Annotated in this window: 99 protein-coding genes, 5 tRNA genes and 1 riboswitch (1 of these 105 running past the window's edge); of the genes, 19 read left to right on the top strand and 85 right to left on the bottom strand. The window is 64.1% G+C overall.

The annotated features are described in order from the left end of the window. Positions 1-55 carry the start of a nickel pincer cofactor biosynthesis protein LarB gene (larB, locus tag NFR41_RS06990; protein ID WP_251231266.1) on the bottom strand. The gene continues 794 nt to the left of window position 1, outside the view, so 55 of the gene's 849 nt are visible here — the first part of the coding sequence; its start codon is at positions 53-55; its stop codon lies off the left edge, out of view. Positions 56-160: 105 nt separating this feature from the next. Next, a complete protein-coding gene (locus tag NFR41_RS06985; RefSeq protein WP_251231265.1) occupies positions 161-1258 on the bottom strand; it encodes a substrate-binding periplasmic protein in 1098 nt (365 codons plus the stop codon). Positions 1259-1621: 363 nt separating this feature from the next. On the opposite strand from NFR41_RS06985, the gene NFR41_RS06980 reads away from it, so the two are divergent. Continuing rightward, a complete protein-coding gene (locus NFR41_RS06980) occupies positions 1622-2374 on the top strand; it encodes a ComF family protein (RefSeq protein ID WP_251231284.1) in 753 nt (250 codons plus the stop codon). Between the two features lie 25 nt (positions 2375-2399). Here the strand turns inward: NFR41_RS06980 and NFR41_RS06975 are convergent, their stop codons facing one another. The 10 genes from NFR41_RS06975 to NFR41_RS06930 all read right to left on the bottom strand — a co-directional run bounded on the left by NFR41_RS06975 (position 2400) and on the right by NFR41_RS06930 (position 16996). Then, the gene (locus tag NFR41_RS06975; protein ID WP_160214472.1) at positions 2400-3725 is read right to left on the bottom strand and encodes a glycosyltransferase family 2 protein; all 1326 of its coding nucleotides are present in this window, start codon (positions 3723-3725) and stop codon (positions 2400-2402) included. Between the two features lie 425 nt (positions 3726-4150). Continuing rightward, positions 4151-4225, bottom strand: a tRNA-Val gene (locus tag NFR41_RS06970). Positions 4226-4379: 154 nt separating this feature from the next. Beyond that, a complete protein-coding gene (locus NFR41_RS06965) occupies positions 4380-5084 on the bottom strand; it encodes an adenine nucleotide alpha-hydrolase family protein (RefSeq protein WP_251231264.1) in 705 nt (234 codons plus the stop codon). 1 nt (position 5085) lies between these two features. Further along, positions 5086-6159 (bottom strand): redox-regulated ATPase YchF, encoded by a 1074-nt coding sequence (gene ychF, locus NFR41_RS06960; RefSeq protein WP_160214473.1) that lies wholly within the window; start codon positions 6157-6159, stop codon positions 5086-5088. Positions 6160-6326: 167 nt separating this feature from the next. Beyond that, a complete protein-coding gene (locus NFR41_RS06955; RefSeq protein WP_251231263.1) occupies positions 6327-7712 on the bottom strand; it encodes a sodium-dependent transporter in 1386 nt (461 codons plus the stop codon). A 206-nt stretch (positions 7713-7918) separates the two neighbouring features. Continuing rightward, entirely contained in the window at positions 7919-9904 is a 1986-nt protein-coding gene (gene asnB / locus NFR41_RS06950; RefSeq protein WP_251231262.1) for an asparagine synthase (glutamine-hydrolyzing), read from the bottom strand. A 52-nt stretch (positions 9905-9956) separates the two neighbouring features. After that, complete coding sequence (locus NFR41_RS06945) at positions 9957-10877, bottom strand: hypothetical protein (protein WP_160214049.1); 921 nt, start codon at positions 10875-10877, stop codon at positions 9957-9959. Between the two features lie 11 nt (positions 10878-10888). Then, complete coding sequence (truA, locus tag NFR41_RS06940; RefSeq protein WP_251231261.1) at positions 10889-11716, bottom strand: tRNA pseudouridine(38-40) synthase TruA; 828 nt, start codon at positions 11714-11716, stop codon at positions 10889-10891. A 2-nt stretch (positions 11717-11718) separates the two neighbouring features. Continuing rightward, a complete protein-coding gene (gene dnaE / locus NFR41_RS06935; protein ID WP_160305109.1) occupies positions 11719-15189 on the bottom strand; it encodes a DNA polymerase III subunit alpha in 3471 nt (1156 codons plus the stop codon). A 178-nt stretch (positions 15190-15367) separates the two neighbouring features. Then, entirely contained in the window at positions 15368-16996 is a 1629-nt protein-coding gene (locus NFR41_RS06930) for a helix-turn-helix transcriptional regulator (protein ID WP_251231260.1), read from the bottom strand. A gap of 196 nt (positions 16997-17192) precedes the next feature. Here NFR41_RS06930 and NFR41_RS06925 point away from each other — a divergent pair, with 196 nt between their 5' ends. The 5 genes from NFR41_RS06925 (at position 17193) to NFR41_RS06905 (ending at position 23520) form a co-directional block, all read left to right on the top strand. Next, positions 17193-17855: a hypothetical protein gene (locus NFR41_RS06925; protein WP_251231259.1), complete on the top strand. Its 663-nt coding sequence runs from the start codon at positions 17193-17195 to the stop codon at positions 17853-17855. A gap of 47 nt (positions 17856-17902) precedes the next feature. Further along, entirely contained in the window at positions 17903-21202 is a 3300-nt protein-coding gene (locus NFR41_RS06920) for a molybdopterin-containing oxidoreductase family protein (RefSeq protein WP_251231258.1), read from the top strand. 46 nt (positions 21203-21248) lie between these two features. Next, positions 21249-21929 carry a 4Fe-4S dicluster domain-containing protein gene (locus NFR41_RS06915; RefSeq protein WP_251231257.1) on the top strand — a complete coding sequence of 227 codons (681 nt, stop codon included), beginning with the start codon at positions 21249-21251 and terminating at the stop codon, positions 21927-21929. A 67-nt stretch (positions 21930-21996) separates the two neighbouring features. Further along, complete coding sequence (locus tag NFR41_RS06910) at positions 21997-22704, top strand: TorD/DmsD family molecular chaperone (RefSeq protein ID WP_251231256.1); 708 nt, start codon at positions 21997-21999, stop codon at positions 22702-22704. Positions 22705-22776: 72 nt separating this feature from the next. Continuing rightward, entirely contained in the window at positions 22777-23520 is a 744-nt protein-coding gene (locus NFR41_RS06905) for a ferric reductase-like transmembrane domain-containing protein (protein WP_160214042.1), read from the top strand. Positions 23521-23739: 219 nt separating this feature from the next. On the opposite strand, the gene atpC is transcribed toward NFR41_RS06905, so the two are convergent. The 16 genes from atpC to NFR41_RS06825 form a co-directional block, all read right to left on the bottom strand. Beyond that, positions 23740-24150: an ATP synthase F1 subunit epsilon gene (atpC, locus tag NFR41_RS06900; protein ID WP_160214041.1), complete on the bottom strand. Its 411-nt coding sequence runs from the start codon at positions 24148-24150 to the stop codon at positions 23740-23742. Continuing rightward, positions 24150-25601: a F0F1 ATP synthase subunit beta gene (atpD, locus tag NFR41_RS06895; RefSeq protein ID WP_251231255.1), complete on the bottom strand. Its 1452-nt coding sequence runs from the start codon at positions 25599-25601 to the stop codon at positions 24150-24152. Before atpD ends, atpC begins: the two co-directional genes overlap by 1 nt. Then, positions 25602-26498, bottom strand: a complete 897-nt coding sequence (gene atpG, locus NFR41_RS06890) for an ATP synthase F1 subunit gamma (RefSeq protein WP_251231254.1) — start codon at positions 26496-26498, stop codon at positions 25602-25604. Positions 26499-26510: 12 nt separating this feature from the next. Further along, positions 26511-28082, bottom strand: coding sequence for a F0F1 ATP synthase subunit alpha (atpA, locus tag NFR41_RS06885; protein WP_251231253.1), 1572 nt, complete (start codon positions 28080-28082; stop codon positions 26511-26513). 9 nt (positions 28083-28091) lie between these two features. Further along, a complete protein-coding gene (gene atpH / locus NFR41_RS06880) occupies positions 28092-28622 on the bottom strand; it encodes an ATP synthase F1 subunit delta (protein ID WP_251231252.1) in 531 nt (176 codons plus the stop codon). A gap of 22 nt (positions 28623-28644) precedes the next feature. Continuing rightward, positions 28645-29178 (bottom strand): F0F1 ATP synthase subunit B, encoded by a 534-nt coding sequence (gene atpF, locus NFR41_RS06875; protein WP_251231283.1) that lies wholly within the window; start codon positions 29176-29178, stop codon positions 28645-28647. Positions 29179-29312: 134 nt separating this feature from the next. After that, positions 29313-29534: an ATP synthase F0 subunit C gene (gene atpE, locus NFR41_RS06870; RefSeq protein WP_251231251.1), complete on the bottom strand. Its 222-nt coding sequence runs from the start codon at positions 29532-29534 to the stop codon at positions 29313-29315. Between the two features lie 150 nt (positions 29535-29684). Then, positions 29685-30470 carry a F0F1 ATP synthase subunit A gene (gene atpB / locus NFR41_RS06865; RefSeq protein ID WP_160214038.1) on the bottom strand — a complete coding sequence of 262 codons (786 nt, stop codon included), beginning with the start codon at positions 30468-30470 and terminating at the stop codon, positions 29685-29687. Between the two features lie 21 nt (positions 30471-30491). Continuing rightward, the gene (locus tag NFR41_RS06860; protein WP_251231250.1) at positions 30492-30770 is read right to left on the bottom strand and encodes a DUF1129 domain-containing protein; all 279 of its coding nucleotides are present in this window, start codon (positions 30768-30770) and stop codon (positions 30492-30494) included. A 199-nt stretch (positions 30771-30969) separates the two neighbouring features. Continuing rightward, positions 30970-31437: a deoxycytidylate deaminase gene (locus NFR41_RS06855; protein WP_160214036.1), complete on the bottom strand. Its 468-nt coding sequence runs from the start codon at positions 31435-31437 to the stop codon at positions 30970-30972. Positions 31438-31488: 51 nt separating this feature from the next. After that, entirely contained in the window at positions 31489-32127 is a 639-nt protein-coding gene (gene upp / locus NFR41_RS06850) for a uracil phosphoribosyltransferase (protein WP_285833861.1), read from the bottom strand. 53 nt (positions 32128-32180) lie between these two features. After that, positions 32181-33440 carry a serine hydroxymethyltransferase gene (gene glyA, locus NFR41_RS06845; RefSeq protein WP_251231249.1) on the bottom strand — a complete coding sequence of 420 codons (1260 nt, stop codon included), beginning with the start codon at positions 33438-33440 and terminating at the stop codon, positions 32181-32183. Positions 33441-33470: 30 nt separating this feature from the next. Next, positions 33471-33905, bottom strand: coding sequence for a ribose 5-phosphate isomerase B (gene rpiB / locus NFR41_RS06840; RefSeq protein WP_251231248.1), 435 nt, complete (start codon positions 33903-33905; stop codon positions 33471-33473). Continuing rightward, on the bottom strand, positions 33899-35410 hold the full coding sequence (gene glpK / locus NFR41_RS06835) for a glycerol kinase GlpK (RefSeq protein WP_251231247.1): 1512 nt from the start codon (positions 35408-35410) through the stop codon (positions 33899-33901). Before glpK ends, rpiB begins: the two co-directional genes overlap by 7 nt. Continuing rightward, a complete protein-coding gene (locus NFR41_RS06830; protein ID WP_251231246.1) occupies positions 35407-36372 on the bottom strand; it encodes an alpha/beta hydrolase in 966 nt (321 codons plus the stop codon). The genes glpK and NFR41_RS06830 overlap by 4 nt, the downstream gene beginning before the upstream one ends. Positions 36373-36469: 97 nt before the next feature. Beyond that, the gene (locus NFR41_RS06825) at positions 36470-37090 is read right to left on the bottom strand and encodes an L-threonylcarbamoyladenylate synthase (protein ID WP_251231245.1); all 621 of its coding nucleotides are present in this window, start codon (positions 37088-37090) and stop codon (positions 36470-36472) included. A gap of 179 nt (positions 37091-37269) precedes the next feature. Here NFR41_RS06825 and NFR41_RS06820 point away from each other — a divergent pair. Further along, a tRNA-Thr gene (locus NFR41_RS06820) sits at positions 37270-37344 on the top strand. 58 nt (positions 37345-37402) lie between these two features. Here NFR41_RS06820 and ahcY read toward each other — a convergent pair. The 23 genes from ahcY to NFR41_RS06705 all read right to left on the bottom strand — a co-directional run bounded on the left by ahcY (position 37403) and on the right by NFR41_RS06705 (position 62680). Next, positions 37403-38656 (bottom strand): adenosylhomocysteinase, encoded by a 1254-nt coding sequence (gene ahcY, locus NFR41_RS06815; RefSeq protein ID WP_251231244.1) that lies wholly within the window; start codon positions 38654-38656, stop codon positions 37403-37405. Between the two features lie 158 nt (positions 38657-38814). Then, complete coding sequence (locus NFR41_RS06810; protein ID WP_251231243.1) at positions 38815-40020, bottom strand: putative ABC transporter permease; 1206 nt, start codon at positions 40018-40020, stop codon at positions 38815-38817. Positions 40021-40287: 267 nt separating this feature from the next. Beyond that, a complete protein-coding gene (locus tag NFR41_RS06805; protein ID WP_251231242.1) occupies positions 40288-41256 on the bottom strand; it encodes a TIGR03915 family putative DNA repair protein in 969 nt (322 codons plus the stop codon). Further along, positions 41253-42704, bottom strand: coding sequence for a putative DNA modification/repair radical SAM protein (locus NFR41_RS06800; protein ID WP_251231241.1), 1452 nt, complete (start codon positions 42702-42704; stop codon positions 41253-41255). The genes NFR41_RS06805 and NFR41_RS06800 overlap by 4 nt, the downstream gene beginning before the upstream one ends. 132 nt (positions 42705-42836) lie before the next feature. After that, positions 42837-43817 (bottom strand): radical SAM protein, encoded by a 981-nt coding sequence (locus NFR41_RS06795; protein ID WP_251231240.1) that lies wholly within the window; start codon positions 43815-43817, stop codon positions 42837-42839. A 5-nt stretch (positions 43818-43822) separates the two neighbouring features. Then, a complete protein-coding gene (locus tag NFR41_RS06790; RefSeq protein ID WP_251231239.1) occupies positions 43823-44803 on the bottom strand; it encodes an NAD(P)-binding domain-containing protein in 981 nt (326 codons plus the stop codon). 9 nt (positions 44804-44812) lie between these two features. Further along, positions 44813-45748, bottom strand: coding sequence for a DegV family protein (locus NFR41_RS06785; protein WP_251231238.1), 936 nt, complete (start codon positions 45746-45748; stop codon positions 44813-44815). A 42-nt stretch (positions 45749-45790) separates the two neighbouring features. Then, the gene (locus NFR41_RS06780; RefSeq protein WP_251231237.1) at positions 45791-46693 is read right to left on the bottom strand and encodes a DegV family protein; all 903 of its coding nucleotides are present in this window, start codon (positions 46691-46693) and stop codon (positions 45791-45793) included. A 37-nt stretch (positions 46694-46730) separates the two neighbouring features. Beyond that, complete coding sequence (locus NFR41_RS06775; RefSeq protein ID WP_251231236.1) at positions 46731-48200, bottom strand: nicotinate phosphoribosyltransferase; 1470 nt, start codon at positions 48198-48200, stop codon at positions 46731-46733. Positions 48201-48210: 10 nt separating this feature from the next. Then, on the bottom strand, positions 48211-49611 hold the full coding sequence (locus tag NFR41_RS06770; protein WP_251231235.1) for a regulatory iron-sulfur-containing complex subunit RicT: 1401 nt from the start codon (positions 49609-49611) through the stop codon (positions 48211-48213). A gap of 72 nt (positions 49612-49683) precedes the next feature. Further along, positions 49684-50823 carry a DNA polymerase III subunit gene (locus NFR41_RS06765; protein WP_160214023.1) on the bottom strand — a complete coding sequence of 380 codons (1140 nt, stop codon included), beginning with the start codon at positions 50821-50823 and terminating at the stop codon, positions 49684-49686. Next, the gene (tmk, locus tag NFR41_RS06760; RefSeq protein WP_251231234.1) at positions 50820-51593 is read right to left on the bottom strand and encodes a dTMP kinase; all 774 of its coding nucleotides are present in this window, start codon (positions 51591-51593) and stop codon (positions 50820-50822) included. Before tmk ends, NFR41_RS06765 begins: the two co-directional genes overlap by 4 nt. A gap of 17 nt (positions 51594-51610) precedes the next feature. Then, positions 51611-52144 (bottom strand): fumarate hydratase C-terminal domain-containing protein, encoded by a 534-nt coding sequence (locus NFR41_RS06755; RefSeq protein ID WP_251231233.1) that lies wholly within the window; start codon positions 52142-52144, stop codon positions 51611-51613. Between the two features lie 3 nt (positions 52145-52147). Continuing rightward, positions 52148-53050, bottom strand: a complete 903-nt coding sequence (locus NFR41_RS06750; protein WP_251231232.1) for a fumarate hydratase — start codon at positions 53048-53050, stop codon at positions 52148-52150. A 4-nt stretch (positions 53051-53054) separates the two neighbouring features. Next, entirely contained in the window at positions 53055-54797 is a 1743-nt protein-coding gene (locus NFR41_RS06745) for an NAD(P)/FAD-dependent oxidoreductase (protein WP_251231231.1), read from the bottom strand. A gap of 1 nt (position 54798) precedes the next feature. Further along, positions 54799-56202, bottom strand: coding sequence for an NAD(P)/FAD-dependent oxidoreductase (locus NFR41_RS06740; protein ID WP_251231230.1), 1404 nt, complete (start codon positions 56200-56202; stop codon positions 54799-54801). A 211-nt stretch (positions 56203-56413) separates the two neighbouring features. Continuing rightward, the gene (locus tag NFR41_RS06735) at positions 56414-57832 is read right to left on the bottom strand and encodes an alanine/glycine:cation symporter family protein (RefSeq protein ID WP_251231229.1); all 1419 of its coding nucleotides are present in this window, start codon (positions 57830-57832) and stop codon (positions 56414-56416) included. Positions 57833-58007: 175 nt separating this feature from the next. Beyond that, positions 58008-58433, bottom strand: coding sequence for a pyridoxamine 5'-phosphate oxidase family protein (locus tag NFR41_RS06730; RefSeq protein ID WP_251231228.1), 426 nt, complete (start codon positions 58431-58433; stop codon positions 58008-58010). Positions 58434-58463: 30 nt separating this feature from the next. Continuing rightward, positions 58464-59258, bottom strand: coding sequence for an energy-coupling factor transporter transmembrane component T family protein (locus tag NFR41_RS06725; protein ID WP_251231227.1), 795 nt, complete (start codon positions 59256-59258; stop codon positions 58464-58466). Then, positions 59251-60240, bottom strand: coding sequence for an energy-coupling factor transporter ATPase (locus tag NFR41_RS06720; RefSeq protein WP_251231226.1), 990 nt, complete (start codon positions 60238-60240; stop codon positions 59251-59253). The genes NFR41_RS06725 and NFR41_RS06720 overlap by 8 nt, the downstream gene beginning before the upstream one ends. Next, positions 60216-61208 carry an energy-coupling factor transporter ATPase gene (locus tag NFR41_RS06715; RefSeq protein WP_251231225.1) on the bottom strand — a complete coding sequence of 331 codons (993 nt, stop codon included), beginning with the start codon at positions 61206-61208 and terminating at the stop codon, positions 60216-60218. The genes NFR41_RS06720 and NFR41_RS06715 overlap by 25 nt, the downstream gene beginning before the upstream one ends. Next, a complete protein-coding gene (locus tag NFR41_RS06710; RefSeq protein WP_285833860.1) occupies positions 61198-61833 on the bottom strand; it encodes an ECF transporter S component in 636 nt (211 codons plus the stop codon). Before NFR41_RS06710 ends, NFR41_RS06715 begins: the two co-directional genes overlap by 11 nt. A 147-nt stretch (positions 61834-61980) precedes the next feature. Beyond that, positions 61981-62173: riboswitch (FMN riboswitch) on the bottom strand. A gap of 87 nt (positions 62174-62260) precedes the next feature. Then, positions 62261-62680: a GtrA family protein gene (locus NFR41_RS06705; RefSeq protein WP_251231224.1), complete on the bottom strand. Its 420-nt coding sequence runs from the start codon at positions 62678-62680 to the stop codon at positions 62261-62263. A 119-nt stretch (positions 62681-62799) separates the two neighbouring features. Here NFR41_RS06705 and NFR41_RS06700 point away from each other — a divergent pair, with 119 nt between their 5' ends. Together NFR41_RS06700 and NFR41_RS06695 are read left to right on the top strand one after the other, a co-directional pair. After that, positions 62800-63786 (top strand): glycosyltransferase, encoded by a 987-nt coding sequence (locus NFR41_RS06700; protein WP_251231223.1) that lies wholly within the window; start codon positions 62800-62802, stop codon positions 63784-63786. Then, positions 63783-65669 (top strand): DUF6020 family protein, encoded by a 1887-nt coding sequence (locus NFR41_RS06695; protein WP_251231222.1) that lies wholly within the window; start codon positions 63783-63785, stop codon positions 65667-65669. Before NFR41_RS06700 ends, NFR41_RS06695 begins: the two co-directional genes overlap by 4 nt. Here the strand turns inward: NFR41_RS06695 and NFR41_RS06690 are convergent. From NFR41_RS06690 to dltC, 19 genes are all read right to left on the bottom strand, one after another. Further along, positions 65654-65974 carry a DUF1292 domain-containing protein gene (locus NFR41_RS06690; RefSeq protein WP_251231221.1) on the bottom strand — a complete coding sequence of 107 codons (321 nt, stop codon included), beginning with the start codon at positions 65972-65974 and terminating at the stop codon, positions 65654-65656. The genes NFR41_RS06695 and NFR41_RS06690 overlap by 16 nt on opposite strands. A 62-nt stretch (positions 65975-66036) precedes the next feature. Beyond that, positions 66037-67203: a glycosyltransferase gene (locus NFR41_RS06685; RefSeq protein WP_251231220.1), complete on the bottom strand. Its 1167-nt coding sequence runs from the start codon at positions 67201-67203 to the stop codon at positions 66037-66039. Positions 67204-67272: 69 nt separating this feature from the next. Beyond that, positions 67273-68826, bottom strand: coding sequence for a lipopolysaccharide biosynthesis protein (locus NFR41_RS06680; protein WP_251231219.1), 1554 nt, complete (start codon positions 68824-68826; stop codon positions 67273-67275). A gap of 1 nt (position 68827) precedes the next feature. Then, positions 68828-69868 carry a sulfotransferase gene (locus tag NFR41_RS06675; protein ID WP_251231218.1) on the bottom strand — a complete coding sequence of 347 codons (1041 nt, stop codon included), beginning with the start codon at positions 69866-69868 and terminating at the stop codon, positions 68828-68830. Further along, positions 69865-70980: a glycosyltransferase gene (locus NFR41_RS06670; protein ID WP_251231217.1), complete on the bottom strand. Its 1116-nt coding sequence runs from the start codon at positions 70978-70980 to the stop codon at positions 69865-69867. The genes NFR41_RS06675 and NFR41_RS06670 overlap by 4 nt, the downstream gene beginning before the upstream one ends. Positions 70981-71001: 21 nt before the next feature. Continuing rightward, on the bottom strand, positions 71002-72084 hold the full coding sequence (locus NFR41_RS06665) for a YveK family protein (RefSeq protein WP_251231216.1): 1083 nt from the start codon (positions 72082-72084) through the stop codon (positions 71002-71004). A 2-nt stretch (positions 72085-72086) separates the two neighbouring features. Then, entirely contained in the window at positions 72087-73742 is a 1656-nt protein-coding gene (locus NFR41_RS06660) for an O-antigen polysaccharide polymerase Wzy family protein (protein ID WP_251231215.1), read from the bottom strand. Continuing rightward, a complete protein-coding gene (locus NFR41_RS06655) occupies positions 73739-75124 on the bottom strand; it encodes an adenylyltransferase/cytidyltransferase family protein (RefSeq protein ID WP_251231214.1) in 1386 nt (461 codons plus the stop codon). Before NFR41_RS06655 ends, NFR41_RS06660 begins: the two co-directional genes overlap by 4 nt. 2 nt (positions 75125-75126) lie before the next feature. Continuing rightward, positions 75127-76209, bottom strand: a complete 1083-nt coding sequence (locus NFR41_RS06650) for a pyridoxal-phosphate-dependent aminotransferase family protein (RefSeq protein ID WP_251231213.1) — start codon at positions 76207-76209, stop codon at positions 75127-75129. Then, on the bottom strand, positions 76209-77063 hold the full coding sequence (locus tag NFR41_RS06645; protein ID WP_251231212.1) for a LicD family protein: 855 nt from the start codon (positions 77061-77063) through the stop codon (positions 76209-76211). The genes NFR41_RS06650 and NFR41_RS06645 overlap by 1 nt, the downstream gene beginning before the upstream one ends. Position 77064: 1 nt before the next feature. After that, on the bottom strand, positions 77065-78078 hold the full coding sequence (locus NFR41_RS06640) for an alcohol dehydrogenase catalytic domain-containing protein (RefSeq protein WP_251231211.1): 1014 nt from the start codon (positions 78076-78078) through the stop codon (positions 77065-77067). A 4-nt stretch (positions 78079-78082) separates the two neighbouring features. Beyond that, on the bottom strand, positions 78083-78793 hold the full coding sequence (locus tag NFR41_RS06635) for an IspD/TarI family cytidylyltransferase (RefSeq protein WP_251231210.1): 711 nt from the start codon (positions 78791-78793) through the stop codon (positions 78083-78085). Positions 78794-79155: 362 nt separating this feature from the next. Further along, entirely contained in the window at positions 79156-79329 is a 174-nt protein-coding gene (locus tag NFR41_RS06630) for a hypothetical protein (RefSeq protein WP_251231209.1), read from the bottom strand. Next, the gene (dltD, locus tag NFR41_RS06625; RefSeq protein ID WP_251231208.1) at positions 79326-80627 is read right to left on the bottom strand and encodes a D-alanyl-lipoteichoic acid biosynthesis protein DltD; all 1302 of its coding nucleotides are present in this window, start codon (positions 80625-80627) and stop codon (positions 79326-79328) included. Before dltD (NFR41_RS06625) ends, NFR41_RS06630 begins: the two co-directional genes overlap by 4 nt. Positions 80628-80636: 9 nt before the next feature. Further along, positions 80637-80801, bottom strand: coding sequence for a hypothetical protein (locus NFR41_RS06620; protein ID WP_251231207.1), 165 nt, complete (start codon positions 80799-80801; stop codon positions 80637-80639). Continuing rightward, complete coding sequence (gene dltD / locus NFR41_RS06615; RefSeq protein WP_251231206.1) at positions 80798-82219, bottom strand: D-alanyl-lipoteichoic acid biosynthesis protein DltD; 1422 nt, start codon at positions 82217-82219, stop codon at positions 80798-80800. Before dltD (NFR41_RS06615) ends, NFR41_RS06620 begins: the two co-directional genes overlap by 4 nt. After that, positions 82212-83399, bottom strand: coding sequence for a D-alanyl-lipoteichoic acid biosynthesis protein DltB (gene dltB / locus NFR41_RS06610; protein WP_251231205.1), 1188 nt, complete (start codon positions 83397-83399; stop codon positions 82212-82214). Before dltB ends, dltD (NFR41_RS06615) begins: the two co-directional genes overlap by 8 nt. 6 nt (positions 83400-83405) lie before the next feature. Continuing rightward, the gene (gene dltA, locus NFR41_RS06605) at positions 83406-84971 is read right to left on the bottom strand and encodes a D-alanine--poly(phosphoribitol) ligase subunit DltA (RefSeq protein ID WP_251231204.1); all 1566 of its coding nucleotides are present in this window, start codon (positions 84969-84971) and stop codon (positions 83406-83408) included. A gap of 111 nt (positions 84972-85082) precedes the next feature. Then, a complete protein-coding gene (gene dltC / locus NFR41_RS06600) occupies positions 85083-85334 on the bottom strand; it encodes a D-alanine--poly(phosphoribitol) ligase subunit DltC (RefSeq protein WP_160213998.1) in 252 nt (83 codons plus the stop codon). 284 nt (positions 85335-85618) lie between these two features. Here dltC and NFR41_RS06595 point away from each other — a divergent pair, with 284 nt between their 5' ends. The 4 genes from NFR41_RS06595 to NFR41_RS06580 all read left to right on the top strand — a co-directional run bounded on the left by NFR41_RS06595 (position 85619) and on the right by NFR41_RS06580 (position 88349). Further along, positions 85619-86236 carry a DUF8052 family protein gene (locus NFR41_RS06595; RefSeq protein WP_251231203.1) on the top strand — a complete coding sequence of 206 codons (618 nt, stop codon included), beginning with the start codon at positions 85619-85621 and terminating at the stop codon, positions 86234-86236. Between the two features lie 65 nt (positions 86237-86301). Next, positions 86302-88047: a carbon starvation CstA family protein gene (locus NFR41_RS06590; protein ID WP_251231202.1), complete on the top strand. Its 1746-nt coding sequence runs from the start codon at positions 86302-86304 to the stop codon at positions 88045-88047. 126 nt (positions 88048-88173) lie between these two features. Beyond that, positions 88174-88247 (top strand) — tRNA-Gln (locus tag NFR41_RS06585). 25 nt (positions 88248-88272) lie between these two features. Then, a tRNA-Glu gene (locus tag NFR41_RS06580) sits at positions 88273-88349 on the top strand. A 186-nt stretch (positions 88350-88535) separates the two neighbouring features. On the opposite strand, the gene NFR41_RS06575 is transcribed toward NFR41_RS06580, so the two are convergent. Further along, positions 88536-90455: an FAD-binding protein gene (locus NFR41_RS06575; protein WP_251231201.1), complete on the bottom strand. Its 1920-nt coding sequence runs from the start codon at positions 90453-90455 to the stop codon at positions 88536-88538. 280 nt (positions 90456-90735) lie between these two features. Here NFR41_RS06575 and NFR41_RS06570 point away from each other — a divergent pair, with 280 nt between their 5' ends. The 3 genes from NFR41_RS06570 to nifU all read left to right on the top strand — a co-directional run bounded on the left by NFR41_RS06570 (position 90736) and on the right by nifU (position 94053). Beyond that, positions 90736-92190, top strand: a complete 1455-nt coding sequence (locus NFR41_RS06570) for a helix-turn-helix transcriptional regulator (protein ID WP_251231200.1) — start codon at positions 90736-90738, stop codon at positions 92188-92190. 151 nt (positions 92191-92341) lie between these two features. Further along, entirely contained in the window at positions 92342-93538 is a 1197-nt protein-coding gene (gene nifS / locus NFR41_RS06565) for a cysteine desulfurase NifS (protein WP_251231199.1), read from the top strand. Positions 93539-93585: 47 nt separating this feature from the next. Beyond that, entirely contained in the window at positions 93586-94053 is a 468-nt protein-coding gene (gene nifU / locus NFR41_RS06560; RefSeq protein WP_432762698.1) for a Fe-S cluster assembly scaffold protein NifU, read from the top strand. A gap of 110 nt (positions 94054-94163) precedes the next feature. Here nifU and NFR41_RS06555 read toward each other — a convergent pair whose 3' ends face one another. Beyond that, positions 94164-98837 carry a DUF7601 domain-containing protein gene (locus NFR41_RS06555; protein WP_251231198.1) on the bottom strand — a complete coding sequence of 1558 codons (4674 nt, stop codon included), beginning with the start codon at positions 98835-98837 and terminating at the stop codon, positions 94164-94166. A gap of 412 nt (positions 98838-99249) precedes the next feature. Here NFR41_RS06555 and NFR41_RS06550 point away from each other — a divergent pair, with 412 nt between their 5' ends. Continuing rightward, positions 99250-100011 carry an SDR family NAD(P)-dependent oxidoreductase gene (locus NFR41_RS06550; RefSeq protein ID WP_251231197.1) on the top strand — a complete coding sequence of 254 codons (762 nt, stop codon included), beginning with the start codon at positions 99250-99252 and terminating at the stop codon, positions 100009-100011. 3 nt (positions 100012-100014) lie between these two features. Here NFR41_RS06550 and NFR41_RS06545 read toward each other — a convergent pair whose 3' ends face one another. From NFR41_RS06545 to NFR41_RS06495, 11 genes are all read right to left on the bottom strand, one after another. Beyond that, positions 100015-100530 (bottom strand): hydrogenase maturation protease, encoded by a 516-nt coding sequence (locus NFR41_RS06545; RefSeq protein WP_160213982.1) that lies wholly within the window; start codon positions 100528-100530, stop codon positions 100015-100017. Next, positions 100530-100961 carry a viscotoxin-A3 gene (locus NFR41_RS06540; protein ID WP_251231196.1) on the bottom strand — a complete coding sequence of 144 codons (432 nt, stop codon included), beginning with the start codon at positions 100959-100961 and terminating at the stop codon, positions 100530-100532. The genes NFR41_RS06545 and NFR41_RS06540 overlap by 1 nt, the downstream gene beginning before the upstream one ends. A 119-nt stretch (positions 100962-101080) precedes the next feature. Beyond that, entirely contained in the window at positions 101081-101782 is a 702-nt protein-coding gene (locus NFR41_RS06535; RefSeq protein WP_251231195.1) for a cytochrome b/b6 domain-containing protein, read from the bottom strand. Between the two features lies 1 nt (position 101783). Further along, the gene (locus NFR41_RS06530; RefSeq protein WP_160213976.1) at positions 101784-103430 is read right to left on the bottom strand and encodes a nickel-dependent hydrogenase large subunit; all 1647 of its coding nucleotides are present in this window, start codon (positions 103428-103430) and stop codon (positions 101784-101786) included. Between the two features lie 18 nt (positions 103431-103448). Further along, complete coding sequence (locus NFR41_RS06525; RefSeq protein ID WP_160213974.1) at positions 103449-104672, bottom strand: hydrogenase small subunit; 1224 nt, start codon at positions 104670-104672, stop codon at positions 103449-103451. A 180-nt stretch (positions 104673-104852) separates the two neighbouring features. After that, positions 104853-105734, bottom strand: a complete 882-nt coding sequence (gene pheA, locus NFR41_RS06520) for a prephenate dehydratase (protein WP_251231194.1) — start codon at positions 105732-105734, stop codon at positions 104853-104855. Between the two features lie 37 nt (positions 105735-105771). Then, entirely contained in the window at positions 105772-106344 is a 573-nt protein-coding gene (locus NFR41_RS06515) for a manganese efflux pump MntP (RefSeq protein ID WP_251231193.1), read from the bottom strand. 2 nt (positions 106345-106346) lie between these two features. Further along, positions 106347-107258, bottom strand: coding sequence for an HhH-GPD family protein (locus NFR41_RS06510; RefSeq protein ID WP_251231192.1), 912 nt, complete (start codon positions 107256-107258; stop codon positions 106347-106349). Between the two features lies 1 nt (position 107259). Continuing rightward, positions 107260-107703: an RrF2 family transcriptional regulator gene (locus NFR41_RS06505; protein ID WP_160213968.1), complete on the bottom strand. Its 444-nt coding sequence runs from the start codon at positions 107701-107703 to the stop codon at positions 107260-107262. Between the two features lie 51 nt (positions 107704-107754). Beyond that, positions 107755-109335 (bottom strand): ribonucleotide reductase subunit alpha, encoded by a 1581-nt coding sequence (locus NFR41_RS06500; RefSeq protein ID WP_251231191.1) that lies wholly within the window; start codon positions 109333-109335, stop codon positions 107755-107757. Positions 109336-109464: 129 nt separating this feature from the next. Further along, positions 109465-110220, bottom strand: coding sequence for an HAD family hydrolase (locus NFR41_RS06495; protein WP_251231190.1), 756 nt, complete (start codon positions 110218-110220; stop codon positions 109465-109467). Positions 110221-110537: 317 nt separating this feature from the next. On the opposite strand from NFR41_RS06495, the gene NFR41_RS06490 reads away from it, so the two are divergent. Beyond that, positions 110538-110613, top strand: a tRNA-Ala gene (locus NFR41_RS06490). 325 nt (positions 110614-110938) lie between these two features. Further along, the gene (locus tag NFR41_RS06485) at positions 110939-111148 is read left to right on the top strand and encodes a helix-turn-helix domain-containing protein (protein WP_432762697.1); all 210 of its coding nucleotides are present in this window, start codon (positions 110939-110941) and stop codon (positions 111146-111148) included. 172 nt (positions 111149-111320) lie between these two features. Here the strand turns inward: NFR41_RS06485 and NFR41_RS06480 are convergent, their stop codons facing one another. Together NFR41_RS06480 and NFR41_RS06475 are read right to left on the bottom strand one after the other, a co-directional pair. Next, positions 111321-113150 (bottom strand): polysaccharide biosynthesis protein, encoded by a 1830-nt coding sequence (locus tag NFR41_RS06480; protein ID WP_251231188.1) that lies wholly within the window; start codon positions 113148-113150, stop codon positions 111321-111323. A gap of 215 nt (positions 113151-113365) precedes the next feature. Further along, positions 113366-115033: a L,D-transpeptidase family protein gene (locus NFR41_RS06475; protein WP_251231187.1), complete on the bottom strand. Its 1668-nt coding sequence runs from the start codon at positions 115031-115033 to the stop codon at positions 113366-113368. Positions 115034-115343: the final 310 nt, after the last annotated feature.

Genomic DNA, 115343 nt, shown 5'->3' with positions numbered 1-115343 from the left:
CCGTCGCCCCCTCGGCAACGCGCTGGAGCAGCGCGCGGAGCTCGTTTCTGTCCATAGCGACTCCCTCCGATAACGCCGAAACGAAATCGAGGGCGCATGCTAGCCTGCGCCCTCGAACGAACGTACATCCCTCACCGCCGACCACGGGCGGTGAGTACCCTTAGGCCTGACCGGGAGGCACGATGCTGTCGCCCCACTCGTCAGGGTAGCCGTCCATGTCGGCATCGACGTACTCCACGCCTTCGATGACCACGGTGTTCACCGGCTGGTCGGTAGAGCCGTCGTCACCCGAGGAGCCCCCGTCGTCACCGGAAGCGTCGTCGCCGGAAGCGTCGTCACCGGAGCCCTCGTCATCAGAGCCCTCGTCGCCCGATCCGTCGTCTCCGGAGCCCTGGCCGTCGGAGGGCAGCGCGGAGGCCGCAAGGGCGGTAAGGGGGATGTTCGTGAAGTCGAGGGCGCTGCCGAGCCACTTGCTCTGGATGACGCCGCCCACGCCGTTGCCGTTCAAGGTGACCACGGCGGTGGACACCGCCTGCTTCAGGTCGGCATTCTCGTCGCTCACGCCCACGCCGTAGCCGCTCGGCTGCTGCATGAGGGCAACGATGTGGGCACCCGTGCCAGCGCTGTGAACGGCATAAGTACCGATGACGGCATCGGCCGCCGCATACTGGACAGTGCCCATCTGCAGGTCGTCGAGCGCAGTACGCAAATCGTCGGTAGAGGTAAGCACAGCGTTCTCGAACTCGTTTGAAACGGCCCAAGCGCTCTTCGAGGAAGCTTGCGCGGCCACGGTGATGGAAGCATCGCTCGCGGGAACCTCGGTCGCGTCGGCAAGACCGAACAGCGCTACCGCCGTAGGCAGATAGGAATCCGACACCCAGAAACCGTGGCTGTCGGAGCGGTCGACGCCCATGACTATATCCACGGTGCCGTTGGCAAGCGCAGAGTCGAGGTCGGACCCCACGTCGATCACCTCGAGCTTCAGGCCGAAGTAGTCGGCCAAAGCCGCGGCCATATCCACGTCGATGCCGATGACGCGGTCGGAGCCGGAAGGCTTGCCGGCAAGCGGCGCCGTGTCGGAGTTAACGCCCACGCGCAGCACGCCGTCCTGACCGATGGTGGGGCTTGCCAGCGACGGAGTGGGCGTCGGCGGCGTGTAGTCGCCGCCCGAGCATCCGCCCAGGCAGAATGCAGACAGGGCCGCGGCCGACACCGCCGCAACCAGAAGGGCGCAAGCCCGGCTTCGCTTCAAACCCATGGAACAAGCCTCCGTCCAACGTCCGAGGTTCATCTCGATGCGCTTCCCTCGTCTGACCTAGTCTTTGACCCCACACTCGCGCACCGGGGCTGAGCTTGCGCCTGACCCTCTCGTCCGCTGCGGCGGGATGCCGCAAACGTAGAACGGACGGTGCGGCTTACCTCTAGGATACGCCATGATCGCCGTGCGAGCACGACTTACGTGGATCCTTTCGACCGCATCTGCCATGGACTTGGGTGCGTGCACCCGCAACTACAGACCCGAAGGAAGCATCGACACAGTTTACTTTATGGAATCGCGGCAAGGACGCAACGGGGAAGAACAAACACGCGAGAACCACGGGATGGATGCTATGCTGTGACCATGGCCTCCCTGCCCCGACAGATCGTACGCTGCGCCTCCGCCGCAGCGCTCTCCCTGGCCGAACTGGTCTGGCCGACCCGCTGCGCCGCCTGCGACGCTCCCGGGCAGCTGCTCTGCGACCGATGCCGCAACGCCCTGCCCTACATCGACCCTCTGCTCGCATGCCCGCGCTGCGGCGCTCCCTACGGCGCCGTGCAGTGCAGCGAGTGCAACCGTGCCACCCTGCAGCATCGGGGGTACGAGCGCTACCCCCTCGACGGGCAGGTGAGCGCCGTCTCCTTCGACGACGCATCCGCGAGAATCGTCAGAACCTGGAAGGACGCCGGCGAAAGGGCGCTCTCCGCCGTTATCGGAACGTTTGTCGCTCGATCCGTACCTCCGTCCTGGATACAGCGCAGCCCTGTCGTCGTCGCTGTTCCCGCCAGCCCGAACGCCTATCGGCGCCGGGGATTCGATCACGGGTTCGAGCTTGCCTCGGACGTCGCCGAGCGTCTGGGGCTGTCCTGCGCCGCGCTGCTCGACAGGCCCCGCGCCAAGGACCAGCGCAACCTGACCGGAGCTCAACGTGCATCCAACATGCAGGGACGATTCAAGATCGCGCCGGGCACCGCCTCCCTGCACCGGCCGCCAAGAGCGGTGCTGCTGGTCGACGACGTGTGCACCACGGGCTCCACGCTCTTCTCCGCAGCCGAGGCCTTGCGCCTTTGGGGTGCGGAAGAGCTCTACGCTGCCACCTTCGCGCGGGTTTGGTAGCCGCCGGCGGTCGGCCCGAGCCGCCCTACTCCTTCGGTTGGCGCATCGCCGTGACGGCGACGCCGGCGGCCTCGGGGGCGTCCATGGGAATGAAATGGCGAATCGGCTTCCACTCGCACTTCTTCACCAGCGCTACCAAGGCGATGGGGATGTAGGTCAGCATGAAGAAGGGGAACGTGAACATGGACCGGACTTTCAGCCGGTTGGGCGCATGGATGGAGTCCCATTCGACGAAAGTGGTCAGCACACCGAAGGCGAACATGAACAGGAAGAAGTTGGCAAGACAGAAGAAGATGGAGGACGCGCACGAGATGACCATGGTCTTCAGCGTGATGATCCCCATGGCCGCAAGCAGCAGGCAGATGGAGTTAATAGCCACCGACACGATGGTGAGCAGCATGCCCGGGGCGATGGTCATCAGCATGTCGTAGCAAGCGAACCGCGCCCCCGGCGGGTTCGACACCGCGCCTTTGACCAGCCGTGCCCCGTAGTTCCAGAATACCTGGTAGAAGCCCTTCGCCCACCGGAAGCGCTGGTTCCAGGAATCCTCGAAGGTGACCGGCTGCTCGTCGTAGAGCACGGCGGTGGGCGTATAGCTGATGCGCACGCCGCTCAAGATGCTCGAAGCCGAGAACTCGATGTCCTCGGTCAGAAGATGCCATTTCCAGCCACCGGCCTTCTCGATCACGTCGGCCGCGATGAAAAAGCCGGTGCCCGAGATGGCGCAGCTGGTGTTGAGCAGCAGGCGCGCCTGGTTGAGAAACTTCGCCTCGCGCAGGAACCAGACCGCGTAGCCGGCCGAAATCCAGTTGGAGTAGAAGTTCTTGGAGTTACGGTAGCTGGTGGAGGCCTTGGCCCCCGCATCGAAGGTCCGGTTCATCTCACGGAAGTAGTTCACGTCAAGCACGTTGTCGGCGTCGAATACGAAGTAGGCCTCGTAGCCGGCATCGGCGTAATGACTGCGGATGATCTGAAACCCGTAGTCCAGCGCGTAGCCTTTGCCCACCTCCTTGCTGTTGTGCCTGGTGAACACTGTGGCGCCAGCATCGCGGGCCACTTGCGCGGTGTTGTCCGTGCAGTTGTCGGCGATGACGAAGACGTCGATGAGCTCCTGCGGGTAGTTCTGCACCTTGATAGAGTGGATGAGGTCCCCTATGACCGGCTCCTCGTTGCGCGCCGTGATCATGACCGCGTAGCGGTGGTTGCGCGTGGGCGTGTGGACGGGGACCTTTCGCGTGAGCACGACGAACGCGTAGTAAAGCTGATAGGTGTAGCACAGCGTGAAAATCAGAAAGACGCAGAAGTTGAATGCGTCGATGAACGTTATCTGGGACAGTACCTCGTCAAACACGGTTGCTCCTCGGTTGCCACAACATCGCCCGAGCCGCCGAGATACGCTGCGACGAGCGCCCTTAGCACAGCTTCCGCCTCTCCTACTCGAGCATCCATGATTATAGTAGCCTGAAACCCACTGGGAACTAACATGTTTGCAATGTTGCACATTCTTTCGAATTCAGAGGAAATTCCATAAGATTTAAGCACGCAACGTCCATATTCCTTAGGGGGAAATCCCAGTTCAAATAGGTTGCAGTAGAAAAAGCCAGTGCTGCGGACCAAAACAGTATCGTCGTTGCCGAGCCAGCATTCGTCCGAAAGCACCGCACAGCCCTCTCGGCAAAACGCAACGAAACGGCCGGACGCAGATCAGCGCCCAACCGATCCGGCGCTGCCCTGCAAAAAGAAAGGGCCGGAACAGTGTCCCAGCCCATGCAATCATGGTGGTCGCTACAGGATTTGAACCTGTGACCCCCGCCGTGTGAAGGCGATGCTCTCCCGCTGAGCCAAGCGACCGAATGGTTTGTTGCTCGCGCAACGTCGATATATATTAGCGATGCACCGCCCAGAGCGCAAGACCGTTTTCCATCCGTGGAGGAATCTTCACGGGCAGACAACCCGACGGCAGTCAAGCAGCCGCGTCTCGGCCTCAAGCGCCCTTCGGCTCGCTTCAGGAAGCGCTGCCCCTCGCCTGGGCCGCCAGCCTGAGCGACTCCCTGCTCAGAGGCGCGCCTTCGGGCACGTAGACTGCCAAGCACGGGAAACTCGGCTTGTTCGACAGGAGCGCTCCTTCGCAAAGGCCACGGGCCCGCTCCTCTGCAGCCAGTCCCCGGCGCACGTCCGCCTTGGTCAGCCCGGCTCGGCGCAGAGGCGAAACCACACCCGCCTCGGCCAGGGAGACGAACCCCGGACGGCGGGACGGATCGTCGGTGGCGTTGGTTCCATCGGCCACTACATCGTAGCCGTCGGCCAGGGCTGCAGAGCGCACCACGTCGAAGATGAAGCGCTTGCACAACCGGCACCGGTCGGGCGGGTTCGCGCAGATGTCGGCCCGAGCAAGCACGTCGGCCTTCACCACGCGCAGGGGCACGTCGAGAAGGCCCGCCACCTGCTCGGCGTCGCGCAGCTCGAAATCCGGCTGGAACTCCGTCTTCACCAGGTAGGCCGTAACGTCGCAACCGGCCCGGCGCGCAGCGGCCAGCAGGTAGGCCGAGTCGCATCCGCCCGAGAAGGCCACGGCGAACGACCGCTCGCGGTCCAGGAAGGCGTCCAACGGCTCCGCGACCAGACGCTGCCCCTCGCCCACGATGGGCGTGTCGGCGGAAACGGCATCGTCGTTGCGTGCCGTCGGCGCTACGATGCCTTGACCGGGCATGCTACACGTTGAACTTGAAGTGCATGACATCGCCATCGGCCACCACGTAATCCTTGCCCTCCTGGCGAAGCTTGCCCGCGTCGCGGCAGCCCTTCTCGCCGCCCAGGGCCACGTAATCCTCGAAGGAAGCGGTCTCGGCCTTGATGAAGCCGCGCTCGAAGTCGCTGTGGATGACGCCGGCGGCCTGGGGGGCCTTCGCGCCCACGGGGATGGTCCAGGCGCGGGTCTCGGTCTCGCCGCTGGTGAAGTAGCTCTGCAGCCCCAGCAGATGGTAGGCCTCCCGAATCAGCCGAGCCAGGCCGGAATCCGCCAGCCCCAACGCCTCCATGTACTCCTTTGCCTCGTCAGGGTCCATTTCCGCCAGCTCGGCAATGTCTGCCTCCACCTTCGCCGAAATGGGCACCGGGGTGCAGCCGTCTATCTGGGGCAGCTCCGCATCAACCGCGCCCTCGTCCACGTTGGCAATGTAGAGCATGGGCTTCATGGTCAGCAAGTGCAGATCGTAGAGGGCGTCCTTTTCATCATCGGTCAGCTCGAGCGTGCGGGCACGATGGCCCTCGTTGAGCCCGGCCAGCACCTTGCGGGCCGCCTCCAGCTTCGCCGTACCCGCCTTGTCGCGCTTGGCCTCCTTCTCCAGGCGCGGGATGGCCTTCTCCACCGTAGCGATGTCTGCCAAGATCAGCTCTGTCTTGATGGTCTCCACGTCGCTTTGGGGGTCCACCTTGCCCGACACGTGGGTGACGTCCGGGTCGCCGAAGAAACGAACCACTTCCGCGATGGCGTCGGTCTCGCGGATGTTGGCCAAAAACTGGTTGCCCAAGCCCTCCCCCTGGCTGGCGCCGGCCACTAGCCCCGCGATATCCACGAACTCCACCGTGGCGGGTACGATCTTGGCGGGATGGTCGATGGCGGCTAGCGCGTCCAGCCGATCGTCGGGCACCGGCACGATGCCCACATTGGGCTCGATGGTGGCAAACGGGTAGTTGGCGGCCAAACCGCCCTTGTTCGTCATCGCGGTGAACAACGTAGACTTGCCGACGTTGGGCAGCCCCACGATACCTATAGAAAGAGCCATGAGTTAACCTCGTATCCGATCGAAGAAACGACTCGTGTTGCATTACGTTGGTTGCCTATTATAGAACCAAGACGCCACCGGTGCGCCCGCGCGCCGCCGAGCGAAGAAAAGCTCCCGAGACCCGCAAGGCCCCGGGAGCTTCCCGAATCGACGACGTCGTCCAAGCGCTACATGCTGAAGAACCCGAACTGCGCGGCCACGTAGGCCACCAGGATAATGACCACCAGCACCGGCGCGATGAACTTGATCATGACGGTCCATGCACCGGCGGCACTGAACTTCGACGAGGTGCGCACTTCGTCGATAATGGTCTGCGGCTTGATAATCCATCCCACGAAAATGCAGGTGAGCAGCGCCACGATGGGCATCATTACCGAGTTGGAGATGAAGTCGGCGAAGTCGAGCATGGAAGAGCCGGGGCCCAAAGGCTCGATGAAGGACAGCCCGTTGTAGCCTGCGTTGATAAAGGAGCCCGCCACCAGCAAAAACACGATGACGATGCCGAGAGCCTTCTTGCGGGAGCACTTCAAGCCGTCGTGAACGATGGACACCAGCGTCTCGGTAAGGGAGATGGCACTGGTGAGCGCCGCGAACAGCACCAGCAGGAAGAACAGAAAGCCGATGATGGTGGCCATGCCCCCCATGTCGGCGAAAACCGTGGGCAGCGTAATGAACATGAGCGACGGACCTGCCTTGCCCGCCACCGCGTCGCCCGAGCCCATGGCCACGAAGGCAGCGGAGACGATGAGCAGGCCGGCGACGAAGGACACGCCCAGGTCGAAGAATCCGATGCGGGTCACCGACGAGGTGAGGCTGTCCTGCTTGCGCATGTAGGAACCGTAGGTGATCATGATGCCCATGGCCAGCGACAGACTGTAGAACATCTGACCCAAGGCACTGATGACCAGCTCCGGCGAGAACTTGCTGAAGTCAGGGGTAAGGTAGTACAGAGCGCCGTCCACGGCACCGGGCATCGTGAGCGTGTATATGGCGATGCCCACGGCCATGATGATGAGCGCCGGCATCATGATGAGGTTCGCCTTCTCGATGCCGCCCTTCACGCCCAGGCCCACCACAACGAACACGATGAGCATGAACACGAGCATCCACAGGTAGCTCTCGGCGCTGCTGGTGATGAACCCGGAGAAGAAGTCTCCTCCGTCGGCCAGGGCCGCAGGCCCCTCTACCAGGTAGGCCGCCGTGTACTTGGTCACCCAGCCGCCGATGATGCAGTAATACGGGGTGATGATGAAGGGAACCGCCGAAGCGAGCACGCCGATGAAGGCGTACTTCTTCCCGAAGGCCTTGAACGCCCCAATGGCGCTTTGGCCGGTCTTGCGCCCCAGCGCGGTCTCGAGCAGAAGCAGCGAGATGCCGAACGTGAACACCAGCACCATGTAGGTGAGCAGGAACGTGCCGCCACCGTACTTCGCCGCCAGATAGGGGAAGCGCCACATGTTCCCCAAGCCCACCGCCGATGCGGCAGCCGCCAAGATGAAGGCCCACTTGCCCGACCACATCGAGCGCTTCGCCGCTCCTTGATTCTCTGACATTGCCCTACCCTTCTCCTTATCGCCACCGACGAACCCGGACACCTCCGTCCCCTAATGGAACGCCGTGGCCGAACGACAATTGCGGATATTGTAGAGGAGCCCGGGGAAACGACGTCCGGGAAGGGGTTTTCGGGCGCGAGCCTTCGCCCAGCGGCGCAAAAAATAGGCGCCGCCCAGTCGCAGGCGGCGCACCCGAAGCGGATACGTCAGCGCTTAAGGTCCTGGGCAGCGGGGCGGAACCGCTCGTCGCCCCCTTCGAAGAACAGCCGATGCCACAACAGGAACATGTACACGATCCAGATCTTGCGGGATCGGTCCGCCCCAGCGCGGTGCTCGTCGAGAAGCTCCATCAGGCACTCGGTGTTGAAGAAGCGCTCGGCGGTCGGGCTCGCGAAGGCCCGCTTCACTTGCTCGTAGTAACGGTCCTGCCGCAACCAGCTGACCACGGGCACCGGAAAGCCCAGCTTCTCCTTCTGGGCCCACTCCTGCGGGATGGCGCGCTCGGCCGCCTCGCGCAGGGCTATCTTGGTCTGCTGTTCGTTCACCTTCTGGTCGGTGGGAACGGTAGCGGACAGCTCGAATACGCGCTTGTCCAGAAACGGGACGCGGCTCTCCAACGAATGGGCCATGGACATCTTGTCGGTCTTCAGCAGGATATCCCCCACCAGCCAGAAGAACAGGTCGACGTACTGCATACGCGTGACCTCGTCGAGCTCGGACGCCTCCGCGTAGACGGGCGCCGTGAGCTGCTGGGGAGCCGCCGGCGCCGGCTGGCCGGCTGCGCGCTTGCCCGAGCGCAGCCGCTCGCGCTCCTGCGGGCTGAAGGCCACGCCGTTGGCGTTTGTGTAGTACCAGTCCTCCGCCGTCTCGCTTGCCCGCTCAAGGTAGTTAGCGCCGCGCACGTGCAGCGCCCGTGCGGCCTTGGATGCGCCCCGAAGCAGCCCCTTGGGAGCCCAGGAGAGCTTGGCGTTGGAGAAGGGCACCTGGTAGATGCGGTAGCCGCCGAAGAACTCGTCAGCCCCTTCGCCGGAAAGCACGGCCTTTACCTGGGTTGCGGCAAGCTTGTCCACGAAGTACAGAGCCACCGCCGACGGGTCGGCCGACGGCTCGTCCATATGCCACTGGACGGCAGGCAGGCTCTCCCAGTACTCGTCCTCGGTGATATGGTGGCTCGTGTTCGCGATGCCCAGGGTATCGGCCAGCTCGCCGGCCCAGGATATCTCGTCCCGCTCGCCGCTGTACTCGGAGAATCCCACGGTGAACGTCTTGATGCCGGGGTTCTCCTTCGCCAGGCAGGCCGCCATGTAGCTGGAATCGATGCCGCTGGACAGAAACGAACCCACCTCCACGTCGGCCACGTTGTGGTAGCGCACGCTTTCACGCATGGCCCCGTCGATGGCCTCCACGGTGTCGGCCATGGGCCGGCTTCCATCGAAGGCATATTCCGGGCGCCAGTAGCGGCGCACCGACAGGATGCCCTCCTGGCCCACGCGCATGCAGGTGGCCGGCGGCAGCTTGAAGATGTCCTTGAAGAACGTCTCGTCCAAGGCGCTGAATTGGAAGCACAAGTACTGCTCCAGGGCGTCCTCGTTAAGCCGGCGCTCGTAGGCCGGATGCTCCAGGATGCACTTGATCTCGGATGCGAAGATGAACTGCCCGTCCTGCACCGTGTAGTAGAAGGGCTTGATGCCGAAGAAGTCGCGGGCGCAGAACAGCTCGTGGGTCTTCTTTTCCCAGATGGCGAACGCGAACATGCCGCGCAGCCGGTCGAGCACGGCCTCGCCCCACGCAAGGTAGCCCACCAGCAGCACCTCGGTGTCGGAGCTCGTCTGAAAGCCCCATCCCTCCTGCTGCAGCTGCTCGCGCAGATCGCGGTAGTTGTAGATCTCGCCGTTGAACACGATGGCCCAGTCGCCGCGCTCGCAGGCCTTGGCCTGGCCGAGGAAGGGGTTGCCCTGCCCGTCGAGGGCCGGAGAGGTTATCTCGGATGCGTGCTCGCCGGTCAGGCGAACCATGGGCTGGTTCCCGCCGGAAAGGTCGATCAGCGACAGCCGCCGGTGCCCCAAGGCGATGCCCTCGTCGATGTAGCAGCCCTCGCCGTCGGGGCCGCGATGGGCCATGACGTCGTCCATGGCCTGCAGGATGGGGAGGTCCCCCTGGGTTGCTTGGGTGAATCCGCAGATACCGCACATAAGCGCAAAACTCCTCACTGAGATGGTGCGCCTATGATACGACGGAGAGCCCCTAGACCAGCCGAGAAGCCCTCACGCTCACCAAATGCCCGTGCTCGTCCTTGAACACGCACAGACCGCCGTCGCGGCTCTCGTACATATGGCGGAAGTTCGCGAACTGGTTGCGGGGCAGCGCATCGGCACCAGGCACCCGAGGAGCTCCGTCCGCTGAAGCGTCCTGCGAGGCACCCCCCTCGTCCTCGCCCATCTCCGCTCGATCATCCATGCTATCTGAAGATTCGAGGGGAGTGCGGGGGCAGCTGCCGGTCTCCGCTCCCTCCCCGTTCGTCGAATCCGGAAGTTCGCAGAGCTCCTCGACCGAAGCAGCGCCGTCGAGAGACTCGGTGGAATGCCCGCTTGCGCGGGCGGATAAGTCAGACGCCGAGGCAGGCGGCTCCTTTTCTGCAGCCTCCTCGGGCTGCGGGGTCGACGCATCGCCGTCAAGGTCGAAGCTGCGGGCAGGGTTGTCCAGAAACTCGCTTTCCTCGGCGAGCGCGCTTGAGAGCATGTCCTCTGCGGGGCTTCCGGGAGTAGGGCTTACGGGGTTCAGGGGAACGGTGGCAAGCTCCGGGTTCTCCAGAACCGCCTCCACCAGGCCGCCTTCGATGACCTCCATGCCCGAAGGCAGCACCACGGGGTTCGATTCATCGTCGGTCACCACGATTCCCGCAGCGTTTGCCGCGGCCGGCGCCGGCTGGTTGGTGGCCCACATGGTTTGGGGGATGACCCCCATGCGGGAGAACATGGAGAGGTTGACCTGGGCGATAACGGCGAGCTCGCGCCCCAGCTCCTCCGCAGCTTCCCGGCTTGGCCCCTCTTGGAGCTCCTTCGCGATTTCCTGAACCCGCCCCCAAGACAGCGAGTCCATGTCCTGCTTCAAGGAGACGATTCTATCGGCCTCGCGAATCATCTGCTTCATTCTGTTTCCGAACATGAGCGTCCTTGCTACCGATTGTCCATCATTTCATTGTAGCACGACCGATTGTCACCATAGGTAACAGCCCAGAAAACGAGCCCGCAAGCTGGAGCGTTCTCGCCGGCGGCACTGCGGTCTCGCGCCTCCAGCACCTCGTCCACCCATTCGGGCGGCCGCAAGCCGCGGCCCACGAGTACCAGCGTGCCCACGATGGTGCGGACCATGGAATGAAGGAAGGCGTTGCCCTTCACCGTGATCACGAGCACGGTGTCACCCAGAATCTCCTGGATTTCGAACCCTATCCCATGGACATTGCGGCAGGTGGGCTTTCCCTGCGCCGATGCGGCCAAACAGAAGCTCTTGAAATCGTGCTCCCCCACCAGATATGCTGCGGCCTCCTGCATAGCGTCTACGTCGAGCGGACGGGGAATATGCCAGGAGAAGTCAGCCATAAACAGCGGGGGCACGTCACCCAGCGCTATAAAGTAACGGTACTCGCGCTCCGTTGCCGAGAAGCGGGCCGAAAAGCCCGAATCGCGGCGACGCACGTCTGAGACCACGATGGCGTCGTGGGTGAGCGCGTTCAGCGACCGGGCAAGGGAGCTCATGGCGCGGTCGCAAAGCAGCTCGTCGGGCACCGAGAAGCTCACCACCTGGCCGCGGGCGTGCACGCCGGCATCGGTACGCCCGGCGCACACCGTTTCTACGGGGCAGCGGAACACGGTCGCCAACGCTTCCTCCAACGAGCCCTGAACCGTGATCAGGCCGGGCTGCCGCGCAAAGCCGGCGAAGGGAGCACCGTGATAGCCCACAGTAGCCGAAAGCGTTCGGAACCCCGTCTCGTCTGCATTGTCCATGGCTACGACGCCTTCCATACGGGCATGCCAAATAGCTCGCGCAGCTCGCTGCGCATGGTCTGGTTACGGGAATCAACGGACAAGGGCAGATCGGCGCGGTATGTGTGCCCGTCGCTGTGGCTCACGTAGAGCACCACGCCGTCGCGCCCTGGATAGTTTCGCAGGATGCGATTCAGGTGCATGGAACGCATCTGGTCGAAATCGGCCATGGACAGCGTGAGCTCTAGCTTGTGGGGCTGCAGATCCTGCTCGGAAAGCGCCAGCTCTTCCACTTCGAAGCACTTGATCTGGTCCCCCCGGTCGCCGTGCTCGAAGCTGCCCTTGATCTTCACAATAGAGTCCTCATGAATCGCCGAGGCAAAGTCGTCGTACTTGAACAGGATGCACTCCGCATGGCCCGTAGTGTCCTCCAAGGTGAAGGAGGCGTACTTCGACCCTCGCTTGGTGAGCTTCACCGCCACGTTCGAGATCATGCCGATGAACACGGCGCTCTTGATATCACGGGTAACCTCTTCCAAGGCTCCCAGCTGGTACTTCGTGTTGCGGGCCACGTAGTCCTCGAAAGGTCTCATGGGATGGTCCGACACGTAGATCTTCATAATCTCCTTCTCGAAGGCCAGAAGCTCGCGTTTCGGCCACTCCACTCCGTCGGGCTCGGGCACCTCTTCGGCAAGACCAGCGTCCACGGCCTCTTCCGTGCCGCCGAACATGTCGAAAATGGAGGCCTGGCCGCGGTCGCGGTCCTTCTGGCGCTTGGACGCCGCCTCCAGGAGGGGCGTCTCGTCGACGAAGTACATGAGCTGCTTGCGGGTGTAGCCCGTTGAATCGAAGGCGCCGCCCTTGATGAGCGCCTCCAAGGTTTTGCGGTTGTAGCACTTGGCGTCAAGCCGGTTCACGAAGTCGTGTAGGCTGCTGTAGGGGCCGTTTTGCTCCCGCTCGGCAATGATCTCGTCGGCAACGTTGCGTCCCACGCCGCGCACGCCCACCAAGCCGAAACGGATGCCCTCGTCCACCGGAGTGAACTCGGCGTTGGACGAGTTGATGTCCGGCGGCAGCACCGGGGTGCCGTTGTGGTTGCAGCTGGCGATGTAGCGGATGAGCCGATCGGTGTTGCCCATGTAGCTGGTGAGCACCGCTGCCATGAACTCGTTGGGGTAATGGGCCTTCAGGTAGGCGGTGCGCATGACCAGGATGGCGTAGGCCGCCGAATGGGACTTGTTGAAGGCGTACTTGGCGAACTTCTCGGCGTCGGCCCAGATCTGCTGCGCCACCTCCAGCGCATAGCCGTTCTCTACGGCACCTGCGTCCCAGTCGGCCTGCAGCTGACGCATGACGTCGAGCTTCTTCTTGCCCATGGCCTTGCGCAGCTTGTCGGCCTTGCCGGCGGAAAAACCGCTCATGACCATGGACACCTGCATGATCTGCTCCTGGTAGACCATGGTGCCGAAGGTCTCCTCGAGCACGGGGCGGAGCCGCTCGTCGTAGTAGTGGGGCTGCGTTCGGCCCGACGCCACCTTAATGTAGTCTTCCACCATGCCCGACTCCAGCGGACCGGGACGGTTGAGGGCGATGGATGCAACCACATCGGAAAAGCGCGTCGGCGGCAGGCGCGCGAATAGCGACACGTACAGCGCGCCCTCCACCTGGAACAGACCGTCCATATTGCCCGATTGCATCAGCTTGAAGGCCAGCTCGTCGTCGGTGGGGATCTCTTCGGGCACGATTTTCACGCCAAAGCGCTGCTCGACGTTGCGACATGCGATAGACAACACGTCAAGCGTGCGCAAGCCCAAGAAGTCCATCTTGAGCAGGCCCAGGTCGGGCGTGTAGTGGCCATCGTATTGGGTGATGATGCCGCCGCCTTTGGTATCGCGCTTCATGGGCACGTGATCGCTCATGGGATCGCGGCAGATGATGGTAGCGCAGGCATGCACGCCCTCGCCGCGCATATGGCCTTCGATCGAGCGCGCGGCGTCGATGACGGTACGCACGTCCTCCTCGGTCTCGTAGGCCTTCGCCAGGTCGGGATTGGTCTCCAGGGCCTTGTCGATGGTGATGCCCAGTTCGTCGCCGATCATCTTGCAGATCTTGTCGCCCACCGCGTAGGGGTAGTCGAGCACGCGGGCGGAGTCGCGCACGGCGTTCTTTGCCTGCAGCGTGCCGAAGGTAATCACCTGAGACACGTGGTCCTCGCCGTAAACGTCTTTGATGTGCTGGATGACCTCTTCGCGACGCCCCTGTTCGAAGTCGACGTCGATATCGGGCATCTCCACGCGCTCCGGTGACAGGAAGCGCTCGAACAGCAATCCGTTGGTGAGCGGGTCCAGATCGGTGATGCCCATGGCGTAGGCCACGATGGCGCCTGCAGCGCTACCACGGCCCGGACCGACGCCGATGCCCTGGCTGCGCGCCCATTCGATGTACTCCTGCACGATGAGAAAGTAGGCGGGGAATCCCTGCTGAACGATGATGCCCATCTCGTAGTCGGCGCGCTCCTGGGCCTCGGCGGGCACCGGGTCGCCGTAGCGCCTCACCAGGCCCTCCTGCACCCTCTTGCGAAACCACGTCTCCTCGGTCTCGCCCTCGGGCAAAGGGAACCGCGGCAGGATGGAGTCGCGCTCCAGCACGACGTTCACCTTCTCGGCCACTTCCACCGTGTTGTCGCACGCCTCGGGGAAGTCGGCCAGGGCCTCGCGCATCTCCTCCTCGGTCTTCATGTAGAACTGGTCGTTCTCGAAGCGCATGCGGTTCGCGTCGTTGACCAGGCTGCCGGTGCCGATGCACAACATGATGTCCTGGGCGCGCGCGTCCTCCTGACGCAGGTAGTGGAAGTCGTTGGTGGCGATGGTCTTCAGCCCCGCCCGGCGCGCCACCTCGGTCAGCTGGTGGTTCAGCTGGGTCTGGGTCAGACCGCCGTCGGTGCGGATGCCCTGGTTCTGCAGCTCGATGTAGAAGTCCCCGGGCTCGAAGCACTCGGCGAACTTCTGCGCCCAGGCCACGGCATCGTCCATCTGACCGTTGTCGAGCAGCTTCGGGATGATGCCGGCGATGCAGGCGGAGCTGCCGATGATGCCCTTGCCGTAGCGCTTGAGCATGGAATAGGTGGTGCGCGGCTTGTAGTAGAAGTTGTCCACATGGGACTCGCTCACCAGCCGCAGCAAGTTGTGGTAGCCCTCGTTGGTCTTGGCCAGCAGCAGCAGATGGTACAGCCGCGGCTTCACATCCTTGCGAAGCTCTTCGTCGGTGGTGAAGTACACCTCGCAGCCGAAGATGGGCTTCACGCGAAACCCGGTCTCCTTCTCCACCGCGTCGCAGGCGTCCGACAGCTCGGGCACGCCGGACATGACGCCGTGGTCGGTGATGGCCACGGCAGGCATCTTCAGCTCGGCGGCGCGGCGCACCATGTCCTTGACATGGGTGAAGCCGTCGAGCAGGGAGTATTCCGTATGGTTGTGCAGATGGACGAAGGCCATAGCTCACGCTCGCAATCGATGAATCGCGCTTGTCATCTCTCGGGGTTGGCGGCGCCCGGCGCCGTCGTCTCGTTCGCTGCCATTCTAGCAGCCAAGCCATACGCTCGTTGCGAACAAACGGTGGTTTTAGGATGGATTGAGCGCACCGTCTGCCGGCACAAAAGGAGACGGACGGCTCCTAGGCGCCGCCACGGGACTCGTACTCGGTGCGCACCAGCTCAATGAGCTCGTCCCGAGAATGGACGTCCAGCTTCAAGTAGACACGGTGCGTATGGGTGCGCACGGTGCTCACGGTAATGCTCAGACGCGAAGCGATTTCCTGGGGCGTGCGGTTGCAGGCTAGCTCCTCAAGAAGCTCCTGCTCGCGCTTGGACAGCATGGCCCGCTCGCCGACGCGCCGGCACGCCAGGCGCCAGGGCCTGTTGCGGCGCACCGTTGCGGCCGTCCGTCCACGGATGATGGCGTCTCGCACATTGAGGATGGAGGCACCCGAGAGCTCGAGCACGCTGTCGAAGTCCTTCTCGGTGAACACAAGCACCGCGCAAGCAACGATCAGCACGATGAGCACCGCTACCATGGGCGCCCCGATGGCCTGATCGCTAGCTCCGAGCACGCCGAACAGGTTGCTGTAACCGCATAGATACCCGATTCCCAGACCAGCACAGCAAGCCCCCTCCCCCAGACCGAACACCAGAAACGGGCGGAACCCCTGCGACTTGGCCACGAAGGCGAGCAGGCACCAGGCAACCAGCCCGATAACGCTTGTGAGCGCGCTCGTGAAGGCCAGCGGCAGGGCAGCGTGCAGGCCCAGGAGCGGCAGCGTTGCCACGACCAGCGCCATGAAGGCCATGCATAGAAGATAGAGCTTGCCCAACGACACCCGTTTCGAAAGGAACACCGCCACAAGCAGTAGGCATGCAGCAAGGGCGAACCGGGCGAGCATGGCCTGCTGGGAGTTGAGCTGGTGCCCGTCGGGCGTCTGCCCCAGCAGAAAGTAGTTGCGCACAATGGAGGCCACGGCCGAAAACACGAACAAGGCGACCAGGAGCTTTCCCATCATTGGCAGCTGGCGGAAGAAGCCGCGCACGGTGGACGTGCCCGCTGCCGGACCGGAGACCTTCCCTCGGCCGCCCCCGGCTGCGCCCTCCCGCAGCTCGCAGCTTGCCGAGCCTGTGTCGATGGCGGGAAGGGAGGCGCACCCCGTAAGAGCCACGGGCAGCACGGCTACTGCAACGAGGTTGAGCAACGGCGGTCCGCCCGGAACCGACGGCATCCAGGAGTTTCCAATCACCACGTAGAAAATGACCGCTACGAGCAGCTCGGAGAGCGCTGCGTATAAAAACACCCGGCCCGGCTCCAAGTCGCAGTACAGCTGGCTTACCCGCAACGTCATGAGCCCCGAACCCACTCCCACAAGGAAGCTCCCCCCATGGAAGAGCATGCCCGACATGCCGGTGCCTTGCAAGAAACGCGGGCCGCTGGCGATGAGCAGAACCACGCCGGCAATGGAGACGAGCGCGATGAGGGCGGGGGCGCGGCGGTCATCGAAAAGCCGCGCGAAAAGGTCTTGAGCGAACGCGGAGAGCACCAGCACGACGGCGGAGGTCATGTACACGGTCGTCCCCACGTCGATAACCGAGAGGTTCGTCACGTCGGTAGCCGTCATCCATGCGCCGAAATCCACTACGAGGAACTGCCATGCGAGCAACATGGCAAGGCTGAAGTAGCGAAGGTTGGGCCACACTGCCACCAAGGCCGAAGAGGCCGCGTCTTTCCGTTGCGACCGATGTTCCCGCCAGCTCGCCATACCGTCTCACCCCCTGAACGACCTTTCATGATGGGGTTTCCCCGACGGCATAGCAATACACAAATCTGGTGTACTCACGGTTTTGCCAACGCGACCCAAGGGAAAGCGAAAGTTCATGCACCTGTTCGTAAACCGCGTCCGACCCGCATCGTAGGCTTGGGGGGCAATGCTTCATCGCGCAAGCAAGGAGGCGAACATGGACGAAGCATATTCGGCAGAGGGCGAACGCCCGCCAACCGAGCCCGACGACGCGCTTGACCGGGCCTCGGTACTCTTCCAGCACAATCCCGGGTTCCGACAGGCGTTCCTGCGCATCCTGCAGCGCTGCCGGGACGAGGCGGTTGAGCTGGCAAACCTGGAAGCGACCGTGGAAGAGGTCCCAGGCTACCCCAAGCTCAAGCAGCCTCCCTACTTCCCCATCCGTTGGCTGCACGAGACGGGCGCCCTAGAGGAGCTCTACCTCGACTCCGACGGGCGTCTGCACGATGGAGCCGAGGTGGCGGAGCTTGACGAGGACGCCTTCGACGACCTCGTGGTCGCCTTCGCCTATCGAACCACGGAGCTCGGCTCGAAGCTTGCCGAGCGATTCAGCCTGCGCAACCGCCTGGCGCAGCTGCTGGCCGACGAGCCCGATCGCCAGCAGACCTACTGCGAGCTGCTCGCTTTCCTGACGCAGAAACGTTCCTTCGCCCAAATCGAGGCGCTTCTGCGAGGAAGGGATGTGCTCGTAGGCACCGCCCGGGACGGCATCGCCTTGCAGCCGAGCCTGTTCATCGACAAGCTCGAATCCGTCGGAGCCGTCGCCTACGACGGCGGCTGGCAGACAACGCCGGAGGGAAAGGAGCTCATAGAGGGTTAGGAACCGAAGGACATCCCATGTATCGAGAGACGAGAGAGGAAGGGTTTATGAGCAAGACAACGCTATCGCGCAGAAGCTTCATGCAGGCCGCCGCCGTCGCCAGCGCCGCCGCAGCGTTCGGCGCCACCTTGGGCGGATGCACCAAGCCGAGCACCGTCGAGGTCGACGACGTCGACAAGGTGCAGCCCGCAACCGAAGCCGGCGCCGAGACCTCGGGGCGCCAGGAGCCGCTGGCCATTCCCGACTATGATTTCTACACCACCAGCTGCCATGGCTGCATCACCACGTGCCCGGTGAAGGTGTACGTCAAAGACGGCGTGGTCCGCAAGATCGAGGGACATCCCGCGGGAGCAGAGAACAACGGCTCGGCCTGCGTGAAGGCTCTCAACCAGATCCATACCTGCTACAGCCCGCGCCGCGTGCTCTATCCCATGCGCCGTACCGGGGCCCGTGGAGCCGAAAACATGGCCTTCGAGCGTGTGAGCTGGGACGAAGCTATCGACGAGGCGAGCGATAAGTGGCTTGAGATCTTCGAGAAGTACGGCACCTACTCGATGCTGTCCACCACCGGAGGCGGCGGCGCCTACGTGCCTGCGCCCATGTTGCCTGCGGTGTCCGCCTCGTGCTACTCCCCCAACGCCTTCGAGCCCGGCGCCGCCCAATGCTTCCTGCCCCGCGTGTGCGTGACCCAGCTCATGGGCTTCAAGATGAGCGACTCCATCGCCGACAACGAGGTGCGCGAGCCGTTCAAGGGGTTCAGCAAGGCCGATAAGGAGGCCGGCATCACCAACGACTGCGAAGTGCTGGTTCTGTGGGGAACGCAGCCGTCCTCCTCGCAGACCGCCAAGGCGGGCCGTGCCATGGCCGAGCTGCGCGCCAACGGCTGCAAGACCATCGTGGTCGACCCCATGCTCACCCCCGATGCTGCCAAGGCAACCATCCACCTGCCGCTGCGCCCCGGCTCCGACTGCGCGCTCGTCCTGTCATGGTACCGCTACATTTTCGAGAACAAGCTGTACAACGAGCAGTTCACGAAGTACTGGACGAATCTGCCCTGCCTCATCGACCCGGACACGCTGCTGCCGATTCTGGCCACAGACGTGTTCGAGGATTACATCGCGCCCACTCCCGACGACACCCCCGTCTACATATGCATCGACGAAGAAACCGGCGAAGTGTCCCCGCTGCCCTACGGCATGCCCGAAGACGTAGGCGTCAACCCCAGCGTGTTCGGCGAGGCCACCGTGAACGGCAAGTCCTGCAAGACCGCCGGTCAGTACTACAAGGAGGAAGCGGAGCCCTGGACCCTCGAGCAGGCCGCCAAGTTCTGCTGGCTCGACGCCGCCAAGATCGAGGAGGCCATCAAGCTGTACGTGAGCCCGCATCAGAACGGTTCCGACGGCGGCGCGGGCATCGGTCACGGCGTCGCCACCGACATGATGGAGTGCTCGAGCCAGGCACCCATCGGCACCGCGGGCCTCGACTCCATCATGGGCTACATACAGATGCCCGGCTGCACCCTCACGCTCACCGGCGTGGGCGCCGGCGGCCCGGGCGGCGGCATGGGAGGCGCTGGGCTCTCGCTCGACTCGACCAACAAGTGGGGCAAGTGCATTGCTGACGGGGCTCAGCCGCGACCCACGCAATCCGAGACCACCGACTTCGGCATCGGATACATCATGGGCGCCACCGAGGAGGCAAACCGCGCCAACCACGACTCCTTCGCAAGTCCTGAGCAGGACTGCTTCCAGCGCATCGTCTTGGACCGCCTGGGCGTGTCTAACCATCGAGGGCTTGCCCACTGGTACCAGTCCCACATCCCGGCCGTGCGCCAGGCCATGGAGACCGGCGAGCCTTGGCGCCCCCGGGCGTGGCTCGACACCTCGGGCAACAAGTTCGCCATGCTCGGCAGCGCCGGCGCCTGGTACAACGCGGCCATGGGCAACGTCGAGTACGTGGTGCATCAGTACCCGCACTTCACCTCCTTCGATGCCGAGCTCACCGACATGTTCTTCCCCACCGAGGAGTGGCTGGAAATGTGGAATCCGGGTTCCTCCCAGCTCAACATCGAGACCCCCTGCGGCTCCATCATCCATCTGGGAGAGGCCGTTGACACGGGACGACCCTACTCGCGCTTCCTGCAGGCGTTCTACGACAAGGCCAACCAGAAGCTCGACTCCATCGTGTTCAACGGCACCGGCCAGACCTTGGCGGAGATAGGCGTGCAGTTCCCGCTGGTAAACGTTCGCTCGGGTTCCGACGAGTCGAACAAGCAGCAGCGCATCAAGCAGGGAGCGGCGCTGCTTGGCCTGGAGGCTGCGGAGGGCGAGTCGATCACCGAGGAGCAGTACCGCCAGGCATGGAAGAACAACCCGGTCTACAAGGTATCTACCCCCTCCGACGAGTACTGGACTTACGGCCACTACCTGGTGCTTGCCGACGACGGACTGCCTTATGGCTTCCCCACCGTCTCGCGCAAGGTGGAGGTCTACTGCACGGCCATGGTTCGCCTGGGCCAGACGGGCTTCCCCTACAACTGGCCCAACGGATTCGACTCCCCCGTCGACGAGCGAATTGCCACGTTCCACGGCACCTACGCCCCCATTTGCGTGGTGCCCAAGGCCAAGGAGACGCCCGACGTGGGGGCCGGCTTCGAGGACTACGTCATGGACTTCGACGCGGACTTCCCCTTGGCGCTCACCTCCGGTCGTCGCGTGTTCTTCCATCACGGCACCATGCGCCATGCCCCCTACAGCCGCGAGCTGTACCCCGTGCCCTTCGCCTACATCAACCCGGCTACGGCCACCGAGTACGGCATCTCTGACGGCGATTGGATCGAGGTGTCCTCTCGACGCACCCAGGGAAGCGACTACGACCCCTCCCGTGCTGGCACCGAGCGGGCCTACTCCGGCGAGAAGAAGCAGGACACCAAGACGGCCGAGCCCATCCGCACCATCGCCTACGTCACGGAGATGGTGGCACCGAAGGTGGTATTCATGGAGCGTTTCTGGAACCCGGAGTGCTTCGACAACTCGCAGAAGACCAAGACGGGCGGCTGGGCCGAGTGCGGCGTGAACGTCCTTACCAACGCCGTGGACGCTAACTTCAACGAGGCGTTCGGCTCCTACACCAACCGCGGTTTCGCCGTGAACATCAAAAAGTCGACGCGTCCCGAGCGCGTCTGGGTGACCCCCGAGGAATTCGAGCCCTTCATGCCCACCGCAACCAACCAAGCCAGCGAGGAAGCCGGCTCGGTCATGGGCAACCCGGCGCTGCTGACCGATGTGAGCAGCTTCGACCCGGTGGAAGTGCCCGCAAGCGCCGGCGGCCCGGGCGGCCCCATGTAGGACAGGCGCCGAAAACGGTCAGCATGAGATGAAAGGAGCGCAACCTATGTCGCGCAGATGTATCGTTGTAGACCTCGACCGGTGCTCGGGATGCCATACCTGCACCGTGGCCTGCAAGTTCGAAAACGAGCTGGGACTGGGCAACTATCGCTGCGACGTCATCGACGTGGGCCCGGTTGGCACCCACCCCAACGTCCAGATGTACTGGCTTCCCATCATGTGCCAGCAATGCGAGAACGCGCCGTGCGTGGAGGTCTGCCCCACCGGCTCCTCCTACCGCGCCAGCAACGGGGTGGTTACCCTCGACGAGAGCACGTGCATCGGATGCAAGTCGTGCCTTACCGTGTGTCCCTACTCCGACTCCGACGGCCGCACGCGCCCGAGCGTCCGCTGGCTTCGCAGCGACACCAACACCGTCACCAAGTGCACCCTGTGCAACCATCTGACGCAGAACAGCGATGGCGTCGAAAACGAGGACGACACCTACGATGTCGACCACTGCGTGCCGCCCTGCGTGCACAACTGCTGCAACGGGGCGCGTTTCTTCGGCGACCTGGACGATGAGAAATCGCCGGCGGCCAAAGCGGTCGCCCAGGCCCAGAGCCAAGGGCGCGCCGTCCACTACCTGGAAGCCGACGGAGCTCAGCCCGTGGCCTGCTACATCCTGTCCCAGGACGTCGCATGGCAGGGACTCGACAACAGCTGCGTCCTGTACGCGAAAGGCTAGTCCCCTTGCGGGCCGGCGTCTTGTCGGTGCCGGCCCGCTTCTTGGTCCTTAGAGGAAAGGCGTTTGCATGAAAACCTCCGTACCAACAGATACCGCTCTGCTGGCGACGCTTACCAACAGGGCATCTGCCTACCGGTTGTTCTCGCGGCTGTTCCTGCGCCCGCTCTCCGGCGACGAGGTGGAGGCGCTGGCCGGCATGAACCTGGAGAGAGAATCGGAGGCCCTGGGGGCGGGCAGTCTTCTTGCTGAAGGGTTCAACGACATGGGCAGGGGGCTCCACCGCCGACACAGCGGGACGCAGCGGCTGCTCAGCACCGACTACACCATGTGCTTCGACGGTGTCAGCAGCTTCCAGGGACTGGTAGCCGTTCCCTATGCGAGCGTGTTCGGCGGAAGCATCACCGGGGAGAAGGCCGTACTGTTCCAGGAGCCCCGCGACAGGGACCTGGCGGCCTATCGTCGCGAGGGTATCGCCGCCGACTCGGGGCTTCACCTGCCCGAGGACCACATCAGCTTCGAGTTGAGCTTCATGGCCGATTTGTCGGACAAGGCGCGAGACGCCGTCGAGGCCAAAGATTTCGCCGAAGCGCTGCGCCTGATGGACGCTTCGGGTGACTTCCTGGAAAACCATATCCTGTCCTGGTACGGATCGTTCTACGACCTGGCTACGAAGATCATCGACACCCGTTTTTACCGCGGTGTCCTGAAGGCGACCTACGGCTATCTGCAGGCAGACGAGACGACGATCGGCGAACTGCGGGCGGCGCTTTCCTGAGCCGCCCTTCTCTCCCGCTTCGCTGCCCCGGGGCGACAGCGTCGGGGCAGCACCCTTCGGAAAGGAAGTAGTATGGGATTCATTGCCGTGCTCGCCTGCACTCTTGCCTTCTCGCTGGTCTTCAAGGATGCCATCCGAAAGGCGCCGGGGGCGTTCTACTGCCTGGCGCTGCTGGCATCGGTGCTTTACGCTGCCACGAGCTTCGTAAGCCTTCCCCTTTCGCTGCAGATGCTGCTCTTCCAGCTGATGCAGAAGGGAACGCTCGCTACGGCTCTGTTCGTCGTCGTGATGTACATGGGCGTCTTCCGCGATGTGCGCTTCGTTCGCCAAAGACTTCTGCCCACCCGCGCGACGCTGTCGATCGTCGCCTGCATCCTGGCCCTGGGCCATGTAGCCAAGTACGCCGTCTCCTTCGCCCCCGCGCTCGCCTCCCTTGCGCCCTCCGTCGCCTGGGGACTTGCACTGGGGGCTGTCGCCTTCGCGCTCATGGCCATTCTAGGCGTAACCTCTTTCCAGGCGGTCAAACGCCGTATGGGAACGCAGGCATGGACGGCACTGCAGCGATGGGCCTACCTGTTCTACGCCCTGCTGTTCGCCCATATAGCGCTGTTCCTCGCCCCCGCCTCAATCCAATCACCCCTGGGCGCCTCCGGCGAGCGGCTAATCGCCTATACGGCGGTCTTCGGCATCTACGCGCTGCTCAGAACGGGCAAAGCCATCTACGACCTCCTCCTTGGGCGCGCTCGCCACGTCCGTCGCTCGCAGATTGCGGCAACCACCGAGCCGGACGATCAGGCGAGCGCAACGGCAAGGTAGCGCGCAAGCTTAACGCCGAAACATCGCACCGGCCTACATCGTCTGTCCCGCAGCGGACAAAACGTCTGCAAACACAGGAAAGCCCCCTGCTTCCCTTGCCGGGAAACAGGGGGCTGTTCGGTTCACCTTAAGGCTCTCGCTCGGTTCGGTCGGCTTCTCGCCGCCGCGTTGCCAGCGGCTAAGCCGCCTTCCTTGCAGACGCCTCGCAGCGCCGTCGCCTTAGGCGGCCTGGGCCACCTGCAGCTGCGCTTCGCACCAGGACCTGTCGTCGGCCAAGGTGGTGCCGGCAGCCTCCTCGGCGGAAAGCTTCGCAAGCGACGCCTCCACCTCGGCGAGCTTCGCCTTCACCTCGTCGACTTTGATGTCGGCCTTGGCGATGGCGCGGTTGGCCAAGACGATGACCTTCTCAGCCGACACCTCGACGTAGCCGCCCTGCAGCGCATAGCTGCTGACAGACCCGTCGGAAGCGCTCTTCACGCGCACCTCGCCGTCGGAAAGGGCCGACACCAGCGGCTCGTGGCCGGCCAGAAAGCCCATGGAGCCTTCCACGCCGGGCACGACCACCATCTCGGCGTCCTCGGAGACGAGCAGCGCCTCGGGCGTCACGATGTCGCACTTGATTCCAGCCATTATTCAGCCTTCTTCATCTCTTCGTAAGCAGCGTACACGTCGTCGATGGAGCCCTTCAGGCGGAAGCACTGCTCGGGGATGTCGTCGCACTCGCCGTCCAGGATGGCCTTGAACGAGCGGATGGTGTCCTCCATCTTGACGTACTTGCCGGGCAGGCCCGTGAACTGCTCGGCCACGTGGAAGCACTGGCCGAAGAACTGCTGGGCCTTGCGGGCGCGGTTCACCGTGAGCTTCTGCTCCTCGGAAAGCTCGTCCATGCCCAGAATGGCGATGATGTCCTGCAGGTCCTTGTAGTTCTGCAGCAGCTCCTGGATGCCGGTGGCCACCGCGTAGTGCTCCTCGCCCACGATCTGCGGGTCGAGGGCGCGGGAGGTGGACTCCAGCGGGTCGACGGCCGGGTAGATGCCCAGCTCGGCGATGCCGCGGGACAGAACCGTCTTGGCGTCCAGGTGCGTGAAGGTGGTGGCGGGCGCCGGGTCGGTCAGGTCGTCGGCGGGAACGTAGACGGCCTGCACCGAGGTGATGGAGCCTTCCTTAGTGGAGGTGATGCGCTCCTGCAGGTCACCCATCTCGGTAGCCAGCGTGGGCTGGTAGCCTACAGCGGAGGGCATGCGGCCCAGCAGTGCGGACACCTCGGAGCCGGCCTGGGTGAAGCGGAAGATGTTGTCCACGAACAGAAGCACGTCCTGGCCCTGGTCGCGGAAGTACTCGGCCTCGGTAAGGCCGGCCAGGCCCACGCGCAGACGGGCTCCCGGAGGCTCGTTCATCTGGCCGTAGACCAGGCAGGTCTTGTTGATAACGCCGGACTCGCTCATCTCCAGGTACAGGTCGGTACCCTCGCGGGTGCGCTCGCCCACGCCGGTGAACACCGAGGTGCCGCCGTGCTCCTGGGCCAGGTTGTTGATGAGTTCCTGGATGATGACGGTCTTGCCGACGCCTGCACCGCCGAACAGGCCCGTCTTGCCGCCCTTGACGAAGGGCTCCACCAGGTCGATGGCCTTGATACCGGTCTCGAAGATCTCGGTCTTCGTGGACAGGTCGTCGTACTCGGGGGCGGGACGGTGGATGGGCATGTAGCCCTTCACCTCGGGCATGGGCTTCTCGTCAACGGGCTCGCCCATCACGTTCCAGATGCGACCCAGGGTCTCGGGGCCCACGGGCATCATGATGGGATGGCCGGTGTCGGCCACCTCCAGGCCTCGGATGAGGCCGTCGGTGGAACTCATGGCTACCGAGCGAACGATGTTGCCGGGCAGATGCGTCTCGACCTCGAGCAGGACGTGAAGGTCTCCTGCCGGGGTCTTGGCATCCACCGTCAGCGCGTTGTAGATCGCTGGCAGCGAATCGGGAGCGAACTCGACGTCGACGACGGGGCCGACGATACGCACGATGCGACCGTTGGCGCCACGGGTGGCCTCAAGCTCCTCCTTCGAATAGATGTGTTCAGCCATTTAATCCTCCAAAGCAGCCGCGCCACCCACGATCTCCGAAATCTCGGTCGTGATAGCGCCTTGGCGTACGCGGTTATACAGTCTGGTCAACGTCTCGACCATTTCGGTGGCGTTGTCCGTCGCCGACATCATGGCGTTGCGGCGGGCACCCTGCTCGGCAGCAGCCGAGTCGATGAGCGCATGGTAGAGCGTGGTGCGCACATAGGCCGGCAGCAGCTGGTCGAGCACGGCGTCGGCGCTGGGCTCGAAGATCACGTCGCCCTCGAGCTTGTCGCCCGCCTGCTCCTCCTGGTCGGATGCGGCCAGGAGGGCCGCAGTGTCCACAGGAAGGACCTGCTCGGTGCGCAGCTGCTGCTCCGCGGCGTTCTTCGCGTGGTTGTACACGACGAATACCTCGTCGACGGAGCCCTTCGCGTAGCCGTCGATGGCGAAGGCGGCGATTGCGGCCGCCTCGTCCACCGTCGGATCGGCGGAAAGCCCGGCGAATCGCAGCACCGGCTCGATCTTGCGGTAGGTGTAGTACCCGATGGGCTTCTTGCCGCAAGCCACGATGCTGACCTCAGCACCGGCCTGCTGCTTCTGCTTCATCAGGCGGTCAACCTGCCTCAGCACGTTGCTGTTGAAGCCGCCGGCAAGACCGCGGTCGGACGCAACCACCACGATGAGGACGTTTCTCACCTCGTCATGCGTGCGCAGAAGCGCGTTTTCGGAGCCACCTACACGCTTGGCAACGTTGGCCAACATCTCCGCCATGGACTCAGAGTACGGCGTTGCCGCGACGACGCGCTCGTTGGCGCGGCGAATCTTTGCGGCGGCCACCATCTGCATGGTGCGCGTGATCTGCTTCGTCGAGGAGACGGAGTTGATACGTCTTTCTATGTCGTGAAGGTTGGGCATGTTCTACCTACCTTACGCCGATACCGCAAACGACAGCTTGAACGCCTCGATAGCCGCGTTCAGGTCAGCCTCGATGGCATCGGTGAGCTTCTTCTCCGCGTACAGCGCATCGAAGATACCCTGCTTGGAAGCGTGCAGGTAGTCGATGAGCTCGGTGCGGAAACGCACGACGTCCTCGACCGGCAGGCTGTCCAGATAGCCCTTGCCGCCGGCATAGATCGCCACTACCTGGTCCATGACGGGCATGGGCATGTAGCGCTTCTGCTTCAGCAGCTCGGTCATGTGGGAGCCGCGGGTCAGCTGGTCCTGGGTGGCCTTGTCAAGGTCGCTGCCGAACTGCGTGAACGCCTTCAGCTCGCGGTAGGCAGCCAGGTCGAGGCGCAGCGTACCGGCAACCTGCTTCATGGCCTTCACCTGGGCCGAGCCGCCTACGCGGGACACGGAGATGCCCACGTCCACGGCGGGGCGCTGTCCCTGGAAGAACAGGTCGGTCTGCAGGTAGATCTGGCCGTCGGTGATGGAGATGACGTTGGTGGGGATGTAGGCGGACACGTCGCCGGCCTGGGTCTCGATGATCGGCAGAGCCGTCATGGAGCCGCCGCCCATCTCGTCGGACATCTTCACGGCGCGCTCCAGCAGGCGGGAGTGCAGGTAGAAGATGTCGCCCGGATAGGCCTCGCGTCCCGGAGGACGGCGCAGGGTCAGCGACATCTGGCGGTAGGCCACAGCCTGCTTGGTCAGGTCGTCGTAGACGATGAGCACCGCGCGGCCCGGGTTGTCGGGGCCGGCCGTCTCGCCGTTCTCGCCGGTGTAGACGAAGTACTCGCCGATAGCGGCGCCAGCCATGGGGGCGATGTACTGCAGCGGCGCGGAGTCGGAAGCCGAGGCGTTCACCACGATGGTGTAGTCCATGGCACCGTAGGACTCCAGCGTCTCCACTACGCCGGCGACCGTGGAGGCCTTCTGGCCCACGGCGACGTAGATGCAGATCATGTCCTTGCCCTTTTGGTTGATGATCGCGTCGATGGCGATGGCGGTCTTACCGGTCTGGCGGTCGCCGATGATCAGCTCGCGCTGGCCGCGGCCGATGGGAATCATCGAGTCCACGGCCAGGATGCCGGTCTGCATGGGCTCGTCCACCGGCTTGCGGTACACGACGCCGGGAGCCTTGAACTCCACGGGGCGGGTGCCCTCGGCCTGGATGGGGCCCTTGCCGTCGATCGGCATGCCCAGCGGGTTGACAACGCGGCCGAGCATGGCGCGGCCGGAAGGAACCTCCACCAGGCGGCCCGTCGTGCGCACCTGGTCGTTCTCCTTGATTGCGGTGACGTCACCCAGAAGCACGGCGCCCACTTCGTCCTCTTCGAGGTTCTGGGCCATACCGTAGACGACCTGGCCGGTGGAGCTCACGAACTCGAGCAGCTCGCCTGCCATGGCGTCCTTGAGACCGTCGACGCGCGCGATGCCGTCGCCGACCTGGATGACGGTGCCCACCTCGCGGGACTCCACGCTCGTGGACAGCGCGTCCAGCTGCTTGCGCAGGGCCTCGTCGATAGACTGTGCGGTGATTTCAGTCACTAGCATTCACCTCCGTCAATTCTGTTCTTTGAGCACGTTGCGGGCGCGTTCCAGCTGCGACACGACGCTTGCGTCGATGCGCTGGCCGTTGGCAGTCAGCAACACGCCGCCGATGATGGACGGGTCGATCTGCTCCCGCAGAACCACCTTCGTGCCCAAGTCGGCTTCGGCTTTCTTTGCAATTACCTCGCGCAGATGGTCGTCAAGCGGCACGACGGTGGTTACGTCGACCACGGTGACGTCCAGCTTGCGCTCGAGCTGTTCCTGGTAGCTGGCCCATACACGCGACAGCAACGCGAAGTCCCCGCGCTCGGCCATGACGGCCAGAACCTCGGCGAGGACCGGGTTCAGGTCCGCGAACACGCCGCGGGCAACCTGCCCCCTCTGCTCGGGTGTATAGGAGCTATCCTCCAGGGCGTTGGCGAGATCCATGTTGGAACGCTCGATGCGCATGATGCGCTCGGCTTGGTCGCGCACCTGCAGCACCGCGTCCTGGCCGCCCGCCTGGTAGGCGGAGTCCAGCAGGACCGCTGCGTAGGTGGCCACCTTCTCCTTTTGAACATGGCGATTATTCGGCATGGAAACTGCCCGCCTCGTTCACGTAGCGCTCGATGATGGCGCGGTGCTCGCCGTCGGACAGGTCCTTGCCGATGATGCGGGATGCCACGGCAACGGACAGGTCGGCGACCGAGCCCTGGAGCTCGGCGATGGCGGCCTTCTTGTCAGCCTCGATGGCCCCGTGGGCCTTCTCGATCATGTTGGCTGCCTCTGCCTGGGCCTTCGCCGTGATGTCGGCCTTCACCGCTTCGCCAGTGCTCTTGGCCTCGGCCACGATCTGGGAAGCCTGGCTCTTCGCGTCCTCGAGCTGCTTCTTGTACTCCTGCAGGATGCGCTCGCTTTCGATGCGGTCGCGCTCCGACTTCTCAAGAGCATCCTTGATGGTGTCCTCGCGGCGCTGCAGCATGGCGTCGAACTTGGGCCAGCCGAACTTCGCGAGCACGACCACCAGCACGATGAAAGCGACGAGCATGGGGATGAATTCCGCCATGTCCGGCAGGATGGCCGAAATGCCGGCCGTCTCCGATTCCGCGGCGAACGCCATCGCCGGCACAGCCAGCGTGGACGCGCCCGCAGCGAGAACCGCAGCGCCTGCAAGCCTCCAAGCCTTGTATCTGTTCACTTTCACCTGTAATCCTCCTTACAGCCTGTTATACGGCAGATTGCGTACAGGCGGGACTACACGATGAAGGTCAGAACGAAGCCGATGAGGGCAAGAGCCTCGGCCAGAGCGGCACCGATGATGAAGTTGGTGAACAGGCGGCCGGCCAGCTCAGGCTGACGGGCGGAACCGACGCAGCAGCCGTAGCAGGCGATGCCGATGCCGATGCCAGGTCCCATGGTGGCCAGGCCGTAACCCACGAGCTTCAGGGCTGCGATACCAAGACTGATTTCTCCCACTGTTGCCTCCTTAGATCGTTTGCGGGCCTATCCCGCAAACACCGTACAGGGATATGTTCCAGGCGGCTGGGATACCGCCAGTGAAACCAAGATTTCCGCCTGTGACCCGGGCGGCGGGGTCGCCTCCCCCCGAAGGGGACGGCCGCATGCCTAGTGCTCGGAGGTGGCCAGCGAGATGTAGACCGCCGACAGGATGGTGAACACGTAGGCCTGCAAGAACGCCACCAGCACCTCCAGGGCGTACATGGCGATGAGGAAGAGCATCCAGGCGACGGGCGGCAGCCCGAAGGCCACGTTGCCCGTGGCGATGGCGCACTGGATGAACACGCTGGTCGCCAGGGCGAAGATGCCGAGCACCATGTGGCCTGCGAACATGTTGCCGTAGAGTCGCACGGCCAGGGTGAGCAGGCGCAGCACCATGGAGATGAACTCGAAGAACCAGATCACCGGCACCATGGGCGCGGGCAGACCCGACGGGGCGATGGACTTGATGTAGCCCCAACCGCCGTGGGCGCGGATGCCCCAGTAGTTGAAGTACACGAACGAGATGAGGGCCAGCGCCCAGGTGACGCTGATGGTGCCCGTAGGGGTCTTGCAGCCCGGGATCAGGCCCACGAAGTTGGAGATGAGGATGAAGAAGAACAGCGTAGCCAGAAACGGGATGTGCTTCTGGTAGCCGTGACCGATGGCCGACTCGCCCATGTCCTTGCGGACGAACTCGTAGCCGTACTCCACCATGTTGACGAACTTGCTGGTGGGGACGAGCGTGAGCTTCTTGCCCGCCACGATGACCACGGCCAACGTGATGAGGAAGCAGATGATCATCCAGAAGATATACTGGGTGAGCCCGAACGACCCCGAGCCGATAACGTATGCCGGATCGAACGAGTGCTGAAGGTGGGGTACCTCAGCGGCTAGGACCTCGAGTGGATTCACGTCTCCTACCCTTCTGCTCAACTATCGGAAATGCCTGTACAACCCAAACGCAATGCCGGCGACGCACAAGGTCACAGCCTCGGCCAGCACGAAAGGCAGAACGCTGGGACGGTCGACCAGGACGCAGGCGATGGCCGTGGCGAACAAGAGGATGAACGATGCCAGCACTCCCAGAAGCAGGGCACCCGCGTGCCCCAGATTGCTGGTGTCGGTCACCTTTTTCGTCTGGCGCAGGGCCAGCACCAGGGGCACGAAGCCCGCAATGCCGCTTGCCGCGCCTAAAACGATCGGAAGAACCATAGCCTGCCTTCTGCGGTCGGTCGCGCCCGAGGGCGCAGTCTGCCAAACTCTACGAATGATACCCAATCTTTTTCGGCGCGTAACGCCAAGCTGACGAAATCGCGCAAATCGGGGGCGAGCGGGACGTCGCTCAAGGGGAAAGGCGACGCCGCCCCTGCCGCGCTGCGCAAAACCTCCACAGCGCCCCTGCGGGCAGCGCTCAGCCGACGTACTCCCGCAAGGTCACCCCCGCCTCCTGAAGCATGGACACCGCCAGCTCGTCGGGATAGGGGTTCTGGAAGATGACCTCGGTGATCCCCGCGTTGATGAGCATCTTGGCGCACACCACGCACGGCTGGGTGTTCACGTAGATCGACGAGCCGGAGATGTCGATGCCGTACTTCGCCGCCTGGATGATGGCGTTCTGCTCGGCGTGCAGGCCCCGGCAGATCTCGTGTCGCTGGCCGCTGGGGACCCCCAGCTGCTCGCGCAGGCACCCCACTTCGGCGCAATGGCGTATGCCCGAGGGCACGCCGTTGTAGCCGGTGGCCAGGATGCGGCGGTCCTTCACGATGACGGCCCCCACGGCCCGGCGCAGGCAGGTGGTGCGGGTGGCCACCTGGTTCGCCAACGTCATGAAGTACTCGTCCCAGCTGGGGCGCTCTCCTGTTGCCTCGACCGATGTCATGGCGCTACTCCCTTCGAAGGGGCTGCGGGCTGCGAGGGCCGCGCCCCTTTTCTACTTCGTTCCGAAGATGCGGTCGCCGGCGTCGCCCAGGCCGGGCACGATGTAGGCCGCATCGTTTAGCCCCTCGTCGATGGCGCAGGTGAAGATGCGCACGTCCGGGTCGGCGGCGAGCACCGCCTCGATGCCCTCGGGCGCAGCCACCAGCACCATGAGCTTGATGTTTCTCACGCCCTGGCGGCGCAGGTACTGGATGGCGGCGCTGGCCGAACCGCCCGTGGCCAGCATGGGGTCCACCACCAGCACGTCGCGCTGGGCGATAGAGTCGGGCATCTTGGCGTAGTACTCGTGGGGCTCGTGGGTTTCGGGGTCGCGGTACATCCCCAAATGCCCCACGAAGGTCGAGGGCATGAGCTCCTGGATGCCCTCCACCATGCCAAGGCCCGCGCGCAAGATCGGCACGATCACCATCTTCTTGCCGGAGACCTGCTTGCAGGTAGTCTTGCAGATGGGGGTCTCCACTTCCACGTCCTCGAGGGCCAGGTCGCGGGTGGCCTCGTAGCCTTCGAACAGGGCCAGCTCCCGCACCAGATCGCGGAAGTCCTTGGACGAGGTGTCCTTGCTGCGCAGCTTCGACAGCTTGTGCTGGACCATGGGATGGTCCACGACGGTAACGCGCTCGTAATCGGTCACGGTTGCTCCTATCGTTTCTCGACGCCTCGGGCCGCTAAGCGACGGCCCGCTTCTTACTCGTAGGACAGGCCCGGGTACAGCGGGTGGGCCGCAAGCAGCTCCTCGACGGTGGCGGAGAGGGATGCGTGCAGCCCCGCATCGTCGCGGCCGAAGAGCGCTCGGGCGATGCAGCGCCCCACCGTGCGGAAGTCCTCGGCGGTGAAGCCGCGGGTGGTGGCCGCCGCGCTTCCCACGCGGATGCCGCTGGTCACGAAGGGACTGCGCTGCTCGTTGGGAATGGTGTTCTTGTTCACCGTGATGCCGATGCCCTCCAGCAGCCTCTCCGCGTCCTTACCGGTAACCCCGGTGGCCGTAAGATCTACCAGGCACAGGTGGTTGTCCGTGCCGCCCGACACCAGGCGAAGGCCGCCCTCGGTCATGCCCTCCCCCAGCGCCGCGGCGTTTTCGACCACGTTGCCGATGTAGTCCGCAAACGACGGCTGCAGCGCCTCGCCGAAGGCCACGGCCTTGCCGGCGATGACGTGCATGAGCGGGCCGCCCTGGCTGCCGGGAAACACCGCCTTGTCCACCTTCTTGGCAATCTCCTCATTGTTGGTGAGTATGAATCCGCCGCGCGGGCCGCGCAGGGTCTTGTGGCTGGTGGATGTCACGATGTCGGCGTAAGGCACGGGGCTTGGATGGGCGCCTGTCGCCACCAGGCCGGCAATGTGCGCCATGTCCACCATGAGGTAGGCTCCCACCTCGCGGGCGATCTGGGCCATCCGCGCGAAGTCGATGATGCGTGGATAGGCGCTCGCACCGGCCACGATCAGGGCCGGGCGGCAGGCCTTGGCCTGGGCCTCCAGGGCGTCGTAGTCGATGGTCTCGGTCTCAGGCGATACGCCGTAGCTCTCTATACGGTACAGGCGGCCCGAGAAGTTCACCGGCGAGCCGTGGGTCAGATGCCCCCCGTTGTCGAGGCTCATGCCGAGCACCGTGTCGCCTGGGTCGATGAGCGCGGCGTAGGCGGCGTAGTTCGCATTGGCGCCGCTGTGGGGCTGCACGTTGGCGAAGGCGGCGCCGAACAGCTCGCAGGCGCGGCGACGCGCAAGCTCCTCGACGATGTCCACCTTCTCGCAGCCGCCGTAGTAGCGCTTGCCCGGGTAGCCTTCGGCGTACTTGTTGGTGAGCACGCTTCCCACCGCCTCCATCACGGCGCGGGACGTGAAGTTCTCCGATGCGATGAGCTCCACCGAATCGCGTTGGCGGCAGAGTTCGAGCTGCAGGGCCTCGGCGATGGCCGGGTCTTGGGCAAGAAGCTGGCGTGCGGTCATGGAAGGGGTGCTCCTCTCTACGCTGGCTGCCTACTGCAGCTCCATAATCTTGCGGACGCGGTCGCTGTGACGTCCCCCTTCGAAGGAGGCGCCCAGGAAGGCATCGAGGATCCGCTCGTTTTCCTCGAGGGTGACGAAGCGCCCCGAGAGCGTGATGACGTTGGCGTTGTTATGCTGGCGGCACAGGGCTGCGAAGTCGGGCCTGACGATGTTGGCGGCCCGCACCCCGTCCACCTTGTCGGCGGCCATGGCCATGCCGATGCCGGTACCGCATACCAGCACGCCGAACTCGGCGGCCCCCATGGCCACGTCGCGCGCCACCACCTCTGCGAAGTCGGGGTAGTCCACGCGCGTATCGTCGGCCGGGCCCTGGTCGCAGACGGTATGCCCGGCCTGGCGGAGGTAGGCCGCCAGCTGCTGCTTCTGCTCGAAACCGGCGTGGTCGCTCGCAATGCTGATTACCATGGGTTTCCCTTCTCGCATGTCATCGTCTGGCGCAGGGCCCGCTGCCATCCCAGGACCAACGCCCGGTGCCGTTCGTCTTCCAGCAGGGGATTATACACATCGCCCGCGCTGCGCAGGGCCCGAAGCTGGTCCTTATCCTTCCAAAAGCCCGAGGAAAGCCCTGCGAGGAACGCCGCACCCAACGCCGTGGACTCGGTGCAGGCGGGACGGCGCAGCGTGCAGCGCAGCATGTCGCATTGGAACTGCATGAGAAAGTCGTTGGCCGAGGCTCCCCCGTCCACGCCCAACACCGCCAGCCCCACGCCGGCGTCCGCCTCCATGGCCGCCACCAGGTCGCGCACCTGGTAGGCCAGCGACTCCACGGCCGCGCGGACGATGTGGGCCTTCGTGGTACCCCGCGTAAGGCCGGTGATGGTGCCGCGCGCCTGGGCATCCCAGTAGGGCGCCCCCAGGCCGGTGAAGGCGGGGACCACGTAGACGCCGCCGGTGTCCGGCACGCTGCGGGCGATGGCGGAGGTGTCGGCCACGTCGTCGATGAGGCCCAGCTCGTCGCGCAGCCACTGCAGCAGGGCGCCGGCCATGAACACGCTGCCCTCCAAGGCGTACTCGGGCCCGGGCGCATCGGGGGCGCTGGCGGCCACGGTGGTGATGAGGTTGTGCGACGAGCGCCGCGGCTCGTCGCCGGTGTGCATGAGCAGGAAGCACCCGGTGCCGTAGGTGTTCTTCGCCTGGCCGCGTTCGAAGCAGCATTGGCCGAACAGGGCCGCCTGCTGGTCGCCCGCCACGCCGCAGATGGGGATCCCCGGCATCACGCCTGCGGCGTCCGTTACGCCGAACAGCCCCGACGAGGGCCTGACCTCGGGAAGCATCGATTCGGGAATACCGAAGAGATCGAGCAGCCACGGGTCCCACTCCATGGTGTGTATGTTGAAGAGCATGGTGCGGCTGGCGTTGGTGGTGTCGGTGGCGTGGACCGCCCCCGACGTGAGCGACCACAGAAGCCAGCTGTCCACGGTGCCGAAGGCCAGGTTGCCGCGGGACGCCTCCTGCCGCGCCCCCGGCACGTTGTCCAGAATCCATCGGATCTTGCTCGCCGAGAAGTAGGCGTCGGGCACCAGGCCGGTGCGCTCGGCCACCTGCTCGGCAACGTCCGCATCGCCGCAGATGCGCTCCACCAGCTCCGCCGTGCGACGGCATTGCCATACGATGGCGTTGCATATCGGCTCGCCGGTGTCCCGGCGCCACACCACCGTGGTCTCCCGCTGGTTCGTGATGCCGATGCAGGCTACGCTGCGCTGGGTGAGCCCGTTGGCAACGATGAGCTCGGTCAAGGCTCCTAGCTGGGACGACAGGATGTCGCGCGGGTCGTGCTCCACCCACCCGGGCTGCGGGTAGCGCTGGGGGAAGGGGTTCTGCACGCACGAGACCACCTGGCCCCGGCTATCCACCAGCACGGCTCGCGACGAGGTGGTGCCTTGGTCCAAGGCGATGACGTACCGGCTCACAGGCGCTTCTCTATCCAGGAGACCACGTCCGCATAGACCCGCTGCCGCCCCGGCTCGTTGAGGATCTCGTGGCGCATGCCGTCGTAGATGATGCAGGTGACGTCCTTGACCCCGGCGCGCTCGAACAGCGAGGCGGCGGCCCTCACGGCCTTGCCCCTCTCCCCCACCGGATCCTCGCTGCCGGCGATGAAGAGCACCGGAAGGTCCGACGGGATGCGGCGGGCGCTTCCGAGGCTTGCGGTCTCGGCGGTCAGGTCGGTGAGCGCCGCGTAGGCGCCGGCGGAGAAGGGGGCCCCGGCCAGGGGGTCGTTTCGGAACGCTTCCACCACCGCAGGGTCGGTGGACAGCCAATCGAGCGGCGTTCGGGCATCCGGGATGGCGCGGCCGAAGCCGCCGGTAACCAACGACTCGAGCAGGGGGCTTCGGTACGTCTGCCCCTTGACGCGCGCGATGGCGCGAGCGGCAAGGTTGCCCAGCCGGGAGACGGCCACGGGCATGTTGCCGGTGCCGCAGATGACGGCCGCACGCACCCCCTCGCCGTGGCGGGCCAGGAACGCCCGGGTGATGAAGCTGCCCATGGAATGCCCGAAGACGACGTAGGGAACGTCGCACCCCACGCGGTCGAGGGCGATCCGGCGCAGGGTCTGGACGTCTTCGACCAGCTGTTCCTTGGCCTCAGGGCCCATATGCCCCAAATCGTCGGGCGAGGCCGCCGATTTGCCGTGGCCTACATGGTCCTCGGCGCAGACGGCGAATCCCTGGCCTACCAGGAAGCGGGCGAACTCGTCGTAGCGGCCGATATGCTCTTGCATGCCGTGGACGATCTGGATAAGGGCCCGGGGCTTCGAGGAAACCGCATCGGCGCCGTCGGCAGGCGGCCTGCTCCACAAGCATCCGTGGATGGCGGTGGCACAGTCGCTTGACGGAAACTCCACCGGCTCGACGACAACGGTTGCGCTCATGAACGCCTTCCTTTCAATCGCCTCGGCGCTGTGCCGCCCATTATACCCGCGGCCCCATCCGGCCCCTGTTCAAGAAGGCGTATACATGGAAGCTGCGCTATTGCGGCGGCCTCCGAAGAGCCACCGACCCCTCGCGCAGGATTCGCGGCTGCTCGCCTGTGCACAGCACCACGGTGGACGAGATGCCGCTGGCCGGGCAAGCCTCGCAGTCGAGCCCCTCGTCAAGCACCGGCACGCTGCAGCCGATGCGGGGATCGACGAGGTCGGGACGGGAGACGTCGGGCTCCCCCGAGCGGTTCGCGGACGTCGCGGCCACAGGGCAACCGAGCTCGCGGACAAGGCGCAGGGCAACAGGGCTGTCCGGCATGCGCAGCCCGATGGTGCCGTCCTCGCCGCGAAAGGCGCGCGGCACCGCGTCCGCTGCGCGCACCACCAAGGTAAGCGCTCCGGGCCAGTGGTCGGCTGCAAGCTGACGGGCGTAATCGGGCACGTCGCGGCCGTACACGTCCAGATCGTCCGCGCCGCCCACAAGCCACGCCACCGGCTTGCCGCGGTCGCGCTCCTTCAGGCGAAAGAGCGCCTCGGGCGAGGGCGGCTCGCCTGAGACGGCCCTGGCGCGCGGAGCCACGGCCACCCCCAGGCCGAGAACGGTGTCAGTGGGAAACACCGCGGGAAGCCCTTGGTCGAGCGCTTGCAAAACCTCGTCGAAACCCGCCATCGTCTCCCTGGCCCCTTCTTGCCGCATGCTAGCCTCTGCCGGTCCCGTCCGCCGGGGCCCTGCCGTTTTCCCCACTATAGCAGCCGCCCCCACGGTAGCGCCCTGTGGCGCTTTCTCCGCAAAGGAAAAACGTCGGTACCGCGCGCCCGCGAATGCCCTACAATAGACACTTGCATTTTGCCAGCGTGACGCAACGGTAGCGTAGCGGTTTTGTAAACCGCCTGTTGCAGGTTCGAATCCTGTCGCTGGCTCCAGAAACGAAGAAGCCCTCCGCATCCGGAGGGCTTTCCTATGCGCTCTGAGCAACCATGGCTAGAAGTTCCAGCTGCTCATATAGGCCTTCTGCTCTTCGGTGAGCTCGTCGATGGCGATTCCCAGCGTTTCCAGCTTCACGCGGGCCACCCCGTCGTCGATCTCGGCCGGCACGTCGTAGACCTTGTTCTCAAGCTCGCCCGCATGCTGGTGCAGGTACTCCGCCGCCAGGGCCTGGTTCGCGAAGCTCATGTCCATGACCGACGCCGGATGGCCCTCGGCGCAGGCCAGGTTCACCAGGCGCCCCTGGGCCAGCACCACCACCGTGCGCCCGTCGGCCAGGGTGTACTCCTCCACCAGCGGCTTGAGCTCCACCTTCCTCACCGCATGCTGCTCGAGCCATTCCAAGTTGATCTCCGAGTCGAAATGGCCGGAGTTGCACAGGATGGCGCCGTCCTTCATGTTCTCGAAGGCCGGCTCGTCGATGACCTTGCAGTTGCCGGTCACCGTCACCCACACGTCCGCCTCGGCCGCTGCCTCGGCCGCGGGCATGACGCGATAGCCCTCCATGTGGGCCTCGAGCGCCTTCAGGGGGTCCACCTCGCAGACAATGACGTTCATGCCCATGCCCTTCGCCCGCAGAGCCAGGCCCGACCCGCAGTAGCCGTAGCCCGACACCACCATGGTGCGTCCGCACAGCAGGCGGTTGGTAGCGCGCACGATGCCGTCGAGGGTTGACTGCCCAGTGCCGTAGTGATTGTCGAAGCAGTGCTTGGTGTTGGCGTCGTTGATGTTGAACACCGGATAGCCCAGGGTGCCGTCGGCGGCCATGGCCATAAGGCGCACCACGCCGGTGGTGGTCTCCTCGGTGCCCCCTTCCACGTAGGCGAGCTTGTCGCGGTAGACGGTGTGCAACGCGGTGTCCAAATCGGCGCCGTCGTCCATGATGATCTGGGGGTTAGTCTCCACCACGGCCTGGATGTGCCGGTTGTAGGTATCCATGTCCTCCCCTTCGACGGCGTACACCGACACGCCGAAGTCGCGCACGAGGGAGGCGGCGGTGTCGTCCTGGGTGGACAGCGGGTTCGAAGCGCACAGGGTCACCTGGGCGCCGGAGGCCACGAGAGCGCGCATGAGGTTCGCGGTCTCGGTGGTGACGTGCATGCAGGCGCCGATGCGCACGCCCTCAAGCGGACGCTCGCGCTCGAAGCGCTCGCGGATGGCGGCCAGCACCGGCATGTCGCGGTCGGCCCACAGGATGCGGGAGAGGCCGGCGTCGGCCAGGGAGGGGTCTTTGATATCGCAAGGAATCATGGGGCGCCTTTCGAAGACGGGTTGAACAGCTGCAACTTTCCCAAGGGTACCACAGAGGCGCCCAAACGCAGCACCACCGAGGCGTTCTTCAGATTAGCTACCGAGCGCAAACTCGTTGCGCACCCCGCAGCTCGAGTGCCATCGAGGGCGCAATGCCGCTAACGGGCGCGGGTGGCAGAGCCGGGGTCGATGGACATGCTCTGGAAGCGATGCTCCATGAACTTATCGTCGAAATGTTCGTCGAAGAACACCTGTATCGCCGTGTCCTGCGGAATGCCGGCCTCCCGCATGTACCAGCAGTCCAGAGCCACCAACGTGAAGGCACAGTCGGCGATCATGAAGGCGGCGGCAACCGAGGTAAGGGCATAGCGCCAGTTCCAGGGAATGAGGTTGACGATCTTGAGCATGACAGGCAGCGCCAGCTTTATCCAGAAGACGCCCATGAGTCCCCACATAGCCATGAAGTAGGCGTTGGTGCGGCCGCCGATGGACAGAAACGTGCCGGTGTAATCCCAGGCCACGATGCCGAATGCGAACTGCATGAACCAGCTTACGAAGTATTCGAAGGCGCCGCCGATCACGGCGCTGACCAGAAACACCACCACGACGTTGCTTCTGTAATAGCGGTTGAGCGCCATGGTCATGAGCACGCCGCCGAAACCGTAGATCGGCGAGAACGGCCCGAACAGAAGCCCGGCACGGTCCTCGTAGTGCCCTGGGTCGACCACGACCATATGGTAGGCAATCTCGGCCACCAGCCCGATGACCGAGCAGACCACGAAGATCCAGAACAGGTTGAAGAAGTTCAGCGTGATGTAGCCCTTGCCCGACGGATCGAGGCCCAGCGTGCCCTCCTCGGCCTCGTCGCGCACGTCCATCTCCCGCAGCTTGCGCTGCAGCTCGCGCTCCTCGGCCAGGCTGGGGTCGAGGTAGCTCTGCAGCGCGATGAGAAAGACGACGGTGACGCCGTAGGAGATAAGAGAGCCGTGGATGCCGTTGTCCATGACCTCGCAGATAGCCGCCGCCACGACGACGAAGAGCAGCGCCTCGGCCGTCTGGGCGGCGAAACGGCGGCGGTTCGTCAGCAGGCGCACGCCCAAAAACACCGATAGGACAGCGGAGGCCACCAACAGCACCGACTGCACCACCGATATGACGAGGGCGACGTTGGACATCTGGGTCTGCAGGCCGCTTTTCTGGACCTCCCTTATGGCGTCGACGATGACGAGCGCTAAAAGCGCCGTCACCGCAACGCCCACGACCACGCAGAGCACGCCGAACACCTTCGCGGCCAAGGGCAGCCTGCGTCTGTCGATGGCGGCTGCAGAGCCGGCGGGCACAAGGTTCTCGTTGCGGTGATCCACGTTCGTCCTGTCGTTCGTTGCCGCATCGCGGCCTTTCAAGCATACGACCAAGCAGTATAGCGCAGCGACAAGCCACATCGCTGCACCGCCGCGCCGCGCCAACCATGCTTTGCCGAAAAGCTGCACAAAACCTAAGAAGGGCCAGCCGAGCGGGCGGATGTCGACAGCACTGGCCGCAGGCAGCGGCCGTGGGCCGAAGCTACGGGCTGCACTCGCACGCGAGGGGGCAGATGCCGCCGTCAGACAGACTCGTCCAACGAAGGACTCTCAGCCGTCGATGAACACTGCAGCGTTCGGTAGCCCGGACAGCGCAGCTTCTCCGATTGCGTGCGCACGCGGGCGGCGCATCTCGGTGATATTGCCCCACAGGCGCATGGGCATGAACTGTCGGCGCAGCTCGGGATGGTAGCGGACGTCTATGGAAGCGCTGTCGTAGTAGACGCACCAAGCCTGAGCCATAAGCTCCTCGGCAGCGCAGTCGGCAAGCTCGGCCTCGGCGGATGCCCGGGACAGCCTCCAGCGGCCGTCCTGCGAGATGCCGACCACCCGATGGACCTCGTCGTAGATAGCGAAGGGCTGCGTGTTGAAGCGACCGGAGAAATGATCCATAACCAAGGGGATCACGTTGGCGTTCGGATTGCACACGGCAACCCACAGACCCCCTTCCTTCTGTCGGAACCGCAGGAACTGCTTCATGCGATGGGCTTCGTTGAGCACCTGCCGCTCGAGCGATGCGACCGGCGCCACGCAGGGATGGGCCAGCTGGCCCATGACGAAGGGACGCGCCGAGGAAGGCCGCTTCCCCAGATCGTCCATCACGTAGCGAACGAACCGGTAGACGGCCGCGCCCGCCTGCGGTTCGTCGGAAAGCGATGCGTGCAGCGCCGCGCGGAAAACCTTGCTTCCGCCCACGCGCACAAGCCCCCGGCGCACCCGCAGCGCCTTCTCTTCGTCGGTCGCGATGACGCGGCTGCTCTGGCCCAGGCGCGGCTGGTAGGACCCGTCGCAGAAGAAGTCCTCCGGGTCCTCATGAAAAACGTAGGCGTCGAATATGGCGGAGAAAAGCCCCTCGGCGGTTCCGTCGTACAGATAGGCGACGCACGGAAGCGGAGCGCCTTGGGGGCCGGACGGCGCATCAAGGCTCGCTTGCGGCCGCTTTCGGGCAGCCAGCTCTCCCCCGGCCCCGTCTGCACCGCCACCGCCTGCAAAACCCCCGTGCGCTTGCATCGGGATCATCGGGGCACCGCCTGGACCACAGGCGCCTGCCAAAGCCGCGTCAGCTCGGGGACGACGGTTCGGGCCTCGGGGAGCCCAGCCCGCAGGGGCGCCGATTCCAAAGCCTGCGGCTCCGCACCGGCACGCTCGGCCGCCGCTTCGAAAAGCGTCCTCTGGCCGGCAGAGACCTTCGCCGAGCGCGCCCCATGGGAGCCCCCGTCGATGGGAGCGCGCAGACGGGCGCGCAGCGCTTGCGGCGTGAACTCGGTCCCCGCTCCCATGTAGAAGCCGTTGCATGTGATGAAGTAGCGCGCACGCTTGAAGGCGATGCCGAGCTTACGCAGCTCGGGCTCGCGCAAACAGCAGGTCCTCCGCGCCTTAAGGATGAGCCGCGCCCCCTTCGGCCCGATGCCGGGCACCCTCAGAAGCATCTCCAACGGGGCCGTGTTCACCTCGACGGGGAAGCATTCCAAATGGTTGAGCGCCCAGTTGGCCTTCGGATCGACCTCCAGATCGAGCATGGGGTTTCGCCCGTCTATAATCTCGGTCACATCGAACTTGTAAAAGCGCATGAGCCAATCCGCCTGGTAGAGCCGATGCTCGCGATTGAGCTGCACCGGTGCGCCCGAGGGAAGCCGCGGGTCCTGGACCGCCGGCACGTAGGCGCTGAAGAACACGCGCTTGAGCCCCATGGTCCTGTAGAGAGCAGCCGACAGGGCCAGGACCGACAGGTCGGTTTCGGGCGTGGCGCCGATGATCATCTGGGTGGACTGGCCCGCCGGCGAGAAGGCCCGGCGTTTCCGTGCAGGCGCCTTTTGGGGATAGTAGGTGGTTCGGGTCCGGCCGATGGCCCGGGTCTCGCCGTCCTGGGCTATGGAGTCCCGGATCTGAGCCATGGGGTTGAAGATAGCCTGCTTCGACTTCTGGGGCGCCAGAAGCGCCAGGCTTCTCTGGGAGGGAAACTCCAGGTTCACGCTCAGACGGTCGGAAAGATAGCCCAGGCGCTCTACCAGCTCGGGGGATGTGCCCGGCACCGCCTTGGCGTGGATGTAGCCGTTGAAGCGGTGCTCCTCTCGCAGGATGCGCAGCGTTTCTATCATGAGCTCCGTGGTGCGGTCGGGACTGCCCACCACCCCCGAGCTCAGGAAGAGGCCCTCGATGTAGTTGCGCCGGTAGAACGCCATGGTGAGGTCGGCCAGCTCTTGCGGCGCGAACGAGGCCCTGGGCACCTCGTTGCTGCAGCGGTTGACGCAGTAGGCGCAATCGTAGATGCAGGCGTTGGTCATAAGCACCTTCAGCAACGTGATGCAACGCCCGTCGGGCGTGAAGCTATGGCAGCAGCCGGCCTGGGAAGCAGACCCCACAAGCCCCCGCTTCGCCGAACGATCGATGCCCGACGAGGTGCAGGCAACATCGTACTTGGCCGCATCGGCGAGAATGGAAAGCTTTTCTGCGACCGACAATCCCACGGTTCAGCCTTTCAATAAGAATACTTGTTCGATTAATCTGATAAGACTATACGAACTTATCATCGTTTCGTCAATCGAACAAACCGTGGAGATTGACTCGAGGCCCAAGGGCAGCGGCCGGTGCGACCGCTCTCAGACGACGCCCGTCAGGTCGAAAGCGGGGATGAAGCTCTCCTGCGCCGCTTCGCCGTCCTGCCAGAAGTAGTCCTCCATGCCCAGGCCGTCGGCGAAGTCGAGCAGGCGCTCGTAGTCCTCGTCCGGCACGCGCTGCGCTAACTCGGGGAAACGGCTCATCTGGGCCTGAGCGCTCGCGTCCCCCGAAGCGGCCCTGTCGGCCAGCACGGGCGTGTACTGGTTCATGAGCGAGACGAGCACAGCCGAGCCGTAGCGCTCGTGCAGAAGCGACACCACCGCTTCGGAGTCCTCGAGCGCGCCGGGGAGCAGCAGATGGCGCACGATGACGCCGCCCGTCATGCGGGGCGCGCCGTCCACCTCGTCGAAAGCCGGCTCCCCCGTTTCCTCCACCATGGCATCCAGCGCAGCCAGGGCCACCTCCCGGTAGTCGGGGGCTGACGAATAGCGTTGGGCCAGCTTAGCCGAGGCGTACTTGAAATCGGTCAGGTACACGTCCACGGTACCCCGGTTGCCGCGGATGGCGGAGACGGTCTCGTAGCCCGACGTGTTCCAAACCACGGGCAGTGAAAGGCCGCCGTCCCGGGCGATGGCCACGGCCCGGCGCACCAGCGGCGCGAAATGGGTGGGGGTCACCAGGTTGAGGTTCAGGGCCCCTTGGGCTTGCAGGTCAAGGGCCATCGCGGCAACATCCCGCGTGGACACCGCCTTGCCCGCCTCCCCTTGGGCGATGACGGCGTTTTGGCAGTACAGGCAGCGCAGGGGGCATCCGCCGAAGAACACGGTGCCGCTGCCGCGCGCGCCGGAGAGCACCGGCTCCTCCCAGAAGTGCAGGGCGGCGCGGGCCACGGTCATGGACGGGCCGGCGCCGCAACGGCCGACTTGGCCCGACAGGCGGTCGACCCCGCAGGCGCGCGGGCATAGGCGGCAGGATGCCAGCTCCGCATCCGGGCGCCCGCGAACGCAGGAGCCCCGCGCCATGTCCCCTAGTTCAGCGAGCAACCGTAGCCGCCGTGGTCGTGGTCGCAACCGCAACCGCAGGAGCCGTCGTCCTCGTAATCGCAGTCGTCGTAGTCGTAATCGTCGTCCTCGTCTTCCGACGGTCCGAAGGCGGCTTCGGCCCGCGTCCAATCGAGCCCCGCCTCGGCGCAGGAGGCCTCGTCGCCGTAGACCAGGGCAAGGGCCGCCGGAGACAGGTCCGATCCCCCCACCACCGCCAGCAGCTCCAGCATATGCTGGCATGCCTCGGCCTGCGGAAGGATGACCTCGGCGTCGTCGGCGGCGCCGATGGCGGCGGCGACCTCGGCCATGAGCATCTCCACGGTGAACTCGCCCTCGAAGCGCTTCTCGGCCACCGCCTCGAGCACCTGCTCGGCCAAAGGCGTGGCGGCCCCCACATGCTCGGCAGTACCGGCGAAAGGCGCATCGGTCGCCCTCACCGCCCGGTAGAGCGCCTCGGACTCCACGGCGCTCACCAGCTGGGAGAGCATCTGCAGCGTGTAGGACGCGCGCGCCAGCTGCGCCGAGCCGGCGCCTCCCGCAACCGAAACCTCGTCGCACAGGGCCCGCAGCAGCGGGAGGGCGGCTTCCACCGCATCGTCGTTGCCCGCCGCGAAGCAGGCCAGGTTTCGCTTGTCAGACAGGGCGCAGGAGAGCACCGGGTCGCCCACCACCAGCGGGGCCTCCACGGGAACCAGGTCGCTCACCACGGCCACGGCGTTCAGCTCGCGGGCGAAGGCGGGGGTGGACGGCGACAGATCGACCAGCAGCGTTCCCGGCGCGCAGGCCTGCACCAGGCCCGTCTCGGCGAAGAACGCGTCTTCCAGCTGGCCCTGGGATGCATAGTAGGTGAACACCACGTCGGCGTCGGAGGCGTAGTTCACCGGCTGCAAGCCCAGCTCGCGCATTCTGGCACCGACCACGGCCCCCACGCTGCCGTGGCCCATGAAGCAATAGGTCCGCTGCACCGCGACCGCCTACCTCTCGGACTTGATCTTGCGGGCGATACGGTCGGCCACGGACAGCTCCTCGCGCTTGTCCGTGCCCCAGAACACCAAGGCTATCATCCCCGGGCCCACATGGCTGCCGATGACGGGGCCGATGTTGCACTCCAGGAACAAGCGGTCACCCTCGGCTTTCTTCATCATATCGACCAGGCGCTCCGCATCCTTGGGGCAGTCGGCGCCACCGATGACTACGCACTGCTCGGGGCTGGCCTCGCCTGCCCGCTTCTGGTAGTACTCCACCATCTGCTTGAGGCCCTTCTTGCGGCCGCGCGCCACGCCGATCAACGACAGCTTGCCATCAGAAGAGATGTTGAGCAAGGGCTTCACGTCTAGCTTGCCGCCAGCGAAGGCCACCGATGCGGGAATGCGGCCGCCGCGGTGCAGGGTGGTCAGGTCCTCCACCATGAAGATCTCGTTCACGAAGTTGCGGGCCTCCTCGGCCCACTGGGCCAGCTCGCGAGCCGTAAGCCCGTTCTCCCGCTGGCGAAGCGCCTCGTAGACAAGCAGCCCCTCGGCCACCGACGCAAGCTTGGTGTCAACGGCGTAGATCTCGGCTTCGGGATAGTCCTGCCTCACCTGGTCGAGCACCACGCAGGCCAAATCGAAGCTGCCGGACAGGCCGCTGGAAAACGACAGGAACACCGTGGGGACGCCGCTCTGGGCCGCCTGCACCAGGGCGCGCTGGCAGTCTTCAAGGGTGACCTGGGTGGTGGACGGGCAGTTTCCGTCGCGCATGGACTGGTAGAAGTCGTGGGGCGTGATGGAGTGGTACATGTCGTCCTTGTGCTCCCCGTCGTTGCCGATGTAGGGGTAGGGCAGGATGGTGACGCCCTCGCGGTTCACCACGGCGAAGGGCAGGTCGCAGCACGAATCGATAATGAGATTGCACTGGGGCTTGGATTGCATGGGTGTTCTCCTTACGACGGGGAAACGGCGGGGGCGGCGATGCTACGAGGCCACCATGCGCAGACTGGCAGGCTGCGAGAGCTTGTAGGGCATGGCCTTGAGCGTCTCGTAGGCGATGCCCACGGCAGGCCCCACGTGAAGGCCGATCACGGGGCTTACAGGCAGCACCTCCACCGCATGGCCCACCAGGGGCTCGATGACCTCGCGGGCCCACCGCCGCGCAGGCGTCGGGTCGCCGATGTAGTGGACCATGGCATGGGCCAGACCGTACTCGCGGACGTCGGCCTTGAACAGCTCGGTCATGCGCTCGATGGCCTTCTTGCTGGAGCGGACCTTGGCCACGGTGTCGGCTTGGCCGTCGGCCACGGAGAGCACGGGGACCAGCTTGATGAGGTTGCCCAGCAGCGCGGCGGCGCCCCCGATGCGCCCGCCCTTCTGGAGGAAGGTGAGGCTCTCGGGCACGAAGAGGAAACGGCACCGCTCGATAGCCTCGAGCACGATGGCGGCGCATTCCGCCAGATCGGAGCCTCTGTTGCGCGCCTCGGCGGCGTCGATGACAGGCCACCCCTCGTCGAAGCTGTTGGAGGTGGAGTCGATCATCACGTAGGTGAAGTCGATGTTGCGCGCCTTCACCGCCCGGGCCGCCCGCAGGGCACCTTCGTAGGTGCCGGACATGTCCGACGAGATGAAGACGCCCAGCACCTCGTCGCCGGCCTCGGCCGCCCGCTCGAACAGGCCCTCGAAGGCCGCCTGCGAGGGCTGGCTGGAGGTGGGTATGTTGTCCGCCATCTCGTGGATCTCGCTGTAGAACGCCTCGTGGTCCATGGTGGCGTCCTCGTACTCGACGCCGTCGCGGTTCACGTACAGCGACACCACGTCGATGTCGTAGCGCTTCGCCATGGAAGGCGGGATGGACGCGACGGAATCGGTTACTATCTTGATCATGAAGTCCTCCTCGCCGGGTGTCCCGGCTTGCTCCTCGTTAGGCTTCCTGCAGCTGCTCGATGCCGCGCAGCCGGGCGACCAGCGCCCGCCTGCGCTCCGACAGGCCCACTTCCAGGCCTACCGGGTAGGTGTGGGGGTTCAGCATGCGCTTCTGGCTCTCGTCAAGCGTCGCCAGTGACGCCTGGGCGCGGAGGCGGGCCTCCATAGCGCTTCGATGCGCGTCGTCGAGCACCGTCTTGCCGCCCCTGGCCAGCGGCGCGAGCAGCGTCTCGAAGCGCTTCCCCGCAAGTTTCTTCTGACGAAGGTCGTCCATGGGGTCCACGATGAGCTGGCGCGAATCCACCGGACGCGTGACATCGTACACCATGTCCCCCGCTATGCGTCCATCGTCGGAATAGTAACGCCGCACGTTCAAAACGCCGGGCACGGTGAGCTTCGCCGCCGATTCGGAAACCTTCAGGCGGTCGGTCCACTCCCCGTCGCCGGGCATGCGCGTGGCGGAGAGCTTGTAGACGCCTCCCAAGGTGGGCTGGTCGTAGCTGGTGGCCAGCTTCGTCCCCACGCCCCAGGAGGCGACGAGCGCCCCTTGCTCGCGAATGGAGTGGATGGTGTGCTCATCCAAGTCGTTGGAGAGCACGATGCCGGTGTCGCGCAGCCCCGCCTCGTCGAGCTTGCGACGGGCCATCTTGGCAAGCCAGGCCAAGTCGCCCGAATCGATGCGCACGCCGGCCAGGTGCTGGCCGCGGGCCTTCATCTCCAGCCCCACGGTGATGGCGTTGTCGATCCCGCGCTCCACGTCGTAGGTGTCCACCAGCAGCACGCAGTTGTTGGGAAACGCCTCGGCCCAGGCGCGAAATGCCGCCAGCTCGTCGGAGAAGGCCATCACCCATGAGTGGGCATGGGTGCCCGACACGGGAATGCCGAAGAGCTTGCCGGCCAGTACGTTCGACGTCGAGGAGCAGCCGCCCACCACGGCCGCCCGACTGGCCCACAGCCCGCCTCCCGCCCCCTGGGCGCGCCTAAGCCCGAACTCGGCCACCGGCGCCTGGGCCGCCAGGCACACCCGCGCAGCCTTCGTGGCCACCAGGGTTTGGAAGTTCACGCAGTTGAGCAGCGCCGTCTCCAGCAGCTGGCAGTCCATGATCGGACCGCACACCCGCACCAGCGGCTCGTTGGGGAACACGACCGTGCCCTCGGGCACCGCGTCGATGTCCACCCTCAGCGAGAAACCGGACAGGTACTCGATGAAGCCGTCCTTGAACAGCTTCCCGCCGGCAGGGGCGTCGAGCGAGGCCAGGTAGGACAAATCGTCGTCGGAGAAGCCGTAGCCGTCCACCATGTCGGCCACCTGGGCCATGCCGCAGGCGATGGCGAAGCCGCCCCTGAACGGGTAGTCCCGGAAATAGGCGTGGAAGCACGCCTCCTCGGCGATCTTGCCCGATTCCCAGTAGCCTTGGGCCATGGTGAGCTGGTACAGGTCGGTAAGCAGCGGGTAGTCAGTCTCCATTGCCGCCCCCCTACTCCTGCGCACCGGCGTCGGAGTTGGCCTTGTGGGTGCGCCGGCGTGCGCGCCTGTGCTGGTCGGGAGCCCCTGCTGCGGAAGCCTGAGCCGCGCCCTGCGACCGGTCGCGCCCGGCCCTCAAGCCCGAGGACTTCTGGCCGGGGCGGGGGCCCGACCCCTTGCCCTGCTGCTTGCGGGCCTGCTCGGGCCCGCGCCCGCCGCCCTGCCCGCGGGCGTCCTGGCCGCCCTTGCCCTGCTGCCTGCGACCCTTGCCCGAAGCCTGCTCGGCGCCGGGCGAGGCGCCGTTGCGCGGGCGGCGGCGGGAGCCCGAGCGGCCGGATCCGTCGCGCTGCCCGTCGGAGCCAGAGCGCTTGGAGCCTTTGCGCCCCTGGCCCTTGTCGCGGCCGGAGGCGGCAGACCCGTCGCGGCGCTGCTCCTCGGATCGCTTCGTGCGCTCCACGCGGCGCACCGACCCGCGCTCGGCGAGCTTATCCGATCCGCTCAAGGTGACCGTGGCGAAAGCGGCCATGCCGGCATCCGTGCCGTAGAGGCCCTGGTTCTGGGCCTGCTCCCATGCCTGCTCGCCGATCACCTTGGGCCGGTTGCCCTCTTCGGGCGGATCGAAGTCCGCCAGGGGAACCTTCACCGGCTTCTCCCCTTCCACGCGCACCGAGACCACCTCGCGGGGCACGTCCAAATCGACCACCTTGGCCGGTCCGTCGGGGGTCTGCACTGTGGAGCCGGCCTTCGGGCAGCGGCCCTTGAAGTCCTTGTACGCCTCGAACTCGTAGCGCAAGCAGCACATGAGCCGCCCGCACAAGCCCGATATCTTCTGAGGGTTCAGCGAGAGGTCCTGCTCCTTGGCCATGCGGATGGACACCGGGCAGAACTCGCCGCCCAACCGCTTGCAGCACAGCTCCTGGCCGCAGTGGCCCAGGCCGCCCACCAGCCGAGCCTCGTCGCGAACGCCGATCTGGCGCATGTCCACGCGCACATGGAAGCGACCGGCCAGCTTGCGCACCAGGTCGCGGAAATCCACCCGGTCCTCGGACTCGAAGTAGAAGATGGCCTTGTCGCCGTCGAGCAGGTACTCCACCGACACCGGGCGCATGTCCGAGGCGAACTCGGCAGCCATCTCGCGGAAGACGGGCATGGCCTCCTGCGAGAGCTCGATCATGCGCGCCGCCTGGGCCTCGTCCTCTTCCGTAGCCGCCCGCAGCACCGGCTTGAGCGGGCTTTTCAGCGACTTCATCTGCTCGTCGGTAGCTTCGAAGACCGCGGCGTCCAGGCGGCCGAACTCGGTGCCGCGGGCTGTGGACACCACCACCGGCTGCCCGGGTTCAAGCTCGTGGTCCTGGGCGTCGAACCACAGCGTCTTGGGATTGTACGTAAGGTTGACCGGCGCGATACGCACCATAAGAGCACCTACCGTTTCCTATTCCGCATCCCTGCGGCGAGGCGGCCCTTGAAAAGCAGAGCCGTGCTGCACCTAGCGGGCGAACAGGCACCGCCGGATCTCGAACAGCAGGGAATCGATGTTCGTCTCAGGGGAGACATTATAGGGGATTGCCTGGAGGAAGCGGTCCACAGCGGCCAAAGCGGCGGCCGCGCGCGCCGTATCTCCACGGGCTGCGACGGCCTGGATGGAGGCCAGCGCGTCGTCGTTGACCACCAGGTCGCCCCGGCCGGCGCTCGCGACCATGATGTCGCGCAGCCACGAGCGGCTGATGGACCCCAGCATGCGCATCTGGGCGGTGGTCTTGGCGGTGATCTGCCGCTTGTTGCGCTCCTCGAGCTGGCGGATGGCCGACTTCGAGAGGAAGTCGCGGTTCTCGTCAAGCTGCTCCTGGAGCTTGGCCTGGGCGGCATCGTCGGGCAGCTTCACCAGACCCAGAAGCTCGCGGCCGTAGCCCACCACGTCCCAGTCGTCGGCCTGCTGCAGGCAGCCCAGCACCGAAAGCACCCGCTTGCGCATAGAACGCTGGTCGGTAGATCCCAGAAGGGCCACGGCGCGCTCGATGGAGCCGTCGCAGGCGGCAAGGGCGCGGCGAGCCTCGGGCAGCGACGCGCCGGAGTTCTGGACCACCAGCGCGCAGGCCTCGCTCTGGGGGATGGTGCGGAAGGGCACCACCTGACAGCGGGACACGATGGTGGGCAGGACGCTTTCGGCCGTACGCGCCAGAAGCACGATGACCACGTCGTCGGGAGGCTCCTCAAGCGTCTTCAGAAACGCGTTTGCCGCCTGGACGCCCAGGAGGTCGGCGCGGTCGACGATGTAGACCTTTCGGGAAGCCTGGATGGGGGCCATGGACACCGACGAGATAAGGTTGCGCACCTGGCCCACGAGGTATCCCGCCGCCCCTTCGGGAGCGCAGTACACCACGTCGGGGTGAGTGCGCCGCGCCACTTTCCGGCAGATGTCGCACGATCCGCACAGTCCCCCGCGCGGGCCCTGCGGGCCTTTCGGACAGAGGATGGCCTGGGCGAAGGCGAAGGCGGCCTGGGTCTTGTTCGAGCCGGCCGGCCCGGTGAACAGGTAGGCGTGGATGGTGCGGTCCGACGCCACCGTGGCCCGCAGGAAATCGCGGACCTTGGGTTGGCCCACTATACCGTCGAATGCGTCGCTCATCGTCCGCCGGCCTGGTCGAAGCCGGCGGCGCGGGCACCGAGCTTGGGCAACGAGGCGCCGCGGGAGACGTCGAGCCGCTCGAAGAAGCCCTCGGGGAAGGCGTCCGGCTCGTTCATCCACGGGAACAGGTCGGCCACGGCGCGAAACACCGCCCGGGCCGTGACGGACTTGCGCTTGTCGGAGACGACGCAGCGGATGCGCTGCGGATGCGCCGCCGCCATGCGCTGGAAGGCGTCGTTGACCCGCATGTGGAACTCCAGCCCGGCCTCCTCCAGGCGGTCGGCCGCGCCGCGATGGGTGGCCCGCATGAGGCCGTCGGTGGCGGTGCCCCCCGTGGAGAGCAGCACGGTGCGGTCGGGCACGAGGCCCTGGCAGGCGAAGGCGCTGGCCCGCTCGATGAACGACTCGTCGAGCCCGCGGCCGGCGCCCTGGTAGGCCAGCGTGGAGTCGGTGAAACGGTCGCACAACACCACGCAGCCGCGCGCAAGGGCGGGCGCTATCACCTGCCCCACCAGCTGCGCGCGGGCCGCCTCGTAGAGCAGCAGCTCGGCTTCGGGAGCCATCTCGTCGTTGTTCGTGCTCAGCAGCACTGCGCGCACCTGCTCGCCGATGGCGGTGCCGCCCGGCTCGCGCAAGCACAGCACCTCGCGCCCGCGGCCCTGAAGCGCCTCGGCCAGGAAGCGGATATGGGTGGTCTTGCCGGCCCCCTCCCCGCCTTCGAAGGTTATGAGCACGCCCGCCTCGTTGGTCGGCTGCAGCGGTTGAGCCATGTCGGCACGCCCCTCTCTCAAGCCTCGAAAATCGTGTTGCCCGCAACGTCGATGCCCACGAACACGGGGAGGTCGACGACCTCTATGCGCCGCAGCGCCTCGGTTCCCAGATCCGCATAAGCGATGATCCGAGATGACGTTACGCACTTCGCCAGATAGGCCGCAGCCCCTCCCACGGCGGTGAGGTAGACCGACCCCGTCTCCGCGCAGGCCCGCCTCACCTCTTCGCTGCGCTTGCCCTTCCCCAGCGTCGCCACGACGCCGGCGCGGTAGAGCGCAGGCGCCGCGAAATCCATGCGGCTTGCAGTGGTAGGCCCCACAGCGCCGAAGGGGCGCCCGGCCGCCGGCGGCGTGGGGCCGGCGTAGAAGACGGTCTGGCCCGCAAGGCCGTACGGCAGGGCGCCTTCGGCCGAAAGCTCTTCCAGAAGACGCAGGTGGCCGGCGTCTCGCAGGGTGTACATGGGCCCGGTGAGCAGGCAGCGGTCCCCCGCGCGCAGGCGGCACAGCGCTTCGCGGTCCAGCGGCAGCGAAAGGCTCGCAGCGTTTCTCATCCCCTACACCTCGCCTTCGCAGCCGTCGCTCGCCGCAACCACGGAAACCGACTGTGTCGGCAGATCCACCGTGCAGCGGCGCAGGGCCGAGCACCCCATGTTGATGGCCACGGGCAACGCGGCGATATGGCAGGGTGCCGTGCTCACCGCCACGGCCAGGGCCGCATGGCGCCCTCCCAGGCCCCCGGCGCCCACGCCCGTGGCGTTGACCGCCTCGAGCAGCTCGCGCTCGAAGGCCGCCACCTCCGGGTCGGACGCAGGCTCGCCCACCGGGCGCAGAAGCGCGCGCTTGGCCAGGGACGCCACCTTGTCGAAGGTGCCTCCCACGCCCACGCCCACCGTGAGCGGCGGGCAGGCGTTGGCCCCTTTCTCGCGCACGCAGCGGACCACTTCCTCCACGATGGCCGCCCGCCCCGCGCCGGGAGCCAGCATCACCACGCGGCTGGCGTTGTCCGAGCCGCCGCCCTTCAGCATGACGGACAGGCGGGCAGTCCCCGGCTCGTCCACCGGATGGATATCGCAGAAGGCCGGGGTGTTGTCGCCAGTGTTCGTGCGGTCGACAAGGGCGTCGCGCACAACGGACTTGCGCAGGCGCGCCTGGTCGTAGGCCCGTGCCACCGCGTCGTCCACCAGGGAGAACACGTCTGCCGGCACCAGCACGCCGGGGCCTGCATCCAGGCTCACCCACACAGTGCCCGTATCCTGGCACAGCGGTACGCAATCCTTGGCGGCGATGCGCATGTTCTCGCACAGCTGGTCGAGCACCGCCCGTCCCAGCAGATGGCGCTCGTCGTCGCGCGCAGCAACGATGCCCGCCTCGACGTCCTCGGGGAGGACGCATGCGAGGGCGGGGATGGCTTCGTAGACCGCCTGCGCCACGGCCTGTTTCGTAACGAGTTTGTCCATGGGCTCAGTATAGCCTATGGGGCGCCAACGCGCCGCCAGCTATGGCGGCGGCCACCCGCAAACCATCGCAGGCGGCGCTCATGATGCCGCCCGCGTAGCCGGCGCCCTCGCCGCAGGGGAAAAGCCCCGACGCCCCCTCCCCTTCGCGCGAGGGGGCGCGTCCGTCGCAGAAGGCCTGCAGATCGCCTCCGCGCAGGATGCGCACCGGGCTTGAGCTTCGGGTCTCGACGCCGATCATGACCGCGCCGGGGTCGGCGAAGCCGTGCAGGCGCCGATCGAGCAACGGCAGCGCCGAGGCCAGGGCGTCGACCACGAATCCGGGCAGGCATCGGCGCAGATCGCACCAAGCCACGCCCCGGGCATAGCTGGGCTCGACGACGCGTCCGGCGCCGAAGTCAGCTGCCCCTGCGGACAGGAGGGAGCCCACGGTCTGGGCCGGCGCGCTGTACGGGGCGCCGCCCGCAGCCAACGCGCAGGCGTAAGCGGCCCGCTCGATGCGGCGCTGAAACTCCACGCCGGCCAGCACGTGGTCGCTGCCGAAGTCCTGCGGGCCCACCCCCACCAGAAGCGCGCTGTTGGCGTTTTCCCCGTCGCGGGCGTGACGGCTCATGCCGTTGACCACCACCGACTCCGGCTCGCTGGCGGCGCACACCACCTCCCCGCCCGGGCACATGCAGAAGGTGTACACGCCGCGAGGGCCGTCCGACGCCGTCGCGGGCAGCTGCACGGACAGCTTGTAGTCCGCCGGCCCCAACGCCTCGTGCCCCGCGAAGGGACCGTACTGGGCCCGGTCGACCAGCGACTGGGAATGCTCGATGCGCACGCCCACCGAGAAGGGCTTCTGCTCCATGGCCACGCCTGCGTCGTACAGCAGGCGAAAGGTGTCGCGGGCGGAATGCCCGCAGGCGAGCACCACGGCATCGACCTCAAGCCGCGACGTCTCACCGCGCGCTTCGGTGCTCCCCGAAGGCGCCAGGCGCACACCGCTGACCGCACCGCCCTCGAAATCGAGCCCCACCAGCTGGGTGAGGAAGCGCACCTGGCCGCCCATCTCCTCTATCTGGCAGCGCAACCGCCTCGCGACCCCCCTCAGGAGGTCGGTGCCGATATGGGGCTTCGCCTGCCACAGAATCTCATCGGGCGCACCAGCGCCCACGAACAGGCGCAGCACGTCGCGCGCATAGGGGCTCTTGATGTTGGTAGTGAGCTTGCCGTCGGAGAAGGTGCCGGCGCCGCCTTCGCCGAACTGGACGTTCGAGCGCGGGTCGAAGGGGCCGCCCGCTTCGAAGGAGCGCACGGCGGCAGTCCGGGCGTCCACGTCGGCGCCGCGCTCCACCACCACCGGGCGCATGCCGGCCTTGGCAAGGTACCAGGCGCAGAAAAGCCCGGCAGGGCCCGCTCCTACCACCACCGGACGCGCCCCTCCATGCGCACGGGCGGTAGACGCTGCGGGAAGCAGCGACGGCGCCGGCTCGTAGGGCCTTGCCTGCACGCCGGGCGCAGGGCGAACGGATGCGCCCGGTGCAAGATCGACGCGAAAGGACGCGACGAAATGCACGGCAGCCTTCTTCCGGGCATCCACGCTGCGCCGAAGCAGCCGCAGGTCTGCAAGCTCGGACTCCCCCACGCCCAGAGCCTCGGCCACGGCATGCCGCAGCGCGCGCCGACCCGCATCGGTTAGCAGGCCCGCATCCAGGGGAAGCGCCACGTTCGACACCTCCAAGGGGCTCTGGCTCAAGACAGACACCCTAGGCCTCCTTGCCCGCAACCATCTTTCGGGCTGCAGCGTCCCCGGCGACGATGCCGCTCGCCCAGGCCCAGTGAAGGTTGTAGCCGCCGCAGGGGCCGTCCACGTCCAGCGCCTCGCCGGCCGCGAACAGCCCCGGTACCGCCCTCGCCTCCAGCGTGCGCCCGTCGAAAGCGGCAATGTCGAGCCCGCCGCGAGCCACCTGGCACTGGGCAGGGTCGGCCATGCCCTCCACCGGGAAGCGAAGGGCCTTGGCAGCCCGAACGAACGCCGGCACGTCGGCGGCCGCGAACGGCCCCGAAACGGACAGCCCCGCCTGCTTGAGCACGAGTGCCCCCACGGCCGGCAGCAGCATGCCGCGCCCCCAGTCCTCCCCCGAAAGCACGGCCCCGTCGCGCACCAGCGCTTCGAAACGGCGCCCGAGCGCCTCCTGCGCTTGCGCAAGCCCCATGCCCGGCAACGCATCGACGAGCACCGCATCCCCAGGTCGCGCGAACCGCGACAGATTGAACACGGCGATTCCCGAAAGCCCGTAATCGCGGAAGAGCACCTCTCCTTGCTGGCGCGCCAGCAGCAGGCCCTCCCCGGTCACCCGAAAGCCACCGTCCGCATGCCCGACGTCCTCGCCGCAGGCTGCAGCGGCAGCCAAGGCGGACGAGCGAAGCTCCACGTCGTTGGCGATGCTGTTTCGGGCGGCCTTCTCGTCGGGGCGGCACAGGCACAGGGCCGCCTTCAGGCGGATGTTGTTCAGCGTCCTGGTCAGCCGCCCGTCAGAACGCAGGGGGCCGAGCACGGGGCTTAGCGCGCCCGAGCGCAGCAGCGGCGGGAGCTCCACGGTAAGACCATGCTTCCCGCCCATGGCCAGCACGACGGCCCGAGGGCGCATGACGGAGCCGTCGTCGAACCGCACGGCAAAGGGCCCCTCCGGAGCCGAAGGCGCATCGATGCGGACGGCACGCTTGGACGTCCGCTCGCGCACCCCCAGCCGGACGGCCTTCGCGCGCAGCACGTCCAGCACGCTTGTGGCTTTGTTGGCCTGGGGGTACAACCGCCCTTCGGACTCCTCGCGCCACAACAGCCCCGCATCGGCGAAGAAGCGGTGCACGGGGTCGGCAACGCCCGCTTCCCTGCCCGCCGTACAGCCTCCGCGTATCGACCAGCCCTGAAGCGACTGAAGTACCGACCCGACGAAGGCGGCGTTTCGGTAGTCCGACGCCCGCACCGAGGCGTTGGAGAAGTTGCACCGCCCGTTGCCCGTGGCAAGAATGGTACGGCCCACGCGCTCGTCTGCTTCGCACAGCGCGACTTCCACGTCGCTGCGCCCCGCAGCGCGCAACGCCTGGGCGGCCGACACGGCGCCTGCAAGCCCCGCAGCGCCGCCTCCTATGATCGCAATGGATTCCATGGCCCCATGATACCCCACGCCTTCTGGCTTCCGCGGAAAAAGCCCGCACAATCGGCAGGTTCACGAGGAAAAGCGCACGAACCTAACGATTATGCGGGCTGAGCGGACGGGCAGGCCCGGCATCCGCGAAACCAGATTCCGACGTCAACAGCGGCGGGCGGCAACGTTCCCGCGTAGCGCCGGACAGGGGCGGGCGAAACGGCCGGCAGCCCTACTTCGACTCCAGCTTGGGGATGGGGGTCTCGTCCACCTCGTCCAGGTTGCGGTCCCACACGTAGTGCTTCGTCTCGCGGGCGATCAGCCCCGAGAGCAGCAGCACCACGATGATGTTGGGCACGGCCATGAAGGCGTTGGCGATATCGGAGACGGTCCACACCAAGTCGCCGATTCCCACCGCGCCCAGGAACGCCACGGCCACGTAGATGACCTGGTAGGGGCGGATGGCCCGCTTGCCGAACAGGTAGGTGATCACGCGGTTGCCGTAGTAGGACCAGCCCAGGATGGTGCTGTAGGCGAACAGGATCATGCCGATGACCAGGATGGGCGTGCCCACGAAGGGGATGGAGGCGAAGGCGGCCGACGTCAGGTCGGCGCCGGCGGTGATCAGCCCTTGCTCCATGATCTCGGGGTTGGCAAGCATCGAGGACACCAGCACGATGCCGGTGAGAGCGCAGATGACCACGGTGTCCCAGAAGGTGCCGGTCATGGAGACCAGCGCCTGGCGGGCGGGGTTTCGGGTGGCGGCGGCGGAGGCCACGATGGGGGCCGAGCCCAAGCCGGACTCGTTGGAGAACAGACCGCGGGCGCAGCCGAACTGCAGCGCCAGCATAAGGCCGCTTCCCACCGCGCCGCCGAAGGCAGCCTTCGGGGTGAAGGCGCACTCGAAGATAAGGCAGATGGCAGGCCAGACGTACTGCCAGTTCAGACCGATGATAACGATGCAGCCCCAAGCGTAGGCGATGGCCATGAAGGGCACCAGCTTCTCGCAGACTCGGGAGATGGACTTGATGCCGCCGAAGATGACGAGCGATACCATGATGACCACGGCAAGGCCGATGCCCCAGGTGGGCACGCCCGGCGCGTTGGACACGATGATGCTGGTCATGGCGCTGGACTGCACGGCCGAACCGATGCCGAAGGAGGCGATGGCGGTGAACACGGCGAAGGCGCCGGCGCCCAGCATCGCCCACCAGGGGGTCTTACCGTCCTTGGTAAACGCGCGCTTCCAGGCGTACATGGCACCGCCCAGCATGTTGCCGTTATGGTCTTCCACGCGGTACTTCACCGCGGCGTAGGTCTCGCAGTACTTGGTGGCGATGCCGAACACGCCGGTAAGCCACATCCACAGCACGGCACCCGGGCCGCCGGCCAGGATGGCGGTGCCCACGCCTACGATGTTGCCGGTGCCGATAGTGGCCGACAGCGCCGTGGTAAGCGCGCCGAACTGGCTGATGTCGCCCGGAGCGTCCGGGTCGGGCGTCACCGACAGCTTGATGGCTGTGGGCAGCTTGCGCTGGATGAACTTCGTGCGGAAGGTCAGGAACAGATGCGACCCCAAAAGGAGCGCGATCATGGGCGGACCCCAGACGAAGGCGTCTATGGAGTTGATGGCATCGATTACGGCATCCATGGAAGGGCGGCTCCTCTCGGTCTGCGCCCAGATGGACGCACGGTCATGCGCCCAAGCATACCCGAAGATGCCGAAGGCGCAGCGCTGTCGGCCGCCCCGTTCCGACGAACGGCACCGCAAGGGCCCTCCGCGCGCGTCGAAACGCCCGCATGGAGGGCGCGGTCATCGGCGCCGACTACAGCGCCACCGGGTTCCAGCTGCCGTCGATGTCGCAGATCCACGCCTGCGGGTCGGCCACCGAGAAGAAGGTCAGGCGCGCGTCGTCGGCGCTCTCCCAGCTCTCGCCCAAGGCGACCATGTGGTCGAAGCCGTTTCGCCGCATGGACTCCGATGCACGGTCCTCAAGGTCGGCCCGTCCGCGCAGGATGACCCAACCGTAGCCGGTCTTCCAAGCCGTGGCTTCGAAGCGGGGGTTGCGCTGAAGCTCGTGGTAGACGTCCTTCTCGGTGGAGGTGCAAAACCACAGCCGCCCGTCCTGGATCTCGGCGAAGCTGAAGGGCCGCACGTGGGGCTGCCCTTCCCCGTCCACGGTGGCCAGGTACCAGGCGGGGACGCTGGTCAGGTAGTCGAGGATGGTTTCGAGTCCGTTTTCGTTGCTCATGGGGTTTCCTTTCGGTAGGGGCCAAACAGATTACAGGGGCAGGAAGTTCGCAGCCACGACGCAGGCCAGCAGCGCTGCCACGGCCACGACCCCGTTGCGGTCAAGCGATGTGTAGCTCAGCGGATGCAGCCGCGTGCGGCCGTCGGCACCATGGTAGCAGCGGGCGTCCATGGCGGCCGACAGCGTCTCCGCATGGCGAAACGCGCTGGTGAACAAAGGCACCAGCAGCGCCGTCAGGGTGCTCACCCGCCATTTCGACAGCACGGCCCCGCGGCTTACCTGGGCGCGGTAGATGGTGGTGAGCTCGCCCACGAACAACGGCATGAAGCGCAGCGCCAAGCCCATCATCATGGACAGCTCGTGAGCGGGCAGTCCGAAGCGGCGGAAGGGGGCCAGCAGGTACTCGAAGGCGTCGGTGATGTCCAGCGTGGGCGTGGTCAGGGTGAGCAGACTCATAGCCAGCAGCAGGATGACCAGGCGAAGAGCGATGAAGAAGGCCATGCGGATGCCGCCTGTGGTGATGGTTATCACCCACCAGTGCGCCACCACGTCGCCCGTCTGCACGAAGAGCACGTTGAGCAGCGCCGTGATGACCACGATGAAGATGAGCGGCACGATGGAGCGCAGGGCGCTGCCAAGCGGTATGCCCGACAGCACGAACAGCGCCGCCACGAAGACGGCCACCACCGCAAGCGAGCAGAACGTCTGGGCTACGAAGGCGATAGCCATGACCGCCAGCGACAGCAGCAGCTTCGCCCGGGCGTCCATGCGGTGGACGGGGCTGTCGCCGGGCCAGTAACGGCCTATGCAGGTGATGTCAGGCACAAGCACCCTCCTTCCGCCCGAACGCAGGCGCCGCGCTCCCGCCCAGCTGAGGCGCCAGGTCCTCGGCTAGGCTCTCGGTGTCGTAAAGCGCCCGCGGCAGCGCGAACCCCTCTGCCCGCAGCTGTTCGGCCATGCGCTGGGCCGGCGGCACGTCCAAGCCTATGCTACGCAGGGCCTCGCCCTGGGAGAACACATCCTCCGGGCTGCCAAGGGCGAACGCGCTGCCGCCGTTGAGCACCAGGATGCGGTCGCACAGGCGCGCCAGGTCGTCCATGTTGTGGGACGCCATGACCACCGACATGCCCCCGGCATGCAGCTCGGCTATGAGGGCCAGGAAATCCTCGCGGGCCACCGGGTCGAGCCCGGCCACCGGCTCGTCGAGCACCAGCACCTGCGGATCCATGGCCAGCACCCCGGCGAAGGCTACGCGGCGCTGCTGGCCGCCGGACAGCTCGAAGGGGCTGCGGCCGCCGACCTCGCCGACGTCCAGGTGCACCCGCCCCAGGGCATGGCGCACCCGCGCATCGAGCTCAGCGCCGGAAAGCCCCAGGTTTCTTGGCCCGAAGGCGACGTCCTGGGCCACCGTGGGCGCGAAGAGCTGGTGCTCGGGGTACTGGAACACCAGCCCCACGCTCCCGCGACACTGCTGGGCCCAGCTTTTGTCGGCCAGGTCGCGCCCGTCCACGAGCACGCGACCCTGCGTCGGATGCAGAAGCCCGTTCATGTGCTGGATGAGCGTCGACTTGCCGCTGCCCGTATGCCCCGCAAGCCCTAGAAATTCGCCAGGCTCCACCACGAAGCTCACATCCCGCAGCGCCCAGCGCTCGTTCGGGTCGGCGCCCCACTCCGCCCGGCCCAGCGCCTGCTCCGAGGCGGTCGCCTGCCCCTTCGCCTTGCCGCGACGAAAGTCCCGGCCGCCCTTGGCCTCGGCCGGGTCGGCCTTCCGGTAGGAGTAGCTCACCTGCTCGAACGCAACGCGCATAGCTCCTCCTTCAACAGCTCGGGCTGCACGTGCACGGCCACGTCGACCCCGCGCTTGCGCAGCGCGACGGCAAGCGACGCGACGAAGGGCACGTCCAAGCTCATAGACTCCAGGCGCGCCGGGTCGCTGAGCACCGCATCGGGGTCGCCGTCGGCCACCACGCGCCCCGCCTCGAGCACCACCACGCGATCCGCCTGCGCGGCCTCGTCCATGAAATGGGTGATCATGACCACGGTCAACCCCTGCTCGTTGAGCTCGCGCGCAAGACGCATGAGCCCCTTGCGCCCCCGGGGGTCGAGCATGGCCGTGGCCTCGTCGAGCACCAGGATGCGCGGACGCATGGCCAGCACCCCGGCAATGGCCACGCGCTGCTTCTGGCCGCCGGAAAGCGCCGTGGTCTCGCGCAGGTCGAAGCCCTGCAGCCCCACGTTGCCGAGCGCCTCGATCACCCGTCGCTGCAGCTCATCAGGGGCAACCCCCAGATTCTCGGGACCGAAGGCCACGTCGTTTTCCACCACGCTGGCCACCAGCTGGTCGTCGGGATTTTGGAACACCATGCCCGCGTGGCTTCGGATGTCGAAGGTGCAACGAGGGTCGTCCGTAGACCAGCCGAGCACCGTCACCTGGCCCTCGTCGGGCAGAAGCAGGGCGTTGATATGGCGGGCAAGCGTCGACTTGCCCGACCCGTTGCCTCCCAGGATGCAGAGGAACTGCCCTTCGGGAACGGAGAGGTCGATGCCGTCCAGCACGAAGGCCTCTCCGTCGTAGGTGAACCGGATGCCGTCGAAATCCACGGCCGCCCCGTCGGTCGCGCGTGGCATCTCGCCGGGCGCGCACCCTGCATCGCCAGACGTGCCGACCGACCCGAATGCGCCGACCAGCTCGCCGGACGCACCAGCCAGCCCCGGCGCGCCAGCCGACGCGGGCACATCGGCCAACCCCGGGTGTGCTACAGCCTTATCGTCCATGCACCTGGTCCTTCTTCGGGGTGATGAGGTTGCTCACGGACTTGTAGATGATCAGCGTGAGCACCGCGTTGATGGCGCCCTTCAGCAAGTTGAAGGGAACCAGGATGGGGATGATCATGTCGATCACGGCCTGCAGGGGGACGCCCAGGTACACGGGCGTGACAACCAGGTTGCCCAGGATAGCCATGATGACGGCGGCCACAACGGCAACCACAAGGCCGACTACCGCACCGCGCCAGCTATGGATGCGCTTGTAGACGAGCGCCGAGGGAATCACCAGGCCGGCCACCACCATGATGTTCATGAGCGCTCCGGAGAAGTCGGCCATGAGCAGCCCGTGCAGGATAGCCTCCACTGCCCCCACCGCAAAGCCGGCGGCCGGCCCGAAGGCGAAGCCGCACACCATGGCGGGCATGGAGGACACGTCGCACTTAAGCCAGGTGACGCCGGGCAGAAGCGGAAACTCGATGAACGAGAGCACCACACCGATAGCGCACATAAGCGCCATGGTCACCAGCTGGCGCGTACCCCATACGTTGGTGTTGGCGTAGCGCTTTCCCTGGGGGGCGCGCCCGGCGGCCTGCTTGCCCTCCACTTCCTCGAGCGTCTTCATAGATCCGGCCATGATCCACCTCTTTTCTTCGGGTCAAGCGTCTGGCAGGCTGGTGCTTCCCGACCCGAGAAAAGGAAACAGGCCCGCATGAATTCCTTCACACAGGCCTGAAACACGCTCTTGGAACGACATCGGGCGCAAGGCCCGGTCTCTCCAGAACCGCTGCTTCTTCCATCCGGACTGTAACCGTTGGTCCCGGAATCCCACCGGAGTCAGCCTGGGACGCCCGCAGCGCCCAAGGACGCCGCCGATGCCGCCAGGGTCGCGGACTGGCCCCGCCGCCGCAGCGTTTCCCGCTGCAGCCTGAGGCATTACCGCCAGTGAGGACTTTCACCTCGCCCTGAAACAGAATTCATCTAGCACGGTAGTGTAGCGCCTGCAGCAGCAAGACGCAAGCCCCCCCCACGTACATAAGGCCTATGCTGCAAACGTCAGCCGCTTATCGCGAGGGGTTCCGAGGGCCGCCGTTGCCGCCTCGGCCCTCGAATAAAAGCTTTCGGCTAAAGAAGTTCCAGACAGCCACAACCGCCGTGGCAGCCACTTTGACAAGCAAGTAGCTCAAGCCGACAAGCTCAACGCCGGCCCACATGCAGGCATTGTTGAGCCCGAGCCCGACGACGGACAGTGCAAAGAAAGCGGTGATTTCCTTTCGTCGCTCCATCCCCCTTTTTCGAGTAAATACGTATTCCATGGAAGCAAGATAGTTAAAGAACGCCGACACGCAAAAAGCTATCGTCGCGCTTGCAAGATAGACGAACCCGAACACTTCAGTCAGTATAACGAGCAGAGAATAGTCGATCGCAAATGCCACAACGCCCACAATGCCGAACTTGCCGAATTGGACGACCAAGCCAGACAAGCTAATCCTCCTTTTCCGCGAACCCCAGAAACGCGAGCATCTCTACGGCAAGCCATTCCTTGCATCGTTGCGCCGTGCGCGATTTCGACTATACTCGTATAATGCAATTTTAAACATGATTGACCCCTTATCTCGAAAGGCTTCGAAATGATCACCCCCCCCCATATTCCGAGGTAGCCGTACTCATACCATGCTATAACGAAGAAAGCACCATCGGGCGGGTTGTAGATGATTTCAGGAGGGCTTTACCGGGGTCGATCATCTATGTTTACGACAACAACTCAACCGACGAAACCGCCGACATAGCTCGCAAACACGGCGCGATCGTCCGTTCAGAGGCACGCCAGGGCAAGGGCAATGTCGTACGCCAAATGCTACGCGATATCGACATGCCGTTTTATCTCATGGTAGACGGAGATGACACCTATCCGGCTGACAAAGCTCCGGAGCTGCTGTGCCCCCTTTACGAAGGCAGCGCCGACATGGTCGTCGGAGACAGGCTGTCGAACGGGTCGTATGAATCGGAAAACAAGCGAGCGTTCCACGGGCTCGGCAACTGGCTGGTTTGCGCACTCATAAAACTACTCTACGGCTTCTCCTACAATGATGTCATGAGCGGATATAGGGCTTTCAACAGGCAATTTGCATCGTTACTCCCCGTCCTATCGGATGGCTTTCAGATTGAAACCGAAATATCTATCCACGCCGTAGACAAGCAGTGGCGCATCGCCCAGGTACCGATCGACTATAGGGACAGGCCAGAGGGAAGCGTCTCCAAGCTCTCGACACTGAACGACGGGGTGAAGGTCCTTCTCACTATCGGATCGCTGTTCAAAGACTACCGCCCCATGGCCCTTTTCGGCCTCCTTTCCGCTTTCCTTCTTATCTTGGGCCTCTGCTTCGGCCTACCCGTTGTGTTGGAATTCAGCCAAACAGGTTTGGTACCTCGGCTTCCCACGGCAATCGTCGCAGCCGCGCTCGTCGGGGCAAGCGCGCTTTCGCTGGTATGCGGCCTCATCCTGGACACGGTAGTCAAGGAGAACCGCAAAACCTATAGCCTGCAGGCTACAGGATCCTTCCATGCCGAAGGGAGGCTGAGTCGATGACAGATGCGAGGGATTCGATTTTTTGCAGAGTGACCGCGTTTCTCGATTCGCACCAATACGTTATCCTCCTTGCGTCTGTCTGGGTATGCTGCACGATTCTAACCGATAGAACTCACGACATAAACCAAACCATAGACATCCTCTCAAGGATAGACTGCAGCGTAATCGAAGGGGCCACCGTACTGTGCGCAACCTACATTCTCGCAAAAAAAGCCATAGCCTATCTTGCGTCGAACCCTGCTCAGGAGATTCGAACCGTTTCCCTTCCCGCCGCCTTCTCGGTCGCCCAAGCATTTGGCCCCAACGTAGAAGCCTACGAACAGCTCCTTAACCCCACCCTTTCGCGCTTAGGCAACATCCTTGATTTAACCTTCTGCCTTATCGGGTGGTTTTTGCTCTTTTGGATCGCCTGCAATGTCGTCTTGCGATTCATGCTCAAGCTTACGCGGCAGCCCCGTCGGCGATTCGAACCTCTCGCCAACGCTCTGTTCTGCGGAAAAAGAGCCTTCGTCGTTCCTTTTTTAACGCTCTTTGCGCTTTGGCTTCCCTCGTTCCTCCTCCTCTTCCCCGGCGTTGTAACCTGGGACACGTACTACCAAATCAACATGGGTCTAGGCAACAACGTCCTAAGCGACCATCATCCTTATCTCATTAGCCTGCTGATAGGAGCTATGCTCGATTTCGCCACCCCTCTTGCTGGATCGACCTATGCAGCCATCTCTTTTGTGACCGTCGCGCAGATGCTCCTTTTATCGGCGACCATTGCTTTTTGCATATCGACGATCCAAAGCAATAACGCCAAACTCGTTCTTCTCGCCTTGTACGGATTAAACCCGCTCGTCGCATGGTACAGCGCAACCCTCTGGAAAGACGTTCTCCATAGCGCCTTCCTTCTCCTTGTGGGGGTGCTCCTTTGGAATGTCGCCAACGGAAAAGATCTGTCGAACAGACGATACAAGCTCATCGCACTGTGCATCGCATGCCTCCTGGTTATGCTCACAAAGAAGTCAGGGATCTATATCCTCCTTCTTGCATTCGCTGTCTGCATGCTGTCCCAGAAACGAGCTCGCAAGGCCCTTGCAGCCTCCTTCTCCGCCGCATTCCTGCTCTTCTTCTTCGCCCAGTACGTCGGGTTCAACGTGCTGGGCGTCGAGCACAGCCGGCAAAGCGAGGCGCTATCCGTCCCCCTCCAGCAGATCGCGAGAACCGTCACACACCATGCAGACGAGCTTGACCCCGGCACAGTCGCCCTCATCGATTCCGTCCTGCCATACGACTCGATCGGGGAACTCTACTATCCCAAATGCTCCGACAACATCAAAAGCAATCTCGACGAGGAAGCTTTCGCCTCAAAACGGGAGGAATGCTTGCAAACCTACCTCAATCTAGGCTTTCGGTATCCCTTCGACTACCTCGAGTCGTTCCTCTGCGGCACATGCGGCTACTGGTACCCGGAGACAAAATACTGGTTCATTTCCTCTTCCGACTACCTCGATATTCTTAATATGTATAGCGAGAAGGGCTGGGCCATCCACGATCCAGACTACGCAAACTACGATTATCTCGCCAGCCAAAGCAAACGTATGGACTACAAAGATTTCGTTGAGTCGATCCGCGCTGTTCCCGGCGTTTCGCTGCTTTTCAGCATTGGAGCCTGGGTCTGGGTCTACGCCCTCCTCGGATACGCCTCGTGGAAGCTCCGCATGAAAAGACTCTACCCCGTCCTCTCCGTCGCCCTTGGCATATGGATCGTCTGCCTGATTTCGCCGGTATACGCGGAGATGCGCTATGCTCTTGCGCTCCTTCTCCTTCTCCCGATGGCGTCCCTTTACTTCCTTTCCGAGCTCAGGGCCCTTCGGCAGCCGCCCTACTCGAAGTCGTAGAAGTCGCGCGTGGCCCGCTGGAAGTCGGCGTAAACCTCCTCGGCGATGGCCGCGTCGTCCACCAGCTCGAAGGCGGCGGGCTGTTCATCATCGTCCAGCTCGGTCACCTCCAAGCACACTACCTCGCCCGACGAGAGCGCGGGCGCGTCGTCGCTCACCGGAAAGAAGAACCCGTAGCGACGCCCGCCGTGCAGCACGAGCCCTAGAAACTCCAGATCGACGCTCTCCCCCCGCTCGTCCTGAAGCGAGATGAGCATGCCCTCCTCGACAGGCGGGCAGAAATTAGGCGCGGAACCTTCGCGCATGATGGTCTCCTTTCGTTCGTTCCATACATACAAACAGCCGAAAGCGGGGCAGAAAGAATCACTCAACACTCTGCTTTGCCAGCATAAAGAGACGCGAGCAACCTTGCGCTCTCTTCTATGGTGTAGCCGCTTTTTCGAACCGCTTCGGAAGTGTCCACCCTGAGCGCACTCACCGCCTCAACGAGACTGTCGGCCCATATACCTACGGGGTCGTCAAGGGACAGAAAGGAAAGACGCCCCCCCAAATCCGCCTCAGGGGGGACGGCGTCACTCACCACGCTTGGCAGCGACGCCGCCTGAGCTTCAACAAGCACAATACCCAAACCTTCAAACAGCGACGGCATCAGGAGTACATCCAAAGCTTGCATCAAATCGGGCACGTCATAGCGCGCCCCGAGAAAAAGGACATTGTCGCCAAGACCCTTCTCCCTCACACACGCCTCAAGCGCCTCGCGCTCCTCCCCGTCGCCCACGATGAACAGCTTCGCACGCGCATCTCGCTCAACGACTTCCTCCATGATACACAGGGCAAATCCTACGTTTTTCTGTTCGACCAAGCGCCCGACGCATCCAATGGCCACTTCGTCGTCGATTCCGAGTTCTTGCCGCTTCGCCGCCCGCTTCGTCTCGTCAAAAAGGTAAGATCCCAGTTCGATACCGTTTTTCAGTATCATATAGCGTCCGTCCTTGACCACCTCATCGGGGAATAGCCATGCCGCCGCCACATCTGAACAGGCAATGTAGTCTGTCGCAACCCTAGACATCTTTTTCCTGTACTTCTCTTGCCGTTTAGGCTCGGTCCTCGCGGCCTCGCAGCTGCTATTGTGGGAGTGAACGATGCGCCTAGGGATACCAGCCTGCTTTGCCACCATGAGCATCTGTACCCTCGAAGGGGTATCGGTCTGCAAATGTGCGGCGGCGTACCCCCCAGACCTCATGATTTTTCGGCTGTACAGTAGCTTGAAGACTTTGAGCGGCAGAGCTCTTCGGCTTTCGTTCCAAGCATCCTCGATGGAGAAGACGCGGCCTCCGCATGCCGTAATGACCTCGAGATAGTCCGAATCGGCCTTCGCGGCGGACTCGTCGAGCAAAACATCGAATACGATTCCGTAAGAACGAACGGCCTTCGCCAAATTAGTGAGCATCATGGAGGCCCCATCGATGGCAAGCCCCTGCTTGATTTGCAGGACGCGCAACAGGGATCTGTCGCTGCTTTCGGTTTCGCTCATATCCTCCCTCGCCTCCTCAACTCGCCTCTACAACACTCTCTAAGCAATCGCACCTTTGCCGACCGCCAACTACGCCTTCGGCGCCCTCGGCCTCAGCTTGCGACCAAGCACATCGCCAACACGTCCGATAATGCCCTTGAAACGCGCAAACTCGGGTGTTCGCCGATACAGCAGTATCATGCACCCGGTGCAGAACGCTACGGCGACAGCTCCGTGCACAAAGAAACCAGCAACGCCTGCCAAGGGAATGAGAGAGCACACCCCAAAGCAAAGAGCCACGATAAGCAAGGCGCTCATATAGTACTTGCCCGCCTGCTTCACGTACTGCAGGGCAGAACGTTGAAAGCCGAACTTGTAGAGAACGTGGACCTCGATGGTCGTGGCTACGAGAAGCTGCGTCGCAATACCAGCCGTCACCACGCCGTTGACGCCCCACAGCCGCACAAGAACATAGGCCGAAGCCACCATTACGAGCGTCTCGATAATCGCCTTGTACCACGATCGCCAAAACAATCCGTAGGCGGAGGTGAACATCTGCTCGGCCGACCGCATCCCCTTGACGAAAAACCATGTAGCCAGAAGGATAACGGTAATCGAAGGGTAGCAGTATTCGGCCCCCAACCACACGCTCACAAAATCGTTCGCGCAACAGAGAAAAGCTCCGGCGCACACCGTGTAGAGGACGGCCGAAACGAAAAAAGCGTCCTGGAAAACCCGATACTGTCGTTCGGGGTCGGTCTGCGAGCTCATGTTTCCCACACTGGCGATGGCAGAGTTGAACACCTTGTCGAGAATGCGCCAGAGTGCGTCAACAAGAAGAACGAAGTTGCCGTACACAGCGATGGCCGCCACGCCGACAAACTTACTCACGAGGACGCTGCCAATAGGGGACGCAGCCACACCTGCTACCTTATGCATCGTGAGCGCCAATACGTTCTTTACGATTGGAGTGAGCTCCTCGCGACTAAGCTTCCTGGCGCCGCTCTCCTTAAGATAGGGGTATTGGGCGTCGGCAAAGAAAGAGATGATTATATTCTGCGCCAGCGTACCAGCAATCATGCACAGAAGGAAAGCCAGGTAGTTGTGCGTAAGCACAAGAATGACCATCTGAACGACGCACATAACAATCTGCGCACCGTAGCTTATGAGCGACGTGACGTACTGGCGCTGATAAGCGTAGAGCAAAAGCCCTTTGTACGAGAAGAAGTAGGAGACTGCGGTATTGGCAACGAAGCAGAGGAAATACACCTGCAAATGAGCTATGTTCGGCGGATCCTCTATCAGCATATCGAGGAAAGGGGACATGGCCACGCCCACCACCGCCACGACGATACCGATAGCCCAGTAGGCGTGCCGGAACACCCGCATGAGCGATTTGATCGCCTCGGTGTCGTTGTCGGCGATAGGCTTATACAGCGCGTAGGTGATGGCGGTGCCCACTCCCAGCTCCGCAAGGCTCAAGATAACGAGCAGGTTGGTGAAGAGGCTCTCGATACCCAGGTACTCGATGCTGAGCATGCGCACAAAGACCGCGCGCGTGGCAAACGTCATGACCATGGAAACAATCTGGCCGCCCCAAGCAGCCACGAGATTGAAGAGCGTATTTTCGAACCGGGAGGCCATGCTAGAATGCATCCCCCTGGCTCACAGCCACAGCACGCGATATGTCGCCCGGATACAGATATTCCGGCAAACGCTGTTCGATAATGGCAGCCTCTTCGGCGTACTGCTCGTTTTCAAGATAGATGCCGACGTTGCGCATGGACCGCTCGGGCTCAAACCGCGCGCCCCCTATGCGCTTTGAGCCGAGATCAAGACCGAGAAACGTGCGAATCTGCGCCATCGTAGCGTCGAAGTCGAACACGAGGTCCTCGAAGAAATAGGTTTGCACCTTCCTGGGATCGAGAGGGGGAACCGATTCCCGCAAGGCACGATAGTACACGCAGAACACCTCGGCGTCGAACGGAAAGGGAATCTGCTCGTTTTGACGCCGCCAGTAATACTTGTTCAGGAGAAAGACGTCCCTCGGATCTCGTTGCGACACGATCATCCTTGCCCCATCGGGCATGTAGCGCCCGAAACGGTTGGCGTTGTGGGGCTGCATAAGCTGATCAAACACGGCAATATCAGCATTCTCGTCGGGCATGGCCAGAACATCGGCCACGAACGAACGCGCTGCAGTATAGAACTGTTCGGGAGACGGAAAGGCGACGGTCATGCGGTCGTTGTAAGTTCTCAAGAAGCGACGGCCATCGTTTATCTTCAGCTTACGGATAACCCTCCCCACAAACTTCGACGCGGCGCTCACGAGCTCGTGGTCGTACCAATATCCCTCGAAGCTGCAAAGGGCGATTTCGTCGATAAACTGATCCACCCTGTCCATGAAGAGCGGAGAAACCTTCTTCTTGTATCCGCCCATCCCCCATGTAGGATTGTTGTACACGTCCAGCATGGCTTTTCGAAAGCTCCTGATCGCCTCGTCGCTACGCGACGCATTGTTAGCCAGCAAGAGCTTGTCCTCTAAATCGAACAGCCCGTCAGGCATGTAGAGAAAGACGTACTCAAACGACCCGTTCGGACACGAAACGTTCTCGTGATCGAGGAGGCAGTCGGTAAACGCCGACGAACCAGCCCCCATGTAGCTCCCTATGACGACTGGCGTCATCGCTTTCCTCCCATCGTTTCTGCTGCAATGGATTCGAACGCATCAACGAATGCGTCTATACTCAAGCCATCCGCAAAAGCCTCAAGCCCGTGCCGGTATCCGGGCGTCGCCGCTCTGCTCCGAAGCTCCTCGAAAGCGCCTCCCGCTTCCGACTCGTCACGAATAACGACCCCCCCTCCGCAAACCGCTGCAAGTTCCTCGGCTGCACCCGCAGGGCTCGATATGAACGGAACGCCGAGCGCGAACCCTTCAATGAAAACCGATTGAAACCCCTCAGCGCGAGATGTGGACAAGATGCAATCCGCCTGACGCATAAGGGGATACGGATTGCTTACGTAGCCGAGCACGTGCACTCTATCCTCCAGGCCATGAGAAGCAGCCTGCCTCCTAACAGCATCCTCCAAGCCGCCAGAACCGACGAAATAAAGATGGGCACCCGACTCGCAAGACAGAATGCTCCGAAACGCATCCAGGGCTCCGAGCGGGTTCTTGTTTTCGTCCAACCGCCCGACGAACAGCACAGCCGGCTGGGAGAGCTGCACGACAGGATCTTCCAGCGACGCCTTCCTAATTGCTTCGACGGGAAAGCCGTTGGGGACAATCTCGAGCTTGGTTGCCACTTCGGGATACAGCTCGACGATCGACTGCGCCGTCCTGTCGGCGATGGCGACCACTTTGGCAGCGTTAGCGTAGGCCGCACGCTGCCACCGCATCCGCCGCTGATCGTCCTTCAGGCACTCGATAGTGCCGTGATTCCAGGAAATAGATAGCTCGCCGGGCTTCACCAACAAAGAGGGCATCATGTAATTGAACGACACCACCAGGTCGTAACGTTTTGGCTTGCGGACAATCATCCGAAGGAGCGAAGAGGAGCAATCGCCGATGCGCCTCAAGACACCGCGTCGCAGACGAGACAGCGGGCCTGTCGCGGTCTCGTCGAACACGGGCTTCAGCACGCCAACACCTTCGGGAAGCTGCTCCCAAGAAACCCCTTCATGGTGCACCTCGAGTAGGTCTATCTCGTACCCACCGCGCCCTTCCAATCCGCCGATCAGGTACGATAACACCTTCTCGGCGCCCCCGCCCAGACTGAAGGAGTAGATGATGAACAATAATCGCCGTCTCATCATCGATCAGCTAGCTTTCTTTTCGCTCTCGACCAGAAGAACAGCGCCAACACATGGGATGTCCGAGATGCCCAGCAGACTGGAAACCCGGGATAGCTCGCCGGCACCACCCGCACCCTGCCCTGCCACGAGCAATACGGCATCAGCCGAGGCGACATCGAGCATGGCAGCATCCTTGCGCAGCAGGTCGACGCTGCAAACAACGGAATAACCCTTAGCGAGCGATCCGATACGATCGGTCACCTCCCCCAAACTGGAGCCGGAGCCAATCCCGCAGACACCGAGAGACGCAACGCCTTCCCGGGCGCACAGCGAAGAAAGAACTGCGGCAGTTTGGTAATACGACGCCTCGTTTCCGACCGAAGCGGCATCAACCACATCGATAACCGGAATGCCGAAAAGCCTCGTCACATCATTTCGCGTCCAAATACGTCGGGCAAAGAGGTCTTTGGCCACCGCGACCACCAGAGCAAGGGCAAACCCGCAAAACCCGAAGATGAACACTGTTTTGGGAGAAACAGCTGCAACGTTTTGCCGGAAGCCATCCTCGGCAAAGTCATCAACGCCATAATCGGCAGCCATACCGGCCACCGTCTTGAGCAGCGGCCCTTCAGTCAGCTCGATAGTGGCAACCGGCAGCTGTTCCCTAACCTGGGTAAGCGTTTTCTCCGCCACGGCTTGGGCCGCCGCCAGCGCAAGATCGGGCGTGGGCGCCGCAACCTCTGCATAGATATAGTGAGAATACACGTTGCCCTTCGTCTCTCGGTTCACCCAGTAAGGCGTTTTGACCGTAACATCGCTGCCGTACTCTTGACGAACCTCCCCGGCAACCCGCCCGCTCACAATGACGCGTCGAACATCAGAGGCAAGGTAATCTTCATTAAGCTCATAATTGTATTCATTCACCTCGTCAGACTCATGCCCATCCACGTAGAAGGTCACCTCTGCCACGTAGGCTGCATCCGAATCGCTCCATCCGCTTTGAAATAAGGACCAGCCGGCGCCACACACCAAAGCCACTACCAGAGTCGCCACGATAAGCTTTGCATGGCGCCTCATCGATTCGAGCACAAATATCAGGTTGGTCATCTTTACCTACTCTCTCCAATCTTATTCAACCGAGCACCTGCAGCCTTCCGGCACCGCCAGCAATCGAAAACCGCGAAACCTCGCGCGAAACCGCCCTCACCCGCAAGGACAGGGATATTCCTCCGGCGCAGAAACTGAACGGCACAGGCGAACACGAGGAGGCACACCACGAACAACCAGAATCGCGTGGACCACGCAAACGACATCCACGATAGAGCGCCCCCCCGTGGCGCCATAAACACCAAGCGGGAGCACAAAAGGACGAAGAATGTCGCGAACCATCCGCATCCTAGGACTGAGGAAAACCTAGAAAGAGCAAACCCCAGCACCGCACTGAACAAGGCGACGCCAACGTATCCCCCGTCGGCGTAAGACTCAAGAAGATACGATGACCCCCAGCCTTCTCCCCCCAAGTAGTTCGAATGGGCGAAGTAAGAAAGAGTATGGGAGTACAGATTCCCACGGAGCGCCAAAGCGGCGCTGTTCGTCTCAGGAAGTTTCTCGCAACCTAGAAACGTCTGCCCGACAAAGCCCTGAGTTACAGTATTGATCAGGTCGCCTATGATAAAGAACTTGGGTCCCAACGCCTCGATGCGGGGTGCATCAATATAGCCGTACTGAAGAACCTTGAATGTGACGCCTTGCTTATACAACGCATCAGCGACAGCCAAAAGCGGCCCTCCGTCGCCCATGGAAGTGCCCGCACGTATGTAGTTTATCGATCCAAGAAACACCAAGCCCACGGGCGCCGCGACCGCTGAAAGCACAAGTATGCGCCTAGTGATCCAGCATTCGCGACCGCCACCTGCAACCTGCCGGAACAGATAGTAGAAAACCAGCAGGAGGACTGCTCCGACGAAGTTAAGCCGAGCGCCGATAGCGAGCTCGGGAAAGGTGAGGAAAACGTTGGCGAGCAGCGCGACCGTCGCCGAACGGCGGTCCGGCAGCGTGGCCAGAAAAGCGCATAGCGCATAGGGGAACATGCCGGCTACGCTGGTAATAAAGCTAGAAGAATACTCGCTCGCGCTAACAAGATGGTACTCGACATACGTCTTGCCCTCCATGAAGCGCAGCATCTGATAGCTTTCCACCAGCGAGAACGCCATGCATACGAGCAACAGAACAAGGGCGGCGATGCGCATGGCTTCAAGCCAGCCGCGGTTCCCTCCCGCAAACGCATGAAATGCCGCCGTAGAGCGGAGTTTGACCTTGGAGCCCCGGACAATACGGGAACCCGACCCGTCAAAGCCTGGAAGGACAAAGGGATGGCGCTTCGAGCGGCTTCCGAGAAACGACCCAACGAGCAGCGCAACCAGAGACAGGTATATGACAAAAATGGAGAACAGCGTCGGCTCCTCACCATCCACGAACCACGCGTTGGTTCCATAGATGATGCCTACGACCGGGCGGGTAAGCAGGAACAGGAAAATACCGAAATATAGAAGCACCAAAAGCAGGTGCGTCCGGATACGCATCGCGGCATAAACCACATTAACGGCAAACTGCACCACAAGAGCGGTCACCATGAGGTAGTAGTCGACCGTCAACCAGCCAACTAGCATCAGAAAGCCCGAGCCGCTTAAAGTCACAACCCAGGCCGCAAGATGCAAGGCTCTCCTGCTCATTTCCGACAAACTCGGCACAAAATCGAAGCTCACCGGTCCACCACCGTCTCGCCGCCGTTGAAGGCGTAGGCGCCTTTTTCGAGCCGCCGCACCTGGCCCTGGTCGAACTGCTGCACCAGCGCCGCCACCGCCAGAACCTCGCCCTTGCTTCGGGCCGGGATGCGGTCGGCGGGCTCGGTTGCCGCCAGATGGGCGAACTCGAACAGCTCGTAGCGAAGCCCCTCGCCGGCGAAATCGAAGTAGTACTTCTTCGTATCGCGCAAGTCTTCGTGGCGCACCTCGAAGTACTCGGTCTTCCACCAGGGCGCAGGCACGTACACGTAGCCGTCGGTGCCGGTAACCACCATGTCACCCTCGGTTTTCATGCCCCGGCCCACCCGCAGCGTGGCGCTGGCGGTGCCATAGGCCAGATCGAGCTTCGCCCACGTGCAGAAATCGTCGTCGAAAGCGCAGGTGAAACGCGCATCCTGGTAGTCGGTGCCCAGAAACGCCATGGCCGGCAGGCACACGGTCGCCCCCATGTCGTAGAAGCTACCCTCGTAGCGGTCGGCCCGGTTGAGCCCGTCGAACACGTGGGAGAACGACGCGTCCACGTCCTTCACCTCGCCCACGATGCCGTTTTCCAGCAGCAGCTGCAGGCGTTCGAACGCCGGGAAGTACGCGGTCTTCAGCGCCTCCATGAGCACGAGGCCCCGTTCGTCGGCCAGCGCGAACAGGTCGCGTCCCTCGTCCAGGGACAGAAACATCGGCGCCTCGCACAGCACGTGCTTGCCGGCATCCAGGGCGCGGCGGATGAGCCCGGCCCGCTCGTCGATGGGCTCGCAGATGTAGACCGCCGTGCACCGCTCGAGCGCATCGGAGAGCGTCTTTGCAACGGGCACGCCCGCAGCCTCGAAGGCGGAGTTGTCGCCAGTCGGGGAGAACCCGCAGGTCACCTCGACGCCGGCCACATGGCGGCTCTCGCCCGTGAAGCGCTCCATAAGGTATCCCGACCCGATGCAGCAAAGCTCCATTGAAGCGCTGCGCTCGGCCCGCAGCTCGGTGGAGGACACCCCCTGGGTACGGGGCAGGTACACCACGTCGCAGTAGCGCCCCAGGTGGTCGAAGCGCCCCTCCCAGTCGGATCCGATGGCGAACACGTCCACGCCGTACTTCTTGATGTCGGCGATCTTCTGGCCCTGGAACTCCTCGGCTATCACCAGATCGGCGATGCCGGCGTCCTGCACGGCCCTCAGCCTCTCAGAGAAGGGCTGCTCCACGTTGAGCTTGCCTCGGGACTTGTCGAAGGCGTCGGAGGTGACCCCTACGATCAGGTAGTCCCCCAGCTCCTTCGCACGCTCCATCAGGCGGATATGCCCGTGGTGCAGCAGGTCGTAAGTGCCGTAGGTGATGACGACGCGCTTGCCTCCCCGCATGGCTACTCCCCCGCTTCCAGCGCTGAGAGCACCTGGCCAAGAGCCGTTACCAGCGCTTCGTTGTCAGCCGGGGTAAGCGCGCCCATGTGTCCCACGCGAAACACGGTTTCGGCCAGCTCGCCGCCGTTGGGGCAGATCCAGATACCGTGCTCGTCCTTCAGGCGAGAGAACAGCTCCTTGGCAGATATGCCCTCGCCCACCGCAAGCGCCGTCACGCCGTTGGCCGGGCTTTCGGAGAGCAGAGTAAACGGCATGCCATCGATGCGCTCGCGGAAGTCGGCCGCCAGAGCCGCCGCCCGCTTGAGCTCCGCCTGGGTCCCCCCTGCTTCCACCAGGTCGCGCAGACGCTGGTTCACCTGCAGCAAAATGCCCACGGCCGGCGTGAAGGGGGTCTGGCCGCGCTCACCGTTCTTGAGCGCGTCGGCCAGGTTGAAGTACATGCAGCGAACATCGCTTGCGGCCACGCGGTCGAGGCCGCGGGGGGCAAGGGCAACCACCGACACGCCCGGAGGCACCGCCAGCGCCTTCTGGGACCCGGTGATGAGCACATCGATACCGAGCTCGTCCATAGGCACCGCGTCGGTCAGAAACGCGCTCACCGCATCCACGATGAAAAACGCATCCTCCCGGGCACAGAAATCGGCCACCAGGCCCATGTCGTAGAAGGTGCCGGTGGAGGTCTCGTCGGCGTTGATCAGAAACGCCGTGATGCCCGCCCCCTCGTAGGGCGCTAGGTGCTCGGCCCTCAGGCTCTCGCCGGGCGCAAGCGTTATCACCTCATGGGGGATGCCGTGGATTTCCAACAGCTGCACGAAGCGGTGCCCGAAGCTGCCGCCGTCCACCACCAACGCCTTGTCGGCAGCCGACAGGGTGTTCATGACCGAAGCCTCCATGGCGCCTGTGCTCGACGCGGTCAGAAACACCGCCCGCGAGCCGGCAGGGGCACCGGCAAGCTCCAGCAGCATGCGCTCGTTCTCGAGCATGACCTGCGAGAACTCCGGCGTGCGGAAGTAAGGCACCTGATCGGCGCCCAGTCGGCAGACCGATTCGCTCATCTGCACGGGGCCCACGGTGAAGTTCAGCATCAGGCTTCCTCTCTCTCATCGGCAGCCTCATCGGAAATCCTGTAAGCGCGGATATGTGAGGGCCGCTGCTTGTCCTTCGGGGGCACCTCCATGTAGTTCGGTCCGTAAATAGCCGACAGGTAGGTGCCGTAGTCCGCCGGCGCCGGCATCATGGCGTCCTCGAAGGGGACGCGCTGCACCGGATGGAAGGCCGACAGCGGCCAGCGCTCGCGGGTTCCGTACTCGCCGCACACGATGCCGATGTCGTTTCTCGGCCCCTGGTTATAGCGCATACACACCGCCTCGGCCGCGTCGGCTATGCGGTACTTGCCGTAAGCGTTGGCGAAGGGACGCAGGATGTTGCGAACCCAGCGTTTGGCGAAGGTGGAGCCCGTGTTGAAGGGCGAAGCGCAGGTGAGCAGCAGCTGCCGGTACTTGTTGCGGTCGCGCACCTGGGCGGCGAACTCCTCGTCGGATTCGGGCAGATAGTCGATGGCGAAGATATCGATGCCCACGTAGGGGCAGTCGTCGTCGCGGGTACCCTCCTCCACCTTGCCGTAGTCGGTTCGCACGAACCGGGCGAAGTCCCGGGCGAAGGTGCGGTCGCGGGCGGAGAGCAGGTCGCGCTGCCCCAGCTGCCGCACCTCGGGTTTCAGCGCCAGCAGCTTCTCGTACTCCTCGCGCAGCAGCATCACGTCCACGTCGTCGTCCCAAGGAATGAAGCCCCTGTGGCGCGCCGCCCCCAGCATGCTGCCGCCGCAGAGCACGTACTCGATGCCATGGTTTTCGCAGAAGGCGTCGAAATCCCGCAGCAGCTCCAGCGACACCTCCTGCAGCTGACGCAGGGTCAGGTACTCCCGCTTACCGCCGGCCATGCTACATCCCCCATTCGAAGACGGTCTTGAAGGGCGTCTGGGAATCGGTGGCGAACACGCGCTTGATGTCGGCCACGCTGGTCACGGGCGCGTCCACGTAGACGATCTGGCGCAGGCGCTCCTGCATGCCGGGCGCGCGCATGATCTCGAGCGCCCGCTCGAAGTCCTGGCGGCCCGAACGGGAGCAGCCCACAAGCGTCATGCCCCGCTCCAGCACGTCGCGGGTGTTCACGGCCACGGGATGCTCGGACACCCCCATGAGCATGAGGTTGGCCTGGGGGCGCGCATGGGCTATGACGAAGTTGATGGCCTCGGAGGAGCCTTCGCCGCCGGCGCACTCGAACCCGTGGTCGAACCGGACGTCGGCAGGCACCTCGTCGGAGAAGTAGCGGTGCGCCGCGAACGAGAAGAGGGCCAGCTTGTCCTGGTTGCGACCGACGACGGAAAGCGACGCTCCGGGAAAGAACGTGCTCGCCACACAGGCGGTCACGAAGCCGAGGGAGCCGTCCCCCACCACCACCAGATCGCGGATGGGGGTGCGGGCGGTAGCCTCCAGGCGGCGGCAGGCGTGCACGGCCACGGAGACGAACTCCGCGATGGCCGCCACATGCCCGTCAAGGCCGCTCGCATCCACCACCCGGTCGGGCGGCAGCGCCACCACATCGCGCATGAAGCCGTCGTGGCCGCTGGAGCGGAAAGCGGAGCCGGGGGCGTAGTTCTCGTAGAGGCCCTCCCCCTCCCGGCCAGGGATGTTCGGGATGAGCACCACCTGCTGACCCGTCTGGAAGGTTCCCGTGGGATCGGCCAGAACCTCGCCCACGCACTCGTGGATGAGTGCCATGGGCAGTTTGCGACGCAGCACCTGGGCATCGCGGCGGCCCTGGAAGTAGCGCTGGTCGGCGTGGCAAACGGCCATCGCCCGGGGCCGTACGAGCACGCGGCCCTCGACGGGCACGTCCTCGAACTTCACGACCACGGTGCGCGGCGACACCAGCTGGTAGACGTTGTTGATCATAGGGCTACTCCGCCCCGGATTCCAGCATGGCCTGGGCCACCTTGTAGTCCATGACCGTGGTGAGCTTTATGTTGGTGACGTCGCCTTCCACCAGCTTCACCGGCCGGTTCGCCATGACGAACATCTTGCAGGCGTCGGTGAGGATGCGTTTGTCGTCTTCGGAAAGACGTCCGTAAACCTCTTTGAGGGCGCCGATGCGGAAGCTCTGGGGCGTCTGCCCCTGGAACATGCGCCGGCGCTCGGGGATGGAGTCGATGAAGAGGCCCTTGTCGGATTCCACGATGGTGTCCGTAGCGGGAATGACCGTGTCGCAGGCGTCGCAGTCGGCCAGCGCGCTTATGTTGGCCTCGATGGTGGACACCTTCACGAAGGGCCTCACGGAATCGTGGGTCACGATAACGGCGTCGTCCACCGCGCCGTAGCGCTCCTCGATGCCGGCGATGATGCTCATGATGGTGCCGTTGCGGTCCTCGCCGCCGGCCACGATATGCACCGGCACCGAGCCCAGGGACGCCTCGGCCGCCGATTCCCGGGCGAAATCCAGCCAATCCTTGTGCACACCCACGTAGATGGCGTCGAAGCGGGACACCATCTGGAACTTCTGCAGCGTGTGGACGAAAACCGGCTTGCTGCCCAGCGGCAAAAACTGCTTGGGCATGGACTCTATGTTCATGCGGGAGCCAACGCCCCCGGCCAACAGAGCGCCGAATATCATGGCAACCTCCTGGGTCGACGAATCAAGCCTTTATTGTAGTCCACCCGTCGGCCACGTCGGCAAATGCGAAAAGAAACCCACAGCCGTTAAGCTGCGCAGCGGAAAGCCTGCACAAAGTCGGTGAAAACCTGGAAGGCGCAGCAGGTAAGCCCAGCCACACCGTGGACGGGTCGACGCCCGCAGCAGCTCGGCAATCCAGATTGCGCCCACGCGAGAACGCCAGAAGCGAGATGTCCAACGGCCGCAAACAGCCCGCCTCCGCGTCCTTCCAGAGGGCAGCTAGCTCGCCTGGGCACCGAAGGAGTCGAAGTGCTTGCAGAAGACAAGGCCGCTCACAGACACCAGCGGCTTAGTCGCCCGCTCTAGAACCCCTCGTAGACTGGCGCTTGGCTCTCGCCCAAGCTCATGTAGCCCAGAAACCAGAAGAGCAGCGCTCCCATGGCCGCAGCCGCCGCGAACCACAGCGCGAAGGAAAGCCATGTGTTGGCGAAGAACGCCTTACGTACCCTGTCCGCCAGCGCCTGCAACGCCTTCATCGCTGCCCCTCCTCCCGTTCGTCCGAATCGTCGCCTGTATACTCCGGCGCATTGTCCGGCGTATCGCCGGCTGGCCACACGATGGCGCTTTCGGTGCCATGGTCGTCGTTGAAGAACTCGTAGATGGCCTTGTTCACATGCACCCAGCCGGTCCAGCCCAAATGCATCACGTCACGCAGGAAGTACTTGTCGTACTCGTAGTCAGAATAGTCCACGTAGGGCACGCCCTCCTCGGCGCACACCTGGCGCACGCGGTCATAGAAGATCTCGCGGACCTCGCGGTCGTAGGCGGTCTGGTCGTAGGCGATGCCCTTGGTGGGCATGATGACGATGAGCGGTTCTATGTCAAGCTCGCGGCATACCTGCAGCACCAGCATGAAGTCGGTCCATTCCGTCTCCCAGTACTCCGCCCCTTCGGGCGCCCGGTAGTACTCCTTGGCCTGGGAAAGCCAGGTGGGATAGGAGTCGGTGTAGTAGGAATCCATGAAGCCCTCGTCGTTGTTGGTAGACTCGCGGGCCGCCTGCTCCTCGGCGAAGGCCATCCACGCGTCCCAGTCGGGCTCCTCGGGGCTGCCCTTCAGCCGCTCGGCGGGCACCTCCTGGCAGTAGCCGTAATCCGAGTCAGGGTTCGTACTGTCCTCCCACACAAGCGTATCGCGCTCGCTGTCGTCGCGCAGGGCCTCCACCGCCTTGTCTATACGCCCGGCAACGTCGAAGGGCCCCGGCGCGTCCAGGGCGGCCTCGTCGATACCGTAGCGCTGCGCTTGCGAGCGCACCGCATCCTTCGTCTCCTGGGAAAGCCGCGGGTTGGCCATGAACCGGTCGTAGGCCTTCTGCGAGAACGCCCAACGGAAGTTCTCGCCCTCTGGGTCCTGATAGGTCATGAACCACTGTATGCCCAGGAAGAACACCAGCTTGCCGTCGGGGATGGCCTCATCGAGCGCGCCGATTTCGATGGCATGCCACAAGTCCTGGTAGAAAGGGCGCCCTATGGTCATCGTGTCCATGCCGTAGTTGTTCTGCCCGAACACGTTCACCGGATGGGTCGACACCTGGGGCACGGGACGCAGTTCGGAGGAACCGAAGAGCAGCTTCGTCTCGTCCCCCGCAGCCAGACGGCCGGAAAGCGCCTCCAGCACGAAATCGACGTCCTTCACCTGGGCATCGGTCATATGCTCCTGGTAGGGCTTCTCCTGCACCAGCGAACGGATGTCAGCTGCCGAGGTATGGCTCCATAACGCCAAACCCCCTCCCGCGAACACGAGGAACACACAGGCCAATGCCAGCAGACGCTTCATGAAACCCCTTTAGAACTGCTCGTAGACGAACTCCGGCGGCGCTCCGAAGCCCGAGAAACCGTAGAACCAGACCAGCAACGCCACGCAGGCGACAACCGCCAAGCCCCATGCAAGGCCATCCATCAGAGGATGGCGCCGAAGCCACGACCGGATCTTCTCCCCTAGCCGGCTCACGCCTGCTCACCCGCCTCGAAGAATTCCATAAGGTCTCGATTCACATGCAGCCAGCCTTCCCACCCCAGATGCATGACGTCGCGCATGAAGTACGTGTCATCCTCGAACCCCGAATAGTCGGCGTAGTCGACGCCCAATTCGTCGCAGGCGCCGCGGACGAGGTCGTAATACAGCTGACGGCTCTCGCGGTCGTAAGCGGTGTAGTCGTAGTACGAAGCTTTCACTGGCATGATCACGATGAGCGGCTCGACGCCAACCTCTCGGCACACCTGCAAAAACAGTTTGAAGTCCTCGAGCTCCTTCTGACTCCAAGCGACGAACCGCTCGGGCTTCTCCTGGCTTTGGGCCCCCTCGAGCCAGGGCTTGTAGTACTCCTCGAAGTACTCGTCGTAGACCCCTGCGTCATTGGTAGTGCAGGCGCGTGCGCCCTCGGCGCGCGCCCGGGCGAACTCCTCGTCCCAGTCGGGGACCGCCCGGTCTGCGAACCGTCCTTCGGGAATGGCGACATTGTCCTGCAGGGCCTGCTCGACCGCCCCCTCGTCCTGCTCGCGGCTGACGAAATCCTCGAACCCGGCGTCGATGCGCTCCGACAGCGTCCTCGGCGCGAGAGCGTTGAGCTCTGTCTCTCCCTTGCCCAACTCGAGGGCACGGCTGCGCAGCACCTCCTTGGACTGCTCGGAGATTCGGGGGTTCTCCATGAAACGGCGGTAGGCGTCTTCGGAGAAGCTGTTCAGAAACGATTCGGTGGTGCACCCGTCGCCCATGAACCACTGCATGCCCACGATGAGCGCCACCTTGCGGTCGGGCACGGCGTCCGCCTGGTCCAGCGCGCCCAGCTCCATGGCCTGCCACAGGCTCTGGTAGCCGGCCTTGCCCACCTGGACGGTGTCGATGCCGTAATTGTGCTCGCCGAAGAACCGCGAGGGATGCGACGCCATAGGGTCGATGTAGGACAGCTCCGAAGACCCCATGAGCAGGCGCGGGTTGTCCCCCGCATCCTGGCGGGAGCTGATCATGGTGGCAAGCACCTCTATGTCACCGATATCTCCCACCTGGGGATACACGTAGAACGGACGATCGTAGAACTGGGCGAGCAGCCTTCCGCGGGGCGAAGACTCGTCGGGTCGCGAGCCGTGACGCCGACGTTGGCTGCGGGAGTCGTCGTCCTTGGAGCGCCCATGGCGCCCTTCGTCGTTCACCTGCCCGGGATCGCCGGAAGGTTGCGCAGGAGCGAAAAGCCCCTCGTAGGGATCGGCGGCAGACGTCGCCGAGGCGTCCTGGGCGTTGCCGAAAAGCTTGAAACCCACAAGCCCTACGGCGCACAAGACACATGCCCCCAGCACGAATCCCAGGCGCACCAGGGGCAGCCGGTCGCCGTGGGGCGCGCCGGCGTTTGAGCACAGCTTCGCCCTACCCATGAATCAGCCCCGCCACGATGATATGGGCCTGGCCCGAGAAGATGGACATGGCGAACATGACCAGGTTGATGGTGACAGCCCAGCAAACCAGCTTGTACCACGTATCCTTCTTATGCTTCTTGTGGAAGGGACACTTCTTCTGGTAGATATCGGTGGCTGCCAGAAGGAAACCGTAGAAGAAGCCGTAGACGATGTAGTCCACGGTGATGCCGTGCCACACGCCCATGAGGCCGAAGTCGATGATGTAGCCCACGCAGGCGCAGGTAAGGCGCGACTTGAACCACTTGTGGCGCGTGGCCGAGCGCACAAAGCGCATGAACACGAAGTCGCGAAGCCAAAACGACAGCGTCATGTGCCAGCGGTCCCAGAACTCCTTCACGTCCTTGGCGATGAACGGAGCGCGGAAGTTGCGCGGCGTGCGGATGCCGAAGCAGTAGCTGGCGCCCATGGCCATCAGCGAGTAGCCGGCGAAGTCGAAGAACAGGTAGAACCCGTAGGCGAAGGCGTCCTTCCAGGCAGCGGCCATGTTGTAGAGAAGCGAATGGTCGGCCGAGAACGCCTCAGGAGTGTAGAAATGGTGGCATATAGTGCCGAAGACCATCTGGTAGCATGCCCCGGCAAGCAGAAGCAGGATGCCGCGGGAGAGCAGGTCGGCGTACTCCGAGGCGGTATAGGTGCGGTTCGCGTCCTCCGAGAACCGACGGCTGCGGTCGATGGGCCCCGAGGTGAACGGAGCGAAGAACAGCAGGAAGTACAGGTAGTCGAACGCAGAGAGCTCCTTAATGAGCCCGTCGCGGATTTCCAGCACCACCTGCACCGCCTTGAAAGTGATATAGGAAATGCCGATGAACCCCAGCAGGTTCTCGTCGAACACCGCCCCCACCTTGTAGATCACCAGCGGGGCGATGACGGCGACAAGGGAGGCGTAGAACTTCGCCATGGACTTCTGCCCGCGCTTCCAGCTGGCCAGCTCCCAACGGGTCACACCGAAGGCCAGCGCCACGAAGAACAGGAAGGCTAGAAAGCCCTGGAGGTCACGGCCGAACAGCATGGACAGGAAGAACAGCGACGCGACGAAGCCGTAGTACTTGATGCGTCTGCCCGCAAAGCCCAGCACCGCGGCAGGCACCACGGCGATGGCGAGCAGGATGAAAAACGATGGCTGCAGGTAGAAGCTCACAGATCCTTAAGCCTCCCCGCGCTCGACGGCCTTGCGGTCGATCTTGCCGTTGGTGTTCAGCGGGAACGACTCGTGGAACACCACCTTCTTCGGCAGCATGTACTCGGGGATGACGGCCTTCAGGTCGCTGCGCAGCCTCTGCGCCGTGGCGAAGGTGCGCGGCATGTCCGCGTCGGAGAGCGTCACATGGGCCACCAGATGCGTGGGCTTGCCCTCCTTGTAGGCGGGAAGCACCACGGCCTGGGCCACGTAGGGCACGCTGGCGATGTTCTGCTCCACGTCCCCCAGCTCGATGCGAAACCCGTTGAGCTTCACCTGGAAGTCAAGCCGCCCCAGGCAGAACAGCAGCCCATCCTCGGTCAGATAGCCCTTGTCGCCGGTCTTGTAGCAGTAGGCAGTCCGGCCCGGCTCCACCTCGCGCTCTGCGAAGGCGGCCTGGGTAAGGTCGGGCCGCCCCCAGTAGCCCAGCGACACCGTCTTGCCGGCCAGGTAGATCTCGCCCTCCTGCCCACGCGGCACGGGCACGCCCGTCTCGGGATCCAGGATGTAGGCCTGGCTGCCCAAGCCCATGTAGCCCACGGGCAGCACCTCGTGGGCGGCCAGCACCTCCGGCGTGACCACGATGTCGCTCACCGCCTGGGTCTCGGTGGGACCGTAAGTGTTGTACACCTTCGTCTGGGGGAGGCGCTCCACCAAGGCGGCGGCCGTGGTGGGCCGCAGCACCTCGCCACACAAGATCATAATGCGCAGGTTAGGCAACATCTGCTGGTCGAAGGACTTGTCGGCCAGGCATATCTCGGCGAAGGAGGGCGTGGACACCCATACGGTCATGTCGCTTGCAGCCAAGGCCTCGAACATGTCCGCAGTGCTCTGCTCGGCCTCGCGCTCCAGCCCGAACAGCGTGTCGCCGCCCGAGAGACCGGGGATGATGTCGAACAGGCTCACGTCGAAGGTGTAGGGCACGCGGTTGAAGCAGACCTGGCGCCCGTCCTGGGGGATGAGGGTAGCGTAGTAGTCCATGAACGCGTCCACGCAGCGGGCCGGCATCTGCACGCCCTTGGGACGGCCGGTGCTGCCCGACGTGAACAGCAGGTAGAACACGTCGTCGCCGGACACCCACGCCGATGCGTCCGCGGGCTGCGCCCCCGCGGCCACGGTGCGGCGCACCGCGTCCTCGTTCACGACCGCATGCGCCAAGGACGCATCTCCCGTGAAGCCCTCGTCGGACAGGTCCACCACCAGGGGATGCCCTATCTGGTCGAGGATGTCGTTCACGCGGTCGCGCGGGTAGGCCACGTCGATGGGCGCGTAGGCCCGGCCGCTCTTGAGCGCGCCCAGGAAGGCAGCCAGCATGAGCGGCGACTTGTGGCCGTACACGACCACGGGCAGCTTGTCGGGGCCGTTCTCCCGAAAGTACGCGGCGAGCGCGTCAGAGTACGACCAGAGCTGGCCGTAAGTCAGACCCCCCCCCTCGCGGGTATTGAAGAAGGCCATCTTGTCGGGCGTCGATGCAGAGACGGCCTCCACAAGGTGGAGGAAGCGGCTCTGCAGCGCAGGATCGGTGGTTGCCATGAAACTGGAACTCCTTGCATCTCTCTTGGGCGGACCCCGCAAAGCGCGCGCCTGAGCCCAGGCACGCGAAAAGCCGCCCCGACGGGACGGCGTGCGCGGGGAGGGAAACGGTTAGGCGAGCGCCCGCACGACGATCTGGTGGATGATCTTGTTCACGGAGTTCATCTCCTCGCGCTCCACCTCCGTCGGCGCTATCTCCACCCCGAAGGCCTCCTCGATGCCCACCAGGACTTCAATAGCCGCCATGGAATCCAGAAGGCCGGCCTCGAACAGGTCGATATCGCGCTCCTCGTAAACCACCTCGTCGTCGCAGACTTCGGCCAAAAGCTCGAGGGTCCGTTTCTCGATCTCCTCTTCGGTCATGGAAGCGCACCTCCCTTGTCCGGAAACGTCGCTCTCGTCGGCGAATCCTGAAAATACCTTCAGCTTTAGCCCGTGCATAGTAGCACTGCCCTCAGGCGGCGGCCAGGTGAGCGGGGCCAACCTCATAAACCTTGCACGCTTCCCCAAGGAACCGGGCACCCGCGAAGGCTCGTCGGAGGGCACGAACCGAACGCCCAATGAGAAAACGACGAGTTTTCGATGACGAAAAAGTACTATAATCACCCGCGTCGCACGGGATACCGAAGGAGGGGGCCGACGACGCCATGGATCCCACCGCAGCTCAAAGCCAGCAGAGGACAGCTTCCGCCCAAGCGTTACATGCCTGCGCGGAAGACCGTCCGCGCGCAATCGCCGCCAGAAGCCGCGAGGGCGCGCAGGACCCCGTTCGCCTGCAGGTTCTGAATCGTATTCTCGCTGCCCACGAAGGTTACTTCGATGTACAGCGCGACTACGAGTATGCGGGAAGGCTCTTCCAAGGCTACGGCGAGTTCCACTCCCACGGACAGAAGTACGTTCTCGTGAAGCGAGCGACGCTGTGGGAGGTCGACACCCACGAGCATGTGTTCCTGAGCGCCGTCGAGCATCTGGACCTGCCTTGGCTTTCCGATGCGGTGGCGTTCATGAAGGACCGCGGGCTCGCCAAGGTGGACCCGCAGCCGAATCACATGTGCACGAACCTCACCCTCGTCATGGTGGCCGACCGGGCCGACGACGACGCGTGGGGGCTCCTACGCAAAACGCGCTTCCGCAAGAACTTCGCCTGGGGGCTCAAGGGCTGGTCGGACCTGCGTCTGGCCGCCGTCGACCTGTCCGGGAACCGCGTTGCGACAAACGCCGCCGGAAAACCGCTCGCCGACACGCTGCGCTCCTGCATGTGCTAGGCAGGGCCCGCGCGCCGGGCTGGACATCCCGGCGGCAACGTATGCCATCCATCGAAAGGTGAACCATGAACGCAATGCTCATCCTGCTCGTGGCCATCGCGGTGCTGGTCGTCGGATACATCTTCTACGGCGGCTGGCTCGCGAAGCAATGGGGGGTCGACCCGAACCGTCCCACCCCCTCCCACGAACTGGAGGACGGCAAGGACTACGTGCCCGCCGCCCCCTACGTGGTGCTCGGCCATCACTTCTCGTCTATCGCCGGCGCCGGCCCCATCAACGGCCCCATCCAGGCGGCCATCTTCGGCTGGGTGCCGGTGCTTCTGTGGGTGCTCATCGGCGGCATCTTCTTCGGCGCCATGCACGACTTCGGCGCCCTGTTCGCGTCGATCCGCCACAAGGGGCAGACCCTTGCCACCGTCATCGCCCATAACGTCGACGACACCGCCAAGAAGCTCTTCTGCGTCTTCGCCTACCTGACGCTCATCCTGGTGGTGGCCGCCTTCGCCTCCATCGTCGCCGGCACCTTCGCCGTGGTGCCCGTGACTGCCGAGAACGCCGCCACAGCCGAGGTCACCAACCTGGCCAACATGCGCACGGCCATGATCTCGCTGCTGTTCATCCTGGTGGCCGTGGTCTACGGCCTCGCCACCCGCGGGCGCAAGATACCCACCGCCGCCAACATCGCCTCGGCAATCGCGATCATCGTGGCCGTGGTGGCCGTCGGCTTCAACTTCCCCGTCATCGCCATGGACAACAGCTCCTGGATGCTGGTGGTGGGCATCTACATCCTCATCGCCTCCGTGGCGCCGGTATGGATCCTGCTGCAGCCCCGCGACTACCTGTCCAGCTACCTGCTCTACGGCATGATCGCGCTGGCCCTTGTGGGCATCATCGGCTCGGGCATCATGGGCGCCTCCACCAACCTCGAGATCCCCGCCTTCACCGGCTTTATCGCAGGATCCGAGACCTCGAAGGTTGCGGCGAGCGGCTTCCTCTTCCCCGCCCTGTTCATCACCATCGCCTGCGGCGCCATCTCCGGTTTCCACAGCCTGGTGGCCTCCGGCACCACCTCCAAGCAGCTCGACAAAGAAAGTCAGGCCAAGCCCATCGCCTACGGCGGCATGCTGCTGGAGTGCCTGGTAGCGGTCATCGCGCTGTGCGCCGTGGGCTTCGTGTTCGCCGGCTACATGGACGGCACCTACGCCTCCCCCACCCAGGTGTTCGCCGCGGGCCTGTCCCAGATGATCGGCGTCATCCCCGGCATCGGCGGCGCCCAGGACATCGCCTACGCCCTGCTGGTACTGGCCGTGTCCGTCTTCTGCCTGACCTCGCTCGACACCGCCACCCGCCTGGGCCGCTACATGTTCCAGGAGCTCTTCACCCCCAAGGGCACCGACATGGCCGACCTCACCGGATGGCGTGCCGTGCTCACCAACCCCTGGGTGGCCACCATCATCACCGTGGCCCTGGGCGTTGGCCTGGGCATGACCGGCTACCAGCTGGTGTGGCCGCTCTTCGGCGCCGCGAACCAGCTGCTGGCGGCCCTGGGCCTTCTGGCCGTATGCGCATGGCTTGGCAACGCCGGCCGCAACAACAAGATGTTCTACTTCCCCATGGCCTTCATGCTGGTGGTCACGCTTTGCTCGCTGGTCATCACCGCCCAGACGAAGATCACCGCCATCGCCGGAGGCGCCCTCACGCTTGCTAACGGCATCCAGCTGGTCATCGCCGTGCTGCTCATAGTGCTGGCCGTGATCTTGGCCGTGAAGGGCTGCAAGGTTATCTTCGGCAAGAAGGGTGCTGTGAAGTAAATGTGATTCTTGGCCCTTTGGGCAAATCCTTCGAAATTCGTCCTTGACGCAAGCGCAACCTTTCAATAACATACTAACTCGCGCTTGCATCTGACGAACGTTGGAGGATGCGCATCGGCAATCCGATGGGGTGTCGTCTAATGGCAGGACAGCGGTTTCTGGTGCCGTATGTGAGGGTTCGACTCCTTCCACCCCAGCCATTTGCCGCAGCAGCGCAAACCATGTGGCTCCGTCGTCTAGCGGTTTAGGACGCCGCCCTCTCAAGGCGGAGGTCGCCGGTTCGAATCCGGTCGGAGCTACCAGGAAATAGCAGGCCGCCCCTATCGGGCGGCCTTTTTGCTGCTTTGGCGTCCGCTGCCTCCTATCGCCGGCTCGCAGCCGACAGCCCCATCCTCCCCCAACAAGAAAGGGGCCGCCCGACAAGGCGGCCCCTTCGGGCCCGCGCACACGCTACCGCAGGCCCTCTTGGAGGGAGGAAGGGTATGCGCTTAGATCTCGGCCTTCACCGTCTCGGCCATCAGGTAGCCGTAGTTCATGGCTGCGTCGAAGCCCATTGCGTAGGGGCGGCCGTCCTTCTCCTCGATCGAGCCGCAGACGTCGCCCGCCGCGTACAGGCCGGGGATGTTCTGGCCCGACGCGTCCTGCACATGACCCGCGGTGTCAATCACCAGGCCGCCCGTGGTCAGGTAGAACGTGGGGATGCAGGAGACGACCCAGATGCCGTTGTAGGTGTCGATGTAGGGCAGGCGCTTGCGGCCGAACTCGTCCTCCTCGCCCGCCAGCGCATGGGCGTTGTGGGTCTCGATCGTGGCCGCCAGATCGGTCAGGCCCAGCGCCTCTGCCGCCGCCTCCACCGAATCGTAGTGCACCATGTCGCCGCGATGCTCGAGGCACTTGTAGGTATCCATGGCGTACAGCTCGTTCTTGTTGGTGGTGATGCGGCCGGACTCGTCGGTGATGTAGAAGAACTTGCCGCCGTTGGCCTCGTCGCGAAGGCCGCGCCCCAGCATGCCGTGGTTGTCGGACATCATGTTGCCGAACTGCTTGCCCGAAGCGTTCACGATGATGCCCGGGGTGGTCTGGTAGAGGAACGCGATCTCGAAGTTCGAACCCGCCTGGTTCGTCGTGGACAGAAACGCCCCCAGCTCGCGGCCCATGCACTCGATGGCGCCTCCCGCCTTCTGGCCCAGCAGGATGCCGTCGCCGGTAGAGCCCGGGGCGCAGTTGAACTTGTAGGCAGCGTACTCGGGGTAGTGCTCGGCAATCATGTCCTGGTTCGCCGCGAAGCCGCCGGAGGTCAGGCACACGGCCTTGGCGCTCACGGTCCAGGTGGAGCCGTCCTTGCCCTCGGCCGTAAGCCCGGTCACGCGGCCGTCGGCGTCCTGGACGAGGTCGGTCACCTTGGTGGCGTAGACGATCTGTCCGCCCAGGGCGCCGATGCGGTCTACCAGGAAGTCCTTCGCGTAGCCGCAGCCGCCCATGTAGCAGCCGGGGGCCAGGTAGGGGGTCACGCCGTAGGCGGCGTTCACGCCCAGGCTGTAGAAGCCCACGCCGATGCCGTGCAGCCAGTCCACCAGCTTGCCGGAGTTGTCGTACATGGCGGTCTCGTAGGGCATCGCGCCGTCGAAGCGGTCGTTCTCGGCGATCAGGTAGCGGCGCATGACGCCGATCATGCCCTCCTTGTTGAACATGGGGTTCTCGTCGTGACGGCCCAGGGCGTAGTTCGTCTGCAGCTGCGATTCGGCAGCGGCCACGCCGGAATAGGTCATGGGCATGGAGCCGCCGGCGATATCCTGCTTCTCGAAGAGGATGACGCTCTTGCCGTCCTCCAAAAGCCGCGTCGCCGCGATGAGGCCAGCCGTGCCGGCTCCCATAAACACCACGTCCACATCGGCGGTCTGAGCCTGGCCGCCGCCCGCCACGGTGCCCCCGCGGCGGAAGTCCTTCTCGGCGCCGCCGGCGTTGGAGATGGCGTCGGAGGTGGCCATGCGCACAGCCATCGAGGTGGTGGTGGCACCACTTACGGTATCCACGTCCAGGTCCTTGGCCTCCAGAATGCGGGCGGCCATCATGGGAGCGGCGGTGGAGCCGATGCCGATGGTGTCGTCGCAGCGCAGCACGCGCAGGCCCGCCATATCGCCGCCGGCCACGGTGAGCTCCACGATCAGCTCGTCGTCGTGGCCCATGGCGGTTCCGATCCACTTGCCGTCGGTGAAGGTATCGGGCGCGGGCCGAGTGGTACCACCCTGCGCCTCGGCGGCAACGGCCGCGGTCTGATCGTCGGCCTTGGGCGCGTCGGCCTCGGGGGCCTTCGGCGAGGCACAGCCGGCCAGCGTGCCGATAGCGGCGACGCCGCCGATCGCAAGCGAGCCCCTCAGAAAATCGCGTCGGTCCATAGATTTGGTCATTCCTCATTCCTTTCGATACGATGACCCTCCCTGTTGCCCACGTCCCGTCGGTACGCGAACACAGGGCAGTATGGGCGTCGCAGGCAAACCCCGTCGACGCCGAAAATGGGTAAAAAATGGAGTAGCCGAACACTTTCCAGCTCGCCGATTTTCGGTTATTTTTCCCCTATAACGCCTGTTCAGAAATGATTAACGATACTGCATCCCTCAGTTTTGCATCGCGGGCGCGCGCGAGGTGCACCCGAGCGGTAAAATAGCAGCGTACTTCGAAGGAGGATCGATGCCGAGCAAGCGCGCATGCACCATCGCCGGGACCGTGGGGTTCGGGCTCTGCAAGACGGCGGTCTCCGTCGCCTACATGACGGCGATGGGGTCGGTGTTCTCCACGGTGGGCTTTGTTTCCGAACTCGATTTCATGATTCCCATGCTCGTCTCGTCCATCCTCACCTCCGCCGCCATCGTCACCCTGGTGGCCTTCCGCAAGCTCAGCACCGGCTCGCTGTCCCAGGCCCCGGCCGTCCTCGCCCTGCTGCTCGGGTTTCTGCTAAGCGCCACGGGCGTCCTCTCCTCGCTGCCCGGAACGGTTCTGGGGGCGCTCCACGGCGTGCTCTGCGGCTTTGCGCTCACCGTCCTCAACGCCGTGTGGCTCGAGCTGTTCATCGCCGAAGCTGACAGCCGCTGCGCCGTCGGCCAGATCGTCGGCGGCTTGGCGATCCAGTGCGTCCTCTCCTCGCTGCTCCCCTTACTGGGGCCTCTGGGTTCGTCGCTGCTCTCCATCGCCGCCATCTCCCTGTCCGCTCTGTTGCTCGGCTGGCTGAAAAGGCGCGTGTCCTTCCCCGCCAACGATGATCTGCTGCCCCGCTCGCGTACCGACAAGCTCATGCTCGCCCAGTCGTACCTGTGCCTCTTCGTCCTGGTCGGCGTCGTGGGCATACTCCATACCGCCGTGCTGGGGTCGCAATCCGAGCATCTGGTGGGCGACGTGAGCATGTGGATGCCCCTCGTCGCCGCCACCATCATCACCGCCCTCGTCGCAGGCCTCACCATCCGTCGTCCCGACCCCACGGCCGTCTACAAGGGCAGCCTTCCCGCCATGCTCGTCATCCTGTCCCTGCTTCCCTTTCTGGGCCATGCCCTCGGCGGACTTGCGGGCTTGGTCATGATCACGTGCTACGACGTCTGCGGCATGGTGTTCCTGCTGTTCATAGTGGACCGCGCCCGAGCGCTCGACGTGTCCGGCTACGCCCTGTCCAGCGTCTACTTCGGCGGCTCAAGCCTGTTCCTCATCATCGGGCTGGGCTTGGGAGGACTGCTGCGCACCCTAAGCGCCGACTACGGCCTTTCGCTCCTGACGCTGCTCGCCTTCGCGGCGATCTACCCCTTGGCCGCAGCCCTCATCATGGTCCTCAAGAAGCCCCGCGCCTCCTCCGCCGTCCAGCAGGCCGAGTCCGCTCAGCAGCAGCCTGCCGACGGCGACGAGAAGGAGGCCCCCTCCGCGCAGACCGTCGACGACATGCTCGCAACGGGGGTCGACGACATCGCCGAGCGCTACGGCCTCACGAAGCGCGAGAGGGAGATACTGGGCTACCTTGCCCGCGGGCGATCGGCCAAGTACATCTCCGACACGCTCGTCATTTCGGACAACACCACCTGGGCCCACATCAAGCGCATCTACGCCAAAACAGGGGTCCATTCGAAGCAAGAGCTGATGAGCCTCGTCGAACATCAGTCGTAGGGCTAGCAAGACTGCTTACCCTTCCCCTCTTAATCCCTACAAGTTTCATAGGTTTATTTATAAACCTAGTGCTATACTAGGTTTATAACCGTTATGCGTACTTGGCCGGGGAAACGCGCCGAGACACCGCAGAAACTTGAAAGGACCCGCGATGAGCAGAACCGTCTACCTGGACAACGCCTCAACCACCCCCGTTCGTCCCGAGGTGCTCAAAGCCATGCTGCCCTACTTCTCGGAGCAGTTCGGCAATCCCAGCTCCATCTACCCGCTCGGCCAGCGCGCAAGCGACGCCGTGGCCGAGGCCCGCGCCACGCTGGCCGATATCCTAGGCGCCAAACCTCGGGAGGTGTTCTTCACCAGCGGCGGCTCCGAAGCGGACAACTGGGCCATCAAGGGCGTTGCCCATGCCAACCGCGACAAAGGACACCACATCATCACCAGCGCCATCGAGCACCACGCCGTGCTCCATGCCTGCCAGGCGCTGGAGAAGGACGGCTTCGAGGTCACCTACCTGCCCGTCGACAAGGACGGCATGGTGAGTCCCGAGGACTTCCGAGCAGCCATCCGTCCTGACACCGTGCTGGCCTCCATCATGGCGGCGAACAACGAAATCGGCACCATCCAGCCTATAGCGCAGCTGGCCTCTATCGCCCGCGAGCACGGCGTTATCTTTCACACCGACGCCGTGCAGGCCTTCTGCCACGAGCCCTTGGACGTGAACGGCCTGGGCGTGGACCTGCTGAGCGCCTCGGCCCACAAGATCGGCGGCCCCAAGGGCGCAGGCTTGCTCTACATCCGCAAGGGCGTCAAGGTCGACAACCTCATAGACGGCGGCCAGCAGGAACGCGGCAAGCGCGCTACCACGGAAAACGTGCCCGGCATCGTCGGATTCGCCAAGGCCGCTCAGCTCGCCGCATCTGAGCTTGACCAAGAGCGCAGCCGCATGGTCGAGCTGCGCGACCATGCCATCGAGCGCATCCTGGCCGAGATCCCCCATGCGCGGCTCAACGGCAGCCCGCGTAGTCGCCTTGCAAACAACGTGAACGTCTCCTTCGAGTTCATCGAAGGAGAGGGCATGCTCCTGCAGCTGGCCGCCCGCGGCATCTGCATCTCGTCGGGCAGCGCCTGCACGTCGGGCTCCCTCGACCCCAGCCACGTGCTGCTCGCCATCGGGCTGCCCCACGAGGTGGCCCACGGATCGCTTCGCATGACCCTCGGCCGCGACACCACGGCATCCGATGTGGACTTCGCCGTAGACGAGCTCGTGGGGGTCATTGCGAACCTGCGCATGATGAGCCCCTTGTACGAGGATTTCCGCCACGGCAAGGTCCCGTCGCTTCTGAGCTAGCCCCCCCCCGAAAAACCGCCCCTCAACCCCTTTGGAAAGGAACGCCAATGGCTATGAACTACTCCGAGAAAGTGCTGGACCACTTCTCGAACCCGCGCAACGTGGGAGAGCTTGACGACCCCAGCGGCTGCGGCACCGTGGGAAACGCGGTGTGCGGCGACATCATGCGCGTGTACCTGGACATCAGCGACGACGGCGTCATCCGCGACGCCAAGTTCAAGACCTTCGGCTGCGGAGCGGCCATCGCCACCAGCTCCATGGCCACAGAACTCGTGAAGGGCAAGACCGTCCAAGAGGCCCTGCAGGTCACCAACAAGGCGGTCATGGAGGCCCTCGGCGGGCTGCCGCCGGTCAAGGTGCACTGCTCGCTTCTGGCCGAGGAAGCCATCCATGCAGCCCTATGGGATTACGCGCAGAAGAACGACCTCGTCATCGAAGGCCTCGAACCGCCCGTAAGCGACATCGGTGAGCACGATCACGGCAACGACCACGGCGAGGACGAAGACGAAGAGTAGCCCCTTCGCCCCGCGCTTCAGCCGAACCCACACGAAAGCGGCCGCCCGACCATCTGGGCGGCCGCTCTTTCCTATCCGCGCCTTCCGCAGGCGCGCCAAAGGGTTGCCGGCTAGCGCTTGCCGAAGGCCTTGCGTCCCACAACCACCAAGGCGACCGCAAGCAGCGCCGTAACAAGGCTAAGGGCGGCCATGGGCAGCATGTCGCCCGCCTGCACCAGGGCATCCGACAGCTTGCCCGTAGGCGACTTCTGGTCCGGGTCGGGCAGCGGCTTGGGACCCGTGGGGTCGTCGAAGTCGCCGGGGTCTTCGGGGACGAACGGGTCGTCCGGGTCGTCCGGGTCGTCCGGGTCGTCCGGATTGTCCGGGTCGTCGGTTCCGTCGGTCCTGATGGTCACCTTGTTCGACTCCAGAGGATCGGTTCGCTCCCCATCGTTGTCGAAGTAGGACACCGAAGCACCGTTGGTCCACGACCGCTCGCCTTCCACCACGGGGACCGTGGCTTTGAAGGTGACGGACTTGGATGCCCCCGCCGCCAGGTCGCCCAGCTCCCAGGTGATGGTGCCGTCCTCGTAGACGCCCCCATCGCTTGCAGAGCCCTCCACGTAGAGCAGCCCCTCGGGAACCGGATCGGCCACCACCACGTCGTCGGCCAGGCCTTCCCCGGTGTTCGTCACGGTCAGCCGGTAGGTCACCGTGTCTTCGCCCGCAACGTCCAGCGTGTCCTTGGTGAAGGCGCCCTCACCAACCGCCTGCTCCTTCACGATGGCGATTTGCGGGTCGGGGGGCCGCACACCCTTAACGTTCTTGAACGACAGACGGTGGACGGTATTTCCGGAGACCACGCCTTCGAATTTGCCGGCCTGTGGCTTGGTGTACCACCCCTCCTCATTGGCCTCCTGCTCGACGACAGAGTACAACGTGCCCTCGGGAACGCCCAGAATGCGCAGCTCGTCCTCGTGGGCAAGGGGCAAAATATCGCCGCTCTTCACGTAGCCGGTGCGGTTGCGCCCGTAGTAGTAGAACGAATCGGCGAGCTCGTTGCCGTCTGCGTCATGCAGCCGCAGCTCGAAGTGATAGTTGCGACGGTAGTCCTCATCGGTAAGGCCATCGCCCTCCACCAGCTTCGATAGGGCCAAGGTACCGGCAGGCGGCAGAGAGTCGTCCTGGTTGGTCACCACCACGGTGTTGATGAGCGAGAACAGGCCCGTGATGTCCATATCGCCCAGATCGTCGCGCTCGGCGGTAGAGTAATGCGGATCGCCCGGATCGTCGTGGGCATGCAGGTTCTGCTGCACCCGGGCGCGAATGAAGCCCGTATCGGACACGAAGAAGGGCTGGTAGTTCCTGCCGCCGTCCTCGTCGGAAAGCCCGTAGTCAACCACCGCGTTCATGCCGTAATGCAGGTCCATGGTACGCTTGACCACGTTCTGGTCCGTATAGGGCAGCTCCGTGTCCTCCCAGCCGGCGACCTCGAACGTTCCAGAATCCTGATGCTGGGCGTATGCCGTGATGTCGCGCAAGGTGACGTTCACGTCGCCGTCAGAGGCGTACTTGATCATGGTCTGGGCGAGCTTTCCCACGCCCGCCATCACCTTCACGCCGTCGTCCTCCTCGCCCGCGTCAGCATAGATGGAGTAGGCGCCCACCTTCACCTGGATGATGGCCGGGTTCGCCTGGCATCCCTCGGGAGCGCTCACCTCGCGCAGCCAGTACGTGGCGGCCTGCTCGCCGTCCACCTTGTCGGGCCAGGCCATGTCAGCGTAACCGGCTACGTGTCCGCCCGCTGCACCGCCATACTCCACATGCCCCTCGTGAGGCTCGAACAGCAGCAGGCCCTTGCTGCCCGATGTCGAGGCGGTCTCGCCCACGGACATTGCCTTGGACGGGTCGTTCTCCTGGGCCGCCTCATAGGAGTCGTACAGCGCGAACACGGCGCCGTCGCGGTAGTTGCCGTTCTGATCAACCTTCATCACGCGCAACTGGCGCTGTTCGTTGGGAATATAGATGCGGGAGCGGAAATCGCGGACGAACGCCTGGATGTCCAGCGGACAGTAGCCCCGGTCCTTGTAATTGTCGGGCTGGGGGTTGATGGCGTCCACAATGGCCATGCAGTTGTCGCCCCATTCGCCGCCGTCGGCCTCGAGCGCTTCGCTTACTTTGGTGCCCAGGGCCTCGTAGCGCTCGGCCGAACTCATGGCGTTCAGCTGGGCTCGGGTGATGCCCAAAGCCTTCGCCAGCTCGTCGGGCTTGATCACAGCGTAGAAGTTGCGCATGTCGCCGGTCTCGGGGTTCTGAAGGATGTAGCGGTCGGCACGACCGGGAAGATTCTCCAGATAGCCCGTCAACCGCTGGTCGTCCTTATCCCATTCCAGGTACCAGCCATTAGCATGAGAGCCTGTCACGGATGCCCGGTCCGCCGCCGAGGCCTGCATGAGTGCGCCGCGCAGCGATGCCATGCGGGCCTGCAGCCGCAGGTTCTCGTAATCGGTATCCCGCGCCTCATCGAAGCGGATGGCGCTGAAGCCGTAGAGGTTGCTGCCGTAGAGCGGCATCCATTCGGTCTTGCCGTCCGACACCTCCTTGAGCATAGGTACGGCAACAACCAGCCCGTAGCGCTGCACATCAACGGGCACCGAGTCCGTACCCGGTATCCTGGTCACCAGTCCCCCGTCTTCGCCAATCTGACCGTAGTAAACCGATCCGGGGTTTCCGGTAATATGGCTGACGAAACTGGAGTACGCGCCGGTCTGGTAACGGTTGTTCACCACCAGCATGGTGTACTGCGGCTCGAAGCGCAGCAATAGGTCCTGGGGCAGCGACTTGTAGCCCTCAGGTGCCTGGGTCTCGCGCAGGATGTAGAGCAAACCCTCGCCGGTATCCGGGTTGTAGCGGTCGGAAAAGTTGAACGGCTCCAAGGCCGCACTGTCGCGAATGTTCGCCAAGGGATCCTCGAAGCGGGCCACGCCGTCCTCGCCGGTCACAAGCCGAGTCAACGGACGTCCCGCATCAACCACCTCCACGTCGTCGAGGGTATAGGAACCGCTGTTGTCGATCGTAGGCACCGATCCGTCAATGGGGCGGGCGGCATACAGCTCGAACTGGGCGCCCGGCGCTGGATCGCCGTACTGGTCCACCTTGTAGATCTGTTGGTACATGGTCGGCTGCAGGTTGAAGCGCAGAGCGATGGACGAGTCGTAGTTGCCCCGCTCCAAGTAGAACATCTTCAGCGTATGACTGGTGTTCGAAGCGAAGGTGTCGCCGTTCCAGCGGTCGTCACCCGCGTGGCCCGCCGCCTCGAACTGGTCACGCAGGGTGGTCTTGATGGCTGCATTGGCCTTGGGGTCGTCGGGGATGCCGCCGGTTACGTAGGAGGGGCCCACGTACACCTCGCCCGTGGAGAAGTCGATGGTGCCGTACACCTCGGAATGGATGCCGCCCATGTCCAGCACCAGCACGTCGTCCACGAACACCCACACGTCGTCGTCTCCGGCGAACTGGAACACCATGGGGTCGCCGCCCACCATACCGTCCACCGGCTGGCGGAAGGAGGTCTCCACGGTCATGCCCAAGTGGTGGTTGACCGGCTCGTCGTTCTCTACGCCATGCTTCTTCTGTTCGCCCTTGCTGTTGTTCGCGTCGAGGTTGTTCACCAGCTTCCCATCGACGAGCTTGAACGCCTTACTTGCGGAGTTGAAGGGGAAGAAGCCGCCGATTTTCTGCTCCGGCGGCGCATCGTCGGATGCATCGGTCCGATAGCCAGCCGCGGCGTCGTAGAGTACGAAGTGGCCGTCGCTTACCAGATTGCCCTCTTCGTCGTATTCCTTGTCCAGAACGAACTCGGCAAAGTTGTCGCGCATGTTATAGCAGTAATAACCTTCGTCGTCCATTCGGAACAACCCGGTGACGTTCTTGTAGGAACTGACCTTGCCAGGGGCGTCCATTTCTAGGTCGAACAGGTACCGAAGCGAGCGGATGCTTTCGTCCAAACTATAACCGTTCGCCCAGTCGACCCCCAGAAAGTCAGATTGGTTTTCAAACTGCGCTTTGGTGTAGGACGCAGCACCACCTTCACTCGTCGGGAATTTCGAGAAGTCGTAGGAACCCCCTGGGTTGGCGGCAAGATAAACAGCCTGCGCCTGCACCGCGCGACCAACATTCCACGCAAGCACGGGATCGACCTTGCTATTCCCTATGGTGTTAGCCAGGCTTTTCTCGTAAAGAGGTCCCGCGTTGCCGTAAATCATTTGATTCTTGCTCCACTTAGAGCTGCCCTTAGCGTTGCTGTAGACTTCTGGGTTTGCATTGTATCCGCTGTCCACATCAGCGCTAATGACAGGAAATCCGTCTAGGAGAACCTCCTCGACTATACCCTGCATCCCCGGATGCGCGTTCGCGAAAGCGTCCTTGTCGGTATTCACCACGCCATCAGCAATATAATCGTTATAGCTAGCCACGAGCCCCTGGTTCCAGTAGCCCATGTGACGCATGCCGTCGCCGAAGGTGAGCAACCGGCCCTTGTTGATGTTATCGTCGCCCGTGAGCCAGGTTTCGAAATTCTTGTACGGGGTTGCGCTGCCGGTATCCCCCACCGTGTCGGTGCCCGCAAAATCGGCGGTGGCCCCGGTCTTCCCCGTGGTGTAGTCGAACAGGTTCACAACTGTGTTGTCCGGGTTCGTGCCCTGCACCACATGGGGTGCCAGCTGCTCTTGCGTCAATCCGTCCACCGCATGGGCCTGTTCCCGGATCGGCGGCACCAGCAGCATGCACAAAGCGACCGAAAGCACGATCGCGCAACATTGCCGAAGCCGGGTGTAGAAGTGTTCCCTAGCCATTCTATCCCCCAAACAACAACGTCCTCTTTGCCGAACCGTCATCGAAACGTTGTTCGGCTGTAAACTCTCATCTTGCCCCCATCACGACAAGAACCCTTTCTCGTATCCCAATTATAGTACAGCTCACAAAGGCACTGATACGATATGTCGCCCCCCCCCCCCACGAAAAATGACAGTATTTCCACTTTTAACCTAGGGTTTAGTAGGATTTAGCAGCAATGATTCCGACTGGCACATTCCCTGCGATTCTCCCCTCGACAGCATGTTCGGCGCTACTGCGGCGACGGTCATGGTCTATACTCTCGTATGTACGACTTACGCCAGCCGACGCGGCAATCGTGCCGCGCAGACAGGAGGGATTGCCATGGTCTCGTTCGACTTGTCGGGGAAAACCGCCATCGTCACCGGAGGGTCACGCGGGCTAGGACTCGACATGGCCCTAGGCCTTGCCCAAGCTGGGGCCGACATCGCCATCCTTGCCCGCAACAAGGCCGTCATCGACGAGGCCTGCGCCCACATCGCCGCCGAAACCGGCCGCACGGTGCGCGGCTACGCGGTCGACATGGCCGACATCTCCGCCCTCGATGCGGCCGCCAAGCAGGTGCTCGCGGACTTCGGCTCCATTGATATCCTGGTCAACAACGCCGCGCAGCTCATCGGCGAGTCGGTAGACGACCTGACGCCCGAATCCTTCGATACCTGCATGGACGCCAACGTGAAGGGGCCCTACTTCCTGTCCCAGTACGTGGTGCGCGACTGGATGCGCGAGCATGGCGGCCATATCGTCAACATCTGCTCGGTCATGTCGTTCCGCGCTACGGACACCAGCCCCATCTACTCCATCACGAAGGCCGCCGAGGCCATGATGACGCAATGCCAGGCCTTGGCCTGGTCGCAGCACGGCATCTATGTGAACGGAATCGCCCCGGGCCAGATGTATCTGGGCATGGGCGCCAACATGCCCCAGGACTACGTGGACAACATCGCCGCGAAGATTCCGCAGCGGCGCATGGGGCAGGCAGAAGATCTCACCGGTGCGGTGGTATACCTGTCAAGCGACGCCTGCCGCTACACCCAGGGCCAGATCATCGTCGTGGACGGCGGCGTGCTACTGGGCCTGAAGTAGCACCTAGGCCGGCGCGCACTCCCGAGGACGCAGGGGGCTGCCCAGTCGGGCCAGCTCCCCGGCCACGGTTTCCACCAGCAAATCCAATGACGCCGCAACCGGCGGCGTGAGACCGATGCACAGCTCGGAAGGCGAAGCGTTGGCCACCTGCATGCCCAAGCACAAGCCCTCGCACTCGTAGCCCAGCAGCGCCGCTGTGTCGAAGAGGTCCACCAGCTTCAAATCATGCAGCGACGCCGTGGCGCCACTGTGGCGGGCCATGGCGTCGGGCTCGAAGCGAAACACCGTACCGGGCGCGGTGTCGGTGCCGTCCACGGCATCCACGGTGATGATGACGTCGAAATCGCGTACGGCGTCGATATGCCCCAAGGTCAGGCACCCCAAATCGAACAGGCTCACGTTCTTTGGCACCTCGTAGCGCTCCACCAACGCATCGTAGACCGCCGGTCCCACACCGTCGTCAAGCATCAGCTTGTTTCCCACGCACATAACGGCTATGGACTTCGCAGAGCCTCCCATTACAGCTCCGGAAGGGTCGGGCGAATCTCCAGATTATAGTAGGTGGCAGCCGCAACCATCGCAACCCCCACGATAATGCTGACCACAGCCCAAACCCGTTGTCGCCTCAAATACTGCTCCTTGGTCACGCCCCGCGCCGCCGACCAATGAGCCGCAAAAGGCTGTCCCAAAACAGCGAACACAACCGTCGCAGCCACCAGCGATACGAGCACGATCAGCGCAAGGCCTATGGAAAGCGGCGAGGGATTGGCGAAAGCGCCGTAGAAGCAATTATCGGCCACAAGCCATAAGGGATAGAACAGGATGGCCACCCAAAGCCCATGGGCGGCGCCCCACACCGGGGGCAGGAAAAGCGCGCCGAGATTCACGCGAGGCATGCCCGAAAGAAACTCATCCTCCCGGGCAATCTGTTCGTCAGTCAATTCCGCCATAGCTCATCTCCTTCGTTTCAGCTCATTATAGGGGTGAGCCATGGGGAGGACGTGTAGGAAAAAGCAAGCGGCCCCCGGTTTTCCAGGGACCGCTCGTAGAAGACTAGAGAGCCAGCCGCTTACTTGTGGGAAGCGCCGTGACCCAGGTCGTCCTCGCCCACGATGTTATGCTTCTCAGGGCTGTAGACCAGGCCGCCATGCTCCTTATGGAAGAACATGAGCAACGTCGGGGAGATTCCCTCGATGTTGGCAAGGTACATGTGGATGAGCATGAAGCAAATGAACACGTACATCATGAAGTAGTGGATGATGCGCATGCTCATGAGGCCGCCCACCAGGTTCGTGCCAGCCTCGAAGAAGCCCACGTTCATCGTAGGAGCCCACAGGCACAGGCCAGTGTAGAACATGACGACGATGAGCACCGGGATAGCCAGGTAGCTGATCTTCTGGGGCACGCCCAGCTTCGCTCCCAGCGGGTGGTCCTTCTTCAGGAACAGGTAGTACTTGATCCAGGCGCCGGCCTGATGGCGGTTGTCGGCCTGCGGCAGCCAGGTCTTGTAGTCCAGCACCTGCTCGCGGGTGCCGCCCGTAGGTGCCGACTTCACGAAGAAGGCCATGACCACGCGCACGACGCAGTTGATGAACAGCACGAAGCCGAAGAACACGTGCACGCCGCGGGCGATGCCCATGAAATAGGGCCAGAACGGGAAGTGGATGCAGAAACCGGTGACGATCAGCAAGATCATGGCCACAAGGTTGATCCAGTGCGTGATGACGAAGGCCAGAGGATGCGCCTCGCGGTAGTGTGCCAAGTGGGCCATCTTACTTCACCCCCCAAGGGCTCGTGACGGTTTCGAAGTGCTTGCCCGTGGCAGGCTCGGTGATATGGACCGCGCAAGCCGTGCAGGGGTCGAAGCTGTGGACGGTGCGCAGCGCGTTGATGGGCTTGTCGATGGTGCCCACGGGGCAGCCGATCAGACCCTGCTCCATGGGGCCGTGTTCGCCGTTCTCGTTGATGGGAGCCAGGTTCCAGGTGGAGGGGATGATGATCTGGTAGCCCGTGATCTTGCCGTCCTTCACCTCTTCGCTGTGGTAGAGCGCGCCGCGCGGAGCCTCCCACAGACCCGTGCCTGCACCGGTAATGGTGCTGGGGGTGCGGAAGTACTCGGAATCGCCGCCCTTGATGGCCTCGGTCAGCTCCACCACCCATTCCTTCATGAGGCCCGCAATGTAGAGGGTCTCGATCTGGCGGACGGCGGTACGGCCCAGGGTGGACTGCAGCGGGGCGATCTGGCCGGGGATGCCCAGGGCCTTCTGCATGTCGTTCACGGCGTCAACGATGAAGGGCACCTGGCGCTGGTAAGCGGCCAGCACGCGAGCCAGTCCGCCGGCCTCGTAGGGCTTGCCCTCGTAGGCCGGGCACTTCACCCAGGTGTAGCGGTCCTCCACGTCGTAGCTGGTGAACTCCGGCTCGGTGACGAAGTACGGCGAGCTGTAGGTCTCGGAGCCCTTGTACCAGGAACGGCCCATGTACTCGGTGATCTTGTGCTCGTCCACGTCGGAGACGTTGAGTTGCTCGTCGAGCACGGCCATGGGCAGGTAGCGGTCGGCGTACTCCATGCTCGGGCGCTCGAAGACGCCCCAGGCGATGTAGCGGCCGCAGCCCTTGCCGAACTCCAAAGCCTCCGGGTAGTACTCGGCCAGCACCAGCGTGTCCGGCACCACCGTGGTGGCAATCCAGTCGTAGAGCTCGTTGACGAGGGCGTTCAGGTCGTCGAGCTTCTGCTCGGTGGGGACGAAGGCGGTGCCGCCAGGGATCAGCGTGACCATGTGGGGCATCTTGCCGCCCAGAATGCCCGAGATCTGCGAGGCCCTGGCCTGCATCTTCAGGGCCTCCAGGTAGTGGGCCGTGCAGATGAGGTCGGCCTCGGGAGGCAGCTTGAAGGCGGTACCGTCATCGGCGTCGAACCAGTTGCCGGAGAAGATGGACAGCTGCCCGTTGGCGGCGAAGGCCGCCAGCTTCTCCTTGAGGGCGCCGAAGTCGGTGTTGGCCGACGTGCCCGCGGCCTCGGCCAGGGCGTAGGTGTCGGCAACGTCGGCCTTCAGGGCGTTGAGCGGGTTCACGTAGTCGAGGGCCGCCAGGTTGTACAGCCACAGAATATGGCTGTGCAGGAACTGCGCGCCCTCCATGAGGTTGCGGATGATGCGCGCGTTGTTCGAGATGGTGATGCCGTAGGCCTTCTCGGTGGCGATGGAGGACGCATGGGCGTGGGACGTCGGGCACACGCCGCAGATGCGCTGCACGATCTGGGCAGCGTCCTCGGGCGTGCGGTCGGTCACGCACAGCTCCATGCCGCGGAAGCAGCCGCCGGAGACCCAAGCGTCGGAGACGACGCCGTTGGTTACCTCCATCTCAACGCGGAGATGGCCCTCGATACGAGTGATCGGATCGATGATAGAACGAGTCATGTAAGCTTGCCTCCCTTCCTACTTGCCGGATTTGCCGTTGTCGTACTGGCCGATGGACTTGTCAGGATGCTTCTTATCCCAGGCGCGGACCTTCTCGAAGTCGGCGCCGCCGTCCATGCGTCCCGAGGCCTTCATGCCGAAGCCGTGCACCACCAGGGCGGCGGCCAGAAGGCCGGTGATGCCCAGGGCGATGGTGCCGGGTTGGATCATCCAGTCGCCGATGCGCAGGTCGCGATGGCGCTTGTAGAAGGGCGTGTTCACCTCGACCCAGTTCTGGCCCGGGTTCATGGGGTTGGCCTCGCAGCAGCCCAAGCAGGGGGAACCGGCCTGGACGCACCAGCTGCGGCGATCGTTGTACATGGTGATGCCGCAGTTGGCCTTCGTCTGAGGACCGCGGCAGCCCATGGGATACAGGCAGTAGCCCTTGGCCTCTTCCTCGGTGCCGAACTGATAGACGAACTCGCCGTTCTCGAAATGGCCGCGGCGCTCGCAGTTGTCGTGGATGGTCTGTCCGAAGATGTCCTCGGGCATGTTCATGCCGTTCAGGCGCGCCAAAAGCAGCGTGGGGTCCTTCATGAGCACGACGTCCACCAGCACCGACATGAGCCACTCGGGGTTGGCGGGGCAGCCCGGGATGTTGACGACGGGCACGTCCACGCCGTTGTCCTTCAGGTACTGCTGCACGCCCATAGCGTTGGCAGCGTTCGGATGGGCCGCGCACCACCCGCCGTTGACGGCGCAGGAGCCCAGGGCGACCACGGCCGTAGCATTCTCGGCGGCCTCGACCAGATGGTCGGTGCCGGGCTTGTCGGCTACGCGCAGCGCCTCGCCGTTCCAGCCCAGGAGCACGGCTCCCTCATAGACCAGGATGTAGTTTCCTGCGGCAATGGTCTGCTCCTTGGCTTCCTCCATGGAGTAGCCGGCGGCGGCAGAGAGGGTCTCCGAGTAGTTCAGGGAGATCATGTCCAGCACCACGGTGCCCGCGTCGGGCGTCTCCATCTGGGCGAACGCCTCGGTGCAGCCGGTGCACGAAGCGCCCTCGATCCAAATGACAGGGTACAAGTTACCCGACGTCGCTCCGATCACCGACGCTTCGATGGCCTGGGCGACACGCGGCGCAGCCAGCTCGGACAGCCCGGCAGCGGCGGCGATGGCTCCGCACAGCTTCATGAAATCGCGGCGCGACACACCACGCGCTGAAAGCATTCCCTGAAACTCAGATACGGTGGCCTCTGTTCCCATGTGCACACCTCCTTAAGGTGCATCTCGTCTTTTACACAACTTTGGCTATTTTCCATACCAGCGCGCGCTTCTTCGAGGGCGAAAGCGCGAACGACTGATAATTCGGACAAGCGGTTGAATAATGTTACCTTCGCAGACCAGCGTAACAATTCCACTCTCCCGAGCGAACGGCGGGGAGCGTCAGCCGGCGTTCCGCTCGCCATCGAGTACAGGATAGGACCCGATAACCTTCACTTCCCGAAGCTTCAGGCGCAGGCAGTTGAGCGCCTGCTGAATGGGAAGGTCGAGCACGGTGCCCTGGAACTCCACGAAGAACATGTAGTCCCCCAACGATTGCTTGGTGGGCCGGGATTGGATGAGCGTGAGGTTGAGACCGGCGTAGGCGAACTCCGACAAGATCATGTTCAAGGTGCCCGGCCGGTCCTGGTGCATGAACAGCGCCACGCTGGTCTTCATGGTGTCGCCGGAGAAGACGGGCGCATGCCCCTGGCGGGCTATCAGGTTGAAGACCGTCTGGTTTCCCAGGTGATCCTCAATCTCGGTGGCCCGCACCTCGGCTCCGTAGAGCTTTGCGGCGAAGGCGTTGGCAATGGCCGCGACCGTAGGGTCGCCTGCGGCCATGCGCGCGCTGTCGGCCGTGGAGGCCGTGGTGACGAAGCTGCGCCCGGGCAGGCGCTCGGCCAGGAAGCGCCGGCACTGGGCGATGCCCTGGCTGTGGGAGGCCACGCTGCTCACCTGGTCCAGCGGAGCGCCCGCAGCCGTAAGCAGGCAGTGGTGGATGTCGAGCACCGCCTCGCCCAAAATGGTGGCGTTGCTCTTTAGCGAGAAGTTGTCGAGCGTGGCCGTCACGGGCCCTTCCAGTGCGTTCTCCTTGGCAACCACCCCGTACTCGCACTTGCCGCGATCGATGCAGTCGAACACCTCGTCGAAGGACGCGCACGGCAGCGTCACCGGGTCGCTTATGCCCATGCGGGATGCGAACATGCGCACCGCCTCGTCCGAGTACGTGCCGTACGGGCCTAGGAACGCGAACATCGGCCCCTCTTCCTCGATTGCCGCCATAGCCTTGCCGCCTCGCTCTCTCTTCGTCGCCACCTTGCTACAGAACGCCCAGATGCTCGAGCAGTATCTTGAACCCTATAAGTATCAGCGCCGTTCCCCCGGCCACCGTGGCCGCACGCTCGAAGCGGCGGCCGAAGGCGTGCCCTATCCCCACACCGGCAAGCGATAGGAAAAACGTGACGACGCCTATAAGCGCCGCGGCCGGCGCAACGTCCACACCCAGGAACGCGAAGGTGATGCCCACGGCCAGCGCGTCGATGCTGGTGGCCACGGCCAACAGCGTAAGCTCCCCCAAATCAAGGCGCTGATCAACCGGGCAGGCCCGGCCCTCGTCAGAACCATGCAGCCCGTCCCAGACCATTTTCGCGCCGATGAGCCCCAAAAGCACGAAGGCTATCCAGTGGTCCACCGGCTCCACGAACTGGCTGAACTGCGTCCCCAGCAACCACCCCGCAACGGGCATCAGCGCCTGGAACAGCCCAAAGAAGGCGGCTATGACCACAGCCTGCCCCCACCGAAGCGTCCGCATGCACAGCCCCTTGCACACCGACACGGCAAACGCATCCATGGAAAGACCTGCGGCCACCAGGAACAGCTCGACGATCCCCATGGCTACCCGCGCTTCCACAGCTCGGCGCTGCTGCCGGCGAAGAACCCCTCGGCCGCAAGCTCGCCCACGATGGACCAGAACTCGTCGTCGGTCACCGCATCGCGCCCGCGGGCGCGCTCGAAATCGTCCAGGAGCCCCTTCGCGGCGCTCGCCTCCGCCGTCGGGTCGGCCAGCACTTCGCGCACCAGAAACGCCCGCTTCTGCCGCCGGGACCCCTCGAAGGACGACTGCCGCACATAGTGGGCGCTGCGGCGCGAAGCGTTGCCCACCTGGGATTTCAGCTGCGCCCCGTAATCAAGGAGCGCGTAGTACCACTCCCGCACGCCCGCACTCGGGCAGCTAGCTGCCACAAGCGGCCTGATCCGGTCGTCGCGTACTCCCTCTTCGTCGGGGAACAGCTCGTGGAGAAACACCGTCCTCACGTTCGTCTCCAGGTAGACCGCCGGCTTGTCGTAGGCGAAGGCGACCACCCCAGCGGCCGTCGCAGGACCCACGCCCGGAAGCGCGAGCAGTTCCTCGTAGGACTCGGGCACCCGGCCGCCCAGGTCGCGCGCGCACGCCTCGGCGGCGCGCTTCAGGTTGAGGGCGCGGCGGTTGTAGCCCAGACCCTGCCACTCGTCCAACACGTCGGCCACGGATGCGGAGGCAAGCGCGTCTGCCGTCGGGAAGCGGGCCATGAAGCGCTGCCATCGCCCGTCCACGCGGGCCACCTGCGTTTGCTGCAGCATCACCTCCGACACCAGCACCCCGTAGGCGTCGTCGATCCAGCGCCAAGGAAGCACACGGCGGGCAGCGCCGCCAAGAAGGAGCACCTTCTCGACGAAGGCGTCTTTCGCAACCGCGGCATCCCAGGTCTCATCGGCCGAGCCGACGGCCGCCGCTTTCTGCTTCAGCGTTGATCGGCGCGTATCCACCCTAGCCCTGCTTTCCCAGGGCCTCCAGGATAACCTGGTTGTCCGACCCCTCTTCCAGGACCTCGGCAAGCGTGATGCGGGAGAAATAGTCCCTGATTAGGGAATCGGCCCCCTTCCACAGCCCATGGAACGCGCAGCGGTCGTGCTTACCGCAATGGGAGGGCACGCCGCCGCAAGGGGCCATGGACAGCGACCCGCCTACGGCTTCGATAACGGAAAGCATGCTGACCTGGGAGGGCTCTACGGCCAAGGCCGTGCCCCCCTTCGCCCCACGCGCGGTCTCGAGCAGCCCAGAGGCCACCAGGTCGTGCTGGATCGACCGGGCGAATGCGTAGGGCACACCCTCCTCCTCGGCAATCTGGGCAACAGAGCGATATTCGCCGCGGGCGCGGTATGCGGCGCGCAGGATCCGCAGCGCGTAATCGCTTCGACGCGTTATATCCATTAAGGCAGCTCTCCTTCTGGGACGTGAGCCTGTGGCGAAACCGCAGCGGCGCTACTGCGCCGGCGACGAGTCGCCCGCGCCGTCAGCCGATACCGCAGGAGACGCATTGGCGGGCGAAGGCCCTTCCGCGCAACCCTCCTCTTCGGCCATGAGCGCCTCGATGGCGTCGATATCGGCCCGGAAGCCCTCCAGCACCGCCTGCTCGAGCTCGCCGTATTCCTTTGACTCCAAAGGCTGGTAGGCGGCTATCTTGTCGAACAGGTTGCCAGCATCCACCGGCCGGTAGCTTCTGGACACCAGCCCTTCGCGATAGGACTGCTCGACGGCCTCCCGGGTGGCCATGTAGATGTCGTAGCGGGGAAGCGAGGCCGTTAGGCGCACCACCTCTTTCGCATCGATGGCGCCCAGCGAGGGATGGTCCCGCACCAGCTCATCCCAGATCTCGGCGCGCTCCTGCTCGGTGGGCACGCCGATGTCCACCACCGTCAGCGGCTCCAGCATGTCGTAGAAGAACGGCTCGATCTCGCAGGCGTCGGAGGCGCTGGCGAGCACGTACACGTCGGGGTTGTCCACGGCCATTTGGATCAGATTCAGCGCCTCGCGCGCCCCATGGGACAGCGTGGCCATGAGAAAGCCGCCGAAATCCTCCACCGGGGCATCGGATGCGGGAGACACCCACTCGTCCAAATCCTCCAGCATGAGCACGCAGGGGCCCTCCAGCATGCGGGCGGGATTGAACTTGCCCGGACGCCGGGTCATGGCCGACACGCACAGCATCGGCACGCCCTGCACGTTCTCTTCCATGTTCATGCGCACGCAGGGAAGGCCCAGCTCCCCCAGCGTCGCCATCATGAAGCGCTGGGCGTCCTCCCTGGCCGGCGAGCGGAACAGAAACGAATCGATGGCAGGGGCGCTGCCCAAGCCGTGGCTGGCGTTGAGCTGCTTGACGAACCGGCGAAACTCCACATCGTTGCCAAGCCCCACGCCGAAATCGCGCATCAGACGGACGGCCTGGTCATACCCCACCAAATTCTTGTAGGAAAGCGGCGGCTCCCCTTCCGCATCGTCTTCCTCGGCACTCCTGGGAGCGCTCTGACGCATCTCGCCTATCATCGAGCCCACCAGGTCGTGCAGGGACAAGGCGCCGTCCTCACTCACCGACGCCACCGCTATGCCCGTCACACCGGGGATGCCCGGGGTGGGAACGGGCGCGGAGGAAGCCTCGGACGGAGCCGGCCCGCTCACGAGCTCGCCCATCTCCTGCAAATCCTCGCGATGGATCCCGAACTCCTCCAGTTTGGAAAGGGCCAGGTCCTGCAGCTGAGCCGCGCACTCCTCGGCCTCCTCGGCCGACAGGTACGGCTCCAGGCGCTCGAAGGCGTATTCGGCTAAGGACCGCTCCCCCGAAGCGCATGCCAGGCGCCACGCCTCCCGAAGGCCGGTGATGGCGTTGGCGTCGGGAACGCCGTCCTTCCCCGCGCAAGCCCGCTCGAAGGCGGTCAGGTACAGCAGCAGGCCCAGGCTCTCGTTGCCCGCCGCGCGGGCGGCAACGGCGCGGGCAAGGTAATCGTTTGCGGGCTTTCCGCACTCGTCGCTTTGGCTGGGCGGCGTATTCGGCCCTATATCGTGCATGGTCCCAACCTCCTTGCAGTCGGCAAGCGCCCGCAAAGGGCGCAGTTTCGATAATCCTCTTAGTATACGGCAGCCTCGCCTGAATTGCTACTCGCTGCCTATCAATGGATCGATTCTCCCGAAGGACGGCTACCAGTCGAGCACGGTCCAGCCGAAGCGGGCGGCGGTGCGCCGCAGCGGACGGTCCGGATCGACCGCAAAAGCATGGCGGGCGGCCGAAAGCAGGGTGCGGTCGGAATGGTGGTCCCCGTAGGCGGCCTCCAGAACCCATCTCCCCGCACCGTAGCGCGCGTCGGCGAAACGGTGGATCGCCGCAAGCTTCTCGGCTCCCTCGATGCAGGCGCCGTCCACCTGCGTGGTGTACGTCCCGTCGGGCGCCACCCGCATGCGCGTCGAGATCTGGCAGTCGAAAGGATGGTGCTCCATAGCTCGCAGCACGATGGGCTCGAACGTGGCGCTCACCACCATGACCACGCAGCCCTCGCTCCCGTAACGCCGCATGGTCTCGTCGGCCTGGGCGTGAAAGCGCTCGCGAATCACCTCGTCGTAGAAGCGGAAGAGAAACTCGTCCACCTGCGCCTTGGGCTTCCCCTCGAACGCCGTGAAGACCAAGCCGCGCACCCAGGCCTCGTTCTGGGGAAGCCGCAGGCTGTAGGCAAGACCCCACAGCAGGATGCGCAAAACCACGCTCTTGCGCAGCATTTTGCGCTTTACCAGGTAACGGCACAGAAGCACCGGCGAGTTGCCGCGGATGCTGGTGCCGTCGAAATCGAACACGGCAAGCTTCACCGGGCAACCGGCGCCGCTGGCAACCTCGTCCTTGGCCGCCGTATCCAGCAGCTCGCGCTGGGCGCCATCGCTATTGCCCCTCGAGATTGCCACCATAACCGTCCGTTTCTCATCGCAGGAGGCCGCGCGGCGCCCGAAGGCGCCATCCGGCCTCGAAGGCCCGCGGCGGACTGTGCATTATACCGTTGGGCGCGCCGTCCGCCAAGCGCAGACGGCGCACCCTCATATCCTAGTCGGCGCCGAACGCACCGGGCGCACGCGCAAGCGCCCTGCGCCGTTACCAGTATCGCAAAAAACCGCGCCGCCCATCACCCCCTGCGAGACAACGGTGATGCAAATTTATCCAATTCTCCAAAAATTCCCCCTTGACCGATGATTCGTTTCCGCTATACTAGCTGACGCACGATTTTTTCGGGGCATTAGCTCAGCTGGGAGAGCGCATGGCTGGCAGCCATGAGGTCAGGGGTTCGATCCCCCTATGCTCCACCAAAACTATCGGGTGGCAATTCAATTGCCACCCGTTTTCTTTTAGATGACAGTTTTACTACGAATTAAATCCTGCCAGCGCCCCAGCGTTATCATAGCCCCCGGGTAAGGTGCTTTTATCCCGTCGAATACTATGAGCCATTTAGTCAACTTCTGACTTTCGCGCTCGGGTTTTGCGCTACACTACCCACCAGGAAAGCCGTTGACGGAGCCGGGGCACCGAAGCGAGGGCTGCGAAGATGCAGGCCGTCCACGAGGGGAAGGCTGCGAGCGCATTCTCCGAAAGCCAATGTTCGGACGTATGACTCGATGAAAAGAGGCGTTTGTCATGAGTGAAATGGTCGACGCAAAAGAGGCTGCGAAAATCGCAGGGGTTACGAGCGCGCGCATGAGACAGCTCGCTATCAGCGGAGAACTGGGGGCGCGAAAATTCGGGAACGCATGGGCTTTCGACCTGGACGACGTGATTGCCTACCGCGACTCCCCCCGTCTCGTCGGTCGCCCCAAGAAGAAGACCGACGAAGAGCAGCAATCCTAAAGCTGCCTGCGGCCCCTCGCGGCCGCAGAGACGCAACGCACGGAACAGCCCGCCCCCGAAGCCGTCTCGCACCGGCTTCGGGGGCGGGCTGTTCCGTCCTCAAGACATCGCAGGCTCTCGAGAGCAGCGGCCGACTCCGTGCAAGGACCGCGCGCAGGCCCAGGTGCCGGGATTACGCGCGGTTCACCGTATGGTGGTACGTCGGCACGGCTTGCTCCAGGATGGCGATGGCCTCCGCATCGGTCATGGCTATGGAGCGCTCCAGCTCGTCAAGCTTGGCAGCCACCTCGTCGTAGCTGATCTCCTGGCCGGTGGAGACCATGATGGAGCTGTTGTCCGTGGGAATGGTGCTCTCCTCGTCCATCAGCAGCTCCTCGTACATCTTCTCCCCGTCGCGAAGGCCGGTGAACTCGATGTTGACGTTGGCGCCGGAAAGGCGGATGAGGTTCTTCGCCAGATCCAAGATCTTCACCGGCTCTCCCATATCCAGAATGAAGATCTCTCCGCCACGGGCCATACCCCCGGCTTGTACGACGAGCCTGGCCGCCTCGGGGATGGTCATGAAGAACCGCTCAATATCCGGATGGGTGACGGTTACCGGTCCCCCTGCGGCAATCTGACGCTTGAACAGGGGAATAACGCTACCGTTGCTACCAAGCACGTTGCCGAAGCGCACCGCCGAGAAGACGGTCTTCGAAGTGCGCGCGTAGTACTGCATGACCATCTCGCCCATTCGCTTGGTCGCCCCCATGACGCTGGTGGGATTGACCGCCTTGTCCGTAGAGATGAAGATGAAGCGGTTCACCCCGAACCTATCCGACGCCCGCACCACGTTCAGTGTGCCGAACACGTTGTTCTGCACCGCCTCCCGGGGGCAGACCTCCATGAGCGGCACGTGCTTGTGGGCGGCCGCATGGAACACCACGGACGGATGGTACTTCTCAAACACCTCGTTAATGCGCTCTTTGTCGCAGATGTTGCCGATCTCTATGTCAACCTCGATATCGCTGTAGGTGCTGATGAGCTCCTGGCGAAGCATATAGACGTCGTTCTCGTACATGTCGAAGAGCACGATGCGCTTCGGAGCCACCTTGGCCAGCTGGCGGCTCAGCTCGCTTCCGATAGAGCCGCCGCCGCCGGTGACAAGAATCGTCTCGCCGGAAATGTAGCCCGAGGCGATGCGCGTATCCAGCACGATCTCGTCGCGCCCCAGAAGATCGGTCACATCGACGTCGCGCAAGGCCACGTCACCCAGCTCGTCCACGCGAAGCTCGCGGATGTTGGGCAGCGTCTTCAAACTGCAGTTCGTCTCGGTGCAGATGGCGTAGATGCGACGGCGCTCGTCGGTAGTGGCGGAAGGAATGGCAACCACAATCTGCTCGATGGCGCAGCGGTCGACCAGCGACAGGATATCGTCGCTGGTACCTGCAACCTTCACACCGTGTATGCGCATGCCCTGCTTGGACGGGTCGTCGTCGGTGGCGACCACGGGCAAGCCCGGCATGTTGGGGTCCTTCGACTGCATGCGGTCGATGGTAAGCGAGCCTGTCTCCCCCGCCCCCACGATAAGCGTGCGCGGCCTATCGCCCGGCGAGCCGCTGTAGGCGCGGCGCTTCCGTCGCAGCACGCGCCATGCCATACGGGCGCCGCCCATGACGAAAACACTGATGATGGCGGCGGCAACGAACACCCGGATGGGCAGCCTGACGTCAATCACCCACAGGAACACGGCGCCGGCCAAGGTGGAGAGCAGCACCGCCAGGACGATCTGCAGGGCCTCGTCGATGCTCGCGTACTCCCATAAGTTGTTGTACAGGCGAAACGCCGTGAAGCTCGCGATGTTGAAAAGCGCGAGTATGCCCAGCATGAAGTAAATCTCGTTGCTGGAGAACACCGCGGACACCTGATCGGTCAAAAGCGATGCCAGCCAATAGGCAGCGTAGGTCGCAACGACGTCGAACAGCAGCAGAAGTGCGCTGCGTTTCGAGATGTGCACGTTCATGGGCCTCCCCGTTGTCTCAAGTGTCCGCGCGAGCAGCCGCAAACACAGCCAGCCTCCCGCTCCGTCCAGACATCCGAAGGAACGGGAGGCTTCTCGTAGCCTTACATTATAAGCCGTCGGGCCTGTGCAGATTCGAAGAAGCAGCAGCTGGCCACTCAAACGAAGGCATTTCTCCACAGACGAGCAAGCATCCGCGCCACGCAACCCGCTTCGCGCTAGTAGATGTATACCTTAGATCCGGTGGGCACGTTGTCGTAGACCCACTTGGCATTGCCTATCTCCAAGCGGACGCAACCTTGGGACAGCCCCCTGCCGAGCGCATCCTCTACAGTACCGTTCTTGTAATAGATGACGGAGTGGATAAGGTAGTCGCCCCAGAACTGGGTGTAGTAGTAGCAAGTGTAGCTGCTGCTCCCAAACGAGTAGCCGTGACCGGTCACCGTGTAGGTACCCTTGGGAGTAGGCGTCCAGGCGGTACCGCACGAACAACGCCAAAGGTATTCGCACGTCCAGTTGCCATAGGACCCGTAGAAAACGCCCAGCTGATTCTCCTCGGTGTCAACGAGAATCAGCCAGTTCGTTGCGCTGGAGAAGCCCTGGGCGTAAGCCGTCATCTCGGGGTCTTCCAGATTCCAGGCGCCGCTGCTGTCAAGGAAGTACCACTCGCCGCCGTCGAAAAGCCAGCCGGTACGCATGGACCCGTCGCCATTCAGGTAATACCATTTGCCGTTGACCTCGACCCATCCGGTAGCCATCCGCCCCGACTCGCGCAGATAGTACCAGCTGCCGCCGACCTTCTGCCAACCGGTAAGCATGGCTCCACGTCCGTCGAACAGGTACCAATCCCCGTCCACCTTTTCCCAGCCGCCCGACGCGTAGCCGCCGGTAGCCCAGCGCAGCCACCAAGTACCGCCGTCGTACTCCCAGCTGTTCGGCACCCACTGGCACCGATCGTCAAGGTAGAACCACTCCCCGTCGATGGCGACCCAGCCGCGCATCGCGCTTCCGAAAGCCGGGCTGAGGTAAAGCCACTTGCCCTGAGCTCCATCGTAGTACCAGCCGGTCCTCATCCAGCCGTTGTCATCGAAGGCGTAGTAATTCCCGTCGATCTTCTGCACGCCATTGCGGCTCGTCGGATAATCGCCGTCGGCCCAGCGGTACCACCAGCGCCCGTTCTGACGCACCCACTCGTTGGGACGCCACTTCCCGCTCGGGCTGGACCAGTTCCACTCGCCGTCGACAAGGTACCAGCCCGTGGCCATAGCGCCGCTGCCGGGCTTGAGGTAGTACCACGAGCCTCCGTCGAGCAGCCATCCCTCGCCCATGGCACCGCTCGGCTTGAGCCAGTACCAGGTAGACCCAGACGGGCGCACCCAGCCCGTCTGCATCTTCCCGGACCCGTCCAGGAAGTACCATTTCCCGCTTACCTGCTGCCAGCCCGTAGCGGGATTGCCCTGGGCGTTCATCCAGTACCACGCCCCATCGGCAAGCACCCACTGATCGAATGCGGGCTTGCCGGACGCGTTGATGTAGAAGCGCATTCCCGCCACGTCCATGAAGCCCGGCTCAGCCGTGGCGATGACCTTGCCGTCAGCGTCGAAGTATCGCCAAACGCCGTCCTGCTCGGCCCACGTGCTCTTATGGAGAGGGGCGGCGGGCTCCTCGGGCTTCGCGGGCTCCTGCGAACCCTCGTCCTGAACGTCGAGCGCCTCAACCGAGGCGTCTGCATCGTCCTCTTCGGAAAGGGCGGCCGTCGTCGAATCGACCGATGCCTCCGGCGCGAAGTCGTCGAGGCTATCCTCCTGCGCGTGGGCCACAGACGGCAGCGCGCACGTCAAGGCAGCTGCGATCGCCAGAGCTGCGAGCCTTTTCCTCTTCCTCATAATACCCCCTTGGTACCTCGTTTCAGAAATGGGAGCATTGTAACCTAAAGGGCGTCCGTAGAAAAGGACATCTGCATCTAGATCCGAAAGCGGCAAAGGCAGTCGACTTCAGACGAAACGGCCCGAACGGCCATCTGGATCAGCCGCTGAAAGCAGTGAAGGTGGGCGGTGCGGAAAGAGATGAGATATCGGCGAGACGGCACGACGCGCCGACGAGACCGCAAGCCTCGCTAGGTCGGCGGGCGCGGGCCTGCCGGCGGGAGGGCCCGCCCGCCCCCGGAAACGCCGAAGGGGCCCCGAGGGGCCCCTG

The organism is Adlercreutzia aquisgranensis, assembly GCF_943193145.1.
GTDB lineage: Bacteria > Actinomycetota > Coriobacteriia > Coriobacteriales > Eggerthellaceae > Xiamenia > Xiamenia aquisgranensis.
The sequence above is the reverse complement of the archived record's forward strand: the minus strand, read 5'-3'. Positions and strand labels throughout refer to the sequence as shown.

Coding starts and splice junctions, on each gene's coding strand:
- NFR41_RS06985 (WP_251231265.1), bottom strand. CDS start 1,258: ATGGGTTTGAAGCGAAGCCGGGCTTGCGCCCTTCTGGTTGCGGCGGTG.
- NFR41_RS06980 (WP_251231284.1), top strand. CDS start 1,622: ATGGCCTCCCTGCCCCGACAGATCGTACGCTGCGCCTCCGCCGCAGCG.
- NFR41_RS06965 (WP_251231264.1), bottom strand. CDS start 5,084: ATGCCCGGTCAAGGCATCGTAGCGCCGACGGCACGCAACGACGATGCC.
- ychF (WP_160214473.1), bottom strand. CDS start 6,159: ATGGCTCTTTCTATAGGTATCGTGGGGCTGCCCAACGTCGGCAAGTCT.
- NFR41_RS06955 (WP_251231263.1), bottom strand. CDS start 7,712: ATGTCAGAGAATCAAGGAGCGGCGAAGCGCTCGATGTGGTCGGGCAAG.
- asnB (WP_251231262.1), bottom strand. CDS start 9,904: ATGTGCGGTATCTGCGGATTCACCCAAGCAACCCAGGGGGACCTCCCC.
- NFR41_RS06945 (WP_160214049.1), bottom strand. CDS start 10,877: ATGTTCGGAAACAGAATGAAGCAGATGATTCGCGAGGCCGATAGAATC.
- truA (WP_251231261.1), bottom strand. CDS start 11,716: ATGGACAATGCAGACGAGACGGGGTTCCGAACGCTTTCGGCTACTGTG.
- dnaE (WP_160305109.1), bottom strand. CDS start 15,189: ATGGCCTTCGTCCATCTGCACAACCATACGGAATACTCCCTGCTCGAC.
- NFR41_RS06930 (WP_251231260.1), bottom strand. CDS start 16,996: ATGGCGAGCTGGCGGGAACATCGGTCGCAACGGAAAGACGCGGCCTCT.
- NFR41_RS06925 (WP_251231259.1), top strand. CDS start 17,193: ATGGACGAAGCATATTCGGCAGAGGGCGAACGCCCGCCAACCGAGCCC.
- NFR41_RS06920 (WP_251231258.1), top strand. CDS start 17,903: ATGAGCAAGACAACGCTATCGCGCAGAAGCTTCATGCAGGCCGCCGCC.
- NFR41_RS06915 (WP_251231257.1), top strand. CDS start 21,249: ATGTCGCGCAGATGTATCGTTGTAGACCTCGACCGGTGCTCGGGATGC.
- NFR41_RS06910 (WP_251231256.1), top strand. CDS start 21,997: ATGAAAACCTCCGTACCAACAGATACCGCTCTGCTGGCGACGCTTACC.
- NFR41_RS06905 (WP_160214042.1), top strand. CDS start 22,777: ATGGGATTCATTGCCGTGCTCGCCTGCACTCTTGCCTTCTCGCTGGTC.
- atpC (WP_160214041.1), bottom strand. CDS start 24,150: ATGGCTGGAATCAAGTGCGACATCGTGACGCCCGAGGCGCTGCTCGTC.
- atpD (WP_251231255.1), bottom strand. CDS start 25,601: ATGGCTGAACACATCTATTCGAAGGAGGAGCTTGAGGCCACCCGTGGC.
- atpG (WP_251231254.1), bottom strand. CDS start 26,498: ATGCCCAACCTTCACGACATAGAAAGACGTATCAACTCCGTCTCCTCG.
- atpA (WP_251231253.1), bottom strand. CDS start 28,082: ATGCTAGTGACTGAAATCACCGCACAGTCTATCGACGAGGCCCTGCGC.
- atpF (WP_251231283.1), bottom strand. CDS start 29,178: ATGGCGTTCGCCGCGGAATCGGAGACGGCCGGCATTTCGGCCATCCTG.
- NFR41_RS06860 (WP_251231250.1), bottom strand. CDS start 30,770: ATGGTTCTTCCGATCGTTTTAGGCGCGGCAAGCGGCATTGCGGGCTTC.
- NFR41_RS06855 (WP_160214036.1), bottom strand. CDS start 31,437: ATGACATCGGTCGAGGCAACAGGAGAGCGCCCCAGCTGGGACGAGTAC.
- glyA (WP_251231249.1), bottom strand. CDS start 33,440: ATGACCGCACGCCAGCTTCTTGCCCAAGACCCGGCCATCGCCGAGGCC.
- rpiB (WP_251231248.1), bottom strand. CDS start 33,905: ATGGTAATCAGCATTGCGAGCGACCACGCCGGTTTCGAGCAGAAGCAG.
- NFR41_RS06830 (WP_251231246.1), bottom strand. CDS start 36,372: ATGAGCGCAACCGTTGTCGTCGAGCCGGTGGAGTTTCCGTCAAGCGAC.
- NFR41_RS06825 (WP_251231245.1), bottom strand. CDS start 37,090: ATGGCGGGTTTCGACGAGGTTTTGCAAGCGCTCGACCAAGGGCTTCCC.
- ahcY (WP_251231244.1), bottom strand. CDS start 38,656: ATGATTCCTTGCGATATCAAAGACCCCTCCCTGGCCGACGCCGGCCTC.
- NFR41_RS06805 (WP_251231242.1), bottom strand. CDS start 41,256: ATGATCCCGATGCAAGCGCACGGGGGTTTTGCAGGCGGTGGCGGTGCA.
- NFR41_RS06795 (WP_251231240.1), bottom strand. CDS start 43,817: ATGGCGCGGGGCTCCTGCGTTCGCGGGCGCCCGGATGCGGAGCTGGCA.
- NFR41_RS06785 (WP_251231238.1), bottom strand. CDS start 45,748: ATGCAATCCAAGCCCCAGTGCAATCTCATTATCGATTCGTGCTGCGAC.
- NFR41_RS06780 (WP_251231237.1), bottom strand. CDS start 46,693: ATGATCAAGATAGTAACCGATTCCGTCGCGTCCATCCCGCCTTCCATG.
- NFR41_RS06775 (WP_251231236.1), bottom strand. CDS start 48,200: ATGGAGACTGACTACCCGCTGCTTACCGACCTGTACCAGCTCACCATG.
- NFR41_RS06770 (WP_251231235.1), bottom strand. CDS start 49,611: ATGGTGCGTATCGCGCCGGTCAACCTTACGTACAATCCCAAGACGCTG.
- NFR41_RS06765 (WP_160214023.1), bottom strand. CDS start 50,823: ATGAGCGACGCATTCGACGGTATAGTGGGCCAACCCAAGGTCCGCGAT.
- tmk (WP_251231234.1), bottom strand. CDS start 51,593: ATGGCTCAACCGCTGCAGCCGACCAACGAGGCGGGCGTGCTCATAACC.
- NFR41_RS06755 (WP_251231233.1), bottom strand. CDS start 52,144: ATGAGAAACGCTGCGAGCCTTTCGCTGCCGCTGGACCGCGAAGCGCTG.
- NFR41_RS06750 (WP_251231232.1), bottom strand. CDS start 53,050: ATGGACAAACTCGTTACGAAACAGGCCGTGGCGCAGGCGGTCTACGAA.
- NFR41_RS06740 (WP_251231230.1), bottom strand. CDS start 56,202: ATGGAATCCATTGCGATCATAGGAGGCGGCGCTGCGGGGCTTGCAGGC.
- NFR41_RS06735 (WP_251231229.1), bottom strand. CDS start 57,832: ATGGATGCCGTAATCGATGCCATCAACTCCATAGACGCCTTCGTCTGG.
- NFR41_RS06730 (WP_251231228.1), bottom strand. CDS start 58,433: ATGAGCAACGAAAACGGACTCGAAACCATCCTCGACTACCTGACCAGC.
- NFR41_RS06720 (WP_251231226.1), bottom strand. CDS start 60,240: ATGCGCGTTGCGTTCGAGCAGGTGAGCTACTCCTACCGGAAGGCCGAC.
- NFR41_RS06715 (WP_251231225.1), bottom strand. CDS start 61,208: ATGGACGATAAGGCTGTAGCACACCCGGGGTTGGCCGATGTGCCCGCG.
- NFR41_RS06710 (WP_285833860.1), bottom strand. CDS start 61,833: ATGGCCGGATCTATGAAGACGCTCGAGGAAGTGGAGGGCAAGCAGGCC.
- NFR41_RS06695 (WP_251231222.1), top strand. CDS start 63,783: ATGACAGATGCGAGGGATTCGATTTTTTGCAGAGTGACCGCGTTTCTC.
- NFR41_RS06690 (WP_251231221.1), bottom strand. CDS start 65,974: ATGCGCGAAGGTTCCGCGCCTAATTTCTGCCCGCCTGTCGAGGAGGGC.
- NFR41_RS06685 (WP_251231220.1), bottom strand. CDS start 67,203: ATGAGCGAAACCGAAAGCAGCGACAGATCCCTGTTGCGCGTCCTGCAA.
- NFR41_RS06680 (WP_251231219.1), bottom strand. CDS start 68,826: ATGGCCTCCCGGTTCGAAAATACGCTCTTCAATCTCGTGGCTGCTTGG.
- NFR41_RS06675 (WP_251231218.1), bottom strand. CDS start 69,868: ATGACGCCAGTCGTCATAGGGAGCTACATGGGGGCTGGTTCGTCGGCG.
- NFR41_RS06665 (WP_251231216.1), bottom strand. CDS start 72,084: ATGACCAACCTGATATTTGTGCTCGAATCGATGAGGCGCCATGCAAAG.
- NFR41_RS06655 (WP_251231214.1), bottom strand. CDS start 75,124: ATGCGGGGAGGCAAGCGCGTCGTCATCACCTACGGCACTTACGACCTG.
- NFR41_RS06650 (WP_251231213.1), bottom strand. CDS start 76,209: ATGCTGAACTTCACCGTGGGCCCCGTGCAGATGAGCGAATCGGTCTGC.
- NFR41_RS06645 (WP_251231212.1), bottom strand. CDS start 77,063: ATGGCCGGCGGTAAGCGGGAGTACCTGACCCTGCGTCAGCTGCAGGAG.
- NFR41_RS06640 (WP_251231211.1), bottom strand. CDS start 78,078: ATGATCAACAACGTCTACCAGCTGGTGTCGCCGCGCACCGTGGTCGTG.
- NFR41_RS06635 (WP_251231210.1), bottom strand. CDS start 78,793: ATGATATTCGGCGCTCTGTTGGCCGGGGGCGTTGGCTCCCGCATGAAC.
- NFR41_RS06630 (WP_251231209.1), bottom strand. CDS start 79,329: ATGAAGGCGTTGCAGGCGCTGGCGGACAGGGTACGTAAGGCGTTCTTC.
- dltD (WP_251231208.1), bottom strand. CDS start 80,627: ATGAAGCGTCTGCTGGCATTGGCCTGTGTGTTCCTCGTGTTCGCGGGA.
- dltD (WP_251231206.1), bottom strand. CDS start 82,219: ATGGGTAGGGCGAAGCTGTGCTCAAACGCCGGCGCGCCCCACGGCGAC.
- dltA (WP_251231204.1), bottom strand. CDS start 84,971: ATGGCAACCACCGATCCTGCGCTGCAGAGCCGCTTCCTCCACCTTGTG.
- dltC (WP_160213998.1), bottom strand. CDS start 85,334: ATGACCGAAGAGGAGATCGAGAAACGGACCCTCGAGCTTTTGGCCGAA.
- NFR41_RS06595 (WP_251231203.1), top strand. CDS start 85,619: ATGGATCCCACCGCAGCTCAAAGCCAGCAGAGGACAGCTTCCGCCCAA.
- NFR41_RS06590 (WP_251231202.1), top strand. CDS start 86,302: ATGAACGCAATGCTCATCCTGCTCGTGGCCATCGCGGTGCTGGTCGTC.
- NFR41_RS06575 (WP_251231201.1), bottom strand. CDS start 90,455: ATGACCAAATCTATGGACCGACGCGATTTTCTGAGGGGCTCGCTTGCG.
- NFR41_RS06570 (WP_251231200.1), top strand. CDS start 90,736: ATGCCGAGCAAGCGCGCATGCACCATCGCCGGGACCGTGGGGTTCGGG.
- nifS (WP_251231199.1), top strand. CDS start 92,342: ATGAGCAGAACCGTCTACCTGGACAACGCCTCAACCACCCCCGTTCGT.
- nifU (WP_432762698.1), top strand. CDS start 93,586: ATGGCTATGAACTACTCCGAGAAAGTGCTGGACCACTTCTCGAACCCG.
- NFR41_RS06550 (WP_251231197.1), top strand. CDS start 99,250: ATGGTCTCGTTCGACTTGTCGGGGAAAACCGCCATCGTCACCGGAGGG.
- NFR41_RS06545 (WP_160213982.1), bottom strand. CDS start 100,530: ATGGGAGGCTCTGCGAAGTCCATAGCCGTTATGTGCGTGGGAAACAAG.
- NFR41_RS06540 (WP_251231196.1), bottom strand. CDS start 100,961: ATGGCGGAATTGACTGACGAACAGATTGCCCGGGAGGATGAGTTTCTT.
- NFR41_RS06535 (WP_251231195.1), bottom strand. CDS start 101,782: ATGGCCCACTTGGCACACTACCGCGAGGCGCATCCTCTGGCCTTCGTC.
- NFR41_RS06530 (WP_160213976.1), bottom strand. CDS start 103,430: ATGACTCGTTCTATCATCGATCCGATCACTCGTATCGAGGGCCATCTC.
- NFR41_RS06525 (WP_160213974.1), bottom strand. CDS start 104,672: ATGGGAACAGAGGCCACCGTATCTGAGTTTCAGGGAATGCTTTCAGCG.
- pheA (WP_251231194.1), bottom strand. CDS start 105,734: ATGGCGGCAATCGAGGAAGAGGGGCCGATGTTCGCGTTCCTAGGCCCG.
- NFR41_RS06515 (WP_251231193.1), bottom strand. CDS start 106,344: ATGGGGATCGTCGAGCTGTTCCTGGTGGCCGCAGGTCTTTCCATGGAT.
- NFR41_RS06505 (WP_160213968.1), bottom strand. CDS start 107,703: ATGGATATAACGCGTCGAAGCGATTACGCGCTGCGGATCCTGCGCGCC.
- NFR41_RS06500 (WP_251231191.1), bottom strand. CDS start 109,335: ATGCACGATATAGGGCCGAATACGCCGCCCAGCCAAAGCGACGAGTGC.
- NFR41_RS06495 (WP_251231190.1), bottom strand. CDS start 110,220: ATGGTGGCAATCTCGAGGGGCAATAGCGATGGCGCCCAGCGCGAGCTG.
- NFR41_RS06485 (WP_432762697.1), top strand. CDS start 110,939: ATGAGTGAAATGGTCGACGCAAAAGAGGCTGCGAAAATCGCAGGGGTT.
- NFR41_RS06480 (WP_251231188.1), bottom strand. CDS start 113,150: ATGAACGTGCACATCTCGAAACGCAGCGCACTTCTGCTGCTGTTCGAC.
- NFR41_RS06475 (WP_251231187.1), bottom strand. CDS start 115,033: ATGAGGAAGAGGAAAAGGCTCGCAGCTCTGGCGATCGCAGCTGCCTTG.